Raw genomic sequence first — 109,458 nt, forward strand, 5'->3', positions numbered from 1 at the left:
CCCCCCCCCCCCCCCCCCCCCCCCCCCCCCCCCCCCCCCCCCCCCTCCCACATTTTTGATCTTCACTGGGCTCGGGTCTGCGTTTGCTGATGCTCCATTACTCCCACCGTAACGATCTGCCACTGAGCTTGATTGATACCCCCCTGAATCACTCCTAAGGTACAGCCCACGACAGCAAACCCGTGGAGCGACCATGACAACAATAATTAACCCCGACTCGCGCTGGACGCGGCGGCGCGACGAGAAGCAGCGGCGGCTCGGGCTGGTCAAAAAATACGCAGACGGCGCGGTGCTGCCCAGCGACAAGATTGTCGAAGCCCTTGAAGCCCTGATCCTCCCCGGCGACCGCGTGGTGCTGGAAGGCAACAACCAAAAGCAGGCCGACTTCCTCTCGCGCTCGCTGGCCAAGGCCGACCCGGCCAGGCTTCACGATTTGCACATGATCATGCCCAGCGTCGGGCGGTCCGAGCACCTGGACCTGTTTGAAAAGGGCATCGCACGCAAGCTGGACTTTTCCTTCGCCGGCACCCAATCCCTGCGCATCAGCCAACTGCTCGAAGACGGCCTGCTGGAAATCGGCGCGATCCACACCTACATCGAACTCTATGCCCGGCTGGTGGTGGACCTGATCCCCAACGTGGTGCTCTCGGCGGGTTTCATGGCCGACCGCGCCGGCAATATCTACACCGGCGCCAGCACCGAAGACACCCCCGCGCTGATCGAACCCGCTGCGTTCAGCGATGGCATCGTGATCGTGCAGGTCAACCAGTTGGTGGATGACGTCACCGATTTGCCCCGTGTCGACATCCCCGCCAGTTGGGTGGACTTTGTGGTGGTGGCCGACAAGCCGTTCTACATCGAGCCGCTGTTCACCCGCGATCCGCGCCATATCAAGCCGGTGCATGTGCTGATGGCGATGATGGCGATCCGTGGCATCTACGAAAAACACAATGTGCAGTCGCTCAACCACGGCATTGGCTTCAACACCGCCGCCATTGAATTGATCTTGCCCACCTACGGCGAATCCCTCGGCCTGAAGGGCAAGATCTGCCGCAACTGGACCCTTAACCCGCACCCCACGCTGATTCCGGCCATCGAAAGCGGTTGGGTGCAAAGCGTGCATTGTTTCGGCACCGAGCTGGGCATGGAGAACTACATTGCCGCCCGCCCGGATGTGTTTTTCACCGGTCGTGACGGCTCGATGCGTTCCAACCGTATGTTCTGCCAACTGGCTGGCCAATACGCGGTGGACCTGTTTATCGGTGCCACCCTGCAAGTTGATGGCGATGGCCACTCTTCAACGGTGACCCGTGGCCGCCTCGCCGGTTTCGGTGGTGCGCCGAACATGGGGCACGACCCGCGCGGTCGCCGCCATGGCACGCCGGCGTGGTTGGATATGCGTCACGATGATGCGCCCGACGCCCTGCTGGAACGCGGCAAAAAACTCGTGGTGCAGATGGTTGAAACCTTCCAGGAAGGCGGCAAACCCACCTTCGTCAACACGCTCGACGCCGTGGAAGTGGCGCGTAAAAGCGGCATGCCCCTGGCGCCGATCATGATCTATGGCGACGACGTGACTCACTTGCTCACCGAAGAAGGCATTGCCTACCTGTACAAGGCGCGCTCCCTCGAAGAGCGCCAGGCTATGATCGCCGCCGTCGCCGGGGTGACCGCCATCGGCATGCGCCACAACCCCAAGGACACCGCGCGCATGCGCCGCGAGGGGCTGATCGCCTTGCCCGAGGACTTGGGGATTCGCCGCACTGACGCCACCCGTGAGCTGTTGGCCGCCAAGAGCGTCGCCGACCTGGTGGAGTGGTCCGGTGGCTTGTACAACCCGCCCGCCAAATTCAGGAGCTGGTAAATGCGCGCCCTCAAACTGCATGAACTGAGCCTCGCCGAACGCCTGGCGGATATGGCCGTGGATGCGCTGATCGATGAAGCCGACCTGTCGCCCAAACCTGCTTTGGTGGACCGTCGTGGTAACGGCGCCCATAGCGATTTGCACCTGGGGCTGATGCACGCCTCGGCGCTGTCGCTGTGGCCGATGTTCAAGGAGATGGCTGATGCCGCGCTCGACATCGGTGAAGTCGGCTTACCCCTGCGCGAAGCCCTCGGCCGACTGGGCCGCGAAGGTGAGCAGGCGATGCTCGCCACCACCAACGGCGTGAACACCCATCGCGGTGCGATCTGGGCCCTCGGCCTGCTGACCGCCGCAGCGGCACTGGAACCGCAGTCCGCCCATGCCAGCGCCGTGACCTTGAAAGCCGCCAAACTGGCCCTGCTCAATGACCGCTACGCGCCCCAGCCAATGAGCCATGGCGCACACGTCGCCCAGCGCTACGGCGCACGCGGCGCCCGTGAAGAAGCGCAACTGGGCTTCCCCTCGGTGCTGCAACGCGGCCTGCCGCAACTGCACAAAAGCCGCCGGCAAAATGCCGTTGAACAGAACGCACGCCTGGATGCCTTGCTCGCGATCATGACCGAGCTGGCCGACACCTGCGTGCTCTACCGTGCCGGCCTGGAAGGCCAACACGCCATGCAACGCGGGGCCCAAGCCGTGCTGGAGGCGGGCGGCAGTGCAACCCTCGCCGGCCGCCGCCAACTGCATGAACTCGACCAACAATTGCTGGCCCTGAATGCCTCCCCCGGCGGTGCCGCCGACCTGTTGGCTGCCTGCCTGTTTATCGACCGCCTCGATGGAGCGTTGTGATGGAAACCTTATCCTTTGAATTCCCCGCCGGGCAGCCACCCAAAGGCCGTGCGCTGGTGGGGTGTGTCGGCTCGGGCGACCTGGAAGTGCTGCTGGAACCGGGCACGGCCGGCACCCTGACCATCCAGGTGCAAACCTCGGTGAATGGCGCCGAACAACGCTGGCAACACCTGTTCGAGCGGATCTTCCAGGAACAAACCCCGCCGGCCCTGAAGATTGATATCCACGATTTCGGCGCGACTCCCGGCGTGGTGCGTTTGCGCCTGGAACAGGGTTTCGAGGAGATCGGCCATGACTGACTTGCTCAGCAAACACAGCTTCGTTGAACTGGGGGCGCGGCAGCGGGCCAAGGCCTTGCTGGACAGCGGCACTTACCGAGAATTGATCGACCCATTCCAGCGCGTCATGTCGCCCTGGCTCAGTCGCCAGGGCGTGGTGCCCCAGGCCGATGACGGCGTGGTGATCGCCAAGGGCAGCATTGAAGGTGTGCCCGTGGTGATCGCCGCGATCGAAGGCAATTTCCAGGGGGGCAGCCTGGGGGAAGTGGGCGGCGCGAAAATCGCTGGCGCCCTCGAACTGGCCGCCGAAGACAACCGCAACGGGGTTCCGACCCGTGCCGTGCTGCTGCTGGAAACCGGTGGCGTGCGCTTGCAGGAGGCCAACCTGGGCTTGGCAGCGATTGCCGACATTCATGCGGCCATTGTCGATCTGCGCCAGTACCAACCAGTGATCGGTGTGGTGGCGGGCAGTGTCGGTTGCTTCGGTGGCATGTCCATCGCGGCCGGGTTGTGCAGTTACCTGGTCGTCACCCGCGAAGCCCGTCTTGGCCTGAATGGCCCGCAAGTGATCGAGCAGGAAGCCGGTCTTGATGAGTACGACTCCCGCGACCGGCCTTTCATCTGGAGCCTCACCGGTGGCGAGCAACGCTTCAACAGCGGGTTGGTCGACCGTTATGTGGCAGATGATGTGGCGCAACTTCAAGAGACGGTCAGCGCGCTGTTGCAACAAGGTTTGCCTGCGCAGCAGCGCAGCCGCCAGGCCGATTATTACCTCGCGCGCCTGGCCGAATTGGACGCTGCACCGCAAATCGACCCGGCGACGGTTCGCGCTCTGTATCAGGGAGAACGCTCATGAGAGGCTTGCAGTGGTTTAACGCATTGAGCGCCGGTGCCACGCCTGTGGCCGATTTGCCCGGCTCGTTGAAAGTTGCCGACGGCGTATTGGGGGAACATGCGGTGCGCTTTATCGCCGTGGTCCCCGACGCGCAAAACCGCTTCCCCCGTGCACGCAACGGCGAAGTCGGCCTGCTGGAAGGCTGGGGGTTGGCCAAGGCCGTGGATGAAGCCATCGCCCGTGGCGACAAGCGTCCCATCATCGCCATCGTCGATGTCCCGAGCCAAGCCTATGGCCGTCGCGAAGAAGCCCTCGGCATCCACCAGGCCCTGGCCGCCGCCGCCGACAGTTACGCCCGTGCCCGCCTGGCCGGGCACCCGGTGATTGCGCTGCTGGTGGGCAAGGCCATGTCCGGTGCCTTCCTCGCCCACGGTTACCAGGCCAACCGCCTGATTGCCCTGCGCGACCCCGGCGTGATGGTGCATGCCATGGGTAAGGCATCGGCGGCGCGGGTGACCCTGCGCAGTGTCGAAGAGCTTGAAGCCCTGGCTGCCAGCGTGCCGCCCATGGCCTATGACATCGACAGTTTTGCCAGCCTCGGCCTGCTGTGGGAAACCTTGTCGGTCAGCCAGATTGAACAGCCGACGCAGGACGATGTGACGCGAGTCAGCGATTGCCTGGTCAGTGCGATCCACGATATCGATAGCCGTGATTTGAGTGGGCGCCTCGGTGCTACTAATCGCGCGGCCTCCAGCCATGTACGCCAGTTGCTGCGGGAACAATGGTGAACGCTCACGATTTGCTCTGGGGCATGACCCCGGCGCATCTGCCCAGCGACGCGCCGGGCTGGGCGCTGGAGGCCATCGGCGCCGGTCACCCGGTGGTGGTGCGTCGCGCCATGGCCGAGCCGGGCCAGGTGGCGGTCGGTGTGCGCGGGCGTCTGCGTGAGCAGCGTTTTGCGACGGCAATGCCCCTGGCCGCCGTGCAGCGCAGTGTGGCGCCGGAAGCCCTGCGCGACGCGATCTCGCCCCGGGATTTGCCGGCGTTGCGCGCACTCGATCAACTGCGGCCGGTGTTGGCGCAGCAGACCTGGGGCGTCACGGGCAGCGCGGGTTTCGAGTTGGCCACGGGCATTGAGGCACTGCATGCAATGAGCGATCTGGATTTGCTCCTGCGCACGCCCGCGCCGCTTGACCGGCGGGATGCACAAGACCTGCTGGCGATCCTGGACACCGCGGCCTGCGCCGTGGACCTGCAATTGCAAACCCCGTTCGGTGCCGTCGCCTTGCGCGAATGGGCCGGCGGCTCGCGGCGGGTGCTGTTGAAAACCGCGCGTGGCGCACACCTTGTGCTCGATCCCTGGCAGGCCGTGGCATGAGCAGCCTGCTGGTGTTTCCGGGGCAGGGGGCGCAGCGTCCGGGCATGCTCACGCGGTTGCCCGTCTCGGTACTGGATGAAGCCAGCGATGCCCTTGGTGAAGACGTGCGCCAGCTCGATTCGGCGCAAGCCTTGGCCAGTACCCGCGCGGTGCAGCTGTGTCTGTTGATCGCGGGTGTGGCCCATGCGCGCTTGCTGGAGCGCACACCGGATTACGTGGCGGGCTTGTCCATCGGGGCGTATCCGGCGGCGGTCATTGCCGGTGCCCTGGACTTTGCGGACGCTGTCAGGCTGGTCAGCCTGCGGGGTGAACTGATGCAGCACGCTTATCCACAAGGCTACGGCATGACCGCGCTGGTCGGCCCTGAGTTATCCACTGTCGAAGCCCTGCTGGCCGATATCCACAGCCCGCAGACCCCGGTATACCTGGCCAATATCAACGCCGATAACCAGACCGTCATTGCCGGTAGCGACGAGGCGATGAAGCTGGTCGCGGCACGCATCAAAGGCAACGGCATCGCCAAGCGCCTGGCCGTGAGCGTGCCGTCCCATTGCGCGCTGCTGGAACAACCTGCCCGGGCACTGGCCCAGGCGTTTGTCACGCTTAAAGCGCCGCGCATCACTTACCTGAGCAGTACCCGGGCGCGTCCCATTCACAACCCCGAGCATTTGCGCGACGACCTGGCCTTCAACATGTGCCGCATCGTCGACTGGCGCGGCACCGTGCAAAGCGCCTATGAGCGCGGCGTGCGCCTGCAAATCGAACTGCCCCCAGGCAGCGTACTCACCGGCCTGTCACGCCGAGTATTTGAACAAGGCACGGTGATCGCCTGCGAAGGCGCACGCCTGGACACCTTGCAGGCCCTGTTGGAAGAGGAGGGGCGCCGCCACCGATAAAGCACCACCCAAGGCTTTCGAAGCACAACAACAACAATTTCGATCGAGCACTTTGAGGACAACAACAATGATTATTTACGGTGTGGCATTGCTGGCGATCTGCACGCTGGCGGGCGTGATCATGGGGGACATGCTCGGCGTACTGCTCGGCGTGAAATCCAATGTGGGCGGGGTAGGGATCGCGATGATCCTGTTGATCTGCGCACGCCTGTGGATGCAAAAGCGTGGCGGCATGACCAAGGACTGCGAAATGGGCGTCGGCTTCTGGGGCGCGATGTACATCCCTGTGGTGGTTGCGATGGCGGCGCAGCAAAACGTGGTCACCGCCCTGCACGGTGGCCCGGTCGCGGTGCTTGCGGCCATTGGTTCGGTGGTGGTGTGTGGGTGCACCATCGCCCTGATCAGCCGCACTCATAAGGGTGAACCGTTACCCGCTGAAGAGCCGCTGATCGCGCCAGTGGGAGGTCGCTGATATGTGGGATCTCATTGAAAAAGGTTTGGAACATAACGGCCTGATCACCGCGTTTGCCTTCGTCGGCGTGGTCATGTGGATTTCCGTGGTGCTGTCCAAGCGCCTGACGTTCGGGCGCATCCATGGCTCGGCGATTGCGATCGTGATCGGCCTGGTGCTGGCCTGGGTCGGCGGCACCCTGACTGGCGGGCAAAAAGGCCTGGCGGATCTGTCGCTGTTCTCCGGCATCGGCCTGATGGGCGGGGCGATGCTGCGCGACTTCGCGATTGTCGCCACGGCGTTTGAAGTGCAAGCCACCGAAGCGCGCAAAGCCGGGATGATTGGCGTGATCGCGCTGCTGCTCGGCACGATCCTGCCGTTTATCGTCGGTGCGAGCATGGCCTGGGCCTTTGGTTATCGGGATGCGATCAGCATGACCACCATCGGCGCGGGCGCCGTGACCTACATCGTTGGCCCGGTGACCGGTGCGGCGATTGGTGCGACCTCGGATGTGATGGCGCTGTCGATTGCCACCGGCCTGATCAAGGCGATCCTGGTGATGGTCGGCACGCCGGTAGCGGCGCGTTGGATGGGGTTGGATAACCCGCGGTCGGCGATGGTGTTTGGTGGCTTGGCCGGGACCGTGAGTGGCGTGACGGCGGGGCTGGCGGCGACGGATCGTCGGTTGGTGCCGTATGGTGCGTTGACGGCGACGTTCCACACCGGGCTTGGGTGTTTGCTTGGGCCTTCGTTGCTGTACTTCATTGTTCGCGGGTTGGTTGGCTAGCTTTGGAAGTTGTGTTGTCTGGTTTGGCCTCATCGGGGGCAAGCCCCCTCCCACATGTTGAATTGCGAACACATTCAAGTGTGGGAGGGGGCTTGCCCCCGATGGCTATCTCAAGCCTGCCGATTGGCATACATCCGACACTCCGCCAACAACGCCAGCAAGTTCGGGTCGCGCTCCTTGGCCTTCAGGAACACCACCCCGATATGCTGCTGCAGCCGGTACCGCGCCTGCAGCGGTATCAGCTTCACGCGGTTCTCGTAGACTGCCGCAATCCGCCCCGGCAGCAACGCATAGCCCACCCCTGAACTGACCATGCTCAGCAAGGTGAAGATGTCGTTGACCTGCATCGCCACCTTGGGCTCGAACCCCGCCTGCTTGAACACACGGTTGCCATCCTGGTGGGTGGCGAAGCCTTGGGTGAGGGTGATGAAGGTGGCGTCGCGCACGTCGGCCAGGTCGATTTCCTGGTCGCGATCGAAGGGCGAGTCAGCCGGGGTGGCGAGGAAGATGTCGTCGGAGAACAGCGCGATCTGCTCGCAGTCGGGGTCGTTGGCGTGTTCGTCGAGGGAGATGAGGATCGCGTCCACTTCCATGTTCTTGAGCTTGTAGAGCAGGTCGAAGTTGGAGCCCAGGATCAAGTCGATATTGAGTTCGCTGCGCCTGATTTTCAGGCCCATGATCAGTTGCGGCACGGTCTTGACCGTCAACGAATACAGCGAGCCGAGCTTGAAGCGCTCGGCGGAGAAACCGGCGGCTTCGCGGGTCAGGCGCACGCTGTCGACCACATCGGCGACCAGTTTCTGCGCACGTTCTTCCAGCACGTAGGCGCTTTCCAACGGTGTGAGGTTGCGGCCTTCGTGCTTGAACAGCGGGCAACGCAGGGCATTTTCCAAAGAGTGGATGGCGCGGTGCACGCTGACGTTGCTGGTTTGCAGTTCGGCGGCGGCGCGGGCCAGGTTGCCGGTGCGCATGAACGCCAGGAAGACTTCCAGCTTCTTGAGGGTGAATTCTTCGTCGATCAGCATGGCCATGACTCTTGTTCGAATGCGCTCGATTGTGCCCGCAAAACCGCCCGGCGTCGCCGGAACGTCACAAGGCCCTTGCACTCTTATGTCCAAGGCGGGAGGCTTGCCAGCCTGCGGTTAACGGTTACAGGAGGTCAGTGTCAGATGTACCACGGGGAACGATTCAACGCCTGGAGCCATTTGCTCGGTGCCGTCGCGGCGTGTATTGGCGCTGTGTGGATGTTGGTGGTGGCGAGCCTGGACGGCAGCCCCTGGAAGATTGTCAGCGTCGCGATCTATGGCTTTACGCTGATGGTGCTGTACAGCGCATCCACCGTGTACCACAGCGTGCAGGGGCGGCGAAAAGCGATCATGCAGAAGGTCGATCACTTTTCGATCTACCTGTTGATCGCCGGCAGCTACACGCCGTTTTGCCTGGTGACCTTAAGAGGGCCGTGGGGCTGGACGCTGTTCGGCATCGTGTGGGGGCTGGCGGTGATCGGCATTTTGCAGGAAATCAAGCCACGTTCCGAGGCCCGCATCCTGTCGATCGTGATCTATGCGGTGATGGGCTGGATCGTGCTGGTGGCGGTCAAGCCGCTGCTCGCCGCGCTGGGCACGGCGGGGTTTATCTGGCTGGCGTCGGGCGGGGTGCTGTACACCGTCGGCATTATCTTTTTTGCCCTGGAGGAACGCCTGCGGCATTCCCATGGGATCTGGCATTTGTTTGTGATCGGCGGCAGCCTGCTGCACTTTGTGGCGATCATGCGGTACGTGCTCTAACAGCGGGAGGGGGCTTGCTCCCACACGAGGTTCGCGGTGCGCTTACAAGCGTTCCAGTAGTTCCCGGGCGCGGTTGCCGAAGATATCCAGCAGCTTGGCCAACATATGCGGCGGCGGTTCATCGGCACGGGTCAGGGCGTACAGGGTGATCGGCAGCGGCGGTGTGAGTATGCGGATGCAGGTGGTGGCCGTTGAGGCGCCCAACGCCGTGAACGGATCGATCACGGTCAGGCCGGCGCCCGATTCGACCATGGCGCGGGCCAGGGAATAGGTTTGCACCGAGATGGTCACGCGCGGTGGCGGCTCGACGTTTTCCAGGTAGCTGTCGAGTTTGGCCGCCAACGGGTCGGCGCTGGACAGACCAATCAGCGGTGCCCCCGCCAGGTCAGCCAGTGGCAAGGGGGTGCGCATTTGGGCGTCGGGCCAATAGCCCTTTGAGGCCAATGCCACCAGCACACCGTTGGCCAGCACTTGTGTGGTCAACCCTGGATGCCCGGAGAAATTGAGGGTCAGCGCCAGGTCGATCTCGCGCATCAACAGTTTCTGCACCAGCTCGCGACTATGGTCGCTGGACAGCTCGCAGGCGATGTCCGGGTATTCGCGTTTCCATTCCAGAATCGCCGGAGGCAGCAGCGACAGCGCCAACGCCGGAATAGCCCCGATCCGCACGCTTTGCTCAGGTGCACGGCGCAAACTCTTGGCCAGGCGTCGCACGCCTTGCAGGCTCTCGGTGACTTTCTCGACTTCGCGTTCCAGCGCCAGGGCTTCAGGTGTTGGCTGCAATTTACCGCGCACCCGCAGAAACAGCGGGAAGCCCAACTGTAATTCGGCGTGTTGCAATACTTTGGTCACCGCCGGTTGCGAGACGTGCAGCAACTGCGCAGCAGCGCTGACGGAGCCGGTCTGGCGGATGGCCTGGAAGATTTCGATATGACGCAAGCGCATGGCAGGTCCATAACCTTTGTTTATAGGTGACCCATCTTTATTCATTGTCGGTGGCCTGTCACCTGCCCCTAGGCTGGGCCTCTCTTAATCAACGGTCGGGGGCTGGCATGGCCAAGCAGGTTTGCATCATCGGCGGCGGGGTCATCGGCTTGGCGAGCGCCTATGCGCTGGTGCGCGCCGGCCATGAGGTGACAGTGATCGACGCACGCGACGCCTTGGGTCGCGAGACGAGTTTCGCCAATGGCGGGCAATTGTCCTACCGCTATGTTGCGCCGCTGGCGGATGCCGGGGTGCCGCTGCAAGCGATTGGCTGGCTGCTGCGGGGGGATTCGCCGTTGAAGCTGCGCCCGCGCCTGGACCCCCAGCAATGGCGCTGGATGGCGGCGTTCCTGCGTGCTTGCCGTGGCTCGGTGAACAAGCGCAATGCGGCCCACCTGCTGCGCCTGGCTTCCCTGAGCCAGGACACCTTGCAGCAATGGCGCGAGGATGACCGCCTGGAGGGCTTCAACTGGCGTCGCAACGGCAAGCTGGTGACGTTTCGTCATGCCGGCAGTTTCGAGCATGCGCGCGGCAAGGTCGCCGATATCCTGCAACAGCAGGTGCTGTCGGCCGCGGATTGCGCGCGCGTGGAACCGGCGCTGGCTGAGAGCGATTTTGTCGGCGGTATCTACACACCAAATGAGGAAGTGGCCGATTGTCATGCCTTCTGCCAGCGCCTGGCGGCGCGGCTTGATGCGTCGGGGCGTTGCCGCTTTTTGTTGGGCCGCAAGGTCACCGCGATTCGCCATGCAGGCGGCGTGGTGCAGGCCATCGAGGTGGGCGATGAGGTGATGCCGGTGGAGCACCTGGTGCTGGCCGCCGGGCATCGCAGCGCTGAACTGGGCTTGCCAGGGTTGTCGCTGCCCCTTTATCCGCTGAAGGGCTACAGCCTTAGCGTGCCGATTGGCGCGCAGCACCAGGCGCCGAAGGTGAGCATCACTGACTACGACCGCAAGATGGTCTACGCGCGTATTGGCGAGCAACTGCGGGTGGCGGCCATGGTGGATATCGTCGGTTTCGACGCCGGCCTTGAGCCCAAGCGCCTGGCGCTGATGAAGCGCCAGGCGCTCGAGACATTTCCTATGGCCGGCGACTATGCCCAGGCGATTGAATGGGCCGGCATGCGCCCGGCCACGCCAACCGGTGTGCCGCTGATTGGCGCCAGTGCCTACCGCAACCTGTGGCTGAACCTGGGCCACGGCGCCCTCGGCTTTACCCTGGCATGCGGCAGCGGCCAATTGCTGGCCGAGTTGATCGACCAACACCTTCCTTCCATTGATATGCAGGGCCTGGCGCCCCGCGCCGCTTGAGGATGCACCGATGACCATCAACCGAATCAGCAGCAATGAGCGTCTCTCGGGTGCCGTGACCTACAAGGACCTGGTATTCCTCTCGGGCCAGGTGCCGGGAGACGCCCAGGATGTGGCGGGCCAGACCCGCGAGGTGCTGGCCAAGATCGATGCGCTGCTGGCTGAAGCAGGCAGCGACAAGGATCATCTGCTCAACGCGACTATCTACCTGAAGGATATCGCGCAAGGGTTTGCGCCGATGAACACGGAGTGGTCCGCGTGGCTTTCGCCAGGCATGGCGCCTACCCGGACCACCCTGCAAGCGGAACTGGCACGCCCTGACGTGCTGGTGGAAATCAGCGTGATTGCAGTACGTCAGTAACTCAAAGACCAACGGAGCATAACAATGAGAACAATCCTGTTGACCGGCTGCACCCTGGGGCTTTTGTTCGGCGTACAGGTTCAGGCGAACGAACCGGCGCTGGGCGGCACGCTGAGCAAGATCGCCAGTGCCAAGTCCATCACCCTGGGGTACCGCGACGCCTCGGTGCCGTTTTCCTATGTGGGTGACCACAGCGGCAAACCCATGGGCTATTCGGTGGACCTGGCGAGCAAGATCGTTGAGCGCGTGCAGCAGAAAACCGGGGTTGCCGACCTCAACGTGAAGTACAACCTGGTGACCTCCCAGACCCGTATCCCGCTGGTACAGAACGGCACCGTCGACCTGGAATGCGGCTCCACCGGGGTGACCGCCGAGCGGCAGAAGCAGGTGGCGTTTTCCTATGGGTTTATCTACGTGAAGGGCCAATTGCTGACCGCCAAGGACAGCGGCATCAACGGTTTTGACGACCTCAAGGGCAAGAACGTGGTCACCACCGCCGGCACCACCAATGAGCGCTTTCTCAAGAGCTACAACGCCGAGCACAAGAGCAATATGTTCGTGATCAGCGCCAAGGACCATGGCGAGGCGTTCAAGATGCTCGAGACCGGCCGCGCGGTGGCGTTCTATATGGATGACGCATTGCTTTATGGCGAACGGGCCAAGGCCAAGGACCCGCACAATTGGGTGGTGGTAGGCAAAGAGCAATCGCGGGAAATCTACAGCTGCATGGTGCGTAAGGATGATCCGCAGTTTCTCGCGGTGGTCAACGAAACGCTGGGGGACTTGTACCGCTCGGGGGAGATCAATGGGATTTACCAGCGCTGGTTTGAACAGCCGATTCCGCCCAAGGGCTTGAACCTGGAATTCCCGATGACCAGTGAGCTGAAGGCGATCATTGCCAAGCCGGTCAGCGATCCGGTGGAGTGATCACCGCGTCCAAATGTGGGAGGGGGCTTGCCCCCTCCCACATTTTTGATTGGGTTTGCAGTGGGGGGTTAGAAGTCGCCCCACAACTGCTGGGCGACCGCCAATGCGACTACCGGCGCGGTCTCGGTGCGCAACACGCGTGGGCCGAGGCGGGCAGCATGGAAGCCGGCGCCTTGGGCAGTGTCGACTTCGTTGTCGGTCAGCCCACCCTCCGGCCCGATCAAAAACGCCAGGCTCCCAGGCTTGGCATGGCTGATCATCGGCTCGGCCACCGGGTGCAGCACCAGCTTCAGGTCCGCCTCGACCTGTTTCAACCAGTCCGCCAGCAACAACGGTGGATGAATCACCGGCACCGTCGAACGCCCGCATTGCTCACAGGCGCTGATCGCCACCTGGCGCCAGTGCAGCAGGCGTTTGTCGGCGCGTTCGTCCTTGAGGCGCACTTCGCAACGCTCGCTGAAAATCGGCGTGATGGCGTTGACCCCCAGTTCGGTGGCTTTCTGGATCGCCCAATCCATTCGTTCGCCTCGGGATAAACCCTGACCGAGGTGGATATGCAGCGTCGATTCGCTCTGCCCGGCAAAGCTTTCGGTCAGTTGCACGGTGACGCGTTTTTTCCCGACCTCCAGCAGCGTGCCACGAAACTCCTGGCCGGAGCCGTCGAACAATTGCACGGCGTCACCTTCGCCCATGCGCAGCACGCGGCTGATGTAGTGCGCCTGGGCTTCCGGCAGTTCATGGTCGCCGAGGCTCAGCGGGGTGTCGGTGAAAAAACGGGACAGTCTCATTTCTGTTCTCTGGAAAAGTGTTCTGTAGGCGCGAGCTGGCTTGCTCCCGTTCGACTGCGCAGCAGTCGCCGGCTGTTGGGGCGCTTCGCACCCCAGGGGGAGCAAGCGCCCTCGCCACAGGAAGCCGGCTCCTGCAGGGGCGCGGGATGATCAGCCCGGATCACGAAAACCTGGGTGGAAGTCCTTCGGCACCGCCACACTGACCTGGCTGTTGGTCGCGATATCGATGCCCTCGCTGGCGACTTCTGCCAGAAAGTCGATCTGCTCCGGCGTGATCACATAGGGCGGCAGGAAATACACCACGCTGCCCAGCGGCCGTAACAGCGCGCCACGTTCCAGAGCATGTTCGAACACCTTGAGGCCACGGCGTTCCTGCCACGGGTAGGCGGTCTTGGTGGCTTTGTCCTGGACCATCTCGATGGCCAGTACCATACCGGTCTGGCGCACTTCGGATACGTGCGGGTGGTCGACCAGGTGCGCGGTGGCGGTGGCCATGCGCTGGGCCAATGCCTTGTTGTTCTCGATGACGTTGTCTTCTTCGAAAATATCCAACGTCGCCAATGCTGCCGCGCACGCCAGCGGGTTGCCGGTGTAGCTGTGGGAATGCAGGAAGGCGCGCAGGGTCGGGTAGTCGTCGTAGAAGGCCGCGTAGACGTCTTCGGTGGTCACCACCGCCGCCAGCGGCAGGTAGCCACCCGTGAGGGCCTTGGACAGGCACAGGAAGTCCGGGCGGATGCCGGCCTGCTCACAGGCAAACATGCTGCCGGTGCGACCGAAGCCCACGGCGATTTCGTCGTGGATCAGGTGCACGCCATAGCGGTCGCAGGCTTCGCGCAGCAGCTTGAGGTACACCGGGTGGTACATGCGCATGCCACCCGCGCCCTGGATCAGCGGCTCGACGATCACGGCGGCGACGGTGTCATGGTTGTCCGCCAGGGTCTGCTCCATGGCCAGGAACATGGTGCGCGAGTGCTCTTCCCAGCTCATGCCGGCGGGGCGCAGGTAGCAATCCGGGCTGGGCACCTTGATCGTGTCCAGCAGCAGCGCCTTGTAGGTCTCGGTAAACAGCGGCACGTCGCCCACCGACATCGCGGCGATGGTTTCGCCGTGATAGCTGTTGGTCAGGGTCACGAAGCGCTTTTTATTCGGCAGGCCGCGATTGAGCCAATAGTGAAAGCTCATCTTCAGGGCGACTTCGATACACGACGAACCGTTGTCGGCATAGAAGCAGCGGGTCAGGCCTTCGGGCGTCATCGCGACCAGGCGTTCGGACAGTTCGATCACCGGCTGGTGGCTGAAGCCGGCGAGGATCACGTGTTCCAACTGGTCGACCTGGTCCTTGATGCGCTGGTTGATGCGCGGGTTGGCGTGACCGAAGACGTTGACCCACCAGGAGCTGACGGCGTCGAGATAGCGCTTGCCTTCGAAGTCTTCCAGCCACACGCCTTCACCGCGCTTGATCGGGATCAGCGGCAGCTGCTGGTGGTCTTTCATCTGGGTGCAGGGATGCCACAGCACCGCGAGGTCGCGTTGCATCCACTGGTTGTTCAAGCCCATCGGGTTATCTCCTCGAAGCGGTCCTGCAACTGGCGCAGGTGAAACAATCGCGCAAGCCTATGCAATGGGCGGCTTTGTCACAACCTGTTATGTATGAATTGGCAGTAAACGCAGGACGGTCTGTCACGTTTCTTCTGGATAGTCCTTAATCCTTGGTTAATTTACTCTTCATACCCTCAAGATCGTATTTCTCGATATTTCAAAGCAAAATTTTCCGCTTTAATTCGATAGGTAAATCGCTAGTCTTGGGCACAGTTCTTACGGGATTAAGTACATGCAGCTACGTAACTCTCCGGCCCGATACGGCTGGGTCAGTATGATTTTGCACTGGGGCGTGGCCCTGGTGGTGTTTGGCCTGTTCGCCCTGGGCTTGTGGATGGTCGGGCTCGACTACTACAGCGCCTGGCGCAAAGACGCGCCGGACCTGCACAAGAGTATTGGCATCACACTGTTCGCCATCATGCTGGTACGTATCGTCTGGCGTTTGATCAGCCCGCCGCCGCCACCGTTGGCCAGCTACAGCCGCTTGACTCGTATCGGCGCCGCGTTTGGCCACGCGTTCCTGTATATCGGCCTGTTTGCCGTGATGATTGCCGGTTACCTGATTTCCACCGCAGACGGTGTCGGTATCCCGGTGTTTGGCCTGTTCGACATTCCTGCCGTGGTTTCCGGTCTACCGGACCAGGCGGACACCGCTGGCGTGGTGCACCTGTACCTCGCCTGGGTGTTGGTGGTCTTTGCCGGCTTGCACGGCGTGGCTGCTTTGAAACACCACTTTATCGATCGTGATGCGACCCTTAAGCGAATGCTGGGGCGCAAAGCCTGATGTTCAACCTCGACTCACAAGGAATAGAAAGCATGTTGAAAAAGACACTCGCCGCGCTGGCAATCGGTTCTGCTCTGCTGTCGGCAGGCCAGGTGATGGCCGCTGATTATGTTGTCGACAAAGAAGGCCAGCACGCCTTCGTTGATTTCAAGATCAGCCACCTGGGCTACAGCTACATCACCGGTACCTTCAAGGATCTGGACGGCAAGTTCAGCTTCGATGCCGCCAAGCCTGAAGACAGCAAGATTGAGTTCAATGTCCGTACCGCCAGCGTGTTCACCAACCACGCCGAACGTGACAAGCACATCTCCAGCAAAGACTTCCTGGACGTGGGCAAGTTTGCCGATGCCAAGTTCGTCTCCACCAGTGTTAAAACCACCGGTAAAAATGCTGCAGGCCAAGTCACTGCTGACGTGACCGGCGACCTGACGTTTCACGGTGTGACCAAGCCGATCGTCGTCAAGGCGACTTTCCTGGGTGAAGGCAAGGACCCATGGGGCGGCTACCGTGCTGGCTTTGAAGGCACCACCAGCTTCAATCGCCAGGACTTCGGCAAGCAGATGGACCTGGGCCCAGCGTCCAACACGGTTGAACTGTACGTCACGTTTGAAGGTGTGAAAGCGAAGTAATTTTCGCCTCGCATACAAAAATGCCCCGCATCTTTGGATGCGGGGCATTTTTTATGGTGCTTTGAAACTCAGCGGTTGCGGGTCAGCAGCGCTGGTTTTTCACCACGAGGACGGCCTGGCAGTTGATCCAACTGCTCCGGTGTCGGGAAGCGGTCGGCTTTCGACTCCTTGTGGATGATCTTTGGCGCCGGGCCACCGCGTGGGTTCTGCACGGCGGGTTCGGACAAGCGTGGCTGGTCGTCACGGGCCGGGCGGCGGTTGTTGCTGCGCGAATCTTCGCGACGCGCCTGGCCATCACGGGGTGCGCCATTACGTGGGCCGCTGCGCTTGGCCGGTGGTGTGCCGGTGGTGCCGCCGCTGCTGTTGCGCGGGCCGTTCTGACGACCGCCCTGCGGCTGGCCGCCACGTGGAGCACCAGCGCCAGCACCTTGTGCCGGTGCGCCTGGACGACGGCCACGGCCCTGGGCCGGTTTGGCCTGGGGCACGTAGTCGACGCGGTTACCGAAGTTATCCACGTCGTCATCGAGGAACTCGTCCGGGGCACGATCGGATGCGGCGCGTGGTGGCTGGCTCGGCTGGCGCTGTTCGCGGGCCGGGGTGCCTTCACGGGGTTTCTGCTCGCGGGCCGGGCGTTCGCCACGGCCGTTGGTTGGCGCTTTTTCCTTGCCGCCCTTGTCCTTGCCCTTGTCACGACGGCCACCGCCACCACCGCCGCCGTTCGGGCCATCGCCCTTCGGACCGCGTGGGTTGCGTGGGTTACGCACGTCCGGACGCTCGCGTACTTCAGGCTTTTCAGCCTCGACGGCGCTGGCATCGAAGCCCATCAGGTCGCCATCGGCGATTTTCTGCTTGGTCATGCGTTCGATGCTTTTCAGCAGTTTTTCTTCGTCCGGTGCGACCAGGGAAATGGCCTCGCCCGAACGACCGGCGCGGCCGGTACGGCCGATACGGTGCACATAGTCTTCGTCGACGTTTGGCAGTTCGAAGTTGACCACGTGGGGCAACTGGTCGATATCCAGGCCGCGCGCGGCGATATCGGTGGCTACCAGGATGCGTACTTCACCGGCCTTGAAGTCGGCCAGGGCCTTGGTACGCGCGTTCTGGCTCTTGTTGCCGTGGATGGCGACGGCGGTCAGGCCGTGCTTGTCCAGGTACTCGGCCAGGCGGTTGGCGCCGTGCTTGGTGCGGGTGAACACCAGGACCTGTTCCCACGCGCCGTGGGTGATCAGGTGCGCCAGCAACGAACGCTTGTGGCTGGCGGCCAGGCGGAACACGCGCTGCTCGATACGCTCGACCGTGGTGTTCGGCGGCGTGACTTCGATGCGTTCCGGGTTGTGCAGCAGCTTACCGGCCAGGGCGGTGATGTCGTTGGAGAACGTTGCCGAGAACAGCAGGTTCTGACGTTTGGCCGGCAGGCGGGCGAGGACCTTCTTCACGTCATGGACAAAGCCCATGTCGAGCATGCGGTCGGCTTCGTCCAGCACGAGGATTTCCACGTGGGACAAATCGACGCTGCCTTGGCCGCACAGGTCAAGCAAGCGACCTGGGCAGGCGACCAGCACGTCGACACCGCGGGACATGGCCTGAACCTGTGGGTTCATGCCGACGCCGCCGAAGATGCAGGCGCTGACGAACTTCAGATCGCGGGCATACAGCTTGAAGCTGTCATGCACCTGGGCGGCGAGTTCGCGGGTAGGGGTCAGGACCAGGACGCGCGGTTGGCGCGGGCCGTGACGCTGGGATTTGTCCGGATGACCGTTGGGGAACAACCGCTCCAGAATCGGGAGGGCGAAGCCGCCGGTTTTACCAGTACCTGTCTGAGCCGCAACCATCAGGTCGCGACCTTGCAACACGGCGGGAATGGCCCGCTGTTGCACCGGAGTAGGCTCGGTATAGCCCGCTGCCTCGATGGCGCGGACTAAAGCCTCGGAGAGACCGAGGGAAGCAAAGGACATGAGTAATCCTGTTTTAGTTAGGGCTTGGCCCAAAGGGATAATCTTGCCGGGCGTGAATGGCGCTTAGGGGAGCGCAATCCCGTCCGGTCCTGCTGCGTCTGGCGGGCACTCCACCGGCTCGCGCGGGCTTGAAAGCTGCGCAGTAGCGGGGTTGGGTGCCTTTTTCAAGACCTCAGCGGCCGGGCGTAAGCCTGGCGGGAAGGCCGGAGTATAACAGAGCAATCACCGCGCGCTGCTTTCCTGCTGCTCAACGGTGCGTTCAGGTGCCGTAATGGCAGCGTTTTTGGCATGGAGGCCGCCGTATTTGGCGCTCAAGGCAGTGTAGGCCGGCTCTTGTTTGAAGCGTTTGAGCTCGGCGGCAAAGCGTTGCACCAGCAGGTCCATGCCCGCGCCACGGCGCACGGCGAGGAATTGCTGTTGGCGGCTGACCACCAGGGGGGCCTGGCTGACCTTGCCCTCCAGGCCCAGTTGCTTGATCACATGCTGACCCACTCGGCTGTCGGTGATCAGCAGATCGATGCGCCCCAGCAACAATTTGCCGAAGTTGGCTTCATGGCTGGGAGCCGGTTCGCGGGTGAACAGGCTGGAGTCGGTGAATTCGGTGCCATACAGATAGCCCGGCGAGGTGCCGACCGTCCGGCCGCGCAGGTCATCGAGGGTCTGGACCGGGTAAGGGCGTTCGTTGGCGTAGAACAATACGAATTCCACTTCCGACAGGGGCTCGCTGGGATACAGCAGCAGTGCGTCGCGGTCGTGGCTGTGGAAAATATCCAGCGCGCCGTCGGCATGGCCCTGTTCGAGCATGGCCAGGCAGCGTTTCCAGGGCAGGAATTGCCATTCAACATCGACGCCCAGGCGCTGGAACACGATCACCGTGGTTTCGTAGTCCAGCCCGCGCATGGCCCCGTTATCGTCGTACACATAGGGCGCCCATGGCTCGGTGACAATGCGCAGTTTCTCGCCATGAGCGGCCAGGCTCAGGCAAGTCAAGAGGGCAACGGTCAACAGCTTGGGGATGACGGACATACCCGGAGGTTACGACGCTCCTGCGCTAAAGAGAAGCTCTGGCGCAAGCTTCTGCGGGCGCTGCTACTTGGCCGGCGAGGTCATCAAGTGTTCGTAGATCGCGGCGCGTCGAGCGCCGAGAATCAGGCGTACCACCGGGTTGGCGAACCAATGCTCCAGCTGGTGGGCATCGATCGGGCGTTTCTGCCGCTCTTCCTGGTTCTGCCGGGCCTTGTCCCACCAAACCGGGCCGCAAGCCTGGTCGAATTCGTTCTCATGCTCGTAGCAGCCATAGAGGATTTCGCGGATGAACTGCTGCTGGTGCTTGGGCAAAAGCAGGGTGATCAGCTTGTACATCAGGCGCTGCACGCGAGGCGGGCGCGGCAGGTGCGCCGAGACCTGGCGAGTATCGGCCAGGGCCAGCGCACTGGTGGGGGCGGCTGCGTGCTTGGCGATCCACGCCTTGACCTTGGCGCGAAACAGTTGCTTGCGGCTCCAGTAATGGTGGATCAGGTCCGGGCACTCGCGCACGTTGACGGTGCGGTAGGCGGCGATCGACAGGCAGAACTCTTCCAGGGTGTAGGCGCCCTGGGCGTGGGGGAACAGTTCGTCCATCAACGCAATGGAGCGATCGAGGATATGCGCGTCCTGTTGCGTCAGGCCCATGACCCCGGAGTTGAGGGTCATCATGTCATCGTCGGCCACGCCCATGTCCAGCAGGCGCTGGTGCAGCGCGGTGTAGAGGACGCTTTCGTGGTTATCGCCATACCGGGTGTAGAACGCGTTGCACAACAGCGTGCCGGGTTGCACGCGCTCGAACAGGTCCATGGGCGAATGGTGGAAGAAGGTGTCGGTGTCGATCAGGATCGCCAGCGGCGACTCTTCCAGCACTTGGCGCAGCGCCACGTGCTTGGTGCGGAAATGATAGCCGTGGGGCTCGCTCCAGCGTTTGCGCGTGGCCTCGTCCAGCGGACGCACCCGCACCGGCAGCAGGCGATAGGGCTGTGGGTTGTCGCTGAATACCTGGATGTCCACGGCGGCGTCCGGGGTTTCCTGCAGAAACGCCAGTGCGCTGGCGATACTGAATACCGCCTCCTGGTGGTAGGTCTCGGAGCCAAAGACCAGGTAGACCAGTTGCGGGCGGGAAGTCGTGGGCGCTGTATTCATGAACTGCTGGGTTCCGTAGGCATGTAAAACGACAAAGGCCCTCGTAGAAACGAGGGCCTTGGCACAGCCGGACAAGCTTTAGCGTGGCAGCTTGAGGTTGTTCCAGATGGCAAGGCTGGGTTCAGCCTGGTTCAGGGTATAGAAGTGCAACCCTGGCGCGCCACCTTGCAACAATTGTTCACACATCTCGCTGATAACCTGTTCGCCGAACGCCTGGATGCTCTTGACGTCGTCGCCATAGGCTTCCAGTTGCTTGCGTACCCAGCGTGGAATCTCGGCACCGCAGGCGTCGGAAAAACGCGCGAGTTTGCTGTAGTTGGTGATCGGCATGATGCCGGGCACGATCGGGATGTTCACACCCATGGCCCGTACACGCTCGACGAAGTAGAAGTAGCTGTCGGCGTTGAAGAAGTACTGGGTGATCGCACTGTCGGCGCCAGCGTTGGCCTTGCGCACGAAATTCTGCAGATCATCTTCGAAATTGCGCGCCTGAGGGTGCATCTCCGGGTAAGCCGCCACTTCGATATGGAAGTGATCGCCGCTTTCCTCGCGGATGAAGCTCACCAGGTCATTGGCGTGGCGCAGCTCACCGCTGGCCATGCCCATGCCGGAGGGCAGGTCGCCACGCAGGGCGACGATACGCTTGATGCCGGCTTGCTGGTATTGGGTCAGCAGGCTGCGCAGGTCGGCCTTGCTGTCGCCCACGCACGACAAGTGCGGGGCGGCGGGAACTTTGACTTCGCTTTCCAGCTGCAACACGGTGTTGATCGTACGATCACGGGTCGAGCCGCCGGCGCCGTAGGTGCAGGAAAAGAAGTCGGGGTTGTAGCTGGCCAACTGCTTGGCAGTCGCCATCAGTTTTTCATGCCCAGCATCGGTCTTGGTGGGGAAGAACTCGAAGCTGTAGCGACGGTCTTGGGACATGGTCATACCCTTTGAAACTCAGAAGCGTGCAACCCACCTGCACTGTAGGAGCGAGCTTGCTCGCGAAGAACGTCAACGATAACGCGTGCATTCAGGATGAACGCGGTGCCTTTGAGTTTTTCGCGAGCAAGCTCGCTCCTACAGGTACAGCAGGTCGGGCTGGTTACTTAGTAGCGGTAAGCGTGCGGCTTGAACGGACCTTCGACGGTCACGCCGATGTAGTCGGCCTGGGTCTTGGTCAGTTGAGTCACCACGCCGCCGAAGCCGCGGACCATTTCCAGGGCCACTTCTTCGTCGAGTTTCTTCGGCAGTACTTCCACGGTCAGGCGCTCGGCTTTCTGGGCTGGCGACAGGTCGGCGTACTTCTGGCCGAACAGGAAGATCTGCGCCAGTACCTGGTTGGCGAACGAGCCGTCCATGATGCGGCTTGGGTGGCCGGTGGCATTGCCCAGGTTAACCAGGCGGCCTTCAGCCAGCAGGATCAGGTAGTCGTCGTTCTGTGGGTCGAAAGCGCCAGCGCCGGTACGGTGAACCTTGTGTACCTGTGGCTTCACTTCTTCCCATGCCCAGTTCTTGCGCATGAAAGCGGTGTCGATCTCGTTGTCGAAGTGACCGATGTTGCACACCACGGCGCGCTTTTTCAGGGCCTTGAGCATGTTCGAATCACAAACATTCACGTTGCCGGTGGTGGTCACGATCAGGTCGATCTTGCCCAGCAGGGCCTTGTCGATGCTCGCTTCGGTGCCGTCATTGACGCCATCGATGAACGGCGAAACCACTTCGAAACCGTCCATGCAGGCTTGCATGGCGCAGATCGGGTCGACTTCGGAAACCTTGACGATCATGCCTTCCTGACGCAGGGACTGGGACGAACCCTTGCCCACGTCACCGTAGCCGATCACCAGGGCTTGCTTGCCCGACAGCAGGTGGTCGGTGCCGCGCTTGATGGCATCGTTCAGGCTGTGACGGCAGCCGTACTTGTTGTCGTTCTTGCTCTTGGTCACCGAGTCGTTGACGTTGATGGCCGGGATTTTCAGCTCGCCCTTGGCCAGCATGTCCAGCAGGCGGTGCACGCCAGTGGTGGTTTCTTCGGTCACGCCGTGGACGCGGTCGAGGATCTGCGGGTACTTCGTGTGCAGCAGCGCGGTCAGGTCGCCGCCGTCGTCGAGGATCATGTTGGCATCCCATGGCGCGCCATCTTTCAGGATGGTTTGCTCCAGGCACCACTCGTACTCTTCTTCGGTCTCGCCTTTCCAGGCGAATACCGGGATACCGGCGGCGGCGATGGCGGCAGCGGCCTGGTCCTGGGTCGAGAAGATGTTGCAGGACGACCAACGCACTTCGGCACCCAGGGCAACCAGGGTTTCGATCAGCACGGCGGTCTGGATGGTCATGTGGATGCAGCCGAGAATCTTCGCGCCCTTGAGCGGCTGCTCAGCGGCGTACTTGCGACGCAGGCCCATCAGGGCTGGCATTTCGGATTCGGCGATAAAGGTTTCGCGACGGCCCCAGGCGGCGAGGGACATGTCGGCGACTTTGTAGTCGGTGAAATCTGCAGGCGTAATTACAGCGCTCATGAAGAGCCTCCATTCGTAGTGTGCGAATGGGCGCCGTTGTGCGTTTAGTATCAGGCCAGGACAACCAGGCCGGACAACGCCCCATCCGAGCCTGACAGGCCTAGCCTGCTGCAGCGCCCCTCGGACAGGTGGCGGGAGAACGGTATCAACTGAAGATGACCGTTTTGAAGCGGGGGCGATTATAGCCGTGTACGCGGCACTTCCCAAGCCTTTCTGTCGACGACATGAAGATCGCTCATCGGCTTGATAGGCAATGGCGCATAGAGCTTGGGGGCAGGCTCTGCCATGATGTTGCCCATCATTTCGCCACGCGCTTTGGAGTGACCATGAACTTTCACACCCGCAAATGGGTAAAACCTGAAGACCTCAACCCCAACGGCACCCTGTTCGGCGGCAGCCTGCTGCGCTGGATCGACGAAGAAGCAGCCATCTACGCGATTGTCCAGCTGGGCAACCAGCGTGTGGTGACCAAGTACATCTCCGAAATCAACTTTGTCAGCGCCTCGCGCCAGGGCGACATCATCGAGCTGGGCATCACCGCCACCGAGTTCGGCCGCACCTCCATTACCCTGACCTGCGAAGTGCGCAACAAAATCACCCGCAAAAGCATCCTGACCGTGGAAAAAATGGTCTTCGTCAACCTCGGCGAGGACGGTTTACCCGCGCCCCATGGCCGTACCGAGATCAAGTACGTCAAGGACCAATTCCAGGAAGACGGCATCAAGAATTAATCCTGCGGGTGGCAGTGAACGCTCTTGATAGGCGATAGGTCGTACCTGAACACCGCCCCCCGTTCAGGTATCACCATGGCCACCCAAGAAGACGGCAAGACCCCCAACCTGTCGCAGGAAGAACAGCACGACGTCGACAAAAACCAACCGCCCCGCGCAGCGGTGCTGCACGAAATCATCCGTACCCAGGGCGACCAGGAGCTGGAGCGAAGTGTCGCTGCCTTGTGGTGGTCGGCGCTGGCCGCCGGGTTGACCATGGGGCTGTCGTTGATGGCCATGGGGCTACTCAATTCCCGCCTGCCGGACGGCGAGGCGTTCAAGGTGATCGCCAGCTTCGGTTACTGTGCGGGCTTTCTGGCGGTGATTCTTGCACGCCAGCAGTTGTTCACCGAAAACACCCTGACCGCGGTGTTGCCGGTGATGAGCAAACCTACATTGGCCAACGCCGGACGCTTGTTGAGGTTGTGGAGCGTGGTGCTGGTGGGCAACCTGTGCGGCACTCTGCTGGTGGCCTACGTGATGCTGCACCTGCCGATCTTCGATACCAAGACCGACCATGCTTTCCTTGAAATCGGGCGCAAGATCATGGAAAACGATGCCGGCCAGATGTTTGCCAAAGGCATTGTTTCCGGTTGGATGATCGCGACCATGGTGTGGATGATTCCGTCCATGGAAAGCGCCAAGATGTGGATCATCATCCTGATCACCTACCTGATGGCCTTGGGCGATTTCACTCACATCGTTGTGGGCTCGGCCGAGGTGTCCTACCTGGTGTTCGCCGGTGAGCTGCCGTGGAAGGATTTCTGGCTGGTCTTCGCCGGGCCGACCCTGGCCGGCAATATCATTGGCGGCAGCTTTATCTTTGCGTTGATCAGCCACGCGCAGATTCGCAGTGAAAGCAGTTTGCCGGGCAAAAAGGCTGCGGACCCCAGGCATCCGCAGCAGATTGACAAGGGTCAGTGAGTGTCGGGCGTGGCCTGGGGGTCGCCCTCGGTCACGCGCTTGACCAGCTTGCCGATGCTCAGTCCCTGCAACAGGATCGACGACAGCACCACAATGTAGGTGATGCTCAGCAGCAGGTCGCGCTCCGGGCCCAACGGCAGGGCCAGCGCCAGCGCCACCGAAACCCCACCGCGCAGCCCGCCCCATGTCAGGATGCGAATAGTCCCGCGAGGTACCGTGCGCCAGCGCCGTAGCAGCAGGATCGCCGGGGCCACTGTCAGCAGGCGCGACAGCAGGATCGCCACCGCCAGCAAGCTGGCCGCGAACACATGCAGCCAGTTGAACGGCAACAGCAACAACTCCATGCCGATCAACGCGAACAGCAGGGCGTTGAGCATGTCGTCGAGCAACTCCCAGAAACCGTCCAGGTAGCGCCGGGTCATATCGTTCATCGCCAGCTTGCGGCCCAGGTTGCCGATGATCAGGCCTGCCACCACCATCGCAATCGGTGCCGAGACGTGCAGTTCGGTGGCCATCGCCGAGCCACCGATCACCAATGCCAGGGTCAGCATCACTTCGATCTGGTGCTGTTCGATGCTCTTGATCATCAGGTAGACCAGGTAACCGATCAGCCCGCCAAACACCACGCCGCCGATTGCCTCATGGGCGAACAGCATCGCGGTGGCGCCCACGGTGGGCGTCTCGCCCAACTGTGCGATACCCAGCAATACGGTAAACACCACTACGGCTGTACCGTCGTTGAACAGCGACTCGCCGACGATCGTGGTTTTCAGTGGTTTCGACGCATTGGCGGTACGCAGCACGCCCAGCACCGCAATCGGGTCGGTGGGCGAGATCAGCGCGCCGAACAGCAGGCAGTAGAGGAAACTCACGTGCCAGCCGAACAGGGCGAAGATGTAGTACGCCAGGCTGCCGATCACCCCGGTGGCGATCAGCACGCCAAAGGTCGCCAACAGGCCGATGGGCCAACGGTAGCTGCGCAGGTCGTTGAGGTTCACGTGCAAGGCGCCGGCGAACAGCAGGAACGACAGCATCCAGTTCATCAGCAGGTCGCCGAAGTCGATCTGGCCAATCAACTGCTGGATACGTTCCTCCAGGCCTGGGTAGCCGAGCACGCTCAGGCCTTGCAGGATCAGCGAAAACAGCAGGGCGGTGACCATCACGCCAATGGTGGGCGGCAGGCCGATAAAACGGAAGTTCACATAGGTGAGCAGGGTGGTGAGGCAAATGAAGGCGGCGACAAGTTCAAGCATCCGGGGTCCTTGGGGAGGTGGGAGAGGGGATTCAACTGGGCAGATGCAGGCGCGGCAGGTGCGCCGAGGCGGCGTTTAGTATAAACAGGCGTTGATACATCACGAATCAATTAAGGAGATTGCATTGGTAGCGACAGCTCTGGTGCTGGTAGCGGCGCTGTTGCATGCGACCTGGAACACCTTGATCAAGTTCAGCGGCGAGCGCCTGCTTGTGATCGCTTGCATGGACACTGTGGCCTTGCTGTTTGTGGTGCTGGCGGTGGGGTTTGTGTCGGTGCCGCCGCTGGACATCTGGCCGTGGATCATCGCCTCGGCGCTGTTTGAGCTGCTCTACCGTTATCTGCTGATTCAAGCTTATCGCGTCGGCGACCTGGGGCTGGTCTATCCGCTGATGCGTGGCCTGTCGCCCCTGGTGGTACTGGCGTTGACTCTGGTGTTCGCCGGTGAAGTGCTGAGCACCCAGCAAATCCTCGGCATCCTGCTGATCCCGTTCGGCATGCTGTGCCTGCTATGGCAGGGCGGTGGTGGCGACCGTTTGCCCTGGTCGATGTTGCCGGTAGTGGCGCTGATCGGCCTGTGCATTGGCTGCTATACCTTCCTGGACGGCCAGGCATTGCGGCGCTGGTCACACCCGCTGGATTACCTGGTGTGGCTGACGCTGATCAGCGCCTGGCCATTCCCGTTGCTGGCGGTGGTACGCAAGCGCGCGGCGTTCAACCTGTTCTGGCGCACCCAATGGCGGCTGGGGTTGAGCGTGGGGTTCTGCGTATTGTTGAGCTACGCTCTGGTGCTCTGGGCCATGCAGTTGGGCTCGATTGCCGAGGCTGCCGCGCTGCGGGAAGTCAGCGTGATCCTGGTGGTGTTGTTCGGCATGCGTTATCTGAAAGAACCTTTCGGCCGGCCACGGCTCATAGCCTGTGGGTTGGTGCTGATCGGCATGTTCGTGATGAAGCTCTAACCGTCGGATAAAACCAAAAAAAGGAATGAGTGATGACAGCGGCTTTCTGGTGTGTGTTGATTGCAATCTTTCTGCCGTACCTGTGCACGGGCGTCGCCAAGTTCAGTGGCGGCAAGTTCGGCCTCAGGCAGAACCACGACCCGCGCGCTTTCCTCGATACCCTCGAAGGCTTTGCCAAGCGTGCCCACAGTGCGCAACTCAACAGCTTTGAAGTGACCCCGGCGTTTGCCGCGGCGGTGATCATTGCGCACATCGCCGGTACGGCGTCGCTGGTGACCATCAACGTGCTGGCGGTGCTGTTTATCACCAGCCGCCTGCTGTACATCATCTGCTACCTGGCGGACTGGGCGATATTGCGTTCGTTGGTGTGGACGGTGGGCATGGTGCTGATTGCGAGTTTCTTCTTCGTCTCGATCTGACCTGGCTTCGCGGGAGCACGCTTGCTCCCGCGGGCGTGCGTAGCGCTCCCAAAACCGCTGGGGCCGCTGCGCAGCCCAACGGGAGCAAGCTTCCCGGCCACAACGGCCGGTTTCATCGTTGACGTTCAGCGGCTGTCAGCTGCCGGCTGGCGCATCCGGTACCTGCGGTAACGCTGCGCCTTTGGGCCACAGCATCCAGATCTGCCCCTGCTGCTTCATATTGCCGGCCAGCTCGCCCGCGGCATCGCCCGTGCCCCAGAACAAGTCTGCCCGCACCTCGCCGGTAATGGCGCCGCCCGTGTCCTGGGCCGCGACGGGTCGTGTGATCGGTGAACCATCGGGCTTGGTGGTCGACAGCCACAACAGGCTACCCAGTGGGATCACCTTGCGATCCACCGCCACGCTGTAGCCGGCGGTCAATGGCACATTCAGCGAACCGCGTGGGCCTTCGTTGCTGTCCGGGCGGGCGCTGAAGAAGACGTAGCTGGGGTTGCTCGCCAGCAGCTCGGGAATGCGCTGTGGGTGTGCCTTGGCCCAAGTGCTGATGGCGCCCATGGTCACGTCTTCTTTTTTCAGTTCGCCTTGTTCCACCAGCCAGCGGCCGATAGGGCGATAGGGGTAGCCGTTCTGGTCGCCGTAGCCGACGCGTAGTTGACGACCGCCGGCCAGCTGGATACGGCCGGAGCCCTGGATCTGCAGGAATTGCAGGTCCATCGGGTTGGTCAGCCAGGCGATCGGCTTGGCGCTGGAGCCTTGGCCATTGACCGTGCTGGCATCGTCATAGGGCTTGAGCACGCGACCTTCGAGGCGGCCGCGCAGGCGCTTGCCCTTGAGTTCGGGGTAAATGCTTTCCAGGTTGACGATGATCAGGTCATCCGGCACGCCGTACACCGGCACATGGGCGTTGGCGGTCTGGGTCAGGCTGCCGGGGTAGACCGGTTCGTAGTAGCCGGTGATCAGGCCGTTCGGGCTATTGTCCGCCGAGCGCAGGCCGAACACATCCAGGCGCTCCTTGAGGAAGCCGCGGATTGCCACGGCATCACCCGGCACTGCGGCCGCCGCCGTGCACGTGGCGCCCCACACAGGGTCGGCCTTGAGACGCTGGCAGGCGCTGCGCCAGGATTCAAACCCGGCCAGCAGGTCGCTGTCGGACACCGCCGGCAACGCTTCCCACGGTGCGTTCACGTAGGTGGCTATGGCATGGGGTTTTACGGTTTCATCTTTGCCGGCATCTTTGCCCGCGTCGCAGCCGGCCAGCAGCGCGATCATCGGTAGAGCCCACGCCAGGCGGCGGCTCCAGGGTTTCAAGGTGACATTCATAGGGGTAATTCCTGAAGCGATTGCCTGCGCCATCGCGCGTTGGGGCAACCCTTATTATTAATAGGGCTATTGGTCTTTTCGGGCGGGGCGAGGATACTGGCCGCCGTTTTCCGTGACCGTGAGCCACCATGACTTTTAAAAAATTGACGGTTGTATTGCTGGCCTGCCTGGCCTTGTCTGCCTGTGGCGGCGTTGACCCCAACTCCCCCCTGGGCCAGCGCAAGGCGATCTTCAAGCAGATGCTCAAAACCGGCGAAGACCTGGGCGGCATGTTGCGTGGGCGCATCCCGTTCGACGGCGCAAAGTTCGCCGAAGGGGCGGTCAAGCTCGATGCCCTGTCCCATGAGCCGTGGAAGCATTTTCCGAGTGTGCGCGAAGAAGATCACACCAGCGCAAAGGACGATGTCTGGCAGCAGCAGGCACGTTTCCAGGAGCTGGCGCGCAACCTTGAAGCGGCCACCGGTGAATTGGTGATCGCCAGCCAGGTGCAGCCTTACAAGGCCGCCAACCTGGGGCCGGCGGTGCAGAAAGTTGAAGATGCCTGCAGCGCTTGCCATAAACAGTTCCGAGACCACTGACCGATTTTACTGGTCGAGCTCTTCCACGGCGTCCTGCAGGTCTTTGCGTGACTGGGCAAGCTTGTCCTTGCGCTTGTTGATCTTGTCCGCGTCACCCTTTTTCATCGCTTTGTCGAGGTCGGCCTGACGACGGCTGACTTCGTGCTTGGCGTCGAGCACCTTGTTTTCGCGTTCCTTCTTCAAGGCGGCGTCATTGCAGTTGGCGGTGACTTCAGCCAGGGCTTTTTCCAGGCCGGCCTGTTGTTCGCTGTTGCCATGGGCCTTGGCCTGTTCGATCTGGGTGCTGATGGCCTGGCGCTTGGCGGCGCAGCCGGTCAGGGGTTGCGTGTCTTCGGCCGCCAGCGATGGCGTGGCCATGAAGCTTGCGACGGTCAACAGGGCAAGGGGGGCTAGAAATTTCATGTGGAGCTCCAAGGTCGCAATCGGATGGCAGGGTGAATTCTGCCGAGGTTCAAAGGTGGTCGGGCCGGTTCAAAACCCGTCTATCCCGGCCACGCGGAGTGTCTCAGCCAACGCCTGGACTTGTGGGTCGTGAAAAAAAGCGCTCAATTGCGCTGCGCGACCCGGGCCAATGCCATCGATGGCCTGCCAGGCTTGGGTGTCCCGGGCGACCAGCGTCTGCCAGCCGCCTTCCAGGTTATTGCGTGCCACGGGCGGTACACCCAGGGCTTTGAGCCATTGCGCGAAAGGCCGTTGCCGCGCGCTGCGAATGCTGTCGAGCAGTCGCGCACGGCTGCGATCGCCGAAGCCATCAATGTTAGCAAGCTCTGCCGCATCCAGGGTTAACCAATCGAGAAAGCCAGCGATTAGACCGGCCTGGATCAATACGTTCCAGGTCTCGCGGCCCAAATGCGGTAACGCCAGGCCCTGGTTGCCGCTCAGCCAGGTCAGGCGCGCGAGCAATTGTTCTTCGCAGCCGGGGTCGAGTTGCCAGCAGCTCAGCGCGTGAAAATCCCGGGCATGGGGCACGGCCATGGCGACTCGGGTTTCGTTGCGCAGGATGACTTCGTCCAAGCGTGGGATCACTTGGCCGGCGAGGCTGATGGCTACCTGGTCGCCGGGGCGGATGTCCAGCGCTTGCCAGCGTTTCAGGGAGCCGACGCTGACCCGGCTGATCTGCCGGTCGTCCAGCCGCACCGGCTCGAGTTCCAGCAACGGCGTGATGCGCCCGGTGCGGCCGATCTTGAACTGCACGTCACGCACCAGCGCCAGGGCCTTGGCAGCGGGGTATTTCCAGGCGACCGCCCAATAAGGCGTGCTGACCTGCCAGCGTTCGGCGGGGGCGCGCACGGCCTGGTGCAACACGACGCCATCGCTGGCGAACGGCAGTGGATGGGTATACCAGTGGGTGCGCCAATGGGCGGCTTCCGTGATGTTTTTGACCGGGTGGCTGTAGTCTTGGCTGTCCGTGAACCCCCAGCGCGCCAGGGTAGCCAGACGTTCGGTAAAGTCCTCCGGACCCTCGGGCCAGGCCCAGACGAACAGGCCGATTCCGGCTGCATCGGCGTCGCTCAGCTGGCGACGGTTCATCAGCCCGGCCACTTTGCTGCGGGCATTGAGCCCACCCTGTGCCGATTGCACGTGGTCGTCGAGACGCCAGTAGAGCTCGCCCTGCAACACCAGGTCGATGGGTTCAGGCAAGCGTTGGACGATGGCCGGGATCCTGCTGGAAGAGGCTGACCAATCCTGGCCGAGTCGGCCGTCACCGCGGCTGATGACTTGGCTCAAGTGGCCCTGGCGGTACACCAGCGTGACGGCAACGCCGTCGACCTTGGGTTGAATCCAGACATCCTGGCGCACGCGCAACCATTCGCCAACGGCCTGTTCATCCAGCAGTTTTTCCAGGCCCGTATGGGCAATCGGGTGCGGCACGGTGCCGCGTGAACTGGCCAGCGGTTTGTCTGTGGTCGCCGCGGAGGGGGAGACGCATTGGCGCCAGTTGGCCAGGCGCTGGCGGGCCTGGTCGTAGAGCTCATCGCTGATGGGCGAATGGCCGAGTCGATGGTAGCTGTCATCCCACAGGCGAATGTGTTCGGCGAGGGTATTGACCTGCGACCTGGCTTCATCAGGGCATTCATCTGCCCAACACAAAATGGGCAGAGCACTGACTAGAAGAGTGATCACTGAACGCATCATGAGCATCCTTGCTCGAAAAGGGCGCCCAGCCTAAATGATCCTCTCTTCCACAAAAAAGCCCCGGCAGTGCGGGGCTTTTTACCGGGTGTTTCCAGTTACTTGAACAAACCACCCAAGGCTTTCACGGCGTCCGGCTTATCCGCCTTGGCTTCCTGGTTTTGCTGCTTGGCGTCGGCTTTGGCTTGGGTTTCAGCGAGTTTGTTGCAACCTTTGTTGACCTGGTCTTGTGCGGCTTTGAATGCCTTCACTTTCATGGTGTCTTTGCTGGCTTCGGCCGCATCGATTTTGGTTTGCAGGTCTGCGGCTTGCTTCTGGCAGTCGCCGGCATTGCCACCCAGTTGGGAGGTCAGGGCGCCACTCAGGGCGCTCAGGTCGGCGGCGTGGGCCGGCAGGGCGAGCAGGCTGAGCAGAAGGGCGGCGGGGACGAGCGTGGAGATGCGCATGAAAAACCTCAATGTTCGATTGCCTGCGCACTTATCTATCCCGGGCTGGCGCAGTGCAATATCCAATTAAGGTGGAGGGCCCGAGAGGGCGCGGATTCTAGTGGGCCATTATTTGGCCTGCAAGCTTTGGATCCAAAAAATGTGAACGTCACCGCGATTCACCCGACAATAAAAAGCCCCGCCGGGAAAACCCGGCAGGGCTTTGGATGACGCGAGCGATTACAGGCCGGCAGCAATGCGCAGGTCGTTGGCGCGGTCGGTCTTTTCCCAGGTGAAGGTGGTGAAGGTGTCGTCGCCGACGGTCTTCTGCGCAGGGGTACGACCGAAGTGGCCGTAGGCTGCGGTTTCCTGGTACATCGGGTGCAGCAGGTCGAGCATGGTGGTGATCGCGTAAGGGCGCAGGTCGAAGATCTCGCGCACCAGTTTGACGATCTTGTCATCGCTGATCTTGCCGGTACCGAAAGTGTTCAGCGAGATCGACGTAGGCTGGGCCACGCCGATGGCGTAGGACACCTGGATCTCGCAGCGCTCGGCCAGGCCGGCGGCGACGATGTTCTTGGCCACGTAGCGACCGGCGTAGGCCGCGGAACGGTCAACCTTGGACGGATCTTTACCGGAGAACGCGCCACCGCCATGCCGGGCCATGCCGCCGTAGCTGTCAACGATGATCTTGCGACCGGTCAGACCGCAGTCGCCGACCGGGCCACCGATGATGAACTGGCCAGTCGGGTTGATATGGAACTGAGTGTCTTTGCTCAGCAGTTCGGCGGGCAGCACGTGCTTGACGATCAGTTCCATCACGCCTTCGCGCAGGTCAGCGTAGGAAACGTCCGGGTTGTGCTGGGTCGACAGGACGACTGCGTCGATGCCGACCACCTTGCCGCCTTCATAACGGCAGGTCACCTGGGACTTGGCGTCCGGGCGCAGCCAAGGCAGCAGGCCGGATTTGCGCGCTTCGGCCTGACGTTGCACGAGCTGGTGCGAGAAGGTGATCGGTGCTGGCATCAGCACGTCGGTTTCGTTGCTGGCGTAGCCGAACATCAGGCCCTGGTCGCCGGCACCCTGATCTTCAGGCTTGGCGCGGTCGACGCCCTGGTTGATGTCAGGGGACTGCTTGCCGATGATGTTCATCACGCCGCAGGTAGCGCCGTCAAAGCCGACGTCGGAGCTGTTGTAGCCGATGTCGGTGATCACGTCACGAACGATCTGCTCCAGGTCAACCCAGGCGGTAGTGGTCACTTCGCCAGCGATGATCGCTACACCGGTTTTCACCAGAGTCTCGCACGCCACACGGGCGAACTTGTCTTCAGCAATGATGGCGTCCAGCACCGCATCAGAAATCTGGTCGGCGATTTTGTCCGGATGCCCTTCAGACACGGACTCGGAGGTGAAAAGGGAGTATTCGCTCATCTCGATGTTTTCCTGATATTTACCGATGGTGAGTGTCGCCAGCCGGTCGCTGAAAATGGCGGACCTGAATCTGGAAACCATTACGTAAACCTACATAGAGGCTTTCCCCGGGAACGAGCCCCGCAGCGGTGGCCCAACGGGCCAGGTCGTCCTGTTCAAAACCCAACCAGAGATCACCGCAGGCCTCCCTGGCCCAATTCTGGTTGTGGCTGCATAAATCTGTAACCAGCAGGCTACCGCCGGGTTGCAGCAAGTTCGCCATCTGCTTGAGGGCGTCGGCGGGGGCTGCGAAATGGTGCAGGACCATGTTCAGCACCACGCAATCGGCCTTCAGGCCCGTATGAGTCAGCGCGTCGGCCAACTGCAGGCGGACATTGCCCAACGCCTCGCGCTCGCAGAGCTGGCGTGCCAGCTCAAGCATTGCCGGGCTGTTGTCCAGCGCGGTGACCTGGCCGAAACGGCGCGCCAGTTCTGGCAGAAAGCCGCCATCCCCAGGCCCGACTTCCAATGCCGTGGCCTCATGACTGAAGCTCAGCTTGTCCAATAGCGCCAGTACGCTTTCGCGATATTGGGGCAAACCGGCGATCAGGTCCTGCTGGGCACGAAACTTCTCGGCAACCCGCGAGAAAAAGTCCTGGCTGGCCGCAGCGCGTTGTCCGTGTACCTGGCCGATGCGTGATTGCACGTCGTTGGGCAGGTTGAGGCTGTCCACTTCGTCGAGCAGGGCGGCATGAAGCTTTCCGCCGAGCACGTCGGAGTGGGGCAGGGCGCGGCGGTAAAAAATCGCATTGCCTTCGCGGCGGGTGGCCACCAGGTCGGCCTGGGCCAATACCTTCAAGTGGTGGCTCATGCCGGACTGGCCAATGGCGAAAATCTGCGCCAACTCCAGTACACCGAAAGAGTCGTTGGCCAGTGCGCGCAATACGTTCAGGCGCAACGGGTCACCAGCGGCCTTGCACAAGGCTGCCAGGTCATCGCCGTCGTCAGGACGCAGGGAGGGCACGGGTAGGTTCATAAGGCCAGCAGTCTAGTGACGGGTGGGTCTCCTCGCAAGGCCAATATCAAAAAGTTTTGATATTGGACGATAAGTGGCGGTTATAAACAGTCGCTATAACCTTTAGACGAAGCGGTTAAAGGTTTCTGCAAGCGATTGCCGCGCAAAGCACAGGAAAAACACCTGCAAGTGACTATCTGTCATTGCCCGCAGGCGGTGGCTGAGGGAAAATGCCGGTCCTTTTTTCCGTTTCTTTTAATCACTCACTATTCAAAATCCTCAGGAGAACAGCGATGCCCAGCCGTCGTGAGCGTGCCAACGCCATTCGTGCCCTCAGCATGGATGCCGTGCAAAAAGCCAACAGCGGCCATCCCGGTGCCCCGATGGGCATGGCGGATATCGCCGAGGTACTTTGGCGTGACTACCTGAAACACAACCCGAGCAACCCATCGTTCGCCGACCGTGACCGCTTTGTGCTGTCCAACGGCCACGGCTCGATGCTGATCTACTCGCTGCTGCACCTGACCGGCTACGACGTCACCATCGATGACCTCAAGAGCTTCCGCCAGCTGCACAGCCGCACCCCGGGCCACCCGGAATTCGGCTACACCCCAGGCGTCGAGACCACTACCGGTCCCCTGGGCCAAGGCCTGGCCAACGCCGTAGGTTTCGCGCTGGCTGAAAAAGTCCTGGGCGCGCAATTCAACCGCCCTGGCCACCACATCGTTGACCACCACACCTACGTGTTCCTGGGTGATGGCTGCATGATGGAAGGCATTTCCCATGAAGTCGCTTCCCTGGCCGGTACCCTGGGCCTGGGCAAGCTGATCGCCTTCTACGATGACAACGGCATCTCCATCGACGGCGAAGTCGAAGGCTGGTTCACCGACGACACCCCGAAGCGTTTCGAAGCCTACAACTGGCAGGTGATCCGCAATGTCGACGGCCACGATCCGGAAGAAATCAAGACCGCCATCGACACCGCCCGCAAGAGCGAGCAGCCGACGCTGATCTGCTGCAAGACCACCATCGGTTTCGGTTCGCCCAACAAGCAAGGTAAAGAAGACTGCCACGGTGCCCCCCTGGGTGACGCGGAAATCGCCCTGACCCGCGCCGCGCTGAAGTGGAACCACGGTCCGTTCGAAATCCCGGCCGACATCTACGCCGAATGGGATGCCAAGGAAAAAGGCCTGGCCACCGAAGCCGAGTGGGACCAGCGCTTCGCCGCCTACTCCGCTGAATTCCCGGAATTGGCCAACGAGCTGGTACGCCGCCTGGCCGGTGACCTGCCTGCCGACTTCTCGGAAAAAGCCTCGGCCTACATCGCCGAAGTCGCGGCCAAGGGCGAGACCATCGCCAGCCGTAAAGCCAGCCAGAACACCCTGAACGCCTTTGGCCCGCTGCTGCCCGAGTTCCTCGGCGGTTCGGCCGACCTGGCCGGTTCCAACCTGACCCTGTGGAAAGGCTGCAAAGGTGTCTCGGCCGAAGACGCCAGCGGCAACTATATGTACTACGGTGTGCGCGAGTTCGGCATGAGCGCCATCATGAACGGCGTGTCCCTGCATGGCGGCCTGGTGCCTTACGGTGCGACCTTCCTGATGTTCATGGAATATGCACGTAACGCAGTCCGCATGGCGGCGCTGATGAAGAAGCGTGTGATCCATGTGTACACCCACGACTCCATCGGCCTGGGCGAAGACGGCCCGACGCACCAGCCGGTCGAGCAACTGACCAGCCTGCGTACCACGCCGAACCTGGATTGCTGGCGCCCAGCCGACGCGGTCGAATCCGCCGTGGCCTGGAAACATGCGATCGAGCGCAAGGACGGCCCTTCGGCGCTGATCTTCTCTCGCCAGAACCTGCAACACCAGGTGCGTACCGACGCGCAGATCGCCGACATCAGCCGTGGCGGCTACGTGCTCAAGGACTGCATCGGCGAGCTGGAACTGATCCTGATCTCCACCGGTTCCGAAGTGGGCCTGACCGTCCAGGCATACGACAAGCTGACTGCCCAGGGCCGCAACGTGCGCGTTGTTTCCATGCCGTGCACCAGCGTGTTCGAAGCCCAGGATGCCGACTACAAACAGTCGGTGCTGCCGTTGCAGGTCAGCGCGCGTATCGCCATCGAAGCGGCTCACGCCGACTACTGGTACAAGTACGTGGGCCTGGAAGGCCGCGTGATCGGCATGACCACCTACGGTGAGTCGGCGCCGGCACCGGCGTTGTTCGAAGAATTCGGTTTCACCCTGGATAACATCCTGGGTCAGGCTGAAGAGCTGCTGGAAGACTAAGTCAGTCTGCGTTGTCTGTACTGGCGCTATCGCGGGCAAGCCCGCTCCCACATTTGGATCTCGGTCTAATGTGGGAGCGGGCTTGCCCGCGATGGCGATACTGCATTCAACACCGAACTAACCTTGATCGAGAACCCCATGCCCCAACCGCGTCCCTACAAAGTTGCACTCAACGGCTACGGCCGCATTGGTCGTTGCGTCTTGCGTGCTCTGTTCGAGCGAGGGGCGGCGGCCGGTTTTGAAATTGTCGCGATCAATGACCTGGCCGACATGGCCAGTATCGAATACCTGACACGCTTTGACTCCACCCACGGCCGCTTTCCGGGCGAAGTGCGGGTCGAAGGCGATTGTCTGCATATCAAGGGCGACTGCGTGAAAGTGTTGCGCAGTGCCACCCCCGAGGGCATCGACTGGGCGGCGCTGGGCGTCGACCTGGTGCTGGAATGCTCCGGTGCCTATAACACCCGCGCCGATGGCCAGCGTTTTCTCGATGCCGGCGCCCCGCGCGTGTTGTTTTCCCAGCCGATGGCCAGCGAGGCGGATGTCGACGCCACCATCGTCTACGGCATCAACCAGGATTGCCTCACCGGTCATGAGTTGCTGGTGTCCAACGCCTCTTGCACCACCAACTGCAGCGTACCGCTGTTGCGCCTTCTGGATCAGGCGATCGGCCTGGACTATGTGTCGATTACCACCATCCACTCGGCGATGAACGACCAGCCGGTGATCGACGCCTATCACCACGAAGACCTGCGCCGCACGCGCTCGGCGTTCCAGTCAGTGATTCCGGTGTCCACCGGCCTGGCGCGCGGCATCGAACGACTGTTGCCGGAACTTGCCGGGCGAATTCAGGCCAAAGCCGTACGGGTGCCGACGGTGAACGTGTCCTGCCTGGACATCACCATGCAAACCGTCAGCGACACCGATGCCGAGGAGGTCAACCGGATCCTGCGTGACGCCGCCACCAGCGGCCCGCTCAAGGGCCTTCTGGCCTATACCGAGTTGCCCCACGCCAGTTGTGATTTCAACCATGACCCGCATTCGGCGATTGTCGATGCCAGCCAGACCCGCGTTTCCGGCCCGAGGCTGGTGAACATCCTGGCCTGGTTCGACAACGAATGGGGGTTTGCCAACCGTATGCTGGACGTCGCAGAACACTATCTGCAAACAGCCTCTCCAAAACTTTAGCCTCAGGAATTGCCTCCCATGACCGTGTTGAAGATGACCGACCTCGATCTGCAAGGTAAGCGCGTACTGATTCGCGAAGACCTCAACGTCCCAGTCAAGGACGGTGTTGTCACCAGTGATGCGCGAATCCTGGCCTCGCTGCCGACCATCAAGCTGGCTCTGGAAAAAGGTGCGGCCGTGATGGTCTGCTCCCACCTGGGTCGTCCGACCGAAGGTGAGTTCTCCGCCGAAAACAGCCTCAAGCCTGTGGCTGACTACCTGAGCAAGGCCCTGGGCCGGGACGTGCCACTGGTGGCTGACTACCTGGGGGGCGTCGACGTCACGCCTGGCGACATCGTGTTGTTCGAAAACGTGCGCTTCAACAAAGGCGAGAAAAAGAACAGCGACGAACTGGCCCAGCAATACGCGGCCCTGTGCGACGTGTTCGTGATGGACGCTTTCGGTACCGCCCACCGCGCCGAAGGTTCGACCCATGGCGTGGCCAAGTTTGCCAAGGTCGCCGCTGCCGGCCCTCTGCTGGCTGCTGAACTGGACGCGCTGGGCAAGGCCCTGGGTGCGCCCGCACAGCCAATGGCCGCCATCGTGGCCGGCTCGAAAGTTTCCACCAAGCTGGACGTGCTCAATAGCCTCAGCCAGATCTGTAACCAGTTGATCGTCGGCGGCGGCATTGCCAACACGTTCCTGGCGGCCGCGGGTCACCCGGTGGGCAAGTCCCTGTACGAGCCGGACCTGCTCGACACCGCGCGCGCCATCGCTGCCAAGGTCAGCGTACCGCTGCCAGTGGACGTGGTCGTGGCCAAGGAATTTGCGGAAAGCGCCGAAGCGACCGTCAAGCTGATCGACGATGTGGCCGCCGACGACATGATCCTGGATATCGGCCCGCAAACCGCGGCCAACTTCGCAGAGCTGCTCAAGGCTTCCCAGACCATCCTGTGGAACGGCCCGGTGGGTGTGTTTGAGTTCGATCAGTTCGGCAATGGCACCAAAGTGCTGGCCAAGGCGATTGCCGAAAGCTCGGCATTCTCCATCGCCGGCGGCGGCGACACCCTGGCGGCCATCGATAAATATGGCGTTGCCGACCAGATCTCCTACATTTCTACCGGTGGCGGTGCGTTCCTCGAGTTCGTTGAAGGCAAGGTCCTGCCTGCCGTTGAAGTCCTGGAAAGCCGGGCCAAAGGCTAAGGCGCGCGATCAGGAAAAGGAGCATTCCCATGATCAAGTCGTTGGCACTGGTGCTCGCAGCGGGCCTGTTGGCTGGCTGCGGCAGTACGCCGAACGCTGCGCCGGAGGTTGGCAAGCCCGCGCCAGCGCAGAAAAAAAGCTGCTATCAGGCCGATTGGCAAGCCGAGACCATGCCGGTGATCAACAAGCGCATCGGCAATGAACGCCTGGAGAAATACGACTCCGCGCCCAACGGTCAGGAACAGGGTTGCCCTTGACGGGTCTGATCAACTAACCGACAGCAGTGGCGGCCTTTTGGGGCGCCGTTCGAGGATTGGCAATGAAAGGCGTTTTCGCCCTGGCAACACTGGCGTTACTGGCCGGTTGCAGCAGCATGAACATGTTCAACAAGGCAGAGTCTGCCGACAAATGGACCACTTGGACCTGCGATAGCAAGGCCGAGGTCAACTGGCGCTTTGCTAACCAGGCCCACAGCGAGGTGGATGTACGCCTCGGCGGTTCCGACCAGGTTTACCGCCTTAAGCAGGACGTTGCCGCCTCGGGCGTGCTGTACAGCAACGACCAATTGGCGTTTCACACAAAAGGTGAGGAAGGCCTGGTTTACTGGGTGGCCACCGACGATTTGATCGGGCGGGGCTGCAAGGCCCAGTAAACAGAACACGGTCTCAACATTAATGAGATCCCAATGTGGGAGGGGGCTTGCCCCCGATAGCGTTGGGTCAGCCACCCGCGATGTCGACAGGTAAATCGCCATCGCGGGCAAGCCCCCTCCCACATTGATACGGTTTCAAAGTGATGTCGGCGTTGAGTCCGGCTCACAAAAAACGATTCAGCAGGTCAGGCATGCAAAGCCTGACCTTCAATAACTTGAATAGCAGCCGCCGCTACGGCAGGCTTGCACGATTAACGACCCTCGACCGGGAGAGACAACACAATGGCACTTATCAGCATGCGTCAAATGCTGGACCACGCAGCCGAGTTCGGCTACGGCGTCCCAGCTTTTAACGTCAACAACCTTGAGCAGATGCGCGCCATCATGGAAGCCGCTGACAAGACCGACTCCCCTGTGATCGTCCAGGCTTCGGCCGGTGCCCGCAAATACGCTGGCGCGCCTTTCCTGCGCCACCTGATCCTCGCCGCGATCGAAGAATTCCCGCACATCCCGGTGTGCATGCACCAGGACCACGGCACCAGCCCTGACGTGTGCCAGCGCTCCATCCAACTGGGTTTCAGCTCGGTGATGATGGACGGTTCCCTCGGCGAAGACGGCAAGACCCCGACCGACTACGAGTACAACGTCCGCGTGACCCAACAAACCGTGGCTATGGCTCACGCCTGCGGCGTGTCGGTTGAAGGCGAGCTGGGCTGCCTGGGTTCCCTGGAAACCGGCATGGCCGGCGAAGAAGACGGCATTGGCGCCGAAGGCGTGCTGGATCACAGCCAGATGCTGACTGACCCGGAAGAAGCCGCTGACTTTGTCAAGAAGACCCAGGTGGATGCCCTGGCGATCGCCATCGGCACCAGCCACGGCGCCTACAAGTTCACCAAGCCGCCAACCGGCGACGTGCTGGCCATCGACCGCATCAAGGAAATCCACAAGCGCATCCCTAACACCCACCTGGTGATGCACGGTTCTTCCTCGGTACCGCAAGAGTGGCTGGCGATCATCAACCAGTACGGCGGCGACATCAAAGAAACCTACGGCGTCCCGGTTGAAGAAATCGTCGAAGGCATCAAGTACGGCGTGCGCAAGGTCAACATCGACACCGACCTGCGCCTGGCGTCCACCGGTGCGATGCGTCGCCTGATGGCCACCAACCCAAGCGAATTCGACCCACGTAAATTCTTCGGCGCAACCGTGACGGCGATGCGTGACGTGTGTATCGCTCGCTACGAAGCGTTCGGTACTGCCGGCAACGCTTCGAAGATCAAGCCGATCTCGTTGGAAGCGATGTACCAGCGTTACCTGAAAGGTGAGTTGAACGCTAAGGTGAATTAAGCCTCAGGCGTTAAAAAGAAGCCCGCAGTGATGCGGGCTTTTTTTGGTACCGAGTTAAATGAACTGAATGTTTTCCCTTTGTTGTTTTTTGATGCTTTGCTGAACATTTTAAGTTCGATCAAGTTGATAAGACAAAATGCTCGGTGCGCCCGTTGGTTCAGTTAAGTGTCGGGTGTCATTCAGATCCGTCTTGTTTAACTGTAATTAAATCCATGAGGCATTACAGGGATCGTGCTGAACGCAATTAAACTACCGGCGCTTATTTCTAATTTATATTTAAAGCTGTCAACCTTGACAGTATCGCTCGTTGGCCATCGTGCCTAGGCTGGAGTCACTCATTAAAGAGAGGTGTACACGGCTATGTCACATCCATATCTTATAAAATCGCTTCAGTGTCTAACTGCTATTGGCGCGTTGGCGTTGATGGGGAGTGCATATGCGGCGCCGTTATCTTGCCCCGAGGTTTCAACCATCACGGCGGTGAGCATTCAGTTTTCAGCTGAAGAAGAGGGGTGGAAGGGTGAGCAGTCCATTGACAATAAATCGATGGTCGAAGGGTTCAAGTTTATGGGCTCGGCAATCAAGCAGGGAACGGACAGCGAAACAAAGTTGCCTTATAACTACGTAATCTGTGATTACAGTGGTAAAGGTAAGGATGACTATCTAAGGTTGTCCCAGAGGTTTGTCCTGCCTCCTGTGCCTAAAGGTTCTGGTTGGAAGGATAATGAGTGCGCAACGAGTAAGGTCGCGGACTGTGCTTTTGAGTTGGTGAATTCAAAGGGCCCAGCTCAGATGAAATTACCTGCCCAGTAGACAGGCAACCTCGTCGCGTGAAAAGTGGCGGCCGCTCTTGGTGAGCGGCCGCGCATGTGTATGCCAGTAAAGGCGGTATTGGCCACATTGTTCAGATCTCGCTCGGCGAAGTCCGCCAGGCCGAGGCGCTCAAGGGGGGGCGTCAAGGCGTTCGCGCAGGCAGGCAACGCCCACGCGAAATGAGGCGCCGCTCACTCGTGGTCGATATCCAGCTTGGCAAACGTCACCCGTGCGCCTTCCTTGCTATCCCCGCTGTTGTCCTGAACATACGCGCCAGCTTTGAAGTACAGGGGTTTGCTGCCCCACGCCGCACCGATGCGTTCGTTCCACTCACTGTCGGCGGCGTACACACTGAGCAGCCCGGCCTTGTTGAGGTTGATCACGTAGGTGAAGCTTTTTTCCAGCGGCACATTGGAAGCCACGATGATCACGCGGCTTTCATCCTCATCTGGACGCATGCGGACCTTGGCGACGATGTTGCCGGTCTGGGTTTTTTCCTTGAATTGATACTCCAGCTTGATCAGCGGCTTCTGGCTGTCATAGGCGTGAATCTGGCCGATCACCACCTTGCCGGTGGACGGTACCTGGTTGACGGTCAGCGTGGCGCGCAGGAAGTTGTCGGCGTCAGGGTAGGTCCAGTTACGCAGGCGGCCGTCGGCGTAGGTTTCACGCAGTTCGCTGCGGGGGTAGACAGCGTTTTCGGTACGGGTGCCGGTGACGGGTGTCCAGAATTGCACATTGCTCCCTTCTGCCTGGAAATATTGGTCATTGAAGCCGCTCATCAGCTTCGGGGTGTCGATGGTCGCGGGGGGCGAGCCGACCGGAATACTCAGGTTCCAGGTGGAAAGATCAATCATGGGCGTAGGCCTTTTTACAGAGGGGTGTAGGCTATGGCCCTTGGGCCAGACAGGTTCTTTATAGGCGGTCGTCACTCGCTTGTTAATTATTGCTCGGCAATTTATTGGCGCCAAAGGAATGCCAAAAAGCCATGTTGCCCATGAACCGTGGGCTGCAGGCACTGACCGTTAGTCGGCTTCCCAGGCTTTGGCGCAATGATGGCATCGCGGTGACTTCTGATTTTTGGGAACCGAGGCTAGAGTGATGCCTCAGAGTTTGTCCGGGTTTTCTGTCAGAAGTGACTGGGACAGCTCCTTTAGGAAGAGACGTAGCATGGAATGCGCACCACTCCCCGGCGATGGCAGTTCGGTTCTTCTGGTGGTCGATGACTACCCGGAAAACCTGATCAGCATGCGCGCACTTTTGCAGCGTGATGATTGGCATGTGGTGACCGCTGCTTCAGGCCTTGAAGCCCTGGAATTGCTGCTGCAGCTCGAAGTTGATCTGGTATTGCTGGATGTGATGATGCCCGGCATGGACGGCTTTGAAGTCGCCCGCCTGATGCGCGGCAACCAGCGCACCCGGATGACGCCAATCATCTTCCTCAGTGCCAATGCCCAATCGCCCGCCGCCGTGCTCGAGGGCTATGCCAGCGGCGCGATCGACTACCTGTTCAAACCGTTCGACCCGCATATCCTCAAGCCCAAGGTCCAGGCGTTGCTGGAGCACCAGCGTAATCGCCGGGCGCTGCAGCGCCTGAGTCATGACCTGGAATCGGCGCGTGCCTTTAATGCCTCGGTGTTGGACAACGCCGCCGAAGGCATCCTGGTGGTGGGGGAGGGGGGAGTGATCGAGTACGCCAACCCGGCGATTTCGCGCCTGCTCAATGCCACGATCCAGGAACTGCAAGGCCAGGAGTTCCTCGGCTTCCTGCAAAAACCCCATGTACCTGCCTGGCTGGATTCGCAGATGTATGCCGGTTACCGCCAGGGCGAAACCTGGCGCTTGCATGATGCGATCCTGCGCACAGGCCGCGGCCAACAGGTGCCGGTGGCGTTGTCGTGCGCGCCGTTGCCCTCTGAGCAGAAGGCCATGGTGGTGACGGTGCTGGATATGTCCGAAATACGTCACCTGCACCAGCAACTGGAGTTTCAGGCCGTCACAGACCCGCTGACCGGTTTGCTGAATCGGCGCGGCTTCTATCAGGCGGTAGAGAGTGCGTTGTTGCGCGGCGAACGCGTCGAGCGGTCGCTGGTGTTGCTGTACCTGGACCTGGATGGGTTCAAACGGGTCAACGATTCACTGGGGCATGACGCTGGCGATCGGGTGCTGCGCTGGGTGTCGGAACAATTGCAGGGCAGCGTGCGCGCCAGCGACATTCTTGGACGCATGGGCGGCGACGAATTCACGGCATTGCTGGAGCTGGAGTTCCCGGAACAGGCCGCGAAAATTTCGGAAAAACTGATTGAGCGTGTGTCTGTTTGCCAGCAGGTCGACGGGTTGGATGTGATGCTCGGGGTCAGCATCGGCATTGCCACTTTCCCGGATTGCGGCTCTGACTTGAACGGTCTGCTGCGTGCGGCAGACATCGCCATGTACGAAGCCAAGCGTGCGGGGCGTCAGCAGTACCGCTATTACGATCAGGAAATGAACGGGCGTGCTCGTTCGCGGCTGATGCTTGAAGACAGCGTGCGCACGGCGATTCAGAACAAGGACTTCACCCTGGTGTACCAACCCCAGGTGTCCCTGGAGGATGGTCGCTTGCGCGGCGTCGAGGCGCTATTGCGCTGGCAGCACCCCAGCGTCGGTGATGTGCCGCCGGGGCTGTTTTTACCGCTGCTGGAGGAGGCCCGGCTGATCAGCCAGTTGAGTGCCTGGATTTACCTGCAGGTCGCTGCGCAGCGCCAGATGTGGCAGGTGGCTTTGGATGACGAACTGGTGCTGAGCGTGAGCCTGAGCAGCAGCCAGTTCAATATGCCGCAGCTGTCCAGCCAACTGCAGCAGGTGCTGGAGCGGCATGGGTTGCAGGGGCGGCAGTTGGAGGTGGAAATCAGCGAAGACAGCCTGATGAGCAATCTTGAGGAGTCTGCCAAGCAGCTCAAGTTGTTGCGTCAGGTCGGGGTGCGTATCGCCCTGGATGACTTTGGCTGCGGCCACTGTTCCCTGGCTCACCTGCGCGACCTGGAGTTCGACACCCTCAAGCTTGATCCGCAACTGGTCGCGCGCCTGCCGGGTTCGGCGCGGGATGCCGCACTGGCCCGCAGCATTATCCAATTGTGCGAGCACTTCGAGGTGCTGGTGATCGCCGAGGGCGTAGAGACGCAGGAGCAATCCGAGTGGCTCAAGGCCAATGGTTGCCGATTTATCCAGGGGCCATGGGCGGCGCAGCCGTTGATGGCCGAGGAAGTGCTCGTCTGGGCGCGCGCTCGCGTGCGTTGAATTCGCTACACTGGCGCCCATCCGAACCCTGTTGCAGACCCCCAATGACCGCCCTGAAATACCTCCAGGCCTACCCCGCAGCCCTCCAGGAGCAAGTGCGCCAACTGATCGCCAAGGACCAGTTGGGTGCCTACCTGGAGCAGCGTTACCCCGAGCGCCACGCCGTGCAGAGTGACAAGGCGTTGTATGCCTACGCGCTGGCCCTGAAGCAGGAGCACCTGCGCAACGCGCCGGCCATCGACAAAGTGCTGTTCGACAACCGCCTGGACCTGACCCATCGCGCCCTCGGCTTGCACACCACGATTTCCCGGGTGCAGGGCGGCAACCTGAAGTCCAAGAAAGAGATCCGCATCGCCGCGCTGTTCAAGGAGGCCGCGCCGCAGTTCCTGCGCATGATCGTGGTGCACGAGCTGGCGCACTTCAAGGAGTCGGACCACAACAAGGCGTTCTATAAACTCTGTGAGTACATGATGCCGGGCTACCATCAGGTGGAATTCGACCTGCGGGTGTACCTCACCTATCGCGACTTGCAGGGCAAGCCCTAACCGTACAAGGCGACCGACCATGGATGTGAGCAAGACCAAGAGCAGCTTTTACCGCCGTCTCTATGTGGCCTACCTGATCGACAGCGGGCAAGCCAGCAGCGTACCGGCGCTGACCGAGTTGACGGGCATGCCCCGGCGCACGGCGCAGGACACGATTGCGGCGCTGGCCGACTTGGATATCGTGTGTGAGTTCGAACAGCAAGACGGCGGCCGCAACCATGCCGGGCATTATCGGATTCGGGATTGGGGCGCGATTGATCGGCGGTGGATCGAGTTGAATCTCGGGTCCATCAAACAGGTATTGGGTTATCCCTGAGGTTCTGCGGGGATTTGGCTGACGCCATCGGGGGCAAGTCGAATCGTCGCACCGCCCCTCCCACATTTGAATGCATTCACAGTTCAAACTGTGGGAGGGGGCTTGCCCCCGATGGCGGCCTCAAACGCGCCGCATACCAATATGTGGAATATCGTCTTCCAGGTATTCCTCGCCCGCCACCAGAAAACCATACCGACCGTAATACCCTTGCAAATGGGCCTGGGCTGACAGGAATATCGGCGTTTCTGGCCAGATATCGTCAATCTGCCTGAGGGTTTCCTGCATCATCAGGTGCCCCAGCCCGGTGCCGCGCGCCATGGGGGCCACGATTACCCGCCCGATCACCACATCGCCGCCCTGGGACTCCGGGTCCAACAGGCGCAGGTAAGCCACCAACTGGTCGTCCTGCCAGGCCATCAGGTGGTGGGTATCGCCTTCCAGGTCCTGCCCGTCGATGTCCTGGTAGATGCACTTCTGCTCGACGACAAAGACTTCGCTGCGCAGGCGCAGGATGGCGTAGAGCTGCTCCTTGCCCAGGTCATTGTGATGTTTGCAGACCCATTCGACTGTCATGGTGCGTTCTCTTTATCAATGTCTGTTCTGGATAGTAAGCGCGCCACGCCTTTGTGTCGAAATCAGCTATTTTTGTGAGTGACGTCAATTCGCCATCATTGTGTGCATCTGCCGTCGGCTTCTTGTGTAATCTGAACTACTGTTAGAGCCTCAGGCCTCGCCTGAGTAAGGGCTACCGCCTGCCTGCCAAGGACTTTAAGCATGCCGCGATTCTCTCGTGCCGTTGCTTTGATTGGAGTTTTATTGCTGGCCCAGCCAGTGTTCGCAGAGCGTCTGCGCCTGGTAGCGGATGCCTGGCCACCCTTTACCGATGCCACCTTGATCAATGGCGGGCTGGCCACCGACATTGTCACCACGGCCTTGGCCCGCGCCGGGTACGCCAGTGATTTCGAACAGGTGCCCTGGGCTCGCGCACTGATGGGGGTGGGCGATGGGCGCTATGACGTACTGATCAACGCCTGGTACGACGATGCTCGCACGCAGTTGGGGCAGTTTTCCGCGGAATACCTGGTGAACCGTGTGCGTTTTATCAAGCGCCGTGATGACCCGATCGAGTTCCAGAACCTTGAGCAATTGCACGATGAGCCTATCGCCGTGGTGCGCGGGTACGTGTATTCGCCGGCGTTCGACCAGGATGCGCAATTGCAGAAAGTCCCTGTGCATAACTTTGCCATGGCCGTGCGCATGCTTGCGGCGCAGCGCGTGCGGTTGACGGTGGAGGATGAATATGTGGCGCGCTATTACCTGTCACGCGAATCGGCGCGGGTGCGCAATGCGGTGGAGTTTTTGCCCAAGCCCTTGAGCGAAAATAGCCTGCATATCCTGGTCAGCCTGAAGAACCCTGAGCATGCGCAGATCGTCGCCAGCTTTGACCGCGAGATTGCCAGGATGAAGGCTGATGGCAGTTATGCGCTGTTGATGAAGGCCCATGGCATGTAGTGCCTGTGCGGGCCTCATCGGGAGCAAGCCCCCGATAGCGACCTAAGCCGCGCTGGTGTCCTTGATCAAATGCGCCGCCAAGGTGCGCAACGGCCCCAACTGCCGGCAAATCAACGCCAACTGCGTCTGCACCAACCGTTGCCCTTCATCGATCTCGTCCGGCATCTGCTCCAGGTCGGTTGCCAGCGCTTCCTCGGCATCACTCTGAATCGCAATCGGCTGTTTGTTGGCCAAGCCCTCGGCGATCTCATCGATGCTTGCCGCCAGTGTCTTGCCGGCGCCGTCGATCAAATGCTCACGCACCTCGGCCGGCAGTTGGGTTTCCCGATGCGCGCCGAGCCCAGATAAGTAGCTGAGAAGGGTGTGGGACAGCACCAGGAAGCGGAAGCCCACATCGGCTTCCTTACGGAAGTGCCCCGGTTCCATCAGCATATTGGCCAAGGTGGTGGACAGGGCCGCGTCGGCGTTATGCGCATTGCGTCGAGCCAGGCGGTAGGCCAGGTCATCGCGCTTGCCGGCAGCATACTGCTGCATGATTTGGCGCAGGTAGATGCTGTTGCAGGTCAGGGTGTTGGCCAGCACTTTGTTCAGGCGGCGGCCTTGCCAGTCCGGCAGGAACAGGAACACCGCCAGGCCGGCAATCACGCTGCCCAGCAACGTATCGAACAGGCGTGGCAGGAACAACCCGTAGCCATCGCCCACTTGGTTAAAGCAGAACAGCACCATCAAGGTGATCGCCGCCGTGGCCAGGGTGTAGCGGGTGGTGCGGTTGATAAAGAACACCAGGCCTGCGGCGATGGCGAACATCGATTGCACCAGCGGGCTGGGGAACAGGTCGAACAGTGCCCAGGCCACAGTGAGGCCGATGGCCGTGCCGATGATCCGCTGACCGAGCTTGCGCCGCGTGGCGCCATAGTTGGGCTGGCAGACGAACAGGGTGGTGAGGATGATCCAGTAGCCTTGGGACGCGTGGATCGCGTGCAGGACGCCATAGCCGACGGTCAGCGCCAGGGCCAGGCGCAAGGCGTGACGGAACAGCAGCGACGTCGGTGTGAGCTGGGTGCGCAGGCGCGTCCACATCTCCTTGAGGTTGCGCGGGGCGCGGTCCAGCAGGTTGCTGTCGGTAGCGTCGGCCAGGGCGTCGGGATTGCTGGCGTCGCCCAGCAGGCGATCCAGGGTCGAGAGGTTGGCCGCTAGGGCACGCAACGAGCGCAGCAGGCCGCGCCAGGCCGGGTTGCTCTGGATGCGCAGGTGTTCCAGGGAGGCATTCAGGTCGCCCAGGGCTTCGGCGAAGTGGGCGTCATAAATGAACGGCTGGCGCAGTTGGATCGACTCGGCCAGGGCCTGGCAGGCCTTGCCTTGCTGGCGCAGCAGGCGCTGGCAGCGGAACAGCACATCGCTGTGGAAGAACGCCTCGGCCAGGGCGTTGTAGGGGTAGTGGGACGAACTGGCGCGTTCATGGATGTCCTGGGCCAGGAAGTACAGCTTGAGGTAGCGGCTGACCTTCGAACCCGGTCGGCCATTGCCGACGCGGTGCAGGATGATTTCCTTGGCCGCATTGAGCGCCGCCACCACCCGGCCATTTTGCTGGGCCAGTTCCAGGCGCCGCGCCTCCACATCCAGTTGGCGGATCGGCTCGAACAGCGACGATTTAAGCTTGAGATAATGCCCCAACTCTCGAAACAGGCGCGCCAGGCTCTGCTGTACCGGCTGGTTGGAAAACAGCACCTGCCACAGCACCGACAACACGCCGTACCAGGCGGCACCGGCCACCAGCAGCAAGGGTTCATGCCAGAAATCGCTGACGGCGCCGCCGCGCTGGTCCACGCCGATCATGGTGTAGACCGATAGGATCAAGGTGGCCGAGGCAATCGCGCCATAGCGTTCGCCCAGGGCCCCGAGCATGGTCAGGCCGAAACTGGCCAGGGCCAGAGCGACTGCGAAAATCCAGGGGTAGGGGAACAGCAACTCCACGGACAGCGCGGCGATGCTGAAACACACCAGCGTCACCGCCAGGGCATTGAGGCGGCCCTGCCAACTGTCGTCGGTCTCGGCCAGGGCACTGGCGATGATCCCCAGGAACAGTGGGATCAGCAGTGTCATTTCATCCTGGTACCAGCACAGCGCCATGCTGCCGGTAAGGGCGATGAAGACCCGCACGCTATAACTGAATTTATCCAGCGCCCACAGGCGCCGCATGGACTGCTTGAACGAGGTCGATGACATGAAGTCTGGAGTCTTCCGGGACGTTGCCGCTAAATTGAGCTATCAAGGACGCCACGGCAAGCGTGGCGATCACATCTGACAGCAAATTATTCCCAGGCACACCACAAATCAAAATGTGGGAGGGGTACATCCTTCAGACGTACTGCGCTGCGGCGTAACCCGACGCCCACGCCCACTGAAAGTTAAACCCGCCCAGGTGCCCGGTCACATCCAGCACTTCCCCAATAAAGTACAAGCCCGGGCTTTTCAGTGATTCCATGGTCTTGGACGACACTTCCCGCGTATCCACGCCGCCCAGCGTTACTTCGGCGGTGCGATAACCTTCGGTGCCTGCCGGCACCAATTGCCAGTTCCCCAGCTTGTTGGCGATATCCGCCACTTCGGCATGGGTGTACTGCTTCATCGGTTTGGACACGAACCAGGTTTCCGACAGCAAGTTGGCCATTTTCTTGGTGAAGATTTCACCCAGCAAGGTTTTCAGCTCGCTGTTGGGCCGCTCGACCTGTTGCTGTTGCAGCCAGCTGTGGGCGTCGTGGTCGGGCAGCAGGTTGATCTCGACTGTGTCGCCGGGCTCCCAGTACGAAGAAATCTGCAAGATCGCCGGGCCGCTCAGGCCGCGGTGGGTAAACAGAATGTTCTCGCGAAAGCTCTGGCCGTTGCAGCTGACCAGGCAATCCACCGAGGTGCCGGACAGCTCGCCGCACAAGTCCTTGAGCTGGTCGGTGATGGTGAACGGCACCAGCCCGGCGCGGGTCGGCAGCAGTTCGTGGCCGAACTGCCTGGCCACTTGATAGCCAAATCCGGTAGCGCCCAGGGTTGGAATCGACAGGCCGCCGGTGGCGATCACCAGGGATTCGCAGCGCAGTTCACCCAAGGTGGTCTGCAACTGGTAGCCGTTGTCGAGCTTGGCGATTTCCTGGATAGACGTATCCAGGTGCAGGCTCACGCCGGTCTGGATGCATTCGTCGAGCAACATGCCGAGGATGTCGCTGGACTTGTTATCGCAAAACAGTTGGCCGAGTTTCTTCTCGTGGTACGGCACGCCGTGCTTGGCCACCAGGCCGATGAAATCCCACTGGGTATAACGGGCCAGGGCGGACTTGCAGAAGTGCGCGTTGTGCGAAAGGAAGTTGGCCGGCTCGGTGTACAGGTTAGTGAAATTGCAGCGGCCACCGCCGGACATCAGGATCTTCTTGCCGGCCTTGTTGGCATGGTCGATCAACATCACCTTGCGCCCACGCCCCGCAGCGGTCAGGGCGCACATCAAGCCTGCGGCGCCGGCGCCAATGATCACAACTTCGGTCGAGCGCACAGCAATGTCCTCATACAAGTTCTAATTTGAAATACAGTCAAATGTGGGAGGGGGCTTGCCCCCGATGGCGGTGGACCAGTCAATTCATCAGGTGACTGACACACCGCCATCGGGGGCAAGCCCCCTCCCACATTTTGATCTCCATTGGATCGGAGATTTTTTACAGGATGCGAACGCGCAACGAACGGCCCTTGATCTTGCCGTCATTCAAACGCTGCAACGCCTGCTTGGCGACGCCACGCTCCACGGCCACGAAGGCCTGGAAGTCAAAGATCGCGATCTTGCCCACCTGGGCGCCTGGGATGCCGGCTTCCCCGGTCAATGCGCCAAGGATATCGCCCGGGCGCACTTTGTCTTTACGGCCGGCGGCGATGCACAGGGTGCTCATCTGCGGCAGCAGCGGGCCACCGCTTTGCGGCTTGAGGTTGTCCAGTTGGTCCCAGTTCAGCGGCGACTTTTGCAGTTGCTCGATGGCCTGGGCGCGGTGCGCTTCGGACGGCGCCACCAGGCTGATGGCGATGCCGGTCTCACCGGCACGACCGGTACGGCCGACGCGGTGGATGTGGATTTCCGAGTCGCGGGCCAGTTCGACGTTGATCACCATGTCCAGCGAGTCGATGTCCAGGCCACGGGCGGCGACGTCGGTCGCCACCAGCACCGAGGTGCTGCGGTTGGCGAACATCGCCAGTACCTGGTCGCGGTCGCGCTGTTCCAGGTCGCCATGCAGGCCGACGGCGGAAATACCTTTGGACGTCAGGTGGTCGACGGTTTCCTGCACTTGCTGCTTGGTGAAGCAGAACGCCACGCACGATGCCGGGCGGAAGTGCGCGAGGACTTTCGTCACCGCGTCCATGCGCTCTTCCGGCGAGATTTCGAAGAAACGCTGCTCGATCTGGTCGTCGGAGTGGAAGGCTTCGGCTTTGACTTGCTGCGGCGCGCGCATGAACTTGGAGGCCAACTGCTTGATGCTCACCGGGTAGGTGGCCGAGAACAGCAGGGTCTGGCGGCGTGCCGGGGTCTTGCTGATGATGTCTTCGATGGCGTCGTAGAAGCCCATGTCGAGCATGCGGTCGGCTTCGTCGAGGATCAGCGTGTTCAAGCCATCGAGCACCAGCGAACCCTTGCGCAGGTGCTGCTGGATACGGCCCGGGGTGCCGACGATCACGTGGGCGCCATGTTCCAGGGAGGCGATCTGCGGGCCGAGGGACACGCCACCGCACAGGGTCAGCACCTTGATGTTGTCTTCGGCACGGGCCAGGCGACGGATTTCCTTGGCGACCTGGTCGGCCAGCTCACGGGTCGGGCACATCACCAGGGCCTGGCAGCCGAAGTAGCGCGGGTTGATCGGGTTCAGCAGGCCGATGCCGAAGGCGGCGGTCTTGCCACTGCCGGTCTTGGCCTGCGCGATCAGGTCCAGCCCCTTGAGGATCACCGGCAAGCTTTGCGCCTGGATCTGCGTCATCTCGGCATAACCCAGCGAGTCGAGGTTAGCCAGCATGGCGGCGGAGAGCGGCAAAGTATTAAAAGCGGTGGCGATGGTGGTCACGGGACTGGCTCTGCAAAACAAAATGTCGCGCAGTGTACCAGCCCTATGGGATTTTCCCTGCAAGTTCTCGACGAGACGCCTGCTAGTGCTCGATGTGGTGTTCGCGGCTGACCACACGTTTGCCGTCTTTTGGCGACAATTGCAGGAAGATCGCCGCCGCCAGCATCGCCATGATGCCCACCGTGAGGAAGGTCAGTTGGAACGCGCCGAGTACCGTGCTGACGCCGTCGTTGCCCGATTCGGCGGTGAAGCCCCCGAGCAACGCACCGGCGCAGGCCACCCCCAGGCTCAGGGACAATTGCGCCACCACCGACAGCAAACTGTTGCCGCTGCTGGCCTGGGCGTCGTCGAGGTCGATCAGGGTCACGGTGTTCATGGCGGTAAATTGCAGGGAGTTGATCGCCCCCAGCACCGCCAGCATGCCCAGCAACAGCGGGTAGGGAGTTTGCTCGCTGACCAGGCCCATGCTCGCCAGCATGATGCCCAGGGCCAGGGTGTTGCCGGTCAACACCACGCGATAACCCAGGCGCTCGATCAGCGGGCGCGCCACCGACTTGGCGAACATCGCCGCGGCCGCCAGGGGCAGCATGCTCATCCCGGCCTGGGACGGCGAATACCCCAGGGCCACTTGCAGCAGCAACGGCACCAGGAACGGCAAGGCACCGCTGCCCAGGCGCGCGAACAGGTTGCCGAGGATGCCCACCGCAAAGGTGCGGGTCTTGAACAGCGCCGGCGAGAACAGCGGGTTATCGATATGCCCGGCGCGCAGCCAATACGCCGCCAGGCACGCCAACCCGCCGAACAGCAGCAACATCACCCGCAGGTGCGGCAGGTGCAGTTCGCCCAAGCCTTCCATGGCAATGGTGATCAGCACCATCGCTGCGCCGAACAGCATGAAGCCGATGCCGTCGAAGCGCGTACGTTCGCTGCCGCGCAGGTCGGGGATGAGTTTCCATACGGCATAGCAACCGATCATGCCCACCGGCAGGTTGATCAGGAAGATCCAGTGCCACGTCAGGTATTGCACCATCCAACCGCCCATGGTCGGGCCGAGCAAGGGCCCGAGCAGGCCGGGGATGGTAATGAAACCCATGATCCGCACCAGTTCGGAGCGGGGGTAAGCACGTAGAACCACGAGCCGGCCAACCGGCAGCATCAACGCACCGCCGAGGCCCTGGATAACCCGTGCGCCCACCAGCATGGTCAGGCTGCTGGACAGGGCGCACAGCAAGGAGCCGATGCTGAACAGCATGATTGCGCCGAAGAAGATTTTCTTGGTGCCGAAGCGGTCGGCGATCCAGCCCGAGGCCGGGATCAGCAAGGCGACGGTGAGCATGTAGGCGATCACCACCCCTTGCATGCGCAGCGGGTTTTCCGCCAGGTCCCGGGCCATGGCCGGCAGTGCCGTGTTGAGAATCGTCCCATCCAGCGATTGCATGAAGAAGGCAATCGCTACCACCCAGGGGAGCCAGCGGGCGGTCTTGGCATCGAGAGGGGCACGATCTGGCATGGGGTACCTTTTTGTTAGCCGGCTATGTGTCGGCGATTATGCGCCATTCGTCGCTCCTTTTCCCACTGGCGGTTCGTCTAAATCCGACAGCTTTGCGTGCTCTCCCACCAAGAAGTCCAACAGCGCGCGGTGCACCGCCAGGGCTGATTCACGGGACTCCAGGTCGAGTAAATGCCCGGTATGTTCCGCCACGGCAAAGCTGCTGCGACCGACGTAGTGCTTGAACAACTGGGCATCGGTGGCCGGGGTGTATTCGTCCAGCGTGCCGTTGAGAAAGTGCACCGGGGTTTCGATCTGTTTGAGCTGGGGCAGGTAGTTGCCATCGCCCAGCGCCAACACCTGGTGGATATGGAAACGCGCCTGGCGGTACTCGGTGGTGGCCATGTTCGACAGGTGCCGATGGTTGTTGCGCTTGAGCCGGGGCGACAGGTATTTGCCGACGGTCTCGTTGAGCAAGTGGCCGACGGCGGATTTGTCATCGGCCTCGATCAGCACGCGTACCCGCTCCACATAGTCGAGCATGGCCTGGTTCAGGTTGGGCGCCAGGGCCATGACTACCGAACTTTCGATCGACGGCGGGTTATGCGCCAGGGTCAGCAGCGTGGAGATACCGCCCCACGAGGCCGACACCAGGTGGTTGACCTGGAAGCGCTCGACCAGCGCGCGCAGGATTTGGACTTCGTCGTCCTTGGTCACCAGGTCCAGGTCGGTGTTGTACTCGCGCGAATAGCCGGAGAACGGCAGGTCGAACAACAGCACATTGAAATGCTCGGCCAGGCATTTGCTGGTGCGGGCGAATGAGCGTGTGGTGGACAGTGCGCCATTGACCATCAAGATGGTCTTCTTTTCCGAATCGTTTCCTAGCTGCTCAACATGAACGTTGTAGTGCTTGAACAGCTTTTCAATGACAAAACTTCCATGGTTCATGTCAACGCTCCAGCTTGCCCTTCCCGGGCAAGGTCATGCTCTCGTGGATGAGGTGGCGGGGGGCCACTAACTCTTATAACGAGGTTTTTCGCAGGCGACAACAGGCTGCCCATGCAGACTGGGAGGAAGAGAATTTACGGTAGGAAGGGCTGAAACCGGGATGCCCGAAATCAGCACAGGACAATGTGGGAGGGAGCTTGCTCCCGATGGCGGTGTATCAGCAAAGTACTCATTGACTGACACACCGCCATCGGGGGCAAGCCCCCTCCCACAGGGGTTGTATTTACAGGGTCAGGGTCAGGCGTTTAACCAGGGCGCCCGGCAACAGGTTGGAGGCGGTATTGCGCTGGCTATAGGTACTGGCCGACAGCAGCAGTTCCCGATCGGCGGTCAGGGCTTCCAACTGCGACCCGAGCAAGCTGTAGACGCTGTCATCAAAGCGCATGGTGCTGACCGGCGCCTTGATCTCACCGTCCTCCACCCAGAACGTGGCGAAGCGCGTCATGCCGGTCAGGCGGGCGGCCGGCAGGTCGGAGTAGTTCAGGTACCACAGGTTGCTGATATACAGCCCGGTGCCCAGTTGCTTGAGGATATCGGCCTGGGCCAAGGTGCCCGCCGCCATCTGCAAGGCACTGGGGGATTCGTCGCGGCTGGCGCCGTTGGCGCTGAGGCCGTATTCAGCGGCGCTGCGCGAGTTCACCAGTTGGCCGTCGGCTTTGCCGGCGTTGATCAGCGTGACATCGCTGCGCGGGTAGCCCTCGGTGGAAAACGCCTGGCTCAGGGAGCCGCTGATCTGCTCATCCACCGTCACCAGCGGGCTCAGCGATTGTTCGCCGGCATACAACCGTTGCAACGAGCTGCCTTTGCTGGCGATGGCCTGGGCGGAAAAACCACCCCAGGTGATGATGCTGATGATTTCTTCCAGCGCCGCGGGGGCCAGGTAGGCGCGGTATTGCCCAGGCGCCAGTGTGTGCAGCGGGCGGTCGAGGAACTCCAGCTGTTGGCGGGCCAGTTGGAAGCGCCGGGCGAACTCATCGCTGTTCCAGGTGTGCCCGGCATAACTGGCTTTCACCGCTTCGCCATTGGCGTGGAACAGGCTGAAATCGAAGTTGAAGCTATTGGCCTGGTGCCAGCCAAATGCGCCGTTTGAACTGGCAAAGCCACGGCTGATCGGGCCTGCGGCATAAAAGCCGACCAGGTCGACGCCGTGCGCCGCCTGGCTGATTTCCTCCAGCACCTGCGCCAGGTCGGGCAGGGGGCGCGCCTGTTCGTTGTGGCTTTGCCAGGCGTTGTGGTTGAGCAGCAAGTACGGGTCGTGCGGCAGCAGTGGCAAGGTTTCACGCAACTGTTGCAGGCCGTCGGCGAGGCGCTGGCGGTCCAGCTCCGGTTCGCCGGCCAGGGTGATGCCCAGGTCGGCATGGCGGCCGTCGTTGATCAGTTTGAGGGTGAGGCTGGCCTGCCGCACCTGCCCGGCCTGACGCACCTTGGCGTGGTTGAAACGCACGAACTCGGACGATTCGGCGGCATAGCCCAGGTGAAATTGTTCCTTGTCGGTGAGGGCTTGCTTGAGCCACTGCACCAATGCCTTGAAGTTGTTCATCAGGCATCTCCCCCGAATACATCAACGTTGCTGAACACACAGGCGGGCGAGGCATGGCCGACGCGGATCACCTGGTTGGGTTCGCCTTTGCCGCAGTTGGGCGTGCCCAGGACCTTGAAGGTGCTGGCGTCGCCCACTGCGCTGAGGTTGCGCCAGAACTGCGCGGAGATAGCCCGGTAGTTGGGGTTTTTTACCACGCCCTTGAGCTCACCGTTTTCAATCAACTGGCCCCACTCGCAGCCGAACTGGAATTTATTGCGCGCATCGTCGATCGACCACGAACGGTTGGTCGACATCAGGATGCCGTGTTCGATGCCGCCAATCAGTTGCGCCAGGCTCTTATCGCCGGCTTCGATATTCAGGTTGGCCATGCGGTCGATCGGCGGGCGGTTCCAACTGCTGGCACGGCTGTTGGCCACACCGTTCATGCCCGAACGGAATTGCGACAGCGCGCCGCCCAACGGCTTGAGCAGCAGCCCTTCGCGGATCAGGAACTGCTTGCTGGCGGCGCTGCCGTCGTCGTCATGGCTATAACTGGCAAGTTGTTCGGGAATGTCCGGGTCGAACGTCACGTTCAACAGCGTGGAGCCGTATTGCAGGTGACCGAAGTCGCTGGCCTTGACGAAGCTGGTGCCTGCGTAATTGCGCTCATCACCCAGGATGCGGTCGAGCTCCAGTGGATGGCCGATGGATTCGTGGATTTGCAGGATCATCTGGTCGGGCATCAGCAGCAGGTCGCGCGGACCTTGGGGCGTATTCGGCGCCAGCAGCAGTTGCAGGGCTTCGTCGGCGATGCGGGGTGCGGCGCCGACCAGGCCAAAACGCTCGATCACGTCAAAGCTGCCTTGCTGGCCGAAGTTGCTGCCGCCGAGGGTACGGGTCTGGCTGTCGTTGCCGTCGTAGGCCGTGACGTTGACGCCGGGGAATACGAACCGTTGGGCCTGGCGCAGTTCGGCCCCGGCATTGTTGAGGTAGATCTGCTCGACGTGGCTCAGGCCGAGGCTGACTTCCCAGTTGACCAGGCGTTCGTCGCGGGGCACAGCGGCGGATTCATCACCCAGCAGTTGGTAGCAGTCGCTCAAGGAAGGGAAGGCTTGCGCAAGGTTCGGTGACAGGTAGTCGGCCACGTCGCTGGAGACTTGTTGATCGCGCAGGTCGAGCAGGGCGTGAGGCTTGATCAGGCGCGCTTGCTGTTCGGCACGTTCAAGGGCCGCTTGCAGGCCGGCCAGGGAAATATCGTGGGTCGCGGCATAGGCTTCGACGCCGTTGACACGCACGGTGAGCATGGCGCCTGCGTCGTGGTTCAGGTGTGGCGGTTCGGCGACGTTCTTGCGCACCGACAGGTAGTGGCCGGACTCACGTACGTAGCGCAGGGAGAAGAAGTCGGCGGTGGTGCGCAGGGCACTGAAATGTTTTTTGAGTGTGGCGTGGTGTTCGAACATGGGGCCTTCCTTGTGGGCGGCTCAGCGCGGGCAGGCAAACAGAGTAGGCCTGGGCTGGGGGCTGATCAAGGAAAGTGTAGAGGCAAGGTTTGCAGTGCCTGATCGGGCCCTATCGGGGGCAAGCCCCCTCCCACACTTGATTTGTGAATACATTCAAATGTGGGAGGGGGCTTGCCCCCGATGCAGGCGCCTCGGTGTATCAGTTACTGCGCAGTCGGCCCCACTTCACGCAGCGGCTTGCCACGCACCGGCGCGGTGCCTGCCACGTAGTAGTCGGCGGTGCTGCGCGGCAGCGGCTTGCGACCACGGATCTTGTCGGCGATTTTCTCGGCGATCATGATCGTCGGCGCGTTCAGGTTGCCGGTGGTGATGATCGGCATGATCGACGCATCGACCACACGCAGGCCTTGCATGCCATGCACGCGGCCTTCGCCATCGACCACGGCCATCTCATCGGTGCCCATCTTGCACGAGCAGGACGGGTGGAACGCGGTTTCGGCGTGTTCGCGGATGAACTTGTCGAGTTGCTCATCGGTTTGCACCTCGATGCCCGGGCTGATTTCGCGGCCGCGGTACGGGTCCAGCGCCGGCTGTTGCATGATTTCGCGGGTCAGGCGGATGCCGTCGCGAAACTCCTGCCAATCCTGCTCGGTGGCCATGTAGTTGAAGAGGATGCTCGGGTAGTCCCGTGGGTTCTTCGACTTCAGTTGCACGCGGCCACGGCTTGGCGAGCGCATGGACCCCATGTGCGCCTGGAAACCGTGCTCTTTCACGCCGTTGCTGCCGTTGTAGTTAATCGCTACCGGCAGGAAGTGGTACTGGATGTTCGGCCAATCGAATTCTTCACGGGTACGGATAAAACCGCCGGCCTCGAACTGGTTGCTGGCGCCGATGCCAGTGCCGTTGAACAGCCACTCGGCACCGATGGCCGGCTGGTTGTACCAGAGCAGCGATGGGTACAGCGACACCGGTTGGGTGCAGGCGTATTGCAGGTACAGCTCAAGGTGGTCTTGCAGGTTTTCGCCGACACCGGGCAGGTCATGGACCACCGGAATGTCGAGGCTTTCCAGCAGTTTGGCCGGGCCGACACCGGAGCGTTGCAGCAGTTGCGGCGAGGCGATTGCGCCGCTGCACACCAGCACTTCCTTGCGGGCGCGGGCTTCGACGCGCTCTTCGGCAGCACCGATCAGGTAACGCACGCCAACGGCACGCTTGCCTTCGAACAACACTTTGTCGGTCAGGGCGTGGGTGACGATGGTCAGGGTCGAACGCTTTTTGGCCGTGTCCAGGTAACCGCGCGCGGTGCTGGCGCGTCGGCCGTTTGGCGTGACGGTACGGTCCATCGGGCCGAAGCCTTCCTGCTGGTAGCCGTTCAAGTCTTCGGTACGCGGGTAACCGGCCTGTACGCCGGCTTCGACCATGGCGTGGAACAGCGGGTTGTTGCCGGCTTTGGGCGTCGTCACGCTGACCGGGCCGTCGCCGCCGTGGTAGTCGTTGGGGCCGATGTCACGGGTTTCGGCTTTACGGAAATACGGCAGGCAGTCGAGGTAGGTCCAGTCTTCCAGACCGGGCAGTTTCGACCAGTTGTCGTAGTCCAGGGCGTTGCCACGGATGTAGCACATGCCGTTGATCAAGGAAGAGCCACCCAGGCCCTTGCCGCGCCCGCATTCCATACGGCGGCCGTCCATGTGTGGCTCTGGATCGGTTTCGTAGGCCCAGTTGTAGCGGCGGCCTTGCAGCGGGAATGCCAGGGCGGCGGGCATCTGGGTACGGAAGTCGAGACGGTAGTCAGGACCGCCGGCTTCCAGCAGCAGGACGGTGACGCCTTCGTCTTCGGTCAGACGGGTCGCCAGGGTATTACCGGCGGAGCCGGCACCCACAATGATGTAATCGTATTCTTGGGACATAAATGCACCCTCTTTGAAGTGTGGTCAGGTCGGGCCTCATCGGGGGCGAGCCCCCTCCCACACTGACTGTGTTCACAGTTTCAGATGTGTAAACACAGTCAAATGTGGGAGGGGGCTTGCCCCCGATGGCGGCCTGACAGGCAATACAAGACCCGGGTCTTAGAACACCGAGGCGTAGTCGCCCAGCTCAACCTGTACCGATTTGATGCGAGTGAAGTTGTTCAACGAGCTGATCCCGTTCTCACGGCCCACACCCGACTGCTTGTAGCCACCGACCGGCATCTTCGCGTCGGACTCGCCCCAGGCGTTGATCCAGCAGATACCCGCTTCCAGCTGGTGAATCACGCGGTGGGCGCGGTTCAGGTCCTTGGTGACCAGGCCGGCGGCCAGGCCGAAGTCAGTGTCGTTGGCGCGGCGGATCACTTCTGCTTCGGTCTCGTAAGTGAGGATGCTCATCACCGGGCCGAAGATTTCTTCACGGACGATGGTCATCTCGTCGGTGCAGTCAGTGAATACGGTCGGGGCCACATAGGCGCCTTTGGCGAAGGCACCATCGGTCAGGCGATCGCCGCCGCACAGTACGCGGGCGCCTTCTTCCTTACCTTTGGCGATGTAGCCCAGCACGCTTTCCATGTGGGCGAAGCTGACCAGCGGGCCGAAGTTGGTGTTGGCATCTTGCGGGTCGCCCACGCGGATGCGCGCAACACGCTCGGCAATCTTGGCTTCGAACGCGGCTTGCAGGTGCTTTGGCACAAACACGCGCGTGCCGTTGGTGCAGACCTGGCCGGAGCTGTAGAAGTTGGCCATCATCGCAATGTCGGCGGCGCGATCCAGGTCGGCGTCGTCGAAAATGATCAGCGGGGACTTGCCGCCCAGTTCCATGGTCACTTCCTTGAGCGAAGAGCTCGAAGCGCTGGCCATGACTTTTTTACCGGTGTCGGTGCCGCCGGTGAACGAGACTTTCTCGATGCGCGGGTGTTCGGTCAGCCAGGTGCCGACTTCACGGCCGCTGCCGGTCAAGACGTTGAATACACCGGCTGGAACGCCGGCCTCGGTGTAGATCTCGGCCAGTTTCAAGGTGGTCAGCGAGGTGACTTCGCTGGGCTTGAAGATCATCGCGTTACCGGCGGCCAGGGCTGGCGCGGATTTCCACAGGGCGATCTGGATCGGGTAGTTCCACGCGCCGATACCGGCGACCACGCCCAGCGGCTCGCGACGGGTGTAGACGAACGAGGTATCGCGCAGTGGGATCTGCTCGCCTTCGATGGCCGGCACCAGGCCTGCGTAGTATTCCAGCACGTCGGCGCCGGTGACGATGTCGACGTACTGGGTTTCAGAGAAGGCTTTACCGGTGTCCAGGGTTTCCAGGGCGGCCAGTTCGTCGTTGCGCTCGCGCAGGATGTCGACGGCGCGACGCAGGATGCGCGAACGCTCCATGGCGGTCATGGCGGCCCAGATTTTCTGGCCTTTTTCAGCGCTGACCACGGCACGTTCAACGTCGTCTTTCGTGGCGCGTTGCACTTGGGCGAGAACTTCACCGTTAGCCGGGTTGATGGCTTCGAAGGTGGCATCGCTGCCAGCGTCGCTGTAGCCGCCGTCAATGTAGAGTTTTTGCAGGTCGAAACGGGCCATAAAGTCCTCGCAAGTGCATAAGTGGTTGGCGTTACCCGCCGCAAAGTGGGCCATAAGGGTGTGGCAACACTGAGTGGCGGACGTTCAGGGGTTGAGCGGTTATGTGTGCTCTAACTCACCTGCTTGGCCAATTGGAAATCCATGTATTCGTAAGCGATCCGTTGCGCCTGCGCCGTGTCGAAAGCGTCTCCCGACAGGGCGCCGCGCAACCACAAACCGTCGATCAGGGCCGCCAGGCCTCGGGCTGCTTTGCGTGCGTGCGGCAGCGGCAGCACTCGGCGGAACTGGCAGCACAGGTTGGAATACAGACGTTGATCGTTGATCCGCTGCAACCTGTGCAAAGACGGGTGGTGCATGCTGGCGGCCCAGAAGGCCAGCCAGGTTTTCATTGCCGGTCCATTGACCTGGCTCGCATCGAAGTTCCCCCCGATGATCACCTGAATGTGGGCCCGTGGGCTGTCATCCTTCAGCGCCAGCCTGCGTTCATGGACGTTCTCGATCAGCACGTTCATCAGGTAGCGCATCGTCGCGGCGATCAGGCCGTTCTTGTCCTGAAAGTAGTGACTGATGATGCCGTTCGAAACACCGGCCAGACGCGCGATCAGCGCAATGCTGGCATCTCCCATCCCGACCTGATCGATGGCCGTCAGCGTGGCTTCGATCAACTGTTGGCGGCGTATGGGTTGCATACCGACCTTGGGCATGTAGCACCTCTCCTTAGGCCTGCCGACGCGCGATCAACGTTCGTCGACTTGAAGGCCAGTCTATTTTGTTTTGATTGAACGTTCAATCAACAAAGAATAAGCTCTGCGACAAATGGTCGCTGCCTACAGGTATTTCCTACCCGAGGCCAACGACATCTGACACCTGGAAAACCCTTGAAACACCCGCTGTACCGCTACGGCGGGGGCCATGGATTTTCGGGGTGTCTTTATAACACCCGTCCGTCGACTGCCGAAAAATCGATGGCGCGGGATAACCGCTGCCTTGTGTTTCTCTCTCGCACTGCCTGGAGCATCTGCGCCATGAGTTCTGCCTCTCTTATAAAGACCCCGCCAGAAAAGGTGCGGGTCAACGGTTGGGTGTTCTACACCTCCACCGCATTGATTCTGTTGTTGACCGCCATCCTGATCATCGCCCCGCAAGAGGCCGGGCGCATGCTCGGCATCGCACAGGCGTGGCTGTCGAAAAGCTTCGGCTGGTACTACATGGTGGTCATCGCCGCCTACCTGGTGTTCGTGGTGGGCCTGGCGTTTTCCTCCTACGGCAAGCTGAAACTAGGCAGCAAGGACGACACCCCGGACTTCAGCTACGGCGCCTGGGCCGGCATGTTGTTTTCGTCGGGCATCGGCATTTCGTTGCTGTACTTCGGCGCCTCGGAACCGTTGGACCACTACTTCAACCCGCCTGAAGGCGCAGCGGCCAGCAACGGTGCGGCACGCCAGGCGTTGCAACTGACCTTCCTGCACTGGGGCCTGCATGGCTGGGCGATCTATGCGTTGGTCGGCCTGGCCGTGGCGTACTTCGCGTATCGCCATAACCAGCCGCTGGCGCTGCGTTCGGCGCTTTACCCGCTGGTGGGCGAACGGTGGGTCAAGGGCGCGGCCGGGCATGCCGTGGACGGTTTCGGCATGTTCGTGACCCTGCTGGGCCTGGTGACCAACCTGGGCATCGGCTCGATGCAGGTGTCGTCCGGGCTGGAAAACCTGTTCGGCATGGCGCACAGCAACACGAACCTGTTGATCGTCATCATCGTGATGAGCACCGTGGCGACCATTGCTGCCGTGTCGGGCGTGGAGAACGGCATTCGTCGCCTGTCCAACCTCAACATCGTGCTGTTCAGCGGCCTGCTGATCTTTGTGCTGTTGTTCGGCCCGACCTTGCACTTGCTCAACGGCCTGGTGCAGAACACCGGTGACTACCTCAACGGCATCATCCTGAAAACCTTCGACCTGTATGTGTACGAAGGCGACGCCGACAAGACCGAGCGCTGGATGGGCCTGTGGACCCTGTTCTACTGGGCCTGGTGGATTTCCTGGGCGCCTTTCGTGGGCATGTTCATCGCGCGTATTTCCCGGGGCCGCACGGTGCGTGAATTGGTCGCCGGCGTGCTGTTGATCCCGCTGGGCTTTACCTTGGCGTGGCTGTCGATCTTCGGCAACTCGGCACTGGACTTGGTGCTCAACCACGGTGCGGTAGAGTTGGGCAAGACGGCGCTGGAACAACCGTCCATGGCCATCTACCAACTGCTGGAGCATTACCCCGCGTCGAAAATCGTGATTGGCGTGTCGATCTTTGTAGGCTTTGTGCTGTTTTTGACCCCGGCGGACTCCGGCGCGGTGATGATGGCGAACCTTTCCTGCAAGGGGGGCAACGTGGATGAGGATGCGCCGCACTGGCTGCGGATCTTCTGGTCGGCGGTGATCACCCTGGTGACGATCGGCCTGCTGTTTGCGGGTAACTTCGAAGCCATGCAAACCATGGTGGTGCTGGCGGGGCTGCCGTTCTCGGTGGTGCTGATCTTCTTTATGTTCGGTTTGCACAAGGCGATGCGCCAGGACGTGGCGACGGAGCTGGAGCAGGCGCAGTTGGCCGAGCGTGGTCGTCGTGGTTTCAGCGAACGCCTGAGCGCGTTGGACCTGCAACCGAGCCAGGCCACCGTGCAACGCTTTATGGACAAGCATGTAACGCCGGCGTTGGAAGAAGCCGCGACGGTGTTGCGCGAGCAGGGACTGGAAGTGCAGACCCTGTTGGGCAAATCCAAGCGCTGCATTGGCGTGCGCATCGAGAGGGAAGAGGGTAATCCGTTTGTCTACGAAGTCAGCCTGGATGGCTACTCGACGGCGTCGGACGACCTGCCCGAGGAAGAGCGCACCCGTTACTACCGTGCTGAGGTGTACCTGCATAACGGGCCTCAGGAGTACGACCTGATGGGCTTCGCCCAGGAACAGATCACCCGGGACGTGCTCGATCAGTTTGAAAGCCATCGGCAGCTCCTTGGCCGTGTCTATAGCTGATAGTTGAACGCCTGGCAGTGTCCTCACTGACGCTGCTGGGTCTAAATGTGTAAACAGAGCTAAATGTGGGAGGGGGCTTGCCCCCGATAGCAGTGGATCAGTAATAAATGTACTGACTGACATACTGCAATCGGGGGCAAGCCCCCTCCCACATTGACCCGGCTTCTACATTGGGATTTGCAGTGTTTGTTAGCCCAGGTTCTTGCCTAGCAAGGCGTGGTACAGCTCACTGTCGCCCAAGATCCCCACCACCTGGTTGTTGTCATGCAACACCAGCTTGTTCCCCGTCTGATAACGAATCTGCAGCGCATCGCGCATGCCGATATTCGAATCCACCAGCGTCGGCAACCGCCCCAGGCCTTCCACCGCTTGCCCGGGTGCCCAGTTCTGCAGGTTCATCACCGCGCCATTCTGGCGGGCGCCCTTGATGGTGTTGCCTTCGGCCAGGTCCAGCCACGAGTCGCCGCCCGGATCGAGACACACCGAACCGTTGACGCGCTTGCAGTTGTCCAGTGTGCGCATCAGGCTGCGCCCGCACAGTACGTTCAGCGGGTTGGTGTGGGCGACGAAGGTGCGCACATAGTCATCCGCCGGGTTCAGCACGATTTCTTCCGGCACGCTGTACTGGATGATCTTGCCGTCTTTCATGATCGCGATACGGCTGCCGAGCTTGAGGGCTTCGTCGAGGTCGTGGCTGACGAACACGATGGTCTTGCTCAGCTTGCTTTGCAGTTCCAGCAGTTCGTCCTGCAAGCCCTGGCGGATCAGTGGGTCGAGGGCCGAGAAGGGTTCATCCATCAGCAGGATATCGGCGTCCATCGCCAGCGCGCGGGCCAGGCCGACGCGTTGCTGCATGCCGCCGGACAGTTCGTCGGGCTTCTTGTTGCGCCACTGGGTCAGGCCCACCAGTTCGAGTTTCTCGTCCACCAGCTTGCGCCGGTCTTTCTCCGGGCGGCCCTGCATTTCCAGGCCGAAGCTGATGTTCTCGCGCACCGTCAGCCAGGGCATCAGGGCGAACTTCTGGAACACCATGGCGATGCGCTTGGTGCGCATCATTTTCAGCTCCGCCGGGGTGCAGGAAGCGATGTCGATCTGGCGCCCTTCATGCTCCACGAACAGCTGGCCACGGCTGACCGTATTGAGGCCGTTGATGCAGCGCAGCAGGCTCGATTTGCCGGAACCGGACAGGCCCATCAGCACGCAGATTTCACCTTTCTCGACATCCAGGCTGGCTTTTTCTACGCCGACAATCTGCCCGGTTTTTTTCAGGATCTCGTTACGGCTCATGCCCTGGTCCAGCAGCTTGAGCGCTTCGCGTGGGTCTTTGGAGAAGATCACATCGACATTGTCGAATCGGATAATGCTCATGCATCACCCCCTACTTTGGCGTCGGGTTGTTTGCAGATGCGGTCGAGCATGATGGCCAGCAATACGATCGCCAGGCCGGCTTCAAAGCCCAGGGCGATATCGGCGGTGTTCAGCGCGTTGACCACCGGCTTGCCGAGGCCATCGGCACCCACCAGGGCGGCGATCACCACCATCGACAACGACAGCATGATGCATTGGGTAATGCCGGCAGCGATGCTCGGCATGGCGTGGGGCAGTTCAATGCGCGAGAGCAACTGACGGCGCGAGCAGCCAAAGGCCTTGCCGGCGTCCATCAACTCTTGCGGTACATCGCGGATACCCAGGTAGGTCAGGCGGATCGGCGCGGCAATCGCGAACACCACCGTGGAAATCAGCCCGGGCACCACACCCAGCCCGAAGAGGGTCAGGGTAGGGATGAGGTAGACGAAGGTCGGTACGGTCTGCATCAGATCGAGCACCGGCCGCATCAGGGTGTAGAACATCGGCTTGTGCGCGGCAACAATGCCCAGCGGCACTCCGATGACCACGCAGACCAGGGTGGCGAACAACACCTGCGCGAGGGTTTCCATGGTTTCCTGCCAGTACCCAAGGTTCAGGATCAGCAGGAAGGAGGCGACGACAAAAACCGTCAGGCCCCATTTACGTTGAATAAAGTGAGCCAGCAGCGCAATCAGACCGATCAATGCCAGCGGATTGAACCAGGTCAGCGCGAACGTCACGCCGTGGATCATCGTTTCCAGTGTCGATGCGATTGCGTCGAAATAGTTGGCACCGTGTTTGGTCAACCATTCGACGAAGGCAGCGATGTACTGGCCTAGTGGGATTTTCTGTTCAGTCAGCATGGTAGTGAATGTCCACATGCGAAGGGGAAAACATCCCGGGGCAGCGCACCGCCCCGGGGTCAGCGGTTACTTGTCGAGGTAAGCTTTGACGGCCTCCAGGCCGGGTTTGCCATCAACCGTGGTCACGCCGGCCAGCCAGGTGTCGAGCACCTGAGGGTTCTTCTTCAGCCAGGCCTTGGCCGCGGCGTCGGGCTTCATTTTGTCGTCCAGGACATTCCCCATCAGGGTGCTTTCCATGTTCAGCGTGAACACCAGGTTTTTCAGCAGTTGGCCGACGTTGCTGCATTCCTGGGTGTAGCCCTTGCGGGTGTTGGTATAGATGGTGGCCTGGCCGTAGTTGGGGCCGAACGAGTCGTCACCGCCGGTCAGGTACTTCATCTTGAAGCGGGTGTTCATCGGGTGCGGTTCCCAGCCGAGGAACACGATGGCCTGGTCGCGCTTGGTGGCGCGTTCCACCTGGGAGAGCATGCCGGCTTCGCTGGATTCGACCACTTTGAAGCCCGCGGTTTTCAGGCCGAAGGCGTCTTTGTCGATCAGCGTCTGGATGGTGCGGTTGCCGTCGTTACCTGGTTCGATACCGTAGATCTTGCCGCCCAGCTCATCCTTGAATTTGGCGATATCGGCGAAGTCTTTCAGGCCTTTGTTGTACAACGCCTCGGGGACGGCCAGGGTGTACTTGGCGTTCTCCAGGTTGGCGCGCACGGTTTCCACGGTGCCGGCATCACGGTACGGCTTGATGTCGTTTTCCATGGTCGGCATCCAGTTGCCGAGGAAGATGTCCATGTTCTTGCCGTCTGCCAGTGACTTGTAGGTCACCGGTACCGAAATCATCGTGGTGCGTGGCTTGTAGCCCAGGCCCTTGAGAATTTCGCTGGTGGTCGCAGTCGTGACGGTGATGTCGGTCCAGCCGACATCGGAGAAGTTGACGGTCTTACACTGTTCCGGTTCTGCAGCGTGTGCCATGACTGGCAGACTCAGCATGGCGGCCAACAACAACGAGGGTGAACCTTTCATCGGGGTAGACTCCTGTGTCTTTTCTGGCGGCATTCGCCGCGCTTTATTAGGTGTTGCGGTTGGGGCGTGCGACGACAGCTCTGGCACGGTGCCTTGCAAACGAGTCGAGACTGATCATGTACCAGTGAAAATCTGACGCCTACAGGGGGCGTCGTATCCAGTACAGGGAGGGTCGTATCCAGTGTCGGTGACGTCGCTTACAGGTTTTTCCAACGGTTAAACCGCAGTTTTTGCCCATCTGCACCGCTAAAAACGCCCAAAACAGGCCCTTGCTCGTGAGCGACGCTGATGAGCATGGTTGCGTCGGTGTGAGACGCCGTGATGGCGGACAAAAGCCTGATGATGCCGCCATCTGGGCGATCTGAGCGTAGCACCTCGTTCAAGCCTGGCCGTGCTTATCGAGGAGTTCTACCGCAATGGCTATCAGTGTTTTCGACCTGTTCAAGATCGGCATCGGGCCTTCGAGTTCTCACACCGTCGGCCCCATGCGCGCCGCGGCGTTGTTCGTCCAGGCTTTGCGTGAACGTGAAGTGTTGGAACAGGTCCGGCGCGTCGAAGTTCAGCTCTACGGCTCCTTGTCGGCTACCGGCATCGGTCACGGCAGTGATACCGCGACCATCATGGGCCTGATGGGCGAGTGGCCGGACGCGATCGATCCGGCGCAAATCGGCCTGCGCATTCACACCCTGCGCGAGACCGATACCTTGCTGCTGGACGGACGTTTGCCCGTGCCGTTCGTATGGGCCCGGGACATGCGCCTGCTCGACGAAAACCTGCCGTTCCATCCCAATGCCATGACCCTGGTGGTGTTCGGCGATGACGGCGAGCTGCACCGCGACACTTACTATTCAGTGGGGGGCGGTTTTGTGGTGGATGAGGCCCAGGCCCGCAGCGGTGTGGCCGATATGGACAGCACCGCCTTGCCCTATGATTTTTCCAGCGCGGTGGAGCTGTTGCAGCTGTGCAAGACCCACAACCTGCGCGTCGCCGAGCTGATGATGGCGAATGAAAAGGTCTGGCGCTCCGAGGACGAAATCCGCAGCGGCCTGATGAAGCTCTGGCGCGCCATGCAAGAGTGCGTCGAGCAGGGCCTCAAGCACGAAGGCATCCTGCCCGGCGGCCTCAACGTGCGTCGCCGGGCCGCCAAGTTGCACCGTAGCTTGCAGGAATTGAACAAGCCCAATGTGATCGGCTCGACCTTGAGCGCGATGGAGTGGGTCAACCTGTTCGCCCTGGCGGTCAACGAGGAAAACGCCGCCGGCGGGCGCATGGTCACCGCCCCCACCAATGGCGCGGCGGGGATCATTCCGGCTGTGTTGCATTACTTCATGAAATTCAGCGACGAAGTCACCGAAGCCAACGTGGTCGACTACCTGCTCAGCGCCGCGGCGGTGGGGATCCTGTGCAAGAAGAATGCATCGATCTCCGGTGCTGAAGTCGGCTGCCAGGGCGAGGTGGGCTCAGCCTGCGCCATGGCCGCCGCCGGGCTGGCAGAGGTTCTTGGCGCCACGCCGGAGCAATTGTGCAACGCCGCCGAAATCGGCCTGGAACATAACCTTGGCCTGACCTGCGACCCGGTGGGCGGCCTGGTGCAAGTGCCGTGCATCGAACGCAACGCGATTGCGGCGGTGAAGGCGATCAACGCGGCACAGATGGCCCTGCGCGGCGACGGCCAGCACTTCATCTCCCTGGATCGGGTGATCCGCACCATGCGCGATACCGGGGCGGATATGCATGACAAGTACAAGGAAACATCGCGGGGTGGGTTGGCGGTGAGTGCGGTGGAGTGCTGAGACCGCGTTGCCTGCATCGGGGGCAAGCCCCCTCCCACCTTTGACCTGCCTTCACAGATTAAAGTGTGGGAGGGGGCTTGCCCCCGATGGCTGTAATCCAGGCAATGCTGCTCAAAAAGTGAACACTCCAACCTAAATCGCCACCTTTTAGCGCGTCGCAAACAGATAAGTAGCTCGCGAACGATTTCCCCTCCGACCACCCGTCACCTGTGCGTGCGGTGACAGACTTTTCCTACGCCCTGAAAGCGCCTTCCCACAAGTGCTACCGAACTGCTCACAGCCCTTGAGTAGGCTCGCTCCTACGACCAATTCGGGTCGTATTCCGCACTTCCTGCGTGGGCTTATATAGACGCGTCATGAGGTCGTTTTCAGGAGTTATTGAATAGCCATTCAATTTTAGGCATGGCATTTGCTCTATCAATTCAAAGCGTCGCTCTGCATCGCAGACGCGCGCAATAACAAGAGCCTCGCCTGAGGCCATCACCCGCTTTGTGTGAGGAGATACCGCCATGACGTCGTTCAACTCCGGGACTCAACCCCAGAACCGTGCGCCTCAATCCATCGGCTTTTTGCTGCTGGACAATTTCACGCTGATTTCCCTGGCTTCGGCAGTGGAACCACTGCGCATGGCCAACCAGTTGTCCGGTCGCGAGTTGTATCGCTGGACGACCCTGAGTGTCGACGGGAACCAGGTGTGGGCCAGCGACGGCCTGCAAATCACCCCCGATGCCTCCATGCACAAAGCCCCGGCCCTGGACACTGTGATTGTGTGCGGCGGCGTGGGCATCCAGCGTACCGTCACCCGTGAACACGTGTCGTGGCTGCAAAGCCAGGCGCGTCAGTCCCGTCGCCTTGGCGCGGTGTGCACCGGCAGTTGGGCCTTGGCCTGCGCCGGCTTGCTCGACGGGTTCGATTGCAGCGTGCACTGGGAGTGCCTGGCGTCGATGCAGGAAGCCTTCCCCCGCGTGTCGATGAGCACCCGCCTGTTCACCCTCGATCGCAACCGTTTCACCAGCTCCGGCGGCACCGCGCCGCTGGACATGATGCTGCACCTGATCAGCCGCGACCATGGCCGTGAACTGTCGGCGGCGATCTCCGAGATGTTCGTGTACGAGCGCATCCGCAACGAGCAGGATCACCAGCGCGTGCCGCTCAAGCACATGCTTGGCACCAACCAGCCGAAGTTGCAGGAAATCGTGGCGCTGATGGAAGCCAACCTTGAGGAACCGATCGACCTGGATGAGCTGGCGGTGTACGTCGCCGTGTCGCGGCGCCAGTTGGAGCGGCTGTTCCAGAAATACCTGCACTGCTCGCCGTCGCGCTACTACCTCAAGCTGCGCCTGATTCGCGCCCGGCAGTTGCTCAAGCAAACGCCGATGTCGATCATCGAAGTGGCGTCGGTGTGCGGGTTCGTGTCCACGCCGCACTTCTCCAAGTGTTACCGCGAATACTTCGGCATTCCGCCACGGGATGAGCGCGTAGGCTCCAACACCACCCAGCAGGTGGCGATGATGCCGATTCCGCAGGCGCTGGTGTTGTCACCGTTGTCGGGGCCGATGTCGGCGTTGAGCCAGGCGCGCAACGAGTCGACATTCGCCAGTGTACGGCTTTAAACCGAGTTGACTGCATCGGGGGCAAGCCCCCTCCCACACTTGACCGAGTTGTCATGACGAACATGGCCAGATGTGGGAGGGGGCTTGCCCCCGATAGCGGTCTGTCAGGCGCCAGCGTTCTGCTTGAACTGCACTAACGCCGGCAACAACTGCTTGTCGATCGCCTGGCGCACCGCCGGCAGAATCGTCGCGCTGCCGGTGTACATCTGCTCAACCATACCCTTGAGCGCCTTGGCCCGTGCTTCGCTCAAACCGCGTACCGCGCATTCGCACGCCTGTTCGGCGCTGGCACCGCTGGATACCTCGAAACCCAGCGAGCGCAGTTGGCTCAGCAGGTCATCCTGGTCAATCAAATCCGCATGCATCATGACGTTTATCCTGGTGAAGGGAGCGGGGGATTGATCTGGATTCTGGTAGGCCCCCGGCTGGTCGGCAAGGGCAGAATGCACGAATGGCTCAGATGGCTATGAGCGTGTCGTTTTCGGGTCATTTACCCACCGAAGGAATAGGCACACTGGCTACCAGCAAGCAGCTTGAAGGTTTGGTCACCCTCGGGATGTACGGCTCACACAAAGCGCTCTGCCCCGATCCCGTCACGGCTGGATCGGGGCTTTTTTTGCCTGGGGTTTTTGCGCTGCCGCGCCGCGATCTACCGCTGCAACACCAGGATCCTCGAGAGCAACTCGTCGCGATCGATGTAGCACCCCTGAAAGTGCCGCGCCCCGGATGTTGGATCAAACGCATTACGCGCATGCAACGTACGGCGGTTATCGAAGCACCACAGCTCGCCCGGGTTCAGGCGCTTGACCAGCCGAAAGCGCGCCTCGCGCGTCATCGCGATAAACCGCCGATAAGCCCGATACAGCAACGGCATCTGCGCCACCGACGTTTCGAACGGCCCGCGCAAAAAGTTGGCCATGCGAATCTCCACCACCTCGCCCAACGCGTCCAGGGCAATGATCGGCGCAAGGCGGCGATAGTCGCTGTGACGGTCTTTGTTGCGAAACTCCACGGGTATTTCACACAAGGCGCGAAACGCTTCGGGATCTTCCTCGCGCAGGGCATTGGCGATGGCAAACCCATCGACAAAAAGACTCTCGCCACCGTCCGCATCGTTCACTAGGCAGTGCAAGAATTGCAGCCCCGGTTGCAGCTCCCGGGTCGGCAGATCGCTGTGCAACGGCAGGTTGAAAGCGGTGTAGGCATTGCTGTCGGCATCGGCCTTGGATTGCACGTTGAACAGCACACCAAAATTGCTCTCGCGGATAAACGAAATGCGCTTGGCGATCAGTGCCAGGGAACCCGGTTCGGTGGGCACGCCACGGACTTGGGTAAGGCCCCGGTCGCGCAGTGCCAGTAGCCATTGCAGCAGGGCCTTGGAGTCTTCCATCACGGCGGTATAGTCAAACACCGGGAGATCGAAGGTGCTGTCCCACAACTGGGGTTGGGGCTTTGCCGCCCTGCGTTCGGCGCGGGATTCATCGTCATAGGCATGGGCGCGCAGCCAGCCGGGATCGTATTGGCTGCGATGGCCGCCGCGCCATTCCACGCTGAGAACACCGTGCTCGATCCGCGCGCCGATGGCGCTGAGGTCGTCATCCACGTCGACAATTTCCAGCACCTGCTCACGCGTCACGCTGTACACGCATTGTGCGCACGGGCAGTTGTCCCGCAGCCACTGATGATGAAACGGGCTGACCCGGCCATCGGCCCAGCGTATGCGAATCTGATCTTCCAACACCTGCGCCTCGGCGAGGTCGCAGCGCTTCGGGTAAGTACGGAAATCGGCAACAGCGGCGGCGGTTTGCATGATGGCTCCTTATTTTTTCGGTGGCAGTCCAATCACTCGGCCGAGAAGGGCGGGCCTTGGCAGATCGGCGTGCTCAGCGCTGATCGCAACGAGTTTTTCCAGCGTCGCCTCGGCAAACGGCGCCGAATGCGGGCCTGCCAGGTCAACGTGCAGCAGCATCTGTTCGTTGCCGGCCAGCTCTTTCTCGTCGCCCACTAAATGCAGGCTGTGATAAAGGTGCAGGCGCTTGGCGTCGTGGGCGATCAGTTGCGTATGCACCTCCACCGCGGCGCCGAGTTTCACTTCGTGCAGGTAGTTCAGGTGCAGTTCCAGGGTGAACAGCGAATGGCCGGTGGCTTCGCGGTTGTCGCTGGTAAGGCCCAGCGTATCCATCAGCGCGTCGGTGGCGTAGCTGAAGATCAGCAGGTAGAACGCGTCGCGCAGGTGGCCGTTGTAGTCCACCCAGGCGGGTTGGATTTTGGTGGCGTAGGTGGTCAGTGCAGGCATCACATGAATTCCGGCTATGTACGCGGTCAGGAATGTGGGAGGGGGCTACACCCCCGATAGCGGTGTGTCAGTCAAGGTGTTCGGTACTGATCCACCGCTATCGGGGGCAAGCCCCCTCCTACAGGGTTATTCGGCGAAGGTCATGCCGTGTTTTTCCTTGGTCGCCTTCACCGCTTCGAGCACCGCCAACAGGCAATCGTCACGATAGCGTTCCAGCGCCGAAATGCTGTGTTTGCCCAATTGGTCGCTGGTGCCCTCGACCACATCGTCGATCAGCTTGTCGGTCAGCTCCGGTGCCGGCAGGTAGGTCCACGGCAACTGCAACGCCGGACCGAACTGCGCCATGAAGTGCCGCATGCCCGCATCACCGCCTGCCAGGGTATAGGTGAGGAAGGTGCCCATGAACGACCAGCGCAACCCGGCGCCAAAGCGAATGGCGTCGTCGATTTCGCCGGTGGTCGCCACGCCGTCATTGACCAGGTGCAGCGCCTCGCGCCACAGCGCTTCGAGTAAGCGGTCGGCGATAAAACCGGGGACTTCCTTGCGCACATGCAGCGGGCGCATACCGAGGGCTTCATACACCTTGATCGCGGCCTGGATCGCTTCCGGCGCGGTGTGCTTGCCGCCCACCACTTCCACCAGCGGCAACAGATAGACCGGGTTGAAAGGGTGGCCGACGACACAGCGTTCCGGGTGAGTCGAACCCTCGTAGAACTCGCTCGGCAACAGCCCGGAGGTACTCGAGCCGATCAGTGCATTGGGCTTGGCCGCTGCGCTGATCTTGCTGTGCAATTGCAGTTTCAGCTCCAGGCGTTCCGGGGCGCTTTCCTGGATGAAGTCGGCGTCTTTCACGCATTCTTCAATGGTGGCCACAAAGCGCAGGCGGTCTTGCGATGCGCCGGGTGCGAGGCCCTGTTTTTCCAGGGCGCCCCAGGCATTGGCGACGCGTTTGCGCAGCGCCGCTTCGGCACCCGGCGCGGGGTCCCAGGCGACCACATCGAGGCCATGCGCCAGGGCGCGGGATACCCAGCCGCTGCCGATGACACCGCTGCCGAGGGCGGCGAAGGTTTTGATTTCTGTAATAAAGCGCATGGCAAATTCCTAAAGCGTTCAGTGATCCCTTGTGGGAGGGGGCTTGCCCCCGATTACGGTGTGTCAGCCAATAGATCCTTCAACTGACACACCTCTATCGGGGGCAAGCCCCCTCCCACATTTTTTGATTAGCGGCGTTTGGTGAGGCCCATTTTTATGCGGCCTTCGGCCGGGGTCATGACCCGCGCGCCCAGGCGGCTGAGGATTTCACTGGCGCGTTCCACCAGTTGGCCGTTGGTGGCGAGTACGCCCTTGTCCAGCCACAGGTTGTCTTCCAGGCCCACACGCACGTTGCCACCCAGCAGCACGGCCTGGGCCGCCATCGGCATCTGCATGCGGCCGATCCCGAACCCTGCCCACACCGCGTCAGCGGGCAGGTTGTCGACCATGGCTTTCATGGTGGTGGTGTCAGCCGGCGCGCCCCACGGGATGCCCAGGCACAGCTGGAACAGCGGGTTGTCGAGCAGGCCCTCCTTGATCATCTGCTTGGCGAACCACAGGTGGCCGGTGTCGAAGATTTCCAGCTCGGCTTTTACCCCCAGCTCCTGGATGCGTTTGGCGCCAGCGCGCAGTTGGGCCGGAGTGGACACGTAAATGGTGTCGCCATCGCCGAAGTTCAGGGTGCCGCAATCGAGGGTGCAGATTTCTGGCAGCAGTTCTTCCACATGAGCCAGGCGGGTCAGCGGGCCGACCAGGTCGGTATTGGGGCCGAATTCCATCGGGTTCTCGCCGCCGCCGATCTCCAGGTCGCCACCCATGCCAGCGGTGAGGTTGACGATGATGTCGATGTCAGCCTCACGAATGCGCTCCATCACTTCACGGTACAGGGCGACGTCGCGGCTGAACTTACCGGTTTCGGGGTCGCGGACGTGGCAGTGCACCACGGTAGCGCCGGCTTTGGCGGCTTCCACGGCGGCGGCGGCAATTTGCTTGGGGGTGACCGGCACGTGAGGGCTTTTGGCGGTGGTGTCGCCAGCACCGGTGAGTGCGCAGGTGATGATGACGTCGTGGTTCATGAGGTGGGTTCCTTACAGGCTTGTGATTTCAAGGCGTAGGACGCCGTTCGCGGCCAGGGATGACCGCGACGCGGGGAGTCCAAAAAAGGTTATTTGCTGGTCAATTGCAGGTTGGCGGCGGCCGGTTTGCCGTCGAAGGTGGTCACGCCTTCAAGCCAGCGCTGCTGGTCCTGCGGGTGATCCTTGAGCCACTGTTTGGCGGATTCCAGAGCGTCCTTGTGATCCAGCAGCGGCTGCATCATCCGGCTCTCGTCGGCGGCGGTGAAGGTCAGGTTGCTCAGCAGCTTGTGCACGTTGGGGCACTGCTCGGCGTAGGTCGGCGAGGTGACGGTCCAGACGGTGGCCATGCCTTCGTTCGGGCCCAGGGCGTCCTCGCTGCCGGTCAGGTAGGTCATTGCCACGTTGACGTTCATCGGGTGCGGCGCCCAGCCGAAGAACACCACAGCTTCCTTGCGGCGCACGGCGCGGTCCACGGCGGCGAGCATGCCGGCTTCGCTGGACTCCACCAACTGGAACTTGCCCAGGCCGAACTGGTTCTTGGCGATCATCGCCTTGATCTGGGTATTGGCGCCCGAGCCAGGTTCGATGCCGTAGATCTTGCCACCCAGTTCTTTCTCGAACTTGGCGATATCGGCGAAGGTTTTCAGGCCCTTGTCCGCCAGGTAAGTCGGCACGGCGAGGGTGGCGCGGGCATCTTCCAGGCTCGGTTTGTCGAGGACCTTGACCTGCTTGGCGTTGACGAACGGTGTGATGGTCTGGGTCATCAGCGGGTTCCAGTAGCCGAGAAACAGGTCCAGGCGCTGGTCGCGGATGCCGGCGAAGATGATTTGCTGGGAGGCGCTGGTTTGCTTGGTCTTATAGCCGAGGCCGTCGAGCAATACCTGGGTCATGGCGCTGGTGGCGATGACATCGGTCCAGTTCACCACGCCCATGCGCACGTTCTGGCAGGATGCCGCGTCGGCGGCCAGGACATTGGTGCTCAAGAGGGCGCTGGCACTGAGTGCGAGTACGCAACGGCTGATCAGTCGATTCATGGTGGATCCCTCGGCAGGTCGTTATTGTGGGGGCCGGCGTCTTTGTGCGCCGTGGGATCACGTTACGCAGCTTGGAGGGCGGCAAAACGCACGGCGGCGACTCACTCTTGCACTGCAGCGACCTGCCCCCTTGAATCCACCCGAGAACGGGAGTATCACAGTGCCACGCTGCCCGTCCGACGAGAGCGCCACCATGTCCCAGGATTTCTACTTTTTGCTGATGCCGGGCTTTTCGGCCATCGGTTTTATCTCGGCGCTTGAACCGCTGCGCGTGGCCAACCGCTTTCGTGGCGAGTTGTACCGCTGGCACGTATTGAGCGCCGATGGCGGCGCGGTGCTGGCGAGCAATGGCATGTCGGTCAACGCCGACGCCGCGCTGGAACCGTTGAAGAAGGGCGCCACCTTGATGGTGGTCGCCGGCTTCGAACCGCTCCAGTTCGCCACGCCCGCCCTGGAGCACTGGCTGCGCCGCCTCGACCACGACGGCGTCACCCTTGGCGCCATCGACACCGGCGCCTGTGTTCTCGCCGAGGCGGGCCTGCTCGACGGTCATCGCCTGACCCTGCACTGGGAAGCCATTGATGCCTTCAAGGAATCGTATCCGCACCTGAGCGTGACCCAGGAACTGTTCGAGATCGACCGCCGCCGCATCACCTGCGCCGGCGGCACCGCATCCATCGACCTGATGCTCGACCTGATCGCCCAGGCCCACGGCCCGGACCTGGCCATCCAGGTCTCCGAACAATTCGTGCTCGGGCGCATTCGCCCACGCAAAGACCACCAGCGCATGCAGATCGCCACGCGCTACGGCATCAACAACAAGAAGCTGGTGCACGTGATCGGCGAGATGGAGCAGCACACCGAGCCGCCCCTGAGTACCTTGGCCCTGGCTGACACGATCAAGGTCACCCGGCGCCAGTTGGAACGCTTGTTTCGCCTGCATTTGAACGACACGCCGAGCAACTTCTACCTGGGCCTGCGCCTGGAAAAAGCCCGGCAGTTGCTGCGCCAGAGCGACATGAGCGTGCTGGAGGTGAGCATTGCCTGCGGGTTTGAGTCGCCGTCGTATTTCACCAGGAGTTATCGGGCCAGGTTTGCCAAGTGTCCGAGGGAGGATCGGCGACGGGAGGTGGTTTGACGGGCAATTATAGTCAATTATACTCGTTACTATAATTTATAGTCCTTTACATAATTGAGTATAAAACCATGCCCAAGCACAGCGGCTTTGTGTTTCGCCGCCCCACCCTGGCACGCAGTATTGCCGATGGCCTGGTGGGGGCCGGTATTCAGGATTTCACCTCTGGCCTGTTTCTCGCGGCGCCCCGTCGCACCGGCAAAAGCACCTTTCTGCGCGAAGACTTGATTCCGGAATGTCAGCTCCGGGGCTGGCTGACGGTGTATGTGGATCTCTGGGCTGACAAAGAGAAAGATCCTGCAGAGTTGATTGCCAGTGCTATTGCGGCTGCTCTGGTTCCCTATGAAAAGGGCATTCGCAAACTGGCCAAGAACATCGGCATCGAGAAACTGAGCTTTCTGCGTACGCTCTCCTGGGACTTTACCAAGCCACAATTGCCTGTCGGGGCGACGCTGACCCAAGCGTTGGAATTGCTCCACAGCGCTGCTGAAAAACCCGTTGTGCTGGTGATTGACGAAGCGCAGCACGCATTAACCACCGAGTCGGGTATCAATGCGATGTTCGCGTTGAAGGCTGCCCGGGATCAGCTCAACCAAGGCCGTGACGAGGAAGGTAGCGGCTTGCGCCTGGTGTTTACCGGCTCCAACCGCGACAAGCTGGCTCACTTGGTGCTCGGCAAAAGCCAGCCGTTCTTCGGCTCCAGCATCACGCCGTTCCCCTTGCTCGGCAAAGAGTTCACCCAGGCGTACACCGTGCACCTCAACGCTCATTTGGCGCAAACCAATCAGTTCAACCCTGCCGACATTGATGAGGCGTTTGAGCTGGTAGGCCGGCGCCCCGAGATGTTGCGTACGATCATCGGTGAAGTCGCGTTGGAGTTAGGCGAGGCCAGTAACCTCGGCCAACTCCTGCACAGCCGCGCCGAGCTGTTGCGCGCGGGTGTATGGACCGAGTTCGAAAGCGCCTGGAACGCCCTGACCATCCCGCAGCGCGCCGTGCTGGAGGTGATGGTGGAGCGCTCTCAAAACAACGAACCCTTCGCGCCATTTACCGACAGCACCCTCACGGCTGTCAGCAAGGCGCTGGAAGATATGGGCAGCGACGTGGTACCGGGTACCCAGACCATCCAGGCCTGCATCGATGCCCTGCGCGACAAGGAACTGGTGTGGAAGTCGAGCCGGGGCGGTTATGCCCTGGAAGACAAGACATTCGGCGACTGGCTGCGGCACAAGCGCCATGCCCCCCACTAAAGACACCACACATCCCATGTGGGAGGGGGCTTGCCCCCGATGACGGACGGTCAGTTGATACAGCTTTGGCTGACCCACCGCTATCGGGGGCAAGCCCCCTCCCACATGGGGTGTTTGGTGTGGTTTATTTCTTCAGCAGTGCCGAACACGCCGTCTTGAAGGCCTCATGCTGATACTTGTTCAGTGTCGCCGGCAGGTCAAAGTTGTGCTTCTTGTTCTGCGCGTTGACGGTCTGTGGTGACAGCAGCGTCACCTCAACCCCCTCCAGCAGTTGAAACACCCCTTCAATCTTGAACGTGGTCGGGCCGCCGGCGAATTCGCCTTTCTTGCTGCGCTTCTTGATGGCGATGCGCTGGATGGCGTTTTCCTGCACGAACGCCTTCACCTGGGCGGCGAAGGCTTTGACGTTGGCGGCTTCATCGTCGTCTTCAAGGGCGATTTTCTTGGTGGCCAGGGCGACGTGGGTCAGTGTCTGGTCGTCCAGGGAGGCAACGGCGAAGATCGCTTCGCTGCCTTTGATTTCGATGCCGCAGAGAGTCATGAGTAGCCTTGGTTCAAAGAGAGAGGCAGGGATTGTCGCTTATTCCTGCCCAATCGACTCCAGAAACTCCGACCGCTCATCACTCATCCGCGCCAGGCAATCATTCTGCGCAATTGCATATTCCTTGGTGCCTGTCACCGCCGGGAAGGTATCCACCGCGCAATCGGCGTCACGCAGCTTTTCCCACTTCTGCTGGGCGTCCTTCAGACGAGCGGTAATGTCGGCGAGCTGTGACTTGTTGCGGCCATAGGTCGAACCCATGCGCTCCAGCAGGACCTGGTAGTTATCCTTGAGCAATTGTTCTGCGGTGGTTTTGTTGTAGGTGGCGCATTCCAGGGTTTGCTTGTCGTTTTCGATGCCGTCGCACGGCGTGCTGTCGGTGTCTTCGGCGGCGTGGACGCCGGTTGCGATGAGTGCCAAAGCCAGGAAAATCGATTTCATTGCGCCGTCTCATATCAGTGGATGACCGAATTCTGGCTCAAGCGTAAGACAAAGAACAGCCGCCAGTCAGACACCTCTTAACAGCCTTTGTCGCGGATTGACGCTTTCGGCAATTCCCCTGTCGTTTTTGCACCCGGCTCAGGTTGCCCCTGGGCATATGCTGGCCCCAAAGCGCCGGCAGACGATTCGGCGCATGAATCGCCAATAAGGGGACGCCTGATGAGCCCAGCGCAATTGCACGCCGACAGCATCGTTATCGACGGGCTGATCATTGCCAAGTGGAACCGCGAGCTGTTCGAGGACATGCGCAAAGGTGGCCTGACCGCCGCCAACTGCACCGTGTCGGTGTGGGAAGGGTTCCAGGCCACGATCAACAACATCGTCGCCAGCCAGACCTTGATCCGCGAGAACAGCGACCTGGTGATCCCGGTGAAGACCACCGCCGACATCCGCAAGGCCAAGGAACAGGGCAAGACCGGCATCATCTTCGGCTTCCAGAACGCCCACGCGTTTGAAGACCAGCTCGGCTACGTCGAGATCTTCAAGCAGCTCGGCGTCGGTGTGGTGCAGATGTGCTACAACACCCAGAACCTGGTGGGCACCGGTTGCTACGAGCGCGACGGCGGCCTGTCGGGCTTCGGTCGCGAGATCGTCGCCGAGATGAACCGCGTCGGCATCATGTGCGACCTGTCCCACGTCGGCTCCAAGACCAGCGAAGAAGTCATCCTCGAATCGAAGAAACCGGTGTGCTACTCCCACTGCCTGCCATCGGGCCTTAAGGAGCACCCGCGCAACAAGTCCGATGAAGAGCTGAAGTTCATTGCCGACCACGGCGGTTTTGTCGGTGTGACCATGTTTGCGCCGTTCCTGGCCAAGGGCATCGATTCCACCATCGACGACTACGCCGAAGCGATTGAATACACCATGAACATCGTCGGCGAAGACGCCATCGGCATCGGCACCGACTTCACCCAGGGCCATGGCCAGGATTTCTTCGAAATGCTGACCCATGACAAGGGCTACGCCCGCCGCCTGACCAGCTTCGGCAAGATCATCAACCCGCTGGGCATCCGCACCGTGGGCGAGTTCCCCAACCTCACCGAGACCCTGCTCAAGCGCGGCCACTCTGAGCGTGTGGTGCGCAAGATCATGGGCGAGAACTGGGTCAACGTCTTGAAGGACGTTTGGGGCGAATAAGCCAAACACCCCCGGGCATACCACTACGAATTTTTCTGGAGTTAAGTTTCCATGGCCAAGATCGCCCCGCAATTGCCAATCGAAGTCGACAGCGAAACCGGTGTCTGGACTTCCGACGCCCTGCCGATGCTGTACGTACCGCGCCATTTCTTCGTCAACAACCACATGGGCATCGAAGAAGTGCTGGGCGCCGAAGCCTACGCCGAGATCCTCTACAAGGCCGGCTACAAGTCCGCCTGGCACTGGTGTGAAAAAGAAGCCGAATGCCACGGCCTGGAAGGCGTCGCGGTGTTCGAGCACTACATGAAACGCCTGTCGCAACGCGGCTGGGGCCTGTTCAAGATCCAGGACATCGACCTCGACAAAGGCACCGCCAGCGTCAAGCTGGAACACTCGGCGTTCGTCTACGTGTACGGCAAGGTCGGGCGCAAGGTCGACTACATGTTCACCGGCTGGTTTGCCGGTGCCATGGACCAGATCCTGCAAGCGCGTGGTAGCCAGATTCGCACCGTGGCCGAGCAAGTCTACGGAGGCTCCGAAGAGGGCCACGATGACGGCCTGTTCATCGTCAAGCCGTTGTAAGCCGAGGACCCTGCCATGGCTTTCGAAGCAATGTTCCAGCCGATCCAGATCGGCAAACTGACCATCCGCAACCGCGTGCTCAGTACCGCCCACGCCGAGGTGTATGCCACCGACGGCGGCATGACCACCGACCGCTATGTGAAGTACTACGAAGAGAAAGCCAAGGGCGGTATCGGCCTGGCGATCTGCGGCGGTTCCTCGGTGGTGGCCATCGACAGCCCCCAGGAATGGTGGAGTTCGGTGAACCTGTCCACCGACCGCATCATCCCGCACTTCCAGAACCTGGCCGACGCCATGCACAAGCATGGCGCCAAGATCATGATCCAGATTACCCACATGGGCCGTCGCTCGCGTTGGGACGGCTTTAACTGGCCAACCCTGATGTCGCCGTCCGGCGTGCGCGAGCCGGTGCATCGCGCCACCTGTAAGACCATCGAGCCGGAAGAAATCTGGCGCGTGATCGGCAACTACGCCAGCGCCGCCAAGCGCGCCAAGGCCGGTGGCCTGGACGGGGTGGAACTGTCCGCAGTGCACCAGCACATGATCGACCAGTTCTGGAGCCCACGGGTCAACAAGCGTACCGACGAGTGGGGCGGTACCTTCGAAGGCCGCATGAAGTTCGGCCTGGAAGTCTTGAAGGCCGTTCGCGCCGAGGTCGGTGACGACTTCTGCGTGGGCATGCGCCTGTGCGGTGACGAGTTCCACCCGGACGGCCTGTCCCACGAGGACATGAAGCAGATCGCCAAGTATTACGACGACACCGGCATGCTCGATTTCATCGGCGTGGTGGGCTCGGGTTGCGATACCCACAACACCCTGGCGAACGTGATCCCCAACATGAGTTATCCACCGGAGCCGTTCCTGCATTTGGCGGCCGGTATCAAGGAAGTGGTCAAGGTTCCGGTGCTGCACGCGCAGAACATCAAGGACCCGAACCAGGCCACCCGTATCCTCGAAGGCGGCTATGTGGACATGGTCGGCATGACCCGTGCGCACATCGCCGACCCGCACCTGATCGCCAAGATCAAGATGGGCCAGATCGACCAGATCAAACAGTGCGTCGGCGCCAACTATTGCATCGACCGCCAGTACCAGGGCCTGGATGTGCTGTGCATCCAGAACGCCGCGACGTCGCGTGAATACATGGGCGTGCCGCACATCATCGAGAAGTCCACCGAGCCCAAGCGCAAAGTCGTGGTGGTCGGTGCCGGCCCGGCCGGGATGGAGGCCGCGCGCGTGGCCGCCGAACGTGGCCACGACGTGACCCTGCTCGAGAAGAAAGAATTTATCGGCGGGCAAATCACCACCGCCTCCAAGGCCCCGCAGCGCGACCAGATCGCCGGTATCACCCGCTGGTTCCAGCTGGAGCTGGCGCGTTTGAAAGTCGACCTGCGCCTGGGGGTTGCCGCTGACGCTGAAACCATTCTGGACCTGCGTCCGGACGTGGTCGTGCTGGCGGTCGGCGGGCATCCGAATCTCGAGCAAAACGAACACTGGGGCGCAGCCGAAGGCCTGGTGGTGAGCAGTTGGGACGTGCTCGACGGCAAGGTGGCGCCGGGCAAGAACGTGCTGGTGTACGACACCATCTGTGAGTTCACCGGCATGTCAGTGGCGGATTTCCTCGCGGACAAAGGCAGCCAGGTCGAGATCGTCACCGACGACATCAAGCCCGGCGTGGCCATCGGCGGTACGTCGTTCCCGACCTACTACCGCAGCATGTACCCCAAGGAAGTGATCATGACCGGCGACATGATGCTGGAAAAGGTCTACCGCGAAGGCGACAAGCTGGTGGCGGTGCTGGAGAACGAATACACCGGCGCCAAGGAGGAGCGGGTGGTGGACCAGGTGGTGGTGGAGAACGGTGTCCGTCCGGACGAGGAAATCTACTACGCCCTCAAGCCAGGTTCGCGCAACAAGGGCCAGATCGACGTTGAAGCCCTGTTCGCGATCAAGCCACAGCCGTGCCTGAGCGAGACGGGCGATGGGTACTTGCTGTTCCGCATCGGTGACTGTGTGGCCCAGCGCAATACCCACGCTGCCATCTATGACGCCCTGCGCCTGTGCAAGGATTTCTAAGCCGGCCTTGAACCAATGTGTACTCGGTCCAAGTGTGGGAGGGGGCTTGCCCCCGATGGCGGAGTGTCAGTTGATACAGCTGTTGCTGAACCACCGCTATCGGGGGCAAGCCCCCTCCCACATTCAGGGCCGGTTTCACAGTAGACCTGTGTGGTCTGTGGGAGCTTCACCATGTTGAACACCTTGCTGCCTATTCTTTTGTTTGCCGCCCTGGGCCTCGCCGTCCTCGGCGCCCTGCGCCGGGTGAACATGTGGCGCCGTGGCCGCGCGTCCAAGGTCGACCTGCTGGGCGGCCTGCTGGCCATGCCCAAGCGCTACATGGTCGACCTGCACCACGTGGTTGCCCGCGACAAATACATCGCCAACACCCACGTCGCTACGGCGCTGGGCTTTGTGCTGTCGGCGCTGCTGGCGATCCTGGTGCATGGCTTTGGCCTGCACAATCGCATCCTCGGCTACGCCTTGCTGCTGGCCTCGGTGCTGATGTTTGTCGGCGCCACGTTCGTCTACCTGCGTCGGCGTAACCCACCGTCGCGCCTGTCCAAAGGCCCGTGGATGCGCCTGCCGAAAAGCCTGATGGCGTTCTCGGTGAGCTTCTTCCTGGTGACCTTGCCGGTGGCCGGGATCCTGCCTGCCGACTTCGGCGGCTGGCTGCTGGCAGCGTTGCTCAGCGTTGGCGTGCTGTGGGGCGTGTCCGAGATGTTCTTCGGCATGACCTGGGGCGGCCCGATGAAACACGCCTTCGCCGGGGCTCTGCACCTGGCCTGGCACCGCCGCGCCGAGCGTTTTGGCGGTGGCCGATCCACAGGTTTGAAGCCGCTGGACCTGACCGACAAAAGCGCGCCACTGGGCGTGGAAAAACCCAAGGATTTCACCTGGAACCAACTGCTCGGCTTCGACGCCTGTGTGCAGTGCGGCAAGTGCGAAGCCGCGTGCCCGGCATTTGCCGCTGGCCAGCCGCTGAACCCGAAAAAGCTGATCCAGGACATGGTGGTCGGCCTCGCCGGCGGCACCGATGCCGCATTCGCCGGCAGCCCGTATCCCGGTAAGCCGATCGGCGAACACAGCGGTAATCCTCATCAACCGATCGTCAACGGCCTGGTGGACGCCGAGACCCTGTGGTCGTGCACCACCTGCCGTGCCTGCGTGGAAGAGTGCCCGATGATGATCGAGCACGTGGACGCCATCGTCGACATGCGCCGCCACCTCACCCTGGAAAAAGGCGCCACACCGAACAAGGGCGCCGAAGTCCTGGAGAACCTTATCGCCACCGACAACCCGGGCGGCTTTGCCCCGGGCGGGCGCCTGAACTGGGCGGCAGACTTGAACCTGCCGCTGTTCAGTGAAAAAGGCAGCGCCGATGTGCTGTTCTGGGTCGGCGACGGTGCCTTCGACATGCGTAACCAACGGACCTTGCGCGCCTTCGTCAAAGTGCTGAAAGCGGCCAAGGTCGACTTCGCCGTGCTTGGCCTCGAGGAGCGCGACAGTGGCGATGTGGCCCGTCGCCTGGGCGACGAAGCGACCTTCCAGCTGTTGGCCACACGCAATATCCAGACCTTGGCCAAGTACAGCTTCAAGCGCATCGTCACGTGCGACCCGCACAGTTTCCACGTGCTGAAAAACGAATACGGCGCCTTCAACGGTGACTATGTGGTGCAGCATCACAGCACTTACATGGCCGAACTGATCGGCGACGGCGCATTGAACCTGGGCCAGCACAAGGGCAACAGCGTGACCTATCACGACCCTTGTTACCTCGGCCGCTACAACGGCGAATACGAAGCACCGCGCCAAGTGCTGCGGGCGCTGGGGATCGAGGTCAAGGAAATGCAACGCTCGGGCTTCCGTTCACGCTGCTGCGGTGGCGGCGGCGGTGCGCCGATTACGGACATTCCCGGCAAGCAACGTATCCCGGATATGCGCATGGACGACATCCGCGAAACCGGCGCCGAGCTGGTGGCCGTGGGGTGCCCACAGTGCACCGCGATGCTCGAAGGCGTGGTCGAACCGCGCCCACTGATCAAGGACATCGCCGAGTTGGTGGCTGACGCCTTGCTCGAAGATGCCACGCCGGCCAAGGCTCCCATCCCGCGTGAACCTGCGGAGGTGCACTGATGAGCGACATTATCCGCCGCGACCCACGGGCCGAATGGATTGCCCGTAACCGTCTGCACCCGCTGCATGCGGCGATGCAGCCGCTGCAACACAGCTGGATGGGGCCCAACGGCGTCATTCGCAAGAACGTGCACGGTGTCGGTTTTATCGGCCCCAACGGCATCAAGCGCATCGACCGCAGCGGCGCCCAGCAGGGTGGCGCGACCAAGCGTACAGCCGCGGTAGAAGTGCAGTTGCCGTTGCATCAGGTGCCCAGCCCGGCGTTCTACATCAACGTGGTACCGGACATGGTCGGCGGCCGCCTGAGCAGCCATGACCGAGACCTGCTCGGCCTGGCCCGGCAACTGGCCGGCAGCGACGGCGCGGTACTGGCGGTGGTGTTTGGCGAGCATAAGGAAAGCGCGTTTGCCACGGCCGGCGTCGATCGTCTGCTGGTGCTGGAAGGCCACGAGTTCGACGGTTACTCACCGGAGCAACGCGTCCAGGGCCTGCGGGCCGTGGACCAACAATTCAACCCGCGCCACTGGTTGCTGCCCGACAGCCGCGGTGGCGGCGGCGAACTGGGTCGGCGTTTCGCCGCCAGCCTCAAGGAGCGCCCGGCCACGCGGGTGTGGCAGATCAAGGGGGAGGAATGCATCGGCCGCGCCGGTGCCGGCCAGCAAGACTTGGCTCGACCGCTGCCGCGGCTGATCCTGGCCGCCGCCGAGTGTGCCGACCCGGTCAGCGATACCCGTCACGAAGTGCTGCCCGTAGAGTTATCCACAACCCTGGCGCGCAGCCTGCCGCGTATCGAGGACCTCGGCGCGGTGGCGGTGGACCCGGCGGCGATTCCCATGGCCGAGGCCGAGTTCATCTTCTCCGGCGGCAACGGGGTCAAGGACTGGGCACTCTTCCACCAGACCGCCGCCGCACTGGGCGCGACCGAAGGCGCCTCACGGGTAGCGGTGGATGACGGTTTCATGGCGCGCGACCGCCAGGTGGGCGCCAGCGGCACCTGGGTCACCGCACGGGTCTACGTGGCCGTGGGGATCTCTGGGGCGATCCAGCACCTGCAAGGTATCGGCGCCTGCGACAAAGTGGTGGCGATCAACCTCGACCCGGGCTGCGACATGATCAAGCGCGCCGACCTGTCGGTGATCGGCGAAAGCGCCGCGATACTGCAAGCCTTGATCGACGCGGTCCAGACATACCGCAGCGGCGCCAAGCGCGATGCGGCTTAAGGAAATGGCCATGACGACGAATGTAATCAGCCTGGTGTCCATCGGCGCCCACCCGACCTCCGGCCGGCCGCGCCGCGCCGAACAGGATGCCCGCGCTGTGGAACTGGGTTTGCAACTGGCAGGGGACACGTTGCAGGTACTGCATGCCGGCAACATCGCCGAACCCACGTTGCGCAGCTACCTGGGCATGGGGTTGCCGCAACTGCAGGTCCTTGAGCAACCGCTCGGGGCTGATGTGTTGTCGGCGCTCAGCGACTACCTGCGCGACGCGGGGGCACACATCGTGCTGACTGGCAGCCAGGCGGAAACAGGCGAGGGTTCGGGCATGTTGCCGTTCCTGCTCGCCGAGCACCTGGGCTGGCCGTTGATTGTGGGGCTGGCGCAGGTGGAGTCCATCGACGCGGGCGTGGCCCATGTACTGCAAGCCTTGCCCCGCGGCCAACGCCGCCGCTTGAAGGTGCGCCTGCCGTTCCTGGCGACGGTGGATAACGCTGCGCCCAAACCTCGGCAAAGTGCCTACGGCCCGGCGCAACGCGGTGAGCTGGCGGCCCATGAGGTTGAGGTTCAAGAGGATGAGTTATTCGGCAGTGCGCTGTTGCAACCGGCCAAACCTCGGCCCAAGCGGCTCAAGGTGATCAAGGCCAAGAGCGGCGCCGACCGCATGAAGGCCGCCACGGCCAAGGCCAGCGGCGGCGGTGGGCAGGTGCTCAAGGGCGTAAGCGCCGAGGAAGGCGCCCAAGCCATTCTCAAGTTGCTGATCGAAGAAGGCGTGGTGCGTTAACGCATAAACACTGCAAAACAAATGTGGAAGGGAGCTTGCTCCCCTCTCTTAAACGACTGCATTTTTGTGCCGAGCGGGCTTGTTGGGGCAAGCAGGTTTGTTGTGGTGAGCAGGTTTGTTGTGGCGAGCGGGCTTGCCCCGCGTTGGGCTGCGAAGCAGCCCCAATAAGGCCACCGCGTTTATCCAGGCATATTAAATCGCCAGGTTTTGGGGCTGCTTCGCAGCCCAACGCGGGGCAAGCCCGCTCGCCACAACAAGCCCGCTCGCCACAGGGGTTCCAGTTTGCTGCGCGACAGTGCTAAGTCGGGTATTCAGCGGGACCTCATCTCCATCAGACCATGAAATCAAGGCGATGCCGGTGCCGGTGTGGGTGCCGGCGCGGGTTTGGGCACCAGGTCTGGCAAGGCTGACGGCAATGGCGGCGGCGGCAATGCCTGCCAGGTGCCATCCGACGGCTGCATCGGCGCGGGCAACGCCGGGGTAGGGTCGCCCCCAGTGGGCTTGAGGATCATTTTCTCGGTGGTATCGCGCAGGATCATGCCCTCGGTCGAACTGCGTGCCTCCGTGCCGCTGTGGAAGGTGCTGATCTGGGAAATCGGCAGGTCCAGGTTGCGTTCGATCCTCGGCGTCAGCAGCAGGATGATCTCGGTTTTCTGCTGAGTGTTCTGGTTGCTGCCGAACAGTTTCTTGCCAATCCACGGGATCTGGCTCAACCACGGCAGCCCTGAGCCTTCGTCGATATCCGCCGTGCGGATCAGCCCCGAGACGATCTGGGTTTCATTGTTGCGCGCGGTCAACAAGGTCTTGGTCGAGCGGGAGCCCAGCTCGAAGGTGGCCGGCACATTGTCCGAGCCGGGAATGCGCTTGGTGATATGGCTCATTTCCACGTTCAATTCCAGGTTCACTTCATCGCTCAGGCTGATATTGGGCTTGACGTTGATCTGCAGCCCCACGTCCTGATACGACACCGACGATGTGGTGACCTGGTTGGCGGTGGTGGTGGTCACCACCGGGATCTTGTCGCCGATATTCACCTGGGCTTCTTCACGGTTGCGCACGCGAACCCTGGGGTTGGCCAGGGTCACCGTATTGCCGCTGCGTTGCAGCATGTTGATGCGCGCCGAGGTGCTGCCCGCGTCGAGCAGGATGTTGTCGCCATTGAGCCCGCGCAACGCGCTGAGTGGGATACCCGCCAGCCCGGCAGGTACGTTGGCCAGGTTGCCCACGGATAAGCCGATGCTCTCCGGGTACTGGATGCCCAGGTTCCGTTCGTCATTCAGGCTGACCTCCAGCACCTGGATATCGATGGTCACTTCCGACTGCGCGATATCGATGGCCTCCACCAGTTTTTCCACGGCGCTGAGGGTGTCGAGGCCATCGCGCACGATCACCGCGTTGAGGCGTTCGTCCACCAGCACTTCCTTGGGCTTGAGGACCTGCTTGATTTCGGCGCCGACGACCTTGGGGTCGCCATGGCTGAGGTAGAACGTGCGCACTGCCAGCTCACGGTATTCACGCTCTTTGTCCGGTCGCCGGGGATAGATGAGAATGGTGTTGGCGTTGAGGATTTTCTTGTCCAGGCCCTGGGTGGTCAGCAGCAGGTTAAGCGCGTCTTCGGCGGTGGTTCTGCTGGCGGTCATGCTTGCCGAGGCGCTGGGATTGACGTCCTTGTCGATGACGAAGTTCACCCCGGACAGCCGCGCAATCGTTTCGAAAATCGTGCCCAGACTTTGCGAGCTGAAGTCCAGGCTGAGCGGTTTGCGCATTGCGTCACTGAGGTCGGGGCTGAGGTAGTCGGCGCTGACCAGTTGGCGGGTGAGGGCGTTGCGTAAATCGAGGGCGGCGCGGTAATTGGGCTTTTGCGCGATGACCTGGCGCACCAGGTTCAATGCCTCCACGGGGTTCGATTGTTGCAGGGCATAAGCCCGTTCCAGCTGTGGCCGCAGTTGCTTCATCGCCTGGATACTTTGGATTTCCTGGCGAGCACCGAGGTTGCCGGGGTCGTATTTGAGGATGGTTTCCAGCGCGCGGATGGCGGCTGCATCGTCGCCGCGCATCAAGGCGGCACTTGCTTCCCGGCTGTATTGGGCGACCAGCAACTCCAGTTTGCCGAATTGTGCTGTGCGCAACTGCACATCGTCAGGGGCCTCCTTGGCTTCGGCTTGCAGCACCTCGACCGAGCGCACGATGTCGCCCTGTTGGCGCAACGCGTCGCTGTGCTCGATGGCGCGCTGGGTTTCACAGGCCCCCAGCAGCGTCAGCGCCAGGCTCAGGGGGAATAACTTATGTCTCGCCATGATCCTGTCCTTCCCCGGTCATTGTTTGTCCAGGCGCAAGGTGCTGGCATGCTTGAGCGGCATGAAGGTCAGCACCACGGCGGTGTCGGTGAGTTTGTCCAGCCGGTAGTGGGCGTCGAGCATCTTGCCTGGCTCGATGTGCCCGGGCACCGCGCAGCGGTGGCACAGGGTGTACTGGCGGCCATTGCCGCGCAGCACCACGATTTTCGGCTGGTTTTCGTAGCGCCACTGCGCGCTCACGCTGAACGGCAACGGCGGTGGTTGGGGCGGCGAAGTGTCGACCGGTGTCGGCGGCGGCGGTGGCGTCCAGGTCTGGGCGGGAAACAGGTCGAGCCCTTCGACCTCGTCCGGGGTGGGGGTGGCGACGGGGGCCGAGGGCGTTTCAACAGCGCGCGCGATCGCCGGCGTCGAGGGTGTCTCGGGGCTGTCTACAGTGTCCTCCCAGAACAGCCAGGCGCAGCCGATCAGGGTCAGCAGCAACAACACGCGCAAGTACAGCGGCAGCTTCATTCCACCACCCCCAGCACACTCAGCTTGAGGCTGATGTCCAGCAGGCCGTTGCTGATTGCCTTGCGCTCCAGGGTTACGCTTTCGATGCGCACGCCTGGCTCTTTAGCGATGTCGGCCAAGGTACTGCGCAGCAGCAGGTAGGGGCCGGAGAGGGGGATCTCCAGGTCCAGGCGCTGCAACCCGGTGTCGCCGGGGGCAGAGTAGGCCAGGATGGTCTGTTCGATGATGAAGCCGCGTTGAGTGAGCAGGCCCAGCAGTTTTTCCAGGCGCGGGGCGAAGTCCTCAGCGCTGGGCAAGCGCTCAACCACGGCCGGCTCGGTGACCTGGACCTGCTCGGGGTGTTCGGCGATGCCAGCCTCCAGTGCCTGGCGACGCAGGCTGTCGGCCACGCCGGCCGGGTGAATCAGCGTGACCTCGATCACCAGCGCCGCAGCCATCACCCCCAGCGCCAACAGGCCCCAAAAGCCCAGGCGCTGTTGCGCTTGCATCAAGTGCCAACGCAGGCGCGGCCAGTGGCGGGTGAGGGTGTCCATGGCGGGCTACCTCGCGCCAACGCTGAGTTTGACCTGCACCGGGTGCTGTGGGTCATTGGTTTTGCGCGCGCTTTGTTGCAGGTTCACCTGGACACCGGGTTGGGCCTTGAGCCGCTCGACAAAGCGAAACGCGTCACCCAGCCCTTTGGCTTCCAGGTCCAGGTGCAGCAACTGGGCCTGGGTGTTGACCTCTACGCGCGTCAAGGCGACCTCGCCGGACCAGGCCCGCGCCACGGCGTTCATCAGCGCAAAGGGTGTGGTGGACTGTTGGGTAAAGGCCGTCACCTGTTGTTTCTGCCGGGGCGACAGGCGGATAGCTGCCTGGATCAATTGCTCCTGGCGGCGGGTCAACTGGGTAAAACGCTGCTCCAGGGCATCGGTCTGTTGTTGCTGTTGCGCCATGGCGTCCCATTGCTGCCAGGCCTGGATGATCAGCAGGGTCGCCACCAGCCACAATGCCGCCACCAGCGGTCGATGGGTGGCGCTGGCCCGTTGGAAGTCGACGTAGGGGGCGTAGCCCTGTTGCCGGGCGCGAGCGAGGCGGGAAGTCAGCCGGGCAATCATGGTAACGGTGCTCCCAGCCACGGGTGCAGGGGGCCCAACCAGTGCTCGGTGGGGCTGTTGGCGACGACCCGGGTGGCGGGCGCCTGTCGCTGGGCCAGCAGGTCGGCAGTGAACAGGTTGTCGCTCAAGGTGCTGCCGGGCTGTGTCGATATCACGCACACTTGATCGGCGCGCCCCTGGTGCCGATAAAGGCAACTGAGGCTCTCGGCTTCCGGCACCGCCAGTACGCAATCAGCCGGCAATTGCCGCCAGTACTGCTGCGCCACCGCCGTCAGCAGCGGTGCGCAGGTGACCAGGGGCAATCGGTGCAGCTTGAACAGCTCGCGCAGGTCGTGCAGCAGGTCCCGTGGGGCGGCCACGGCCAGGCGCTCATCGCCGAACTGACTCGCGGCGACCTGCACCTGCCAGCGCTCAGGGTCGATGCCGGCCTGTTGGTTGAAGGTGGCCTCGGCGAAACCTTGCCAGTCGCCTGCGCTGTACAGGTCGGTTTGCCACGGCAGCATCAGGTAGTGCACATGGGGAAACCCCAGCAGCACCTTGGCCCGATCAAGCACGCGCACGCGGCCGCGCGGGGCCTGTGCCAACAGTTCGGCGCAGGCGCCCAGGGGGTCGCCGGCCTGCTGGGCACCCCACACCTTCGCATTGCGCCCGCGGGCGCGCGCGGCCCAGGCGACACCGGTGCTGTGCAGCCACACCACGTGCTCAATAAAGGGAAATGACACGGTGCAACTCCTTGAGCGTGGTGTCGCCCTGGGCCGCGTGGGCCAGGGCGATATCGCGGATGAACACGTGGCCGGCTTCGCGCGCCAGTTCGCGCAGGGTAGACGCCGAGCTGCGATGGAGCAGGCCCTCCTTGATGCTGTCGGTGACGCTCAGCACCTCCGCCAGGGCGAGCCGGCCGCGATAACCGGTGTGGCGACAGGCCTCGCAGCCTTTGCCTTCGCGGTAATGGCCTTGCCTGAGCTGGGTTTCGGGCAGTTGGGCCAGGCGCGCGAGGTCCGCGTCGGGCTCCGCGTCCACGCCGCAGTCCGGGCAGATGCGCCGCACCAGGCGCTGGGCAACCACGCCATTGAGGGCTTCGACGAAACTGGCCGGGTCCACGTCCATATAGGTAAAACGCTCCAGCACGCTGAAGGCGCTGTTGGCATGCACCGACGACAGCACCAGGTGCCCGGTCAACGCCGCCTGCACGGCAATGCCCGCTGTTTCACCGTCGCGGATTTCCCCCACCAGGATGGTGTCCGGGTCATGGCGCAGGATCGAGCGCAGGCCACGGGCGAACGTCAGCCCCTTCTTGTCGTTCACCGGGATTTGCAGTACGCCGGGCAGTTCGTATTCCACCGGGTCTTCGATGGTGATGATTTTTTTCTCGCCGGTATTGGTCTCCGACAAGGCGGCGTACAGCGTGGTGGATTTGCCGCTGCCGGTGGGCCCGGTCACCAGCAACATGCCATAGGGTTCGCTGGCCAACACACGGATGCGCGCAATGGTATCGGCGTTCAAACCCAGGGTTTCCAGGCTCAGGGACTCGCCGCGCTGGGATTTGTCGAGAATTCGCAGCACCGCATCTTCACCGTGGATGCTGGGCATGATCGACACGCGGAAATCCACTTCGCGCCCCTGGATTTTCATCTTGAAACGCCCGTCCTGGGGCACCCGCCGCTCGCCGATATCCAGCTCCGACAACACCTTGATCCGCGACAGCGCCTGTTCGGCCATGTCCATCCCGCTGGCCTGGCCCATCTGCTGCAACACGCCGTCGATGCGGTACTTGATCACCAGGCCCTGGGGCGTGCTTTCCACATGGATATCGCTGGCGCGGCTTTGCAGTGCATCGAACAGCATGGAGTTGACCAGGCGCACCACCGGGTTGTCGTCGCGGGCGATGCTGCTCAGGGAAATTTCCTGGGCGGCTTGGCTGACCCGGACGTTTTCGTCGTCTTCGCCAAAGGGTTGCATGACCCGCTGGCTCGCTTCGGCCAGGCTCAATTGGGCCTTGACCGCATCGGGCAGGCTCATGGCCAGGGGCAAGGCACGCAGGCTTTGGGTGGATTGAATCCAGTGGCGATCACGCAGGGTGAAAGGCTCTCCGAGGACCAGGCAGGGCCGGCCTTGATAGTCCACGGGCAGCACGTTGTGGATCAGTGCCTGGGGCAGCGCCAGCAGGTCGAAGCGCCAGTGCTCGGCGAGGTGTGCGGGCTCGATGGGGGTCAGGCCCAGGGTGGTGGCGATCGTGGGCAACTGGTCGGGTACGGTGTGCAGCACTTCGCGCAGGTAATCGGCCAGGGACAGGCCACGTTGCGCCGCGAGTGCTTGCCATTGCCGTGTCTGTTCGCTCATTGCGCTACCCCTGGATGGAACCCGCCAACTCGAAAATCGGCATGTACAACATGAACACGATCAAGCCGATCAGCCCGCCCACCACCAGCATCAGCAGGGGCTCGAAGACCTTGCTGAACAGCTCGATGGCGCGTTCCAGCGCTTCATCGTGGAACTGCGCGATACGCTCGCACATGGCCGCCAGCTCGCCGCTCTGTTCACCCACGCGCAACAGGCGCTCGGCAACGGCGGTGGTCAGTTGGTGGCGGGCCAGCGAAGTGGACAGGGGCTGCCCGGCCTGGATATCGGTCAGGGCCTGGTGCAGGTCGGCTTGACGTTCCACGGGCAGCAGCGCGCCGGACAATTGCACGGCCGTGACCACCGGCATCCCACCCATCAGCAGCATGCCGGCGGTGCGATAAAACCGCGCGAGCACGAACAATGTGCGCTGGGCACCCAGGCTGGGGATTTTCCAGAACAGGCTGGCGGCGCGACGTTTGAAACCGGCACTGCGAAACAGCAACACCAACCCGCCAATTGCCAGCACCAGGCTGAGCAGCAGCTCCATGCCGCGCGCCTCCACCAGCGCGCCCCACCACACCATGAAGCGCGCCGTTGCCGGCAGGTCGGCGACCGCGTCGAACACCGAGGCAAAACGCGGGATCACGAAAAACAGCAGGAACAGCAGGATCAATGCGCCCACGCTGAGCACCACCAAGGGGTACATCAGGGCGCCGCTGACGCGTTTTTTCACGGTTTCCAGGTGCGCCTCGAAGTGGTGGTAGCGGCGCAGGGCGACGGCCAACTGGCCGCTGTGTTCCGAGGACGCCACGGTCGCCACCAGCAGTGAAGGAAAGACCGCGGGTTTGAGTTGCATCGCCTTGGACAGCGAGTTGCCTTCGTACATGGATGCGAGCAGATCGCTCATGACCTGCCGGTTGATGCCCTGGGGGGCCTTGTCGCGCAGGGTTTCCACGGCTTCCACCAGCACCAGGCCGGCGTCCAGCAGCACCACCAGTTCCTGGATAAACAAACCCAGGGCAAATCGGGCGCGGCGACTGGGTAGTTTCAACTGGCGGCGGGCTTTCAACGAGATGACCTGTGTGCCGTCAGCCTGTAATTGCCGGCGTGCGTGGGCCAGGTCGAGGGCTTGCAGGCGCAGGGTCTGCAAATGGCCGTTGCGGATGACGCGCGCATCGATATCGATCATGGCGATCGTCCGGCCAGTTGCTGGCGCTGCTGCAGCAACTCGCGGTAGTAGCGCCACACGGTCAGGGCATACCGGGCGCGCCGTGCTTCCCGCTCCGGCTTGGGGCCTGCGTTATAGGCACCGACAGCTTGCCAGCCGTAGCCGTGTTCGCGAATAAAACCGGCAAGCACCCACGCACCGACCATCACGCTGGTGCAGGGCTGCGTGATCAACTGCTGTTCGGTGATACTCCAGCGTGCCAGCGCGGGCAAATGACGGCTGTTGATTTGCATCAGGCCGATGTCCTGGCTGCCGTCGCTGTTGATATTGCGCGCGCTGGGGTTGAGGCCGGATTCGACCTTGGCGATGGCGTACAGCAAGAGTGGGTCGACGTGGTAGCGGCTGGCTGCCAGTTGCCAGCAGTCGGCCTCGGCGACGCCCGAAAGGCACAGCAACGTCAGGGCGATTCGCAGGGTGTGCATGGTGGGTCACAACCCGTACACGATGTCGGCGTAGGTGTTCACACCACCGGCCTTGCCGTCGCGCCCCAAGGAGATGATTTCTGCATCGTTGGGCGGTGTGCCGGGATTCTTGTAGAGATAAGGGTTGCCCCAGGGGTCAGGCGGCAACGCTTTCAAATAAGGGCCTTGCCAATTGTTCGCGTTGGCGGGGCGTGTGGTGAGCGCATTCAAGCCGAGTGTTTCGTCCGGGTAGTTGCCGTTGTCCAGGCGGTACTGGTTCAGGGCATCGGCGAGGGACTTCATTTGGCCTTGGGCGGTTTGGACCTTGGCCAGTTCCAGGCGATCAAACATCTTCGGGCCGACGTAGCCGGCGAGCAGGGCGATGATCAGCAGGACGACCAGCAACTCCAGCAAGGTGAAGCCGCGAGGGGGGCTGTGGATAAAGGTGCGTGTGCGCATGGAGATACCCTGTTGGGAGTGCCAAGGTACGGCGGTTGTGTGTAACTCTCCCGGCCCGCTGTTGTGCGGGCACCGCCGGTAGAACATCGTTAGAACACTGACTGTTCAACTACATCTTCAACTTTAGCGCTGCTCGATATAAGGCGCCGTGAGGCGCCCTATAACGTTTGGCGCTTACGCTTATCCATTAACTGAATATGCGCGTGTACGCCGATGGGTTATTGGACTTCGTCCCAGGCTTGCTCCCACGCCGTGCCGGAACCGGGGGCATAGGCCCATGCGGCGCCTGCACACCAGGCGGTGTAAGGGTGGGGTTTGCACCGATAGTTCTTGCCTTGATTGGTCACGATGTCGCCGGCTTTATAAGGGGTGCCTTCCTTGTAGGCCGGGTAGTCCTCGCCGCCACTGGCAGGGCTGACAGTAAAGTCAAACTCCGCCTGGCTGGTCTTGCCATTTTGTTGGTCGCGGACATTCAGCCGTGCCTTGAACGTCGTGGGCTGAGTGACTTTATAGGCTGTGCCACTGACAGTTGCACCGTCCTGCGCACCTTCCATCCCTGGGACTGTCCAGTGAAAAAGCAACTTTCCGTTGCTTCCTGTCGATCCGGTTCCGCTGAACGTAAAGGCCTGTCCCGATTTCAGCGAGGTGGGCCCTGTAATACGTGCCACTGGGGCTGCCGGGTTGACAGGGCCTGGGCCTCCTTCCGTGATGATCGACATGGCATCAGTCGCGCCAGGATCAATGACATAGGTGAGATTGCTCAATGGGTCGGCCGGATCAAATCTGACTGCTCCATTGTTCAAGATGCCTATTTGGGCAACGGAAGGGGGCACTTTAGCGGCGAGCTCAGCGCCCCATCGGCTCGGCGCCAAATTGGTTGGGTTGATGTCGTGAATGATGTCCACCAGCTCATTTCTTTGGCCGGAGCTTGCAAAGATCCGATAGTGCACTTTGTCGCCTGGCTTCAGAGCTTGCATATCGGCATTGATGAATGGACCGATGGGCGTCAGGGGATCGGGCACTGTGCCGCCCTGGAACTTCACATCCGAACAGGAGATGAAAAACTCGCCGGCGGGATCATCCCGTACCCAAATACCCACGATCAACCCATTGCCTGATGCGCTGCTGGGGATGGGACGGGTGATCAGGAAATAGCCCGAGGCCGATATGGCGGGTGGGGTTTGCCAGTTTGTGTTCGCTACCGTGAAGTTTTCCGGCTGCCCCAGGGGGATCAAGTCACTCCATGTCAGAACATCAGTGGCGGTGTTAAAGCCTGGGCGTGTAATAAACGGATAGAACGTGCTCGGTACATGTGGCGCTGTACCGATAAGGCGCATTGTCAGCGATTGCCCCGGGACAACACTCGTCTTGGTCCAATTAGGGGTCGGGAAATCCAGGCTGGCCTTTTTCGGGTCATTCGCAGCGCATATCTGGCCATCCTTGATGATCCCCTGGATCTGAGCCAGCGTTGGGTGGTGGATATGCGGGATATGTGCGACTTCATGCCATTGCTGGGCGGGAAATGCCCATTCTGCAGGCGTGCGAAAAGATGCCAATGACGCTTCTCGACAGCCTCTGTCCACGATGGCTGAACCGTCCTGTGATTGCCAGAATCCTCCGGTCACCTGGCAGTTCACCGCGCGTGAGGGAGGAGTGTCCAGCGCCCCATGGGCCCATCCCAAGGCCGGCGCCAAACACAGTGCCGCCAGTACCCATTTACAAAGTTTTTTCGTGTAGTTATTCATGCTCTAGTCCACCTTCAATTCAGATAAACAAGTTCCGAACTGCTGGAACGATCAGTTGTGTGAGTGCATTGGCATCATTGGGTCGTCTGATCTCCCATGGGAGCGGTGCGGGTTGCGGGGTTACTCTGCCCAGGACCGTACAGAAACACCCACCCTTGATAACTACCTTGCCCTGTAAAACTCTGATCCTTGACTGAAAAATTACCTTGTTTGAACGGCGTGCCCTTGGCCTTGCTGAACACCCCCATGATGGTTTCGCCCGGCCCCGCCACCACGCCCCATTCGGTGCTGCCGCTCAGCGGGTTGGCATAGACCCGGCGCAGATAGCGCTTGACGGTCGGTTGGCGACGGTCGAGCACCAGGTCATCGAGGGATTTGGGAAAGGTGTGGCCGGCGGTGTAATACAGGCCGATCGCGCGGCGGATTTCATTCCCCCGCGCCAGCAGCTCCAGCTCGCGCTCACGCTGCAACACGCTGGCCGCGAGCGTGCCCACTTCCATCAGCATCACGGCCACCACCGCTACCATCACCAACATGCCCATGAACACCGAACCGTGTTGACGCTGTTTACCAATCCGCATAGGCGCTCCCGTCATTCGCATTGCCGGGGGCGCCACTGCGTACATCGCCCAGGCCTTGTTCGTCGGAAGGTTGCAATTGCCAGGTATCGCGCTTGCCGGTCAGCGGGTCGAGGGGGATTTCGCGCAGGTAGCGGCGGTCCACCAGGGCTTGCAGGGACTCGGGATTGGCACCGTGGTCTTCGCGGTATTGGTCGAGCGCCTGGCGGATGGAAGACAGGTTATGGCGCAGCACGGTTTCCTGGGCCTTGGCGTGCTGGCGAAAGTACTGGGGGGTCACCAGGGTCATGAGGGTGGCGATAATGGCCATGACCACCAGCAGTTCAATCAGGGTAAAACCCCGATTACCACTGGCTGTATAACGTTCCATTCAAACTCTCCCGTGTGCTGCGGGATGAAACGTCAAAGACATCTTCCCCCTCTTGTGGGTTATCGGCGCTGCTCTTGTAGCTGCGCAGTTGCCAGGTTTGGGCTGGCGACAGTTCGGGACACTCGCAGACGGGGTCGCGGGGAATGCGGCGCAGGAAGAAGAGTTTCTTGCCTTTGAGGTCGGTCTGGTCGGTGACCCCCTCGACCAAGGCTTGCAAGGTGGGTGGATAGCCGCTGTCGCTGATGCTCTTTTGAATACGGCCGTCGTCGGCGGCCTCTTTGTAGGAATCAATCGCGCGGCGTATTTCCCGCAACGACCGTTGCAAGTCCAGTTCTCGATCGCGTTTACCCATCAACGCCGTCAGCGGATAAGCCACTGTCGACAGCGTGGCCAGCAAGGCCAGCGTCAGTAGCAATTCAATCAGCGTAAAACCTTTAGCGCAGTGATGGCTGGGAGGCCCCTGCCACATCACTGTTCAACCTCCCTCTAACCCGCCAAGGACTTCAGCACTAACCCGGGCCAATGGACGTAACTGCAAGGGTGAGTGTAGATGAAGTTTTAAACAGAGTGTTTTTTGTACAACTGTCGGATAAACGGTGGTTACCCACAATGGCTGTGCACGTGGCTGTGGATAAGGTGTTCGCGGTTGTCCACAGGCCACGTAAAATCACGCCTGTAGCGCGCTGTATGAAAAGTGATCACCCTAAGTGACGGTTTTTACGGGGATTTTAGTGTGGATAAGGCCGCTGCCTGCGGTCGACTTGCCCCCAAAGTCTGTTGGCGGTTCTGTGGATAAGATGTTCGCTATCGGCTACGGGCCAGGTAATACGTGGCTTTGCCAGTCTTGGTTAAATATTGATCGATTGTGTGTTTTTGCGCCTGTAAAAGGCTGTAAGCCCCTATTTATCCTGTCTTGCAGCGGTTTTCCACAGACGGCGTGAAGTTGCCCCCAAAGTCTGTTGGCGGTTCTGTGGATAAGGTGTTTGCGTTCAGCTACAGGCCATAGGCGACGGGCCTTTCAGGGTGTTGATCGAAAAGTGATCAATGGGCGGCGAAACCCGGTGATCTGAATAAGTCACGGATTTTCTTCGGTTTATTTTGCGCGGTGAGCGCAGTTGCCCACAATTGCTGTGGGTGGCTTTGTGGATAAGTTGTTGGGTAAAGGCTGGAGGGCAGGCTGGCAGTGGCCTGCGAGAGATTTGATCAAATATTAAGCAGTGTGAGGTTCAAGTGTGGGAGGGGGGCAATCCCCCTCCCACATTTTTGAGCGGTGGGTCTCGGTTATTCGTGTGCAGCCACGCCTTTGAGGTAAGGCGCCGGCGCCGCGCCCAAGTTGTTCAACATGCGTTCGCTGTACCAATCCACAAAGTTCACCACGCCGAACTCATAGGTCTTGGAGTACGGGCCCGGCTGGTAGGCGCTGGAGTTGATGCCGCGCTGGTTCTCCTCGGCCAGGCGACGGTCCTGGTCGTTGGTGGCGTCCCACACCTGGCGCATGCGTTCCACGTCGTAGTCCACGCCTTCCACGGCGTCCTTGTGCACCAGCCACTTGGTGGTGACCATGGTTTCCTGGGCGCTGATCGGCCACACGGTGAACACGATGATGTGATCGCCCATGCAGTGGTTCCACGAGTGCGGCAGGTGCAGGATGCGCATCGAGCCCAGGTCGGGGTTCTTGATGCGGCCCATCAGCTTGGCGCAGCCCTGCTTGCCATCCAGGGTCATGGACACGGTGCCCTTGAGCAGCGGCATGCGCACGATACGGTTGCGCAGGCCGAAGCTGGCGTGGGCGTAAGGGATCTTCTCGGCGTCCCAGGCAGCGGCGGAGGCGGCCACGTGGTCCTTGAAGGCCTGGTCGGCGCGCGGGTCGGTGACGTCGTCCCACTCCAGCAGGGTTTTCAGCAGTTCCGGGTGCGACGCGTTGCAGTGGTAGCACTCGCGGTTGTTTTCCAGCACCAGCTTCCAGTTGGCCTTTTCCATCAAGGTGGTTTGCACCGCCACCTTGGTGTTCTCCATGTCGTAGGGTTCCATGTAGTGGGTCAGGGTCGACAGGAAGTCATCGATGGCCGGCGGGTTCTCGGCCAGGCTGATAAAGATATAACCGCCGGCGGTCTTCACGTTCACCGGCTTCAAGCCGTACTGCTTCATGTCGAAGTCGGCGCCCATCTCGGTGCCGGCGAACAGCAGGCGCCCGTCCAGTTCGTAGGTCCACTGGTGGTAGTGGCAGACCAGCTTGGCCACCTTGCCCTTGTCGCTGGTGCACAGGCGCGAACCGCGGTGGCGGCAGACGTTGTGGAACGCATGCACCACGCCTTCGGCGCCACGGATCACGATGATCGGGTTCTTGCCCACTTGCAGGGTCAGGTAGTTGCCCTTGGTGGGGATCTCGCAGGTCATGCCGGCGATCAACCACTCTTTCTGGAAGATCTCCTGCATGTCGATATCAAACAGCCGGTCATCAGAGTAGAACGGCTGTGGCAGCGAAAACGTGCGCTCGCGCTCTTGCAGCATCTGCGCGGTGGCCTTGCGTGCGGGTTCCAGCGGATCGCCCAAGCTTAAGGTTGCGGTGACGTCCATCGTGTGTGTCCTCATGGCCATTCTGTGTGGCCGGCGAATAGTGGCTACGGTTGTTGCAGTGCAAGGCGTAAAGAAAGCGTCGTTGTTGGGAGCGAGTGTGGGGCTGCTGATGCACGGAACCTTATCCATGAGCGACATGGCCCACTCTGTTCCCGACGCGCAACCCCCGTGGTATGGGGGCTGGTCGCGATAAGTATGTGAATGTCGCAGATAGGTAAATGGGCGGTTCTCGCGTTACGCAGAATCGCCACCATAAAGGCCGAGCCTCGGCGGTGGAGAACAGCATGTCCAGCAACTTCCTGAATCCGGTAACCACCCAGACCTGGGCCAATGGTCGGCACATTGTCCGTTGCGTCAAAGTCATCCAGGAAACCTGGGACGTGCGCACCTTCTGCTTCATGGCCGACCAGCCGATCCTGTTCTTTTTCAAGCCGGGGCAGTTCGTCACCCTGGAGCTGGAAATCGACGGCCAGCCGATCATGCGCTCGTACACCATTTCCAGCTCGCCGTCGGTGCCGTACAGCTTCTCGGTGACCATCAAGCGCGTGCCGGGCGGCAAGGTCTCCAATTGGCTGCATGACACCCTGCATGAGGGCCAGGAGCTGGCGGTGCACGGGCCGGTCGGGCTGTTCAATGCCATCGACTTCCCCAGCCCGAAAGTGCTGTACCTCAGTGGCGGCGTGGGGATTACCCCGGTGATGTCCATGGCCCGCTGGTTCTACGACACCAACGCCAACGTCGACATGACGTTTATCCACAGCGCCCGCTCGCCCAAAGACATCATCTACCACCGCGAGCTGGAGCATATGGCGTCGCGGATCGATAACTTCAGCCTGCACCTGATCTGCGAGAAACACGGGTTGGGTGAGCCTTGGGCGGGTTATCGCGGTTATCTGAACCACAAGATGCTGGAACTGATGGTGCCGGACTTCCTGGAGCGCGAAGTGTTCTGCTGCGGGCCTACGCCGTATATGAACGCGGTGAAGCGCCTGCTGGAAGTGGCCGGTTTCGACATGGCGCGGTATCACGAGGAGTCCTTTGGCGCTACGCCGCCGGAAGCGCGGGCGGATGCCGTGGAGCAGGCTGAACAAGCCGCCGATGCGCCGGAAATCGATCTGGCAGACCTGCACCAAGTGGAATTCATTGCCTCGGGCAAGAGCATTCGCGTGGCCCCGGGCGAAACCGTGCATGCGGCGGCCGCCAAGCTGGGCCTGTTGATCCCGAAAGCCTGCGGCATGGGGATCTGCGGCACATGCAAGGTGCTGAAGCTGGGGGGCGAGGTCGAGATGGACCACAACGGCGGGATCACCGAGGAGGACGAAGCCGAAGGCTACATCCTGTCGTGCTGCAGTGTGCCGAAGGGCGATGTGCGCATCGAGTTCTGAGGCTCAGTACAGCCCCGGCCGACGATCCCGATGAACATGGTTGTGGTCGCTGATTGACTTGTTCCTGGCCTGTGCCAGTGGCAGGTCGGCCACCCATTGTTGTTCCATCGGCTGGGAGGCTGCTCCGGCCAGCGGGTAGCCATCGGCGTCGACGATGACCGAACCGCCTACCCAATTGACGCCACGTTCTTCGCCATAACGGTCGCACGCAGCGATGAACATGCGGTTGACCGCCGCATTGGCCTGGACCCGCACGATCTCCGCCGGCCGTTCACCCACGGGGCGCGGGCCGTCCGGCCAGTTCACCGGGGCGCAGAGCAGGTCGGCTTCCGCCAGTGCTGCCAGGCGTACCCACTCCGGCAGTTCCAGGTCGTAGCAGATCATCATGCCGATCCGCCCGACGGCGGTGTCGACCACCGGAGGCGGCGCATCACCGGCGGTGAAGATCAGTTTTTCGCGGTCCCACAGGTGCGCCTTGCGATACACCGTCACCCGCCCGCTGGGTTCGACCAGCGCGGCACTGTTGGCGACGCGTCCCGCGCTCAGGCGCTCGCAGAAGCCTGCGACGATGATGATCCCCAGCGCTTGCGCGAGGCTTTTCCACAGGCTCAGGGTCGGACCGTCGCGTGTCTCGGCGGCCTCGTGGGCTTCCTCCAGGTCCGTGAACATGTAGCCGCTCTGAACCAGCTCAGGCAGGACGATCACCTGCGCATTAAGGCTGGCCGCTGCGCGAATCGAGCGCTCGGTCAGCGTCCGGTTGTAGTGGGTATCGCCGATACGCGGCGCCAGTTGATGACAAACCACGCGTAGCAGGGTCACGACAGGTCTCCTTCCAACGCTCGCTCACTGGCTTGCATGGCCCGCGCTTCGGCGGCGTGGTCGAGGTGGCGGCTCATCATGTAGTAGACCATTGCCGAGACCGCCAGGCCGACGACGAACGCAACATCGGCGCCGCCCAGCATCACGCTGATCGGTCCTTGATAAAAACCCAGCGACATAAACGGAATCATTGCCGCCAGGCCGAGGAAATAGGCAATGAGCCCGGCGCTCGACCAGCGCCCATAGATACCGGCCGGGTTGAAAATGTCGCTGATTGCGTAGCGCCCTTTTCGTATGGCATAGAAATCTGCGAGGTTGACGGCTGTCCAGGGCACCAGGAAATACAGCATCAAGAGGACGAAGGTGTTGAAGCTGTTCAGGTAGCTCTCGGGGATGCTCAAGGCAATCACAAAAATCACCGCGGCCACCAGGCTGATCCCAACGATGCGGCTCCTGATCCGCGGCTTGATCGGTACAAAACCGTCAATGGCACTGATCCCGGTGAGCATCGCGCCGTAGCAGTTGACCGCCATGATGCCGACCAGCGCGGGTACTGCGATCAACACGGTAAAGGTGCCAAACCCCGGAAGCAGTTGGTTGCCCACGGCCTGTACGCTGCCGATGGCGTCGGGCGAGGGCAGCGCCGAGGCGAGGAAGGCCCCCAGCGACATCAGCCACAGCGCCGAGCCGGCGGCCCCCAGGTAGGTCCAGAAGATGACGCTGCGCGACGGCGTGTTATGCGGCAGGTAGCGCGAGTAATCCGAGACGTAGACGGCGTAGCTGATCTGGTAACCCGCGGCGGCTGAAAGCTGGATCAGAAAGGCCGACCAGGAAAAATGTGCGTCGACCACCGCGGTGTCGGCCTGCAGGTACATCACGGCGGCGACCGTGAGGACCGCGAACACGCTGATCATCACGTAGGTCAGCCAGCGTTGCACCGTGTGCAGGAGGTCGTGGCCGATCACGGCGATCACCACTGCCAGGATGATCATCAAGGCGTACCACGGTGCACGGTTGCCGGGCAGCACGGTATTGATGGCGTCGGTTGCCAGGACCACGTTGAACACGTTAAAGCCGATGTACACGAACACCACGGCGATAAAGGGCACGATGGCCCCACGCAGGCCGAACTGTGCCCGCGACTGGATCATCTGCGGCAACCCCATGCGCGGCCCCTGGTTGGCATGGAACGCCATGGCAAACGTGCCCAGGCACACGCCGATGACAATCGCCAGGATCGCGTACACCAGGCTCAGCCCCAAGGCGGCGCCGGTAAACCCGGTGACCAGGGTGGTCAGTACGAAGTTACCGGTGAACCAGAACGGCGCCTGATGCCAGACCTTGCCGTGGCGCTCATTGCGCGGCACGTAGTCAATGGAACGGGTTTCGATTTTCAGCGTGGCGGAGGGCGGGGCAGCCGATCGGTTGGAGGGCGCGTTCATAGGCATCACGGTCTGTTTTTATTAAGTGAGGCTACGAAGAGTCTTGTAACTAAAAAGACAATTGAATCGCTATTCGCAAATAATCACTTCACGAATTTCTGAACTGATTGCCTGAAGCCTGCTGACACAAGGCTTGTATGACGCATCAGTTTTTTATTCCCAAGTGATATAGAGACATTTCCTACAACTATCTACGCTGAGCATCTCAGCCGTCGTATTCGCCCTTCGCATTGAAGCAGTAGGTGGACGTCCTAATTTCATACCAAGGATGATGACCATGTCTGCTATTCCCTCCCGCAGTAAAGGCGCAGCGCGCTTGCTTGCCGATGATGTCACTGCACTGATTCCAGACTTTCCTTTTCATTACGCCCGGTTTCTTGAGACGGCCGCCAGTCAGGGCACGCCGTTGGCCCAGGTATCCCACTTGGCGTATGGCAGCCAGGTATTGATCGTCGGGGCCGGCGTCGCCGGCCTGGTGGCGGCCTATGAAGCCATGCGCATGGGGTTGCACCCGGTGGTGGTAGAGGCCAGTGACCGCATCGGTGGGCGACTGTATTCCCATGTGGCAGGTAATCCGCAAGATCCGGAAAACAGTGTGATCTGCGAGCTGGGTGCCATGCGCTTTCCTGTTTCAGGCAAGGCGTTGATGCACTATTTCAACAAAGTTGGCATGACGGCCCATTCGACCGACTTTCCCAATCCGGGGTCGCCGTTTACCCCCAGTACGGTGGTCGACTATCAGCAACAACAGGTCTATTACGAACGCAATAACCTGCCGCCTGATTACGCTGAGATCGAGGATAAGTTATTCAACGTATTTCTTGAGCAGAACCCGATCAAGTTCACTGAGATGGAAGCGGCAATGTCCGAGGGAAGCCTGGATCAGGCCAAGATCAAAGCCCTGTGGAACGCGATCCTTGATGCGGGTTGGGACAACCTCAGTTTTTTTGCCGCGATGGTCGAGCAGGCGGGTTGGAGCCGCGAAGATATCGATCTGTTCGGCCAGATCGGCTTCGGCACAGGCGGTTGGAACACCGATTACCCGAACTGCTTCCTGGAGGTGTTACGGGTGCTGTATACCGGGCTGGATACCAATCACAAGCTGATGTACGACGGCTCCAGTGAACTGCCAAACCGACTTTGGACGCGTGCCCCGGAGACTTTTGGCGACGCTATGGTTCATTGGCCTGCGGGTACCACCGTCCGAGGTCTGACCACCCAGGTCATCGCTCAGCCTTTGAAGCAGGAAGTGCGGCAGATCCTGCGGCGGCCGGATGGCAAATTCGACGTGTGGGTGTTTGATCATCATCTGGCAGGCGAGCGCCAATACACCTTTCCTGCAGTGGTCTACACCCCTCAAAAGCGGATCCTCGATAAATTCCGTTATATGGATGGCGCTGCCCGCTTCAATCAGATGAATGACCTGTTATCTCCCGAGGAATGGGAAGCGGTGATGTACACCCATTACATGCAGTCGGCAAAAATCTTCGCGCAAACCAAACGACCCTTCTGGACCGACGTGGAGGGTGATTTTCAGCACAAGATGAGCGTGACGTTGTCGGATCGAATCACCCGTGGCACCTACCTGCTGGACTATGGTCGGAGCGAGGGACCTCACAGAGGCAGTGGCATGTTTTTGTCTTACACCTGGAATGACGACAGCCTCAAATTCCTGGGTGATCGCAGTGCGCCGCTGCCGTCTCATGTGCAGTTATGCACAACCTTGCTGGATAGCGTGTACGCCCCTCATCAGCTGAACCTGGCGGCTGAGTTCGGCATGACCAATCCCTTTGTCGAGATCAACTGGGAAGAGCAGCCGTTTTTCCTGTGCGCGTTCAAAATGAACCTGCCGGGACAATACGAGTACCAGCGCTTGCTGTTTTCCCAGTTCATGAACGGTGTGTCGAGTGGGCAACCCGATGGGTTCATTCTCGCCGGGGACGATGTTTCCTGGACGGGGGCTGGGCGGAAGGGGCGGTAACGACGGCCTTGAACGCCGTAAATAAACTGGCGGTGCACTTCAACGGTGGGACCTTGCTCACCAACCGCGGCCCCATTGATGAATGGCAAGCGCTTCAGCCCAAAGCCTTGTGAGCATAGGTTTGTGAGTGAGGTGCGGGAGCGATAAGCGCGCAAGTGGCTCCAGCTGCGCGTCGCAGGTCATGAGACTGCGACGCGGGCTTGCGCGGCCGTCGTTTCAGTCACCCATGACTTCGCGAATATCCGCCGCCAGTTCGCGCACGCGTTCTTCTTCGGTATCCCACGCACACATGAACCGCGCGCCGCCTTTGCCGATAAAGGTGTAGAAGCGCCAGCCCTTGGCCGTCAGCGCGGCAATCGCCGGTTCCGAGAGTTGCAGGAACACGCCGTTGGCCTGCACCGGGAACATCAACTCCACGCCGGGAATATCCGCCACCAGGCTGCTGAGCAACTGCGCGCAGTGGTTGGCGTGGCGTGCGTGTTTGAGCCAGGCGTCGTTTTCCAGCAGGCCCACCCAGGGGGCGGAGAGGAAGCGCATCTTCGAGGCCAGTTGGCCGGCCTGTTTGCAGCGGTAGTCGAAGTCTTCGGCCAGCTTGTGGTTGAAGAACAGGATGGCCTCACCCACGGCCATGCCATTCTTGGTGCCGCCAAAGCACAGCACGTCCACCCCGGCTTTCCAGGTCAGGTCGGCGGGTGAGCAGCCGAGAAACGCGCAGGCGTTGGAAAAGCGCGCGCCGTCCATGTGCAGGTTCAGGCCGAGTTCCTTGCAGGTAGCGCTGATGGCGCGGATTTCTTCCGGGGTGTAGACGCTGCCGACTTCCGTCGCCTGGGTCAGGGTCACTACGCGCGGTTTGGGGTAATGGATGTCCTGGCGCTTGAGGGCGATCTCGCGGATCGATTCCGGGGTCAGCTTGCCGTTTTCAGTGCGGGCAGTGAGCAGTTTCGAGCCGTTGGAGAAAAACTCCGGTGCGCCGCATTCGTCGGTTTCGACGTGGGCGGTTTCCGAGCAAATCACGCTATGGTAGCTCTGGCACAGCGAAGACAGCGCCAGGGAGTTGGCGGCGGTGCCGTTGAAGGCGAAGAACACTTCGCAGTCGGTTTCGAACAGGTTACGGAAACCGTCGGCAGCGCGGTGGGTCCATTCATCGTCGCCATAGGCGCGCTGGTGGCCGTGGTTGGCTTGTTCCATGGCGGCCCAGGCTTCCGGGCAGATGCCGGAATAGTTGTCGCTGGCGAATTGCTGGCTCTTGTCGGTCATGGCCCATTCCTGTGGTCGATGTTGGTGCGCACTTTAACCAAGATTGTCGGGCGTGCGCACGCACTGTAAATGCAAAGTCACTGGGGAATTATGCACGGTACTGAAACGATGCCTGTCGGACGTGTCCGTGATGGCGCTTTGGATTTGCTCAAGTGGCTGGCGCTGCTGTGCATGGTGCTCGATCACCTGCGCTACGTCGGCCTGAGCCTGGATGGCCTTTATGTGCCGGGGCGCCTGGCGTTCCCGTGGTTTTGCCTGGCGATTGCGGCGAATTTGCATCGGGTTAGGAGCGCGCCCGTGACCGGCCAGTGGCGCTACCTGGGTTGGTTGTTGCTGTTCAGTGTGATCAGCGAAGTGCCGTACCGCATGTTTATCGACGATGCCGATACGTTGAATGTGCTGCCGACCCTGGCCTTGGGCCTGCTGGTTGCCCGAGGATGGCAGCAGAAGGCGCCGGTTGATCGAGGATTGGCGCTGATCGCTGTCACGATAGCCGCGGTATTTTCGACGCAGTTAATGTTCGGTTTCTTTGGTGTATTGCTGCCACTGGCGATGCTGCTGGTGTTTCGCAGGCCTTGGTATTTCAGCCTGTTGCCGGGCCTGGTGTGCGTGGCCGCCAACCAATGGCAGATCCTGCTCGATAGCGGCACGCCGGTGGCGCTGATGGGGTTGGCGGCGTGCCTGATTGCGCCGTTGGCGGGATGGGTCCTGTTGCGACATGCCCGCAGCGCCTCGCCGCCAGCCATGCGCCGCTGGGCCTATTCCCTCTATCCCCTGCATTTCCTGCTGCTGCTGCTCGTCCGCAAGATCATCGCCTAACCCATTGTGGGAGGGGCGGTGCGACGGTTCGACTTGCCCCCGATGGTGGTGGATCAGCTTGCACGTGCCGCAGCTGACACACCGCCATCGGGGGCAAGCCCCCTCCCACATTGATTGCGCCGTTGGCGGGATGGGTCCTGTTGCGACATGCCCGCAGCGCCTCGCC

100 protein-coding genes, 1 pseudogene and 1 riboswitch are annotated in these 109,458 nt (G+C 61.5%); of the genes and pseudogenes, 45 read left to right on the forward strand and 56 right to left on the reverse strand.

Features of this window, described 5'->3' with window-relative positions:
• Nucleotides 1–193: 193 nt before the first annotated feature.
• From mdcA to madM, 9 genes are all read left to right on the forward strand, one after another.
• Nucleotides 194–1,864 (forward strand): malonate decarboxylase subunit alpha, encoded by a 1,671-nt coding sequence (gene mdcA / locus ACODSV_RS13485; RefSeq protein ID WP_150055574.1) that lies wholly within the window; start codon nucleotides 194–196, stop codon nucleotides 1,862–1,864.
• Nucleotides 1,865–2,713 (forward strand): triphosphoribosyl-dephospho-CoA synthase, encoded by an 849-nt coding sequence (locus tag ACODSV_RS13490; RefSeq protein WP_150095226.1) that lies wholly within the window; start codon nucleotides 1,865–1,867, stop codon nucleotides 2,711–2,713.
• On the forward strand, nucleotides 2,713–3,012 hold the full coding sequence (locus ACODSV_RS13495) for a malonate decarboxylase subunit delta (protein WP_024077886.1): 300 nt from the start codon (nucleotides 2,713–2,715) through the stop codon (nucleotides 3,010–3,012). The genes ACODSV_RS13490 and ACODSV_RS13495 overlap by 1 nt, the downstream gene beginning before the upstream one ends.
• On the forward strand, nucleotides 3,005–3,847 hold the full coding sequence (locus ACODSV_RS13500; RefSeq protein ID WP_069077207.1) for a biotin-independent malonate decarboxylase subunit beta: 843 nt from the start codon (nucleotides 3,005–3,007) through the stop codon (nucleotides 3,845–3,847). The genes ACODSV_RS13495 and ACODSV_RS13500 overlap by 8 nt, the downstream gene beginning before the upstream one ends.
• Nucleotides 3,844–4,614 carry a biotin-independent malonate decarboxylase subunit gamma gene (gene mdcE, locus ACODSV_RS13505; RefSeq protein ID WP_150055577.1) on the forward strand — a complete coding sequence of 257 codons (771 nt, stop codon included), beginning with the start codon at nucleotides 3,844–3,846 and terminating at the stop codon, nucleotides 4,612–4,614. Before ACODSV_RS13500 ends, mdcE begins: the two co-directional genes overlap by 4 nt.
• Nucleotides 4,608–5,204, forward strand: a complete 597-nt coding sequence (locus ACODSV_RS13510; protein ID WP_024077883.1) for a malonate decarboxylase holo-ACP synthase — start codon at nucleotides 4,608–4,610, stop codon at nucleotides 5,202–5,204. Before mdcE ends, ACODSV_RS13510 begins: the two co-directional genes overlap by 7 nt.
• Nucleotides 5,201–6,100 (forward strand): malonate decarboxylase subunit epsilon, encoded by a 900-nt coding sequence (mdcH, locus tag ACODSV_RS13515; protein WP_150055578.1) that lies wholly within the window; start codon nucleotides 5,201–5,203, stop codon nucleotides 6,098–6,100. Before ACODSV_RS13510 ends, mdcH begins: the two co-directional genes overlap by 4 nt.
• Before the next feature lie 67 nt (nucleotides 6,101–6,167).
• Nucleotides 6,168–6,572, forward strand: coding sequence for a malonate transporter subunit MadL (gene madL / locus ACODSV_RS13520; protein ID WP_024077881.1), 405 nt, complete (start codon nucleotides 6,168–6,170; stop codon nucleotides 6,570–6,572).
• Nucleotide 6,573: 1 nt separating this feature from the next.
• Complete coding sequence (gene madM / locus ACODSV_RS13525; RefSeq protein ID WP_150055579.1) at nucleotides 6,574–7,338, forward strand: malonate transporter subunit MadM; 765 nt, start codon at nucleotides 6,574–6,576, stop codon at nucleotides 7,336–7,338.
• A gap of 110 nt (nucleotides 7,339–7,448) precedes the next feature.
• On the opposite strand, the gene ACODSV_RS13530 is transcribed toward madM, so the two are convergent.
• Nucleotides 7,449–8,363 carry a LysR family transcriptional regulator gene (locus ACODSV_RS13530; protein ID WP_150054231.1) on the reverse strand — a complete coding sequence of 305 codons (915 nt, stop codon included), beginning with the start codon at nucleotides 8,361–8,363 and terminating at the stop codon, nucleotides 7,449–7,451.
• 144 nt (nucleotides 8,364–8,507) lie between these two features.
• Between ACODSV_RS13530 and trhA the strand changes: the two genes are divergently transcribed.
• The gene (gene trhA / locus ACODSV_RS13535) at nucleotides 8,508–9,125 is read left to right on the forward strand and encodes a PAQR family membrane homeostasis protein TrhA (RefSeq protein ID WP_024077878.1); all 618 of its coding nucleotides are present in this window, start codon (nucleotides 8,508–8,510) and stop codon (nucleotides 9,123–9,125) included.
• A gap of 42 nt (nucleotides 9,126–9,167) precedes the next feature.
• Here the strand turns inward: trhA and ACODSV_RS13540 are convergent, their stop codons facing one another.
• Nucleotides 9,168–10,070, reverse strand: a complete 903-nt coding sequence (locus ACODSV_RS13540; protein ID WP_150054232.1) for a LysR family transcriptional regulator — start codon at nucleotides 10,068–10,070, stop codon at nucleotides 9,168–9,170.
• Between the two features lie 107 nt (nucleotides 10,071–10,177).
• Between ACODSV_RS13540 and ACODSV_RS13545 the strand changes: the two genes are divergently transcribed.
• From ACODSV_RS13545 to ACODSV_RS13555, 3 genes are read left to right on the forward strand one after another with little or no spacing between them, the layout of a single operon-like run.
• Nucleotides 10,178–11,419, forward strand: coding sequence for a D-amino acid dehydrogenase (locus ACODSV_RS13545; RefSeq protein ID WP_150054233.1), 1,242 nt, complete (start codon nucleotides 10,178–10,180; stop codon nucleotides 11,417–11,419).
• Between the two features lie 10 nt (nucleotides 11,420–11,429).
• Nucleotides 11,430–11,780, forward strand: a complete 351-nt coding sequence (locus ACODSV_RS13550) for a RidA family protein (RefSeq protein WP_024077871.1) — start codon at nucleotides 11,430–11,432, stop codon at nucleotides 11,778–11,780.
• Nucleotides 11,781–11,804: 24 nt separating this feature from the next.
• Nucleotides 11,805–12,707 (forward strand): transporter substrate-binding domain-containing protein, encoded by a 903-nt coding sequence (locus ACODSV_RS13555; protein WP_150054234.1) that lies wholly within the window; start codon nucleotides 11,805–11,807, stop codon nucleotides 12,705–12,707.
• 68 nt (nucleotides 12,708–12,775) lie between these two features.
• Here the strand turns inward: ACODSV_RS13555 and ACODSV_RS13560 are convergent, their stop codons facing one another.
• Both ACODSV_RS13560 and ACODSV_RS13565 read right to left on the reverse strand, forming a co-directional pair.
• Complete coding sequence (locus ACODSV_RS13560; protein ID WP_024077869.1) at nucleotides 12,776–13,495, reverse strand: 16S rRNA (uracil(1498)-N(3))-methyltransferase; 720 nt, start codon at nucleotides 13,493–13,495, stop codon at nucleotides 12,776–12,778.
• Between the two features lie 150 nt (nucleotides 13,496–13,645).
• Nucleotides 13,646–15,052, reverse strand: a complete 1,407-nt coding sequence (locus ACODSV_RS13565) for an adenosylmethionine--8-amino-7-oxononanoate transaminase (protein ID WP_024077868.1) — start codon at nucleotides 15,050–15,052, stop codon at nucleotides 13,646–13,648.
• 274 nt (nucleotides 15,053–15,326) lie between these two features.
• On the opposite strand from ACODSV_RS13565, the gene ACODSV_RS13570 reads away from it, so the two are divergent.
• Nucleotides 15,327–15,878: a cytochrome b gene (locus ACODSV_RS13570; RefSeq protein ID WP_024077867.1), complete on the forward strand. Its 552-nt coding sequence runs from the start codon at nucleotides 15,327–15,329 to the stop codon at nucleotides 15,876–15,878.
• Nucleotides 15,879–15,910: 32 nt separating this feature from the next.
• The gene (locus tag ACODSV_RS13575) at nucleotides 15,911–16,507 is read left to right on the forward strand and encodes a YceI family protein (RefSeq protein ID WP_041161044.1); all 597 of its coding nucleotides are present in this window, start codon (nucleotides 15,911–15,913) and stop codon (nucleotides 16,505–16,507) included.
• Between the two features lie 68 nt (nucleotides 16,508–16,575).
• On the opposite strand, the gene rhlE2 is transcribed toward ACODSV_RS13575, so the two are convergent.
• The 5 genes from rhlE2 to ahcY form a co-directional block, all read right to left on the reverse strand.
• Nucleotides 16,576–18,462 carry an RNA helicase RhlE2 gene (rhlE2, locus tag ACODSV_RS13580; RefSeq protein WP_069077190.1) on the reverse strand — a complete coding sequence of 629 codons (1,887 nt, stop codon included), beginning with the start codon at nucleotides 18,460–18,462 and terminating at the stop codon, nucleotides 16,576–16,578.
• A gap of 222 nt (nucleotides 18,463–18,684) precedes the next feature.
• On the reverse strand, nucleotides 18,685–19,488 hold the full coding sequence (locus tag ACODSV_RS13585; RefSeq protein WP_150056295.1) for a substrate-binding periplasmic protein: 804 nt from the start codon (nucleotides 19,486–19,488) through the stop codon (nucleotides 18,685–18,687).
• A gap of 63 nt (nucleotides 19,489–19,551) precedes the next feature.
• A complete protein-coding gene (locus ACODSV_RS13590) occupies nucleotides 19,552–20,634 on the reverse strand; it encodes a hypothetical protein (RefSeq protein ID WP_024077863.1) in 1,083 nt (360 codons plus the stop codon).
• Nucleotides 20,635–20,712: 78 nt separating this feature from the next.
• A complete protein-coding gene (metF, locus tag ACODSV_RS13595; protein WP_069077461.1) occupies nucleotides 20,713–21,558 on the reverse strand; it encodes a methylenetetrahydrofolate reductase [NAD(P)H] in 846 nt (281 codons plus the stop codon).
• Between the two features lie 167 nt (nucleotides 21,559–21,725).
• On the reverse strand, nucleotides 21,726–23,135 hold the full coding sequence (ahcY, locus tag ACODSV_RS13600; protein ID WP_069077187.1) for an adenosylhomocysteinase: 1,410 nt from the start codon (nucleotides 23,133–23,135) through the stop codon (nucleotides 21,726–21,728).
• A 21-nt stretch (nucleotides 23,136–23,156) separates the two neighbouring features.
• Nucleotides 23,157–23,263, reverse strand: a riboswitch (S-adenosyl-L-homocysteine riboswitch).
• A gap of 198 nt (nucleotides 23,264–23,461) precedes the next feature.
• Here ahcY and ACODSV_RS13605 point away from each other — a divergent pair.
• Entirely contained in the window at nucleotides 23,462–23,866 is a 405-nt protein-coding gene (locus ACODSV_RS13605; RefSeq protein ID WP_041161043.1) for an acyl-CoA thioesterase, read from the forward strand.
• Nucleotides 23,867–23,941: 75 nt separating this feature from the next.
• Nucleotides 23,942–24,829, forward strand: coding sequence for a formate/nitrite transporter family protein (locus ACODSV_RS13610; RefSeq protein ID WP_024077859.1), 888 nt, complete (start codon nucleotides 23,942–23,944; stop codon nucleotides 24,827–24,829).
• Here the strand turns inward: ACODSV_RS13610 and ACODSV_RS13615 are convergent.
• Nucleotides 24,823–26,082, reverse strand: coding sequence for a cation:proton antiporter (locus tag ACODSV_RS13615; protein ID WP_342308498.1), 1,260 nt, complete (start codon nucleotides 26,080–26,082; stop codon nucleotides 24,823–24,825). The genes ACODSV_RS13610 and ACODSV_RS13615 overlap by 7 nt on opposite strands.
• 124 nt (nucleotides 26,083–26,206) lie before the next feature.
• Between ACODSV_RS13615 and ACODSV_RS13620 the strand changes: the two genes are divergently transcribed.
• Together ACODSV_RS13620 and ACODSV_RS13625 are read left to right on the forward strand one after the other, a co-directional pair.
• Nucleotides 26,207–27,040 (forward strand): EamA family transporter, encoded by an 834-nt coding sequence (locus tag ACODSV_RS13620; RefSeq protein WP_024077857.1) that lies wholly within the window; start codon nucleotides 26,207–26,209, stop codon nucleotides 27,038–27,040.
• A gap of 32 nt (nucleotides 27,041–27,072) precedes the next feature.
• Entirely contained in the window at nucleotides 27,073–27,459 is a 387-nt protein-coding gene (locus ACODSV_RS13625) for an MAPEG family protein (RefSeq protein ID WP_024077856.1), read from the forward strand.
• Nucleotides 27,460–27,594: 135 nt separating this feature from the next.
• Here the strand turns inward: ACODSV_RS13625 and mltA are convergent, their stop codons facing one another.
• On the reverse strand, nucleotides 27,595–28,779 hold the full coding sequence (gene mltA / locus ACODSV_RS13630; RefSeq protein WP_150054287.1) for a murein transglycosylase A: 1,185 nt from the start codon (nucleotides 28,777–28,779) through the stop codon (nucleotides 27,595–27,597).
• Between the two features lie 128 nt (nucleotides 28,780–28,907).
• Here mltA and ACODSV_RS13635 point away from each other — a divergent pair, with 128 nt between their 5' ends.
• Nucleotides 28,908–29,357 (forward strand): c-type cytochrome, encoded by a 450-nt coding sequence (locus ACODSV_RS13635; protein ID WP_024077854.1) that lies wholly within the window; start codon nucleotides 28,908–28,910, stop codon nucleotides 29,355–29,357.
• 6 nt (nucleotides 29,358–29,363) lie between these two features.
• On the opposite strand, the gene ACODSV_RS13640 is transcribed toward ACODSV_RS13635, so the two are convergent.
• The 5 genes from ACODSV_RS13640 to ACODSV_RS13660 form a co-directional block, all read right to left on the reverse strand.
• Nucleotides 29,364–29,759 carry a DUF1090 domain-containing protein gene (locus ACODSV_RS13640; protein ID WP_024077853.1) on the reverse strand — a complete coding sequence of 132 codons (396 nt, stop codon included), beginning with the start codon at nucleotides 29,757–29,759 and terminating at the stop codon, nucleotides 29,364–29,366.
• Between the two features lie 69 nt (nucleotides 29,760–29,828).
• Nucleotides 29,829–31,490: an NAD-dependent DNA ligase LigB gene (gene ligB, locus ACODSV_RS13645; protein WP_411741547.1), complete on the reverse strand. Its 1,662-nt coding sequence runs from the start codon at nucleotides 31,488–31,490 to the stop codon at nucleotides 29,829–29,831.
• Nucleotides 31,491–31,588: 98 nt separating this feature from the next.
• The gene (locus tag ACODSV_RS13650; RefSeq protein WP_024077851.1) at nucleotides 31,589–31,936 is read right to left on the reverse strand and encodes a hypothetical protein; all 348 of its coding nucleotides are present in this window, start codon (nucleotides 31,934–31,936) and stop codon (nucleotides 31,589–31,591) included.
• 219 nt (nucleotides 31,937–32,155) lie between these two features.
• A complete protein-coding gene (gene metK / locus ACODSV_RS13655) occupies nucleotides 32,156–33,346 on the reverse strand; it encodes a methionine adenosyltransferase (protein WP_024077850.1) in 1,191 nt (396 codons plus the stop codon).
• A 19-nt stretch (nucleotides 33,347–33,365) separates the two neighbouring features.
• On the reverse strand, nucleotides 33,366–34,361 hold the full coding sequence (locus ACODSV_RS13660) for an ArsR/SmtB family transcription factor (protein WP_102623701.1): 996 nt from the start codon (nucleotides 34,359–34,361) through the stop codon (nucleotides 33,366–33,368).
• A gap of 272 nt (nucleotides 34,362–34,633) precedes the next feature.
• Here ACODSV_RS13660 and tkt point away from each other — a divergent pair, with 272 nt between their 5' ends.
• From tkt to ACODSV_RS13695, 7 genes are all read left to right on the forward strand, one after another.
• The gene (gene tkt, locus ACODSV_RS13665) at nucleotides 34,634–36,631 is read left to right on the forward strand and encodes a transketolase (RefSeq protein ID WP_150054285.1); all 1,998 of its coding nucleotides are present in this window, start codon (nucleotides 34,634–34,636) and stop codon (nucleotides 36,629–36,631) included.
• Nucleotides 36,632–36,769: 138 nt separating this feature from the next.
• A complete protein-coding gene (epd, locus tag ACODSV_RS13670; RefSeq protein WP_024077847.1) occupies nucleotides 36,770–37,819 on the forward strand; it encodes an erythrose-4-phosphate dehydrogenase in 1,050 nt (349 codons plus the stop codon).
• Between the two features lie 18 nt (nucleotides 37,820–37,837).
• Nucleotides 37,838–39,001, forward strand: a complete 1,164-nt coding sequence (locus ACODSV_RS13675) for a phosphoglycerate kinase (RefSeq protein ID WP_024077846.1) — start codon at nucleotides 37,838–37,840, stop codon at nucleotides 38,999–39,001.
• 29 nt (nucleotides 39,002–39,030) lie between these two features.
• Nucleotides 39,031–39,258 carry a hypothetical protein gene (locus tag ACODSV_RS13680; protein WP_024077845.1) on the forward strand — a complete coding sequence of 76 codons (228 nt, stop codon included), beginning with the start codon at nucleotides 39,031–39,033 and terminating at the stop codon, nucleotides 39,256–39,258.
• A gap of 62 nt (nucleotides 39,259–39,320) precedes the next feature.
• Nucleotides 39,321–39,653, forward strand: coding sequence for an MliC family protein (locus ACODSV_RS13685; RefSeq protein WP_024077844.1), 333 nt, complete (start codon nucleotides 39,321–39,323; stop codon nucleotides 39,651–39,653).
• Nucleotides 39,654–39,935: 282 nt separating this feature from the next.
• The gene (fba, locus tag ACODSV_RS13690; protein ID WP_003177554.1) at nucleotides 39,936–41,000 is read left to right on the forward strand and encodes a class II fructose-bisphosphate aldolase; all 1,065 of its coding nucleotides are present in this window, start codon (nucleotides 39,936–39,938) and stop codon (nucleotides 40,998–41,000) included.
• 360 nt (nucleotides 41,001–41,360) lie between these two features.
• Nucleotides 41,361–41,813 (forward strand): DUF3757 domain-containing protein, encoded by a 453-nt coding sequence (locus tag ACODSV_RS13695; RefSeq protein ID WP_150055564.1) that lies wholly within the window; start codon nucleotides 41,361–41,363, stop codon nucleotides 41,811–41,813.
• Between the two features lie 191 nt (nucleotides 41,814–42,004).
• Here ACODSV_RS13695 and ACODSV_RS13700 read toward each other — a convergent pair whose 3' ends face one another.
• On the reverse strand, nucleotides 42,005–42,670 hold the full coding sequence (locus tag ACODSV_RS13700; RefSeq protein WP_069077184.1) for a polysaccharide lyase family 7 protein: 666 nt from the start codon (nucleotides 42,668–42,670) through the stop codon (nucleotides 42,005–42,007).
• Nucleotides 42,671–42,983: 313 nt separating this feature from the next.
• Here ACODSV_RS13700 and ACODSV_RS13705 point away from each other — a divergent pair, with 313 nt between their 5' ends.
• Genes ACODSV_RS13705 through ACODSV_RS13715 form a run of 3 tightly spaced genes read left to right on the forward strand, consistent with a single transcriptional unit; the run spans nucleotide 42,984 to nucleotide 45,950 of the window.
• A complete protein-coding gene (locus ACODSV_RS13705) occupies nucleotides 42,984–45,089 on the forward strand; it encodes a putative bifunctional diguanylate cyclase/phosphodiesterase (RefSeq protein ID WP_024077841.1) in 2,106 nt (701 codons plus the stop codon).
• A 44-nt stretch (nucleotides 45,090–45,133) separates the two neighbouring features.
• Nucleotides 45,134–45,634: a M48 metallopeptidase family protein gene (locus tag ACODSV_RS13710; RefSeq protein ID WP_069077183.1), complete on the forward strand. Its 501-nt coding sequence runs from the start codon at nucleotides 45,134–45,136 to the stop codon at nucleotides 45,632–45,634.
• 19 nt (nucleotides 45,635–45,653) lie between these two features.
• Complete coding sequence (locus ACODSV_RS13715; RefSeq protein ID WP_150055563.1) at nucleotides 45,654–45,950, forward strand: winged helix-turn-helix domain-containing protein; 297 nt, start codon at nucleotides 45,654–45,656, stop codon at nucleotides 45,948–45,950.
• A gap of 120 nt (nucleotides 45,951–46,070) precedes the next feature.
• Here ACODSV_RS13715 and ACODSV_RS13720 read toward each other — a convergent pair whose 3' ends face one another.
• Nucleotides 46,071–46,523: a GNAT family N-acetyltransferase gene (locus tag ACODSV_RS13720; protein ID WP_069077182.1), complete on the reverse strand. Its 453-nt coding sequence runs from the start codon at nucleotides 46,521–46,523 to the stop codon at nucleotides 46,071–46,073.
• A 201-nt stretch (nucleotides 46,524–46,724) separates the two neighbouring features.
• Between ACODSV_RS13720 and ACODSV_RS13725 the strand changes: the two genes are divergently transcribed.
• Entirely contained in the window at nucleotides 46,725–47,462 is a 738-nt protein-coding gene (locus ACODSV_RS13725; protein WP_150055495.1) for a substrate-binding periplasmic protein, read from the forward strand.
• A gap of 42 nt (nucleotides 47,463–47,504) precedes the next feature.
• On the opposite strand, the gene yccS is transcribed toward ACODSV_RS13725, so the two are convergent.
• From yccS to betI, 10 genes are all read right to left on the reverse strand, one after another.
• On the reverse strand, nucleotides 47,505–49,688 hold the full coding sequence (yccS, locus tag ACODSV_RS13730; RefSeq protein ID WP_024077836.1) for a YccS family putative transporter: 2,184 nt from the start codon (nucleotides 49,686–49,688) through the stop codon (nucleotides 47,505–47,507).
• A gap of 133 nt (nucleotides 49,689–49,821) precedes the next feature.
• Nucleotides 49,822–51,000: a BaiN/RdsA family NAD(P)/FAD-dependent oxidoreductase gene (locus tag ACODSV_RS13735; RefSeq protein WP_102623695.1), complete on the reverse strand. Its 1,179-nt coding sequence runs from the start codon at nucleotides 50,998–51,000 to the stop codon at nucleotides 49,822–49,824.
• Nucleotides 51,001–51,160: 160 nt separating this feature from the next.
• Nucleotides 51,161–52,498 carry an ATP-dependent RNA helicase DbpA gene (dbpA, locus tag ACODSV_RS13740; protein ID WP_236646017.1) on the reverse strand — a complete coding sequence of 446 codons (1,338 nt, stop codon included), beginning with the start codon at nucleotides 52,496–52,498 and terminating at the stop codon, nucleotides 51,161–51,163.
• 130 nt (nucleotides 52,499–52,628) lie between these two features.
• Nucleotides 52,629–54,056, reverse strand: coding sequence for a multidrug transporter subunit MdtD (gene mdtD / locus ACODSV_RS13745; protein WP_150056300.1), 1,428 nt, complete (start codon nucleotides 54,054–54,056; stop codon nucleotides 52,629–52,631).
• A 36-nt stretch (nucleotides 54,057–54,092) separates the two neighbouring features.
• Nucleotides 54,093–54,983: an alpha/beta fold hydrolase gene (locus tag ACODSV_RS13750; protein ID WP_150056301.1), complete on the reverse strand. Its 891-nt coding sequence runs from the start codon at nucleotides 54,981–54,983 to the stop codon at nucleotides 54,093–54,095.
• Nucleotides 54,984–55,266: 283 nt separating this feature from the next.
• Complete coding sequence (locus ACODSV_RS13755; RefSeq protein ID WP_150095616.1) at nucleotides 55,267–56,583, reverse strand: TldD/PmbA family protein; 1,317 nt, start codon at nucleotides 56,581–56,583, stop codon at nucleotides 55,267–55,269.
• On the reverse strand, nucleotides 56,583–58,025 hold the full coding sequence (locus ACODSV_RS13760) for a TldD/PmbA family protein (protein WP_150055108.1): 1,443 nt from the start codon (nucleotides 58,023–58,025) through the stop codon (nucleotides 56,583–56,585). Before ACODSV_RS13760 ends, ACODSV_RS13755 begins: the two co-directional genes overlap by 1 nt.
• Before the next feature lie 203 nt (nucleotides 58,026–58,228).
• The gene (betA, locus tag ACODSV_RS13765; RefSeq protein ID WP_150054451.1) at nucleotides 58,229–59,932 is read right to left on the reverse strand and encodes a choline dehydrogenase; all 1,704 of its coding nucleotides are present in this window, start codon (nucleotides 59,930–59,932) and stop codon (nucleotides 58,229–58,231) included.
• A gap of 159 nt (nucleotides 59,933–60,091) precedes the next feature.
• Nucleotides 60,092–61,564: a betaine-aldehyde dehydrogenase gene (gene betB / locus ACODSV_RS13770; protein ID WP_024077828.1), complete on the reverse strand. Its 1,473-nt coding sequence runs from the start codon at nucleotides 61,562–61,564 to the stop codon at nucleotides 60,092–60,094.
• A 110-nt stretch (nucleotides 61,565–61,674) separates the two neighbouring features.
• A complete protein-coding gene (gene betI, locus ACODSV_RS13775) occupies nucleotides 61,675–62,268 on the reverse strand; it encodes a transcriptional regulator BetI (RefSeq protein ID WP_024077827.1) in 594 nt (197 codons plus the stop codon).
• A 378-nt stretch (nucleotides 62,269–62,646) separates the two neighbouring features.
• On the opposite strand from betI, the gene ACODSV_RS13780 reads away from it, so the two are divergent.
• A complete protein-coding gene (locus tag ACODSV_RS13780; protein ID WP_223820643.1) occupies nucleotides 62,647–64,581 on the forward strand; it encodes a BCCT family transporter in 1,935 nt (644 codons plus the stop codon).
• Nucleotides 64,582–64,770: 189 nt separating this feature from the next.
• Here the strand turns inward: ACODSV_RS13780 and choV are convergent, their stop codons facing one another.
• The 3 genes from choV to ACODSV_RS13795 all read right to left on the reverse strand — a co-directional run bounded on the left by choV (nucleotide 64,771) and on the right by ACODSV_RS13795 (nucleotide 67,805).
• The gene (choV, locus tag ACODSV_RS13785; protein WP_024077825.1) at nucleotides 64,771–65,949 is read right to left on the reverse strand and encodes a choline ABC transporter ATP-binding protein; all 1,179 of its coding nucleotides are present in this window, start codon (nucleotides 65,947–65,949) and stop codon (nucleotides 64,771–64,773) included.
• Nucleotides 65,946–66,791, reverse strand: coding sequence for a choline ABC transporter permease subunit (gene choW / locus ACODSV_RS13790; protein ID WP_041161040.1), 846 nt, complete (start codon nucleotides 66,789–66,791; stop codon nucleotides 65,946–65,948). Before choW ends, choV begins: the two co-directional genes overlap by 4 nt.
• Nucleotides 66,792–66,857: 66 nt before the next feature.
• Nucleotides 66,858–67,805, reverse strand: coding sequence for a choline ABC transporter substrate-binding protein (locus tag ACODSV_RS13795; protein WP_024077823.1), 948 nt, complete (start codon nucleotides 67,803–67,805; stop codon nucleotides 66,858–66,860).
• A gap of 416 nt (nucleotides 67,806–68,221) precedes the next feature.
• Here ACODSV_RS13795 and ACODSV_RS13800 point away from each other — a divergent pair, with 416 nt between their 5' ends.
• Both ACODSV_RS13800 and gbdR read left to right on the forward strand, forming a co-directional pair.
• Nucleotides 68,222–69,598: an L-serine ammonia-lyase gene (locus tag ACODSV_RS13800; protein WP_150056013.1), complete on the forward strand. Its 1,377-nt coding sequence runs from the start codon at nucleotides 68,222–68,224 to the stop codon at nucleotides 69,596–69,598.
• A 509-nt stretch (nucleotides 69,599–70,107) separates the two neighbouring features.
• Complete coding sequence (gene gbdR / locus ACODSV_RS13805; protein ID WP_024077821.1) at nucleotides 70,108–71,211, forward strand: choline metabolism transcriptional regulator GbdR; 1,104 nt, start codon at nucleotides 70,108–70,110, stop codon at nucleotides 71,209–71,211.
• Between the two features lie 104 nt (nucleotides 71,212–71,315).
• On the opposite strand, the gene ACODSV_RS13810 is transcribed toward gbdR, so the two are convergent.
• The 6 genes from ACODSV_RS13810 to ACODSV_RS13835 form a co-directional block, all read right to left on the reverse strand.
• Complete coding sequence (locus ACODSV_RS13810; protein WP_024077820.1) at nucleotides 71,316–71,579, reverse strand: hypothetical protein; 264 nt, start codon at nucleotides 71,577–71,579, stop codon at nucleotides 71,316–71,318.
• A gap of 281 nt (nucleotides 71,580–71,860) precedes the next feature.
• Nucleotides 71,861–73,021 (reverse strand): gamma-butyrobetaine dioxygenase, encoded by a 1,161-nt coding sequence (locus tag ACODSV_RS13815; protein WP_150056263.1) that lies wholly within the window; start codon nucleotides 73,019–73,021, stop codon nucleotides 71,861–71,863.
• A 9-nt stretch (nucleotides 73,022–73,030) separates the two neighbouring features.
• Nucleotides 73,031–73,507 (reverse strand): thioesterase family protein, encoded by a 477-nt coding sequence (locus ACODSV_RS13820; protein ID WP_024077818.1) that lies wholly within the window; start codon nucleotides 73,505–73,507, stop codon nucleotides 73,031–73,033.
• A 126-nt stretch (nucleotides 73,508–73,633) separates the two neighbouring features.
• Nucleotides 73,634–74,599: an L-carnitine dehydrogenase gene (locus ACODSV_RS13825; RefSeq protein WP_069077111.1), complete on the reverse strand. Its 966-nt coding sequence runs from the start codon at nucleotides 74,597–74,599 to the stop codon at nucleotides 73,634–73,636.
• A gap of 128 nt (nucleotides 74,600–74,727) precedes the next feature.
• Nucleotides 74,728–75,615: a 3-dehydrocarnitine:acetyl-CoA trimethylamine transferase CdhC gene (gene cdhC / locus ACODSV_RS13830; protein WP_024077816.1), complete on the reverse strand. Its 888-nt coding sequence runs from the start codon at nucleotides 75,613–75,615 to the stop codon at nucleotides 74,728–74,730.
• 89 nt (nucleotides 75,616–75,704) lie between these two features.
• Complete coding sequence (locus ACODSV_RS13835) at nucleotides 75,705–76,649, reverse strand: choline ABC transporter substrate-binding protein (protein WP_024077815.1); 945 nt, start codon at nucleotides 76,647–76,649, stop codon at nucleotides 75,705–75,707.
• A 193-nt stretch (nucleotides 76,650–76,842) separates the two neighbouring features.
• Between ACODSV_RS13835 and ACODSV_RS13840 the strand changes: the two genes are divergently transcribed.
• Together ACODSV_RS13840 and ACODSV_RS13845 are read left to right on the forward strand one after the other, a co-directional pair.
• Complete coding sequence (locus ACODSV_RS13840) at nucleotides 76,843–77,787, forward strand: GlxA family transcriptional regulator (protein ID WP_024077814.1); 945 nt, start codon at nucleotides 76,843–76,845, stop codon at nucleotides 77,785–77,787.
• Nucleotides 77,788–77,855: 68 nt separating this feature from the next.
• A complete protein-coding gene (locus tag ACODSV_RS13845; RefSeq protein ID WP_024077813.1) occupies nucleotides 77,856–79,034 on the forward strand; it encodes an AAA family ATPase in 1,179 nt (392 codons plus the stop codon).
• Between the two features lie 124 nt (nucleotides 79,035–79,158).
• Here ACODSV_RS13845 and ACODSV_RS13850 read toward each other — a convergent pair whose 3' ends face one another.
• Together ACODSV_RS13850 and ACODSV_RS13855 are read right to left on the reverse strand one after the other, a co-directional pair.
• Nucleotides 79,159–79,575 (reverse strand): DUF3010 family protein, encoded by a 417-nt coding sequence (locus ACODSV_RS13850; protein WP_150055971.1) that lies wholly within the window; start codon nucleotides 79,573–79,575, stop codon nucleotides 79,159–79,161.
• A 39-nt stretch (nucleotides 79,576–79,614) separates the two neighbouring features.
• On the reverse strand, nucleotides 79,615–80,016 hold the full coding sequence (locus tag ACODSV_RS13855; RefSeq protein WP_069077113.1) for a lysozyme inhibitor LprI family protein: 402 nt from the start codon (nucleotides 80,014–80,016) through the stop codon (nucleotides 79,615–79,617).
• Between the two features lie 219 nt (nucleotides 80,017–80,235).
• Between ACODSV_RS13855 and ACODSV_RS13860 the strand changes: the two genes are divergently transcribed.
• From ACODSV_RS13860 to etfB, 6 genes are all read left to right on the forward strand, one after another.
• On the forward strand, nucleotides 80,236–81,213 hold the full coding sequence (locus ACODSV_RS13860) for a dipeptidase (protein ID WP_024077810.1): 978 nt from the start codon (nucleotides 80,236–80,238) through the stop codon (nucleotides 81,211–81,213).
• Nucleotides 81,214–81,264: 51 nt separating this feature from the next.
• A complete protein-coding gene (locus ACODSV_RS13865) occupies nucleotides 81,265–81,795 on the forward strand; it encodes a 4-vinyl reductase (protein WP_024077809.1) in 531 nt (176 codons plus the stop codon).
• Nucleotides 81,796–81,810: 15 nt separating this feature from the next.
• Nucleotides 81,811–83,871 carry a dimethylglycine demethylation protein DgcA gene (gene dgcA / locus ACODSV_RS13870; protein WP_150095219.1) on the forward strand — a complete coding sequence of 687 codons (2,061 nt, stop codon included), beginning with the start codon at nucleotides 81,811–81,813 and terminating at the stop codon, nucleotides 83,869–83,871.
• Between the two features lie 171 nt (nucleotides 83,872–84,042).
• Entirely contained in the window at nucleotides 84,043–85,986 is a 1,944-nt protein-coding gene (dgcB, locus tag ACODSV_RS13875; protein ID WP_150095490.1) for a dimethylglycine demethylation protein DgcB, read from the forward strand.
• Entirely contained in the window at nucleotides 85,986–87,206 is a 1,221-nt protein-coding gene (etfA, locus tag ACODSV_RS13880) for an electron transfer flavoprotein subunit alpha (protein WP_150056342.1), read from the forward strand. Before dgcB ends, etfA begins: the two co-directional genes overlap by 1 nt.
• 10 nt (nucleotides 87,207–87,216) lie before the next feature.
• Nucleotides 87,217–87,987 (forward strand): electron transfer flavoprotein subunit beta, encoded by a 771-nt coding sequence (gene etfB / locus ACODSV_RS13885; protein WP_150056343.1) that lies wholly within the window; start codon nucleotides 87,217–87,219, stop codon nucleotides 87,985–87,987.
• Between the two features lie 344 nt (nucleotides 87,988–88,331).
• On the opposite strand, the gene ACODSV_RS13890 is transcribed toward etfB, so the two are convergent.
• The 14 genes from ACODSV_RS13890 to gbcA all read right to left on the reverse strand — a co-directional run bounded on the left by ACODSV_RS13890 (nucleotide 88,332) and on the right by gbcA (nucleotide 101,589).
• Entirely contained in the window at nucleotides 88,332–90,284 is a 1,953-nt protein-coding gene (locus ACODSV_RS13890; protein ID WP_150054098.1) for a secretin N-terminal domain-containing protein, read from the reverse strand.
• An 18-nt stretch (nucleotides 90,285–90,302) separates the two neighbouring features.
• Entirely contained in the window at nucleotides 90,303–90,794 is a 492-nt protein-coding gene (locus ACODSV_RS13895; protein WP_150054099.1) for a hypothetical protein, read from the reverse strand.
• Nucleotides 90,791–91,327, reverse strand: coding sequence for a hypothetical protein (locus ACODSV_RS13900; RefSeq protein WP_150054100.1), 537 nt, complete (start codon nucleotides 91,325–91,327; stop codon nucleotides 90,791–90,793). Before ACODSV_RS13900 ends, ACODSV_RS13895 begins: the two co-directional genes overlap by 4 nt.
• A gap of 6 nt (nucleotides 91,328–91,333) precedes the next feature.
• On the reverse strand, nucleotides 91,334–91,891 hold the full coding sequence (locus tag ACODSV_RS13905) for a hypothetical protein (RefSeq protein ID WP_150054101.1): 558 nt from the start codon (nucleotides 91,889–91,891) through the stop codon (nucleotides 91,334–91,336).
• Nucleotides 91,888–92,613 carry a hypothetical protein gene (locus tag ACODSV_RS13910; protein ID WP_223820627.1) on the reverse strand — a complete coding sequence of 242 codons (726 nt, stop codon included), beginning with the start codon at nucleotides 92,611–92,613 and terminating at the stop codon, nucleotides 91,888–91,890. Before ACODSV_RS13910 ends, ACODSV_RS13905 begins: the two co-directional genes overlap by 4 nt.
• The gene (locus ACODSV_RS13915; RefSeq protein ID WP_150054102.1) at nucleotides 92,594–94,231 is read right to left on the reverse strand and encodes a GspE/PulE family protein; all 1,638 of its coding nucleotides are present in this window, start codon (nucleotides 94,229–94,231) and stop codon (nucleotides 92,594–92,596) included. The genes ACODSV_RS13910 and ACODSV_RS13915 overlap by 20 nt, the downstream gene beginning before the upstream one ends.
• A gap of 4 nt (nucleotides 94,232–94,235) precedes the next feature.
• Nucleotides 94,236–95,420 (reverse strand): type II secretion system F family protein, encoded by a 1,185-nt coding sequence (locus tag ACODSV_RS13920; RefSeq protein ID WP_150054103.1) that lies wholly within the window; start codon nucleotides 95,418–95,420, stop codon nucleotides 94,236–94,238.
• A complete protein-coding gene (locus tag ACODSV_RS13925) occupies nucleotides 95,417–95,881 on the reverse strand; it encodes a transglycosylase SLT domain-containing protein (RefSeq protein ID WP_150054104.1) in 465 nt (154 codons plus the stop codon). Before ACODSV_RS13925 ends, ACODSV_RS13920 begins: the two co-directional genes overlap by 4 nt.
• 6 nt (nucleotides 95,882–95,887) lie before the next feature.
• A complete protein-coding gene (gene gspG, locus ACODSV_RS13930) occupies nucleotides 95,888–96,319 on the reverse strand; it encodes a type II secretion system major pseudopilin GspG (RefSeq protein ID WP_150054105.1) in 432 nt (143 codons plus the stop codon).
• A 218-nt stretch (nucleotides 96,320–96,537) separates the two neighbouring features.
• Nucleotides 96,538–98,064, reverse strand: coding sequence for a lytic polysaccharide monooxygenase (locus ACODSV_RS13935; protein ID WP_150054106.1), 1,527 nt, complete (start codon nucleotides 98,062–98,064; stop codon nucleotides 96,538–96,540).
• Between the two features lie 74 nt (nucleotides 98,065–98,138).
• Nucleotides 98,139–98,645 carry a type II secretion system protein gene (locus tag ACODSV_RS13940; RefSeq protein ID WP_190300940.1) on the reverse strand — a complete coding sequence of 169 codons (507 nt, stop codon included), beginning with the start codon at nucleotides 98,643–98,645 and terminating at the stop codon, nucleotides 98,139–98,141.
• Complete coding sequence (locus tag ACODSV_RS13945) at nucleotides 98,632–99,012, reverse strand: type II secretion system protein (protein WP_024077792.1); 381 nt, start codon at nucleotides 99,010–99,012, stop codon at nucleotides 98,632–98,634. The genes ACODSV_RS13940 and ACODSV_RS13945 overlap by 14 nt, the downstream gene beginning before the upstream one ends.
• Nucleotides 98,987–99,481, reverse strand: coding sequence for a type II secretion system protein (locus tag ACODSV_RS13950; protein WP_150054107.1), 495 nt, complete (start codon nucleotides 99,479–99,481; stop codon nucleotides 98,987–98,989). The genes ACODSV_RS13945 and ACODSV_RS13950 overlap by 26 nt, the downstream gene beginning before the upstream one ends.
• A gap of 812 nt (nucleotides 99,482–100,293) precedes the next feature.
• On the reverse strand, nucleotides 100,294–101,589 hold the full coding sequence (gene gbcA / locus ACODSV_RS13955) for a glycine-betaine demethylase subunit GbcA (RefSeq protein WP_150095507.1): 1,296 nt from the start codon (nucleotides 101,587–101,589) through the stop codon (nucleotides 100,294–100,296).
• A gap of 284 nt (nucleotides 101,590–101,873) precedes the next feature.
• Between gbcA and gbcB the strand changes: the two genes are divergently transcribed.
• Complete coding sequence (gene gbcB, locus ACODSV_RS13960; RefSeq protein WP_150056280.1) at nucleotides 101,874–102,974, forward strand: glycine-betaine demethylase subunit GbcB; 1,101 nt, start codon at nucleotides 101,874–101,876, stop codon at nucleotides 102,972–102,974.
• 3 nt (nucleotides 102,975–102,977) lie between these two features.
• On the opposite strand, the gene ACODSV_RS13965 is transcribed toward gbcB, so the two are convergent.
• Both ACODSV_RS13965 and ACODSV_RS13970 read right to left on the reverse strand, forming a co-directional pair.
• Nucleotides 102,978–103,793, reverse strand: a complete 816-nt coding sequence (locus ACODSV_RS13965; protein WP_150056281.1) for a nitrilase-related carbon-nitrogen hydrolase — start codon at nucleotides 103,791–103,793, stop codon at nucleotides 102,978–102,980.
• Nucleotides 103,790–105,235 carry a purine-cytosine permease family protein gene (locus ACODSV_RS13970; protein WP_150095506.1) on the reverse strand — a complete coding sequence of 482 codons (1,446 nt, stop codon included), beginning with the start codon at nucleotides 105,233–105,235 and terminating at the stop codon, nucleotides 103,790–103,792. The genes ACODSV_RS13965 and ACODSV_RS13970 overlap by 4 nt, the downstream gene beginning before the upstream one ends.
• A 277-nt stretch (nucleotides 105,236–105,512) precedes the next feature.
• On the opposite strand from ACODSV_RS13970, the pseudogene ACODSV_RS13975 reads away from it, so the two are divergent.
• Nucleotides 105,513–107,329 (forward strand): annotated as a pseudogene (locus tag ACODSV_RS13975) (flavin monoamine oxidase family protein).
• 103 nt (nucleotides 107,330–107,432) lie between these two features.
• On the opposite strand, the gene ACODSV_RS13980 reads toward ACODSV_RS13975, so the two are convergent.
• The gene (locus ACODSV_RS13980) at nucleotides 107,433–108,473 is read right to left on the reverse strand and encodes a threonine aldolase family protein (protein WP_150056285.1); all 1,041 of its coding nucleotides are present in this window, start codon (nucleotides 108,471–108,473) and stop codon (nucleotides 107,433–107,435) included.
• A 90-nt stretch (nucleotides 108,474–108,563) separates the two neighbouring features.
• On the opposite strand from ACODSV_RS13980, the gene ACODSV_RS13985 reads away from it, so the two are divergent.
• The gene (locus tag ACODSV_RS13985) at nucleotides 108,564–109,292 is read left to right on the forward strand and encodes a TraX family protein (protein ID WP_454843982.1); all 729 of its coding nucleotides are present in this window, start codon (nucleotides 108,564–108,566) and stop codon (nucleotides 109,290–109,292) included.
• Nucleotides 109,293–109,458: the final 166 nt, after the last annotated feature.

Source organism: Pseudomonas sp. FG86 (assembly GCF_057808775.1).

Excerpts from the sequence above, each read along its gene's own strand:
- mdcA (WP_150055574.1), top strand. The coding sequence starts at position 194 with ATGACAACAATAATTAACCCCGACTCGCGCTGGACGCGGCGGCGCGAC.
- ACODSV_RS13490 (WP_150095226.1), top strand. The coding sequence starts at position 1,865 with ATGCGCGCCCTCAAACTGCATGAACTGAGCCTCGCCGAACGCCTGGCG.
- ACODSV_RS13495 (WP_024077886.1), top strand. The coding sequence starts at position 2,713 with ATGGAAACCTTATCCTTTGAATTCCCCGCCGGGCAGCCACCCAAAGGC.
- ACODSV_RS13500 (WP_069077207.1), top strand. The coding sequence starts at position 3,005 with ATGACTGACTTGCTCAGCAAACACAGCTTCGTTGAACTGGGGGCGCGG.
- mdcE (WP_150055577.1), top strand. The coding sequence starts at position 3,844 with ATGAGAGGCTTGCAGTGGTTTAACGCATTGAGCGCCGGTGCCACGCCT.
- ACODSV_RS13510 (WP_024077883.1), top strand. The coding sequence starts at position 4,608 with ATGGTGAACGCTCACGATTTGCTCTGGGGCATGACCCCGGCGCATCTG.
- mdcH (WP_150055578.1), top strand. The coding sequence starts at position 5,201 with ATGAGCAGCCTGCTGGTGTTTCCGGGGCAGGGGGCGCAGCGTCCGGGC.
- madL (WP_024077881.1), top strand. The coding sequence starts at position 6,168 with ATGATTATTTACGGTGTGGCATTGCTGGCGATCTGCACGCTGGCGGGC.
- madM (WP_150055579.1), top strand. The coding sequence starts at position 6,574 with ATGTGGGATCTCATTGAAAAAGGTTTGGAACATAACGGCCTGATCACC.
- ACODSV_RS13530 (WP_150054231.1), bottom strand. The coding sequence starts at position 8,363 with ATGCTGATCGACGAAGAATTCACCCTCAAGAAGCTGGAAGTCTTCCTG.
- trhA (WP_024077878.1), top strand. The coding sequence starts at position 8,508 with ATGTACCACGGGGAACGATTCAACGCCTGGAGCCATTTGCTCGGTGCC.
- ACODSV_RS13540 (WP_150054232.1), bottom strand. The coding sequence starts at position 10,070 with ATGCGCTTGCGTCATATCGAAATCTTCCAGGCCATCCGCCAGACCGGC.
- ACODSV_RS13545 (WP_150054233.1), top strand. The coding sequence starts at position 10,178 with ATGGCCAAGCAGGTTTGCATCATCGGCGGCGGGGTCATCGGCTTGGCG.
- ACODSV_RS13550 (WP_024077871.1), top strand. The coding sequence starts at position 11,430 with ATGACCATCAACCGAATCAGCAGCAATGAGCGTCTCTCGGGTGCCGTG.
- ACODSV_RS13555 (WP_150054234.1), top strand. The coding sequence starts at position 11,805 with ATGAGAACAATCCTGTTGACCGGCTGCACCCTGGGGCTTTTGTTCGGC.
- ACODSV_RS13560 (WP_024077869.1), bottom strand. The coding sequence starts at position 13,495 with ATGAGACTGTCCCGTTTTTTCACCGACACCCCGCTGAGCCTCGGCGAC.
- ACODSV_RS13565 (WP_024077868.1), bottom strand. The coding sequence starts at position 15,052 with ATGGGCTTGAACAACCAGTGGATGCAACGCGACCTCGCGGTGCTGTGG.
- ACODSV_RS13570 (WP_024077867.1), top strand. The coding sequence starts at position 15,327 with ATGCAGCTACGTAACTCTCCGGCCCGATACGGCTGGGTCAGTATGATT.
- ACODSV_RS13575 (WP_041161044.1), top strand. The coding sequence starts at position 15,911 with ATGTTGAAAAAGACACTCGCCGCGCTGGCAATCGGTTCTGCTCTGCTG.
- rhlE2 (WP_069077190.1), bottom strand. The coding sequence starts at position 18,462 with ATGTCCTTTGCTTCCCTCGGTCTCTCCGAGGCTTTAGTCCGCGCCATC.
- ACODSV_RS13585 (WP_150056295.1), bottom strand. The coding sequence starts at position 19,488 with ATGTCCGTCATCCCCAAGCTGTTGACCGTTGCCCTCTTGACTTGCCTG.
- ACODSV_RS13590 (WP_024077863.1), bottom strand. The coding sequence starts at position 20,634 with ATGAATACAGCGCCCACGACTTCCCGCCCGCAACTGGTCTACCTGGTC.
- metF (WP_069077461.1), bottom strand. The coding sequence starts at position 21,558 with ATGTCCCAAGACCGTCGCTACAGCTTCGAGTTCTTCCCCACCAAGACC.
- ahcY (WP_069077187.1), bottom strand. The coding sequence starts at position 23,135 with ATGAGCGCTGTAATTACGCCTGCAGATTTCACCGACTACAAAGTCGCC.
- ACODSV_RS13605 (WP_041161043.1), top strand. The coding sequence starts at position 23,462 with ATGAACTTTCACACCCGCAAATGGGTAAAACCTGAAGACCTCAACCCC.
- ACODSV_RS13610 (WP_024077859.1), top strand. The coding sequence starts at position 23,942 with ATGGCCACCCAAGAAGACGGCAAGACCCCCAACCTGTCGCAGGAAGAA.
- ACODSV_RS13615 (WP_342308498.1), bottom strand. The coding sequence starts at position 26,082 with ATGCTTGAACTTGTCGCCGCCTTCATTTGCCTCACCACCCTGCTCACC.
- ACODSV_RS13625 (WP_024077856.1), top strand. The coding sequence starts at position 27,073 with ATGACAGCGGCTTTCTGGTGTGTGTTGATTGCAATCTTTCTGCCGTAC.
- mltA (WP_150054287.1), bottom strand. The coding sequence starts at position 28,779 with ATGAATGTCACCTTGAAACCCTGGAGCCGCCGCCTGGCGTGGGCTCTA.
- ACODSV_RS13635 (WP_024077854.1), top strand. The coding sequence starts at position 28,908 with ATGACTTTTAAAAAATTGACGGTTGTATTGCTGGCCTGCCTGGCCTTG.
- ACODSV_RS13640 (WP_024077853.1), bottom strand. The coding sequence starts at position 29,759 with ATGAAATTTCTAGCCCCCCTTGCCCTGTTGACCGTCGCAAGCTTCATG.
- ligB (WP_411741547.1), bottom strand. The coding sequence starts at position 31,490 with ATGCGTTCAGTGATCACTCTTCTAGTCAGTGCTCTGCCCATTTTGTGT.
- ACODSV_RS13650 (WP_024077851.1), bottom strand. The coding sequence starts at position 31,936 with ATGCGCATCTCCACGCTCGTCCCCGCCGCCCTTCTGCTCAGCCTGCTC.
- metK (WP_024077850.1), bottom strand. The coding sequence starts at position 33,346 with ATGAGCGAATACTCCCTTTTCACCTCCGAGTCCGTGTCTGAAGGGCAT.
- ACODSV_RS13660 (WP_102623701.1), bottom strand. The coding sequence starts at position 34,361 with ATGAACCTACCCGTGCCCTCCCTGCGTCCTGACGACGGCGATGACCTG.
- tkt (WP_150054285.1), top strand. The coding sequence starts at position 34,634 with ATGCCCAGCCGTCGTGAGCGTGCCAACGCCATTCGTGCCCTCAGCATG.
- epd (WP_024077847.1), top strand. The coding sequence starts at position 36,770 with ATGCCCCAACCGCGTCCCTACAAAGTTGCACTCAACGGCTACGGCCGC.
- ACODSV_RS13675 (WP_024077846.1), top strand. The coding sequence starts at position 37,838 with ATGACCGTGTTGAAGATGACCGACCTCGATCTGCAAGGTAAGCGCGTA.
- ACODSV_RS13680 (WP_024077845.1), top strand. The coding sequence starts at position 39,031 with ATGATCAAGTCGTTGGCACTGGTGCTCGCAGCGGGCCTGTTGGCTGGC.
- ACODSV_RS13685 (WP_024077844.1), top strand. The coding sequence starts at position 39,321 with ATGAAAGGCGTTTTCGCCCTGGCAACACTGGCGTTACTGGCCGGTTGC.
- fba (WP_003177554.1), top strand. The coding sequence starts at position 39,936 with ATGGCACTTATCAGCATGCGTCAAATGCTGGACCACGCAGCCGAGTTC.
- ACODSV_RS13695 (WP_150055564.1), top strand. The coding sequence starts at position 41,361 with ATGTCACATCCATATCTTATAAAATCGCTTCAGTGTCTAACTGCTATT.
- ACODSV_RS13700 (WP_069077184.1), bottom strand. The coding sequence starts at position 42,670 with ATGATTGATCTTTCCACCTGGAACCTGAGTATTCCGGTCGGCTCGCCC.
- ACODSV_RS13705 (WP_024077841.1), top strand. The coding sequence starts at position 42,984 with ATGGAATGCGCACCACTCCCCGGCGATGGCAGTTCGGTTCTTCTGGTG.
- ACODSV_RS13710 (WP_069077183.1), top strand. The coding sequence starts at position 45,134 with ATGACCGCCCTGAAATACCTCCAGGCCTACCCCGCAGCCCTCCAGGAG.
- ACODSV_RS13715 (WP_150055563.1), top strand. The coding sequence starts at position 45,654 with ATGGATGTGAGCAAGACCAAGAGCAGCTTTTACCGCCGTCTCTATGTG.
- ACODSV_RS13720 (WP_069077182.1), bottom strand. The coding sequence starts at position 46,523 with ATGACAGTCGAATGGGTCTGCAAACATCACAATGACCTGGGCAAGGAG.
- ACODSV_RS13725 (WP_150055495.1), top strand. The coding sequence starts at position 46,725 with ATGCCGCGATTCTCTCGTGCCGTTGCTTTGATTGGAGTTTTATTGCTG.
- yccS (WP_024077836.1), bottom strand. The coding sequence starts at position 49,688 with ATGTCATCGACCTCGTTCAAGCAGTCCATGCGGCGCCTGTGGGCGCTG.
- dbpA (WP_236646017.1), bottom strand. The coding sequence starts at position 52,498 with ATGCTGGCTAACCTCGACTCGCTGGGTTATGCCGAGATGACGCAGATC.
- mdtD (WP_150056300.1), bottom strand. The coding sequence starts at position 54,056 with ATGCCAGATCGTGCCCCTCTCGATGCCAAGACCGCCCGCTGGCTCCCC.
- ACODSV_RS13750 (WP_150056301.1), bottom strand. The coding sequence starts at position 54,983 with ATGAACCATGGAAGTTTTGTCATTGAAAAGCTGTTCAAGCACTACAAC.
- ACODSV_RS13755 (WP_150095616.1), bottom strand. The coding sequence starts at position 56,583 with ATGAACAACTTCAAGGCATTGGTGCAGTGGCTCAAGCAAGCCCTCACC.
- ACODSV_RS13760 (WP_150055108.1), bottom strand. The coding sequence starts at position 58,025 with ATGTTCGAACACCACGCCACACTCAAAAAACATTTCAGTGCCCTGCGC.
- betA (WP_150054451.1), bottom strand. The coding sequence starts at position 59,932 with ATGTCCCAAGAATACGATTACATCATTGTGGGTGCCGGCTCCGCCGGT.
- betB (WP_024077828.1), bottom strand. The coding sequence starts at position 61,564 with ATGGCCCGTTTCGACCTGCAAAAACTCTACATTGACGGCGGCTACAGC.
- betI (WP_024077827.1), bottom strand. The coding sequence starts at position 62,268 with ATGCCCAAGGTCGGTATGCAACCCATACGCCGCCAACAGTTGATCGAA.
- choV (WP_024077825.1), bottom strand. The coding sequence starts at position 65,949 with ATGAGCATTATCCGATTCGACAATGTCGATGTGATCTTCTCCAAAGAC.
- choW (WP_041161040.1), bottom strand. The coding sequence starts at position 66,791 with ATGCTGACTGAACAGAAAATCCCACTAGGCCAGTACATCGCTGCCTTC.
- ACODSV_RS13795 (WP_024077823.1), bottom strand. The coding sequence starts at position 67,805 with ATGAAAGGTTCACCCTCGTTGTTGTTGGCCGCCATGCTGAGTCTGCCA.
- ACODSV_RS13800 (WP_150056013.1), top strand. The coding sequence starts at position 68,222 with ATGGCTATCAGTGTTTTCGACCTGTTCAAGATCGGCATCGGGCCTTCG.
- gbdR (WP_024077821.1), top strand. The coding sequence starts at position 70,108 with ATGACGTCGTTCAACTCCGGGACTCAACCCCAGAACCGTGCGCCTCAA.
- ACODSV_RS13810 (WP_024077820.1), bottom strand. The coding sequence starts at position 71,579 with ATGATGCATGCGGATTTGATTGACCAGGATGACCTGCTGAGCCAACTG.
- ACODSV_RS13815 (WP_150056263.1), bottom strand. The coding sequence starts at position 73,021 with ATGCAAACCGCCGCCGCTGTTGCCGATTTCCGTACTTACCCGAAGCGC.
- ACODSV_RS13820 (WP_024077818.1), bottom strand. The coding sequence starts at position 73,507 with ATGCCTGCACTGACCACCTACGCCACCAAAATCCAACCCGCCTGGGTG.
- ACODSV_RS13825 (WP_069077111.1), bottom strand. The coding sequence starts at position 74,599 with ATGCGCTTTATTACAGAAATCAAAACCTTCGCCGCCCTCGGCAGCGGT.
- cdhC (WP_024077816.1), bottom strand. The coding sequence starts at position 75,615 with ATGAACCACGACGTCATCATCACCTGCGCACTCACCGGTGCTGGCGAC.
- ACODSV_RS13835 (WP_024077815.1), bottom strand. The coding sequence starts at position 76,649 with ATGAATCGACTGATCAGCCGTTGCGTACTCGCACTCAGTGCCAGCGCC.
- ACODSV_RS13840 (WP_024077814.1), top strand. The coding sequence starts at position 76,843 with ATGTCCCAGGATTTCTACTTTTTGCTGATGCCGGGCTTTTCGGCCATC.
- ACODSV_RS13845 (WP_024077813.1), top strand. The coding sequence starts at position 77,856 with ATGCCCAAGCACAGCGGCTTTGTGTTTCGCCGCCCCACCCTGGCACGC.
- ACODSV_RS13850 (WP_150055971.1), bottom strand. The coding sequence starts at position 79,575 with ATGACTCTCTGCGGCATCGAAATCAAAGGCAGCGAAGCGATCTTCGCC.
- ACODSV_RS13855 (WP_069077113.1), bottom strand. The coding sequence starts at position 80,016 with ATGAAATCGATTTTCCTGGCTTTGGCACTCATCGCAACCGGCGTCCAC.
- ACODSV_RS13860 (WP_024077810.1), top strand. The coding sequence starts at position 80,236 with ATGAGCCCAGCGCAATTGCACGCCGACAGCATCGTTATCGACGGGCTG.
- ACODSV_RS13865 (WP_024077809.1), top strand. The coding sequence starts at position 81,265 with ATGGCCAAGATCGCCCCGCAATTGCCAATCGAAGTCGACAGCGAAACC.
- dgcA (WP_150095219.1), top strand. The coding sequence starts at position 81,811 with ATGGCTTTCGAAGCAATGTTCCAGCCGATCCAGATCGGCAAACTGACC.
- dgcB (WP_150095490.1), top strand. The coding sequence starts at position 84,043 with ATGTTGAACACCTTGCTGCCTATTCTTTTGTTTGCCGCCCTGGGCCTC.
- etfA (WP_150056342.1), top strand. The coding sequence starts at position 85,986 with ATGAGCGACATTATCCGCCGCGACCCACGGGCCGAATGGATTGCCCGT.
- etfB (WP_150056343.1), top strand. The coding sequence starts at position 87,217 with ATGACGACGAATGTAATCAGCCTGGTGTCCATCGGCGCCCACCCGACC.
- ACODSV_RS13890 (WP_150054098.1), bottom strand. The coding sequence starts at position 90,284 with ATGGCGAGACATAAGTTATTCCCCCTGAGCCTGGCGCTGACGCTGCTG.
- ACODSV_RS13895 (WP_150054099.1), bottom strand. The coding sequence starts at position 90,794 with ATGAAGCTGCCGCTGTACTTGCGCGTGTTGTTGCTGCTGACCCTGATC.
- ACODSV_RS13900 (WP_150054100.1), bottom strand. The coding sequence starts at position 91,327 with ATGGACACCCTCACCCGCCACTGGCCGCGCCTGCGTTGGCACTTGATG.
- ACODSV_RS13905 (WP_150054101.1), bottom strand. The coding sequence starts at position 91,891 with ATGATTGCCCGGCTGACTTCCCGCCTCGCTCGCGCCCGGCAACAGGGC.
- ACODSV_RS13915 (WP_150054102.1), bottom strand. The coding sequence starts at position 94,231 with ATGAGCGAACAGACACGGCAATGGCAAGCACTCGCGGCGCAACGTGGC.
- ACODSV_RS13920 (WP_150054103.1), bottom strand. The coding sequence starts at position 95,420 with ATGATCGATATCGATGCGCGCGTCATCCGCAACGGCCATTTGCAGACC.
- ACODSV_RS13925 (WP_150054104.1), bottom strand. The coding sequence starts at position 95,881 with ATGCACACCCTGCGAATCGCCCTGACGTTGCTGTGCCTTTCGGGCGTC.
- gspG (WP_150054105.1), bottom strand. The coding sequence starts at position 96,319 with ATGCGCACACGCACCTTTATCCACAGCCCCCCTCGCGGCTTCACCTTG.
- ACODSV_RS13935 (WP_150054106.1), bottom strand. The coding sequence starts at position 98,064 with ATGAATAACTACACGAAAAAACTTTGTAAATGGGTACTGGCGGCACTG.
- ACODSV_RS13940 (WP_190300940.1), bottom strand. The coding sequence starts at position 98,645 with ATGCGGATTGGTAAACAGCGTCAACACGGTTCGGTGTTCATGGGCATG.
- ACODSV_RS13945 (WP_024077792.1), bottom strand. The coding sequence starts at position 99,012 with ATGGAACGTTATACAGCCAGTGGTAATCGGGGTTTTACCCTGATTGAA.
- ACODSV_RS13950 (WP_150054107.1), bottom strand. The coding sequence starts at position 99,481 with ATGTGGCAGGGGCCTCCCAGCCATCACTGCGCTAAAGGTTTTACGCTG.
- gbcA (WP_150095507.1), bottom strand. The coding sequence starts at position 101,589 with ATGGACGTCACCGCAACCTTAAGCTTGGGCGATCCGCTGGAACCCGCA.
- gbcB (WP_150056280.1), top strand. The coding sequence starts at position 101,874 with ATGTCCAGCAACTTCCTGAATCCGGTAACCACCCAGACCTGGGCCAAT.
- ACODSV_RS13970 (WP_150095506.1), bottom strand. The coding sequence starts at position 105,235 with ATGAACGCGCCCTCCAACCGATCGGCTGCCCCGCCCTCCGCCACGCTG.
- ACODSV_RS13980 (WP_150056285.1), bottom strand. The coding sequence starts at position 108,473 with ATGACCGACAAGAGCCAGCAATTCGCCAGCGACAACTATTCCGGCATC.
- ACODSV_RS13985 (WP_454843982.1), top strand. The coding sequence starts at position 108,564 with ATGCACGGTACTGAAACGATGCCTGTCGGACGTGTCCGTGATGGCGCT.